The following is a 115,343-nucleotide window of genomic DNA, read 5'->3' on the forward strand; positions in this document are numbered from 1 at the left end:
TTTCCACTCATGGAGTGACCATTTTTTACAAGATTGTCACTTTTGCATGAACGACAGAGATAAACAATTTTTTCTTCAATCATTAAATTTCTTAAAATAATTAATCATTGGTAATTTTACCACTACCTAAAAATCTATTTTGGCTATATGGATGATGACGGAATTTTCAAAAATATGGGGGTTATTTGGGATGGAACTCAATGATTAAACTGTTTGTTGGCCTAGGCAACCCCGGCCCAGAATACGAAGCCACGCGCCACAATGCCGGTTTTTGGTGGATAGATGCCTTAGCGCGCGAACTGAAGGTGTCTTTGCAACCCGAACGCAGCTATTGGGGCTTGGCCGCGCGCGCTAATCTCCACGGCCAGCCGGTCTGGTTGCTAGAGCCGCAAACCTTCATGAACTTGTCGGGTAAATCGGTGGCGGCCTTGGCGCGCTTTTTCAAAATTGCGCCTGAAGAAATTTTGGTGGCCCACGATGAGCTGGATTTTTCCCCCGGCCAAGTCAAACTCAAGCGCGGCGGCAGCCACGGCGGCCACAATGGCCTGCGCGACATCCATGCCCAATTGGGCAGCCCGGATTATTGGCGCTTGCGTATCGGTATCGGGCATCCCGGTGTCAAGGCCGAAGTGGTGCATTGGGTACTGAAAAAACCCGCCCCAGAGCAGCGCAACCTGATAGAGGACAGCATCGCCCATGCGCTCAAAGCCTTGCCTGCGCTGTTGGCAGGCGATATGGACAAGGCCACTTTGTTGATTCATACCACCAAGCCACCCCGGCCCAAAAAATGCGACATAGAATCACCCAATGCTGGATGATCGTGCCAAGTTGTTGCTCAAGGCGCTGGTAGAGCGCTATATCGAAGACGGGCAGCCCATAGGCTCCCGCACTTTGTCGCGTGCCTCGGGGCTGGATTTGTCGCCCGCCACCATTCGCAATGTGATGGCGGATTTAGAAGCGTTGGGCCTGATTGCCAGCCCGCACACCTCGGCCGGGCGCATTCCCACTGCCAAAGGCTACCGGCTGTTTGTCGATACCATGCTCACGGCAGACCGGGGGCAAATTTTGACCCCACAATTGGCCCCAGAGCAGCCACAGCGGGTGATTGCCAATGCCGCGCAACTGTTGTCCAACTTGTCACAGTTTGTGGGCGTGGTGATGGCTCCTCGGCGCACCTCGGTGTTTCGGCATATTGAGTTTCTGCGCCTATCCGAGCGGCGCTTTTTGCTCATCATTGTTTCGCCCGAAGGTGATGTGCAGAACCGGGTAATTTTGTCCGAAACCGATTTCACCCAAAGCCAGTTGGTGGAGGTAGCCAACTTTCTCAACAGCCACTATGCCGGCATGGCGATGGAGCAGGTGCGCGAGCGCCTAGGCCAAGAGGTGGACCAACTGCGCGGCGAGATTGCCACCCTGATGCAGGCGGCAGTGCAAGTCAGTTCCGAAGCCTTTGAGCAGGCACAAGAAGAAGTGGTGATTTCTGGCGAGCGCAATTTGCTGTCCGTGAGTGATTTTTCGCAAAACATGGGCAACCTGCGCCGCGCTTTTGACCTGTTTGAGCAAAAAACACAAATTCTGCGCCTGTTAGATGTATCGCAGCAAGCCGAAGGGGTGCGTATCTACATTGGTGGCGAAAGCCAAGTCGTGCCGTTTGAAGAGCTGTCGGTGGTCAGTGCGCCTTATGAAGTGGATGGGCAGGTGGTGGGCACCTTGGGCGTGATTGGCCCCACCCGAATGCCCTACGAGCGCATGATTCAAATTGTGGATATTACTTCGCGCTTGGTGTCTAACGCCCTGAGCCACCACCACTGAACAGGCTACACCGCTGGCTATGGCCTGCATTAGCGGCCTAACGCGCAAAGGTGGTGTAATTCTGCCCATGAAGTCCCGTTTTGAACATATTGCCTTGGTCGGCAAATACCAAAGCCCCAGCGCTGGCGGCATGGCCGAACATGCGCGCAAAACCTTAGAGGGCATCGCCCTGTTTTTGCGTAGCCAGGGTTGTACCGTATCGTTAGAAGCGCAAACAGCAGCCCACCTAGAGCTGCCCGGCTACGCTGCCTTGGAGGTCGATGACATCGGCAAGCAGTGTGATTTGGGCTTGGTGGTGGGCGGCGATGGCACCATGTTGAGCATTGCGCGCCAAGTGGCCCGTTATGGCACGCCGCTGATTGGCATCAACCAAGGGCGGCTGGGCTTCATCACCGATATTCCGCTGGACAACTACCAGACCACCTTGGCCCCGATGCTGCATGGCCAATTTGAAGAAGACCACCGCCCGCTGATTCATGGCCGGGTGCTGCGCGATGGCGAATGCCTGTTTGACACCTTGGCCATGAACGATGTGGTGGTGAACCGGGCGGCTACTTCAGGCATGGTGGAGTTGCGCGTGGAAGTCGATGGGCATTTTGTGGCCAATCAGCGTGCGGATGGGCTGATTGTGGCCTCGCCCACCGGTTCTACTGCCTATTCTTTGTCGGCGGGTGGCCCGATGTTGCATCCGTCTTTGCCCGGCTGGGTGTTGGTGCCGATTGCACCGCACACGCTATCGAACCGCCCGATTGTGCTGGCCGACATTACCGAGATTGCCATCGAGATTGTCAATGGCCGCGATGCCAGCGCTAATTTTGATATGCAATCGCTGGCTGGTTTGCGCCAAGGCGACCGTATTTTGCTGCGCCGTGCCGAGTATTGCGTGCGCTTTTTGCACCCACGCGGCTGGAGTTACTTTGACACGCTGCGTAAAAAATTGCATTGGAACGAAGGGGGTTCTTAAACATGGCGCTCAGGAGCATCATGCTGCGCGATTTTGTGATTGTGCAGCAGTTGGATCTGGAATTAGCGGCAGGCTTTACCGCCCTGACGGGCGAGACCGGCGCGGGCAAATCTATCCTGATTGATGCCTTGCAACTGGCTTTGGGTGCGCGTGCCGATGTGGGTTTGGTGCGCGAAGGGGCCAGCCGCACCGAAGTCTGCGCCGAGTTTGATACCCCGCCCACTTTACAGGCTTGGCTAGAAGAAAACGGCTTTGCCGTAGAAGCGCAAATTTTGCTGCGCCGCACGCTAGATGTCCAAGGCAAAAGCCGCGCTTGGCTCAATGGCACACCCGCCACAGCGGCCCAGCTGCGCGCGGTGGGCGAGTACCTGTTAGACATTCACGGCCAGCACGCTTGGCAAAGCCTGACCCGCCCCGAGGCGGTGCGCGGCCTGCTCGATGCCTATGCTGGCCTGTCGGGCCAAGCGGTGGCCGAGTGCTGGCAACGCTGGCGCGCAGCGCGCAAAGCCCTAGAGCAAGCCCAAAGCGCGCAAGAACACCTAGAACGCGACCGCGAGCGCCTGCTGTGGCAAATTGCCGAACTCGACAAGCTGGCCCCCGCTGCCGACGAGTGGGAAGAACTCAACGCCCAACATACGCGCCTGAGCCACGCCCAAGCCCTGTTAGATACCGCCCATGCTGCCGCAGAGTGGCTCGATGGCGAAGACCACGGCGCACTATCGGGTTTATCGCGCGCCGGTGAATTGCTGCAAGAGCAGTCGCACCTAGAGCCAGAATTTCGCAATTTGCACGAATTGTTGGCCTCTAGCTTGGCCCAAGCCGAAGAAGCCGCGCGTTCTTTGCAAGCCTACCTGCGCCACGTCGATTTAGACCCCGATGGGCTGGCGGCACTGGATGAGCGCGTGGCGTTGTGGCTGACCTTGGCGCGCCGCTACAAGCGTCCACCAGCGGAGTTGCCCAGTTTGTTGGCGGCTTGGAAGCAAGAGCTGCAACGCTTAGAGGCCTGCGCCGATATTGCTGGATTAGAGGCCGCCGTGGCCCAAACGGCCACCGCCTTTGATACGGCAGCACGCCAATTGTCACGCCAGCGCGCCAAGGCCGCGCCCCAGTTAGCGCAGGCCATTACCCAAGCCATGCAGTTGTTGGGCATGTCGGGCGGTCATTTTGAAGTGGCCCTCAGTCCCAGCGCCCCAGCGGGCGCGCATGGGGTGGATGATGTGGTTTTTTTGCTGGCCGGGCACCCCGGAGCCACGGCCCGGCCTTTGGGCAAAATTGCCTCGGGCGGCGAGTTGTCGCGTATCTCGCTGGCCATTGCCGTTACCACCAGTGCCTTGGGCGAAGCGCCCACCCTCATTTTTGACGAAGTGGATGCGGGTGTCGGTGGCGCAGTGGCCGAAGCCGTGGGGCGGCTGATGCGCCAACTGGGCCAAGACCGGCAGGTGCTGGCCGTGACGCACCTGCCGCAAGTGGCCGCCCAAGCGCACCAGCATTTGCTGGTGGTCAAGCACAGCGATGGCCAAGGCACCAGCAGCAGCGTGCAGCCGGTAGCTGCTACGCAGCGGGTGCGCGAAATTGCCCGCATGTTGGGCGGCCAGCAGCTGTCTAACACCAGTTTGGCGCACGCCCAAGAAATGCTGGATTTAGCCACCACTGCCCCTGCCACCTCTACCCTATTGGAGACCACGCTATGAGCCTAGAAATCGCTCTCATTACGGGGATGTCGGGTTCAGGAAAATCCGTGGCCCTGCGCGCCTTAGAAGATGCTGGCTACTACTGTGTCGATAATTTACCGCCCGAGTTATTGTCGGCCTTTTTAGCGCTAGAACACCAACACCACGGCAACCGGGTTGCTATTGCGATGGATGCGCGCAGTGGTGGCTCTTTGGCCCAAGTGCCGCAAGCATTGCAGCAGCAACGCACGCAGGGCGTGGTGGTGCATTCCATCTTTTTAGATGCCACCACCGATACCCTGGTGCGGCGCTTTTCTGAAACCCGCCGCCGCCACCCCTTATCGCACGACGAAGGGTTAGGGCTGGATGGCCGCCGGGTCCTCACCCAAGCGATTGAGCTAGAGCGCGAATTGCTGGCTGAACTGCGCGAGCATTCGCACGTGATTGATACCAGCGCTATCCGTGCCGCCCAATTGCAGGGCTATATCAAGGGCTTGATGTCGGCCCTGCCCCAGCAACTGACGCTGGTATTCCAATCGTTTGCCTTTAAGCGCGGCATACCGGTCGATGCCGATTTTGTGTTTGATGTGCGTATGCTGCCCAACCCGCACTATGAGCCGGGCCTGAAAGATTTAACCGGACTCGATGCCCCTGTGGCCGAGTATTTGCAGCAACAAGCCCCGGTGGAACAAATGCAAACCCATATCGCCCAGTTTTTAGAGCATTGGCTCAAGCTGCTGGCCAGCAACCACCGCAGCTACGTGACGGTAGCGATTGGCTGCACCGGTGGGCAACATCGCTCGGTGTATTTGGTCGAGCGCTTGGCCGCGCATTTTCAGCCCGATTGGGCCACCCTGCGCCGCCACCGCGAGATGGATGCGCGTGCTTTGCCCTAAGCTGTCCTGTGTTGTTTTGAGTTGTTTTGAGTTTTTGCTTTTTTTCAAGGAAAGATGGCCTTATGTCTACCACTGATTTTTCTCCTGCCCAAGGCTACGCCGGTGATGTAACGCCATCGGTGGCGTGGCAATGGGTGCAACAAGGCCAGGCGGTGCTGGTCGATGTACGCAGCGATGCCGAACGCGCTTGGGTGGGCGAAGTGCCCGGCGCACGCCCTGTGGTGTGGAAGCAATGGCCCGGCATGGCCATGAATGCTGATTTTGATGAGCAACTGCGCGCCGCCGCGCCAGAGGGGCAAAAAGTAGTGCTACTCTGCCGCAGTGGTGTGCGCTCGATGGCTGCCGCGCAGCGCGCTACGGAGCTGGGCCTAGAGGCTTACAACATCCTAGAGGGCTTTGAGGGCGACTTAGACGCGCAAGGCCACCGAGGCCAGCGCGGCGGCTGGCGCGCGCGTGGACTGCCTTGGCGCCAAGGTTAAAACGGCTGGCTTTGCTGGCTTACAGCGGTGGGATACGCAGTTTTTGTCCCGGATAAATTTTGTCCGGGTGGCTGAGCATGGGCTGGTTGGCTTCAAAAATTTTCGGGTACTTGTTGGCATCGCCATAAAACTTTTTGGCAATCGCCGACAGGGTATCGCCGCGCACCACATCGTGGTATTGGGCCTCGGGTTCTGGGGCTGCTACCGTCATTTGGTTGTCCACTGCCTGCACGTTGGCCACATTGCCACAGCACAGCGTCACCTTTTCTTTGGCCGCTTGGCTGGGGGCTTGGCCTTGCACCGTGACCAAGCCTTGCAGACCGTCATAGTCAACCTCTACCGCGCTCAGCCCCAAGTTTTGTGCGCCAATATAGGTGGCAATGGCCTGCGCGGCCTTGGCATTGCGCTCTGCTTGCGTCGGGCCATCGCTGGCCGGGGTGCTTGCCGCTGTGGGAGTCGCTGCAACAGCCTCTTTGCCGCCAAACAGCTTTTCGCCCGCTTCTTTGATAAAACTAAAAACGCCCATCAGTATGCTCCTCTAGTGCTTAAACCTGGAGCTTGCACTGTAGCGCTAAACGGGCACTCTGGGCGCAGTAAAAAAAGTGGGGCCAGAAAACTCGGGATAATGCGCCGCAGGAACACTAAGGTTTCACGCACAACCTGATGAAACCAGCCAAAAAAACCAGCCGCCGCACCAGCCACCCCGACCTGCCACCCTATTGGGCGCAGGCGTGCGCGCAGCTGGGGCAAAAAGACCGCGTCTTGCGCCGCCTGATTCCGCAGTTGGGCGAGCATGTAGTGCGCCCCAGCCGCGATGCCTTCACCACCTTGGCGCGCAGCATCGTCGGGCAGCAAATTACCGTGGCAGCGGCCCAAACCCTGTGGCAGCGCTTGCTGGCGCTGTTGCCGGAGCCGGTAGCTGCTGTGTCGGTGCCAGCAAACACCGTGGCCCAATTGGCCTTGGATTTGGCCGCACCAGCCACCGAAGAGGCTCCACCACGCACCATCTTGCCCGCCGATTTGCTGCAACTGCGCGCAGAAGAGATGCGCGTCGCTGGCTTGTCGCCGCGCAAGGTGGACTACCTGCTGGCCCTAGCGCAACAATTTGCCACCGGCAAACTGCGCCCGCAAAGCTGGGCCGCCCTAGAGGATGAAGCCATCATCCAGCAACTGATGCAATTGCGCGGCGTGGGGCGCTGGACGGCCGAGATGTTTTTGATGTTCCATCTGCTACGTCCCAACGTCTTGCCCTTGGATGATGCCGGGCTTATCAAAGGCATTAGCCACAATTATTTTTCTGGCGACCCGGTCAGCCGCCACGAGGCACGCGAGGTAGCACAAGCCTGGCAACCTTGGTGCAGTGTGGCTACTTGGTATATTTGGCGCTCGCTGCAAACCCAGCCGCTAACGCCCTGAACGCCGTTGCTCGTGCCATACCCGGCACCGAGAACGCACAAGGAGAACCCATTTTGGCCAAAAAAACCTTCCTCGATTTCGAACAACCGATTGCCGAACTCGAAGGCAAAATTGAAGAACTGCGCTACGTGCAAAACGAAAGCGCCGTCGATATTTCCGACGAAATCGACCAACTTAGCAAAAAAAGCCTACAACTTACCAAGGACATTTACAGCGAGTTGTCGCCTTGGCAAGTCACCAAAATTGCCCGCCACCCCGAGCGCCCCTACACGCTAGACTATGTGCGCGATTTGTTCACCGATTTTGTCGAGCTACACGGTGACCGCCATTTTGCCGACGATAAATCCATCGTCGGTGGCTTGGCGCGCTTTAACGGCCACGCCTGCATGGTGCTGGGCCAACAAAAAGGCCGTGACACCAAAGAGCGCGCCTTGCGTAACTTTGGCATGACCCGCCCCGAAGGCTACCGCAAAGCCCTGCGCCTGATGAAAACCGCCGAGCAATTCAAACTGCCGGTGTTCACCTTTGTTGATACGCCCGGTGCTTTTCCGGGCATAGATGCCGAAGAGCGTAGCCAATCCGAAGCTATTGGGCGCAACATCTACGAGATGGCCCAATTGGAAGTGCCCATCATCACCACCATCATTGGCGAAGGTGGTTCCGGCGGGGCGCTGGCCCTGAGCGTGTGCGACCAATTGCTGATGTTGCAGTATTCGATTTACTCGGTTATCAGCCCCGAAGGTTGTGCTTCCATCCTCTGGAAAACATCGGACAAAGCGCAAGATGCCGCCGAAGCGCTGGGCATTACCGCACACCGCCTGAAAGCGCTGGGGCTGGTGGACAAAATCGTCAACGAGCCGGTGGGCGGTGCCCACCGCGATACCAAGCACATGGCCGCCCTGCTCAAGCGGGCGTTGGGGGATGCCTTCCGCCAACTGGCCGATTTGAAGACAGACGAGCTAATCGAGCGCCGCTATGCCCGCTTGCAAAGCTATGGCCGTTTTACCGATACCAAGGCCAATAGCCGCTAACACCCGCGCCCTCGAGCAGCCATGACCCACGCTGTGGAAGCGGCGATGGCAGCCTTTGTGCCAACGCTGCCGCTGGCCATCGCCTTGAGTGGTGGCGCAGATTCCACTGCGCTGCTGCTGGCCTGTGCGCGGCGCTGGCCGGGGCAGGTCTCTGCTATTCATGTTCACCACGGTTTGCAAGCTGCTGCCGATAGTTTCGAGCAGCATTGCATCGCCCTGTGTGGACAGCTGCAAGTGCCCCTGACGGTGCAGCGGGTCGATGCCCGCCATGCCCGTGGCCAAAGCCCCGAAGACGCGGCGCGCACGGCGCGTTACCAAGCCCTGCAAACCGCTGCGGCCGCCCATGCTGTTGTGCCCGCTGCTATCGCGCTGGCACAACACGCCGACGACCAAGCCGAAACCCTGTTGCTGGCGCTGTCACGCGGAGCCGGTGTGGCCGGGCTGGCCGCTATGCCTGCACAGTGGCAACGTGGCGGCTTGATGTGGTACCGGCCTTTGTTGCAAGTGCCCGGTGCCGAGATTCGCCGTTGGCTGCAAGCCCAGCAGCAAACTTGGGTAGAAGACCCGACCAACACCGATGAACGCTACACGCGCAACCGTATTCGCGCCCAACTCCTGCCTGCACTGGAGGCGGTGTTTCCGGCCTTTCGGGCTACCTTTGCGCGCAGCGCATCCCATGCGGCACAAGCCAAAGAATTATTGCTGGAGCTGGCCGTGCAAGACCTGGCCCAAGTCGGCAATCCACCCGAGATTCGCGCGCTACAAACCCTGAGCGTGGCACGCCAAGCCAATGTCTTGCGCCACTGGCTGCTCCTAGCCCACCAAACCACACCCGCCAGCAGCCAACTGGCCCAATTGCAGCAACAAATACAGGCTTGCACGACACGCGGCCACCGTATCCACCTGAAAGTGGGGCGCGGTTTTGTGATTCGTGCTGGAGCGGTGCTGCATTGGTACAATTGACCAGTTTTGGCCCACTTTTGCACGAAACACGGCGGCGTCCCAAAACATTGTTCAACCTGCGCCGCGCCCTCTGGGTTTCGTCACCACACATCTCCAATGGCATTGATCGTTCATAAATATGGCGGCACGTCGATGGGTTCGCCCGAGCGCATCCGCAACGTTGCTAAACGCGTGGCCAAATGGGCGCGCGCAGGCCACCAGATGGTGGTTGTACCCAGCGCCATGAGCGGCGAGACCAATCGCCTGCTCGGTCTGGCGGGCGAATTGGCCCCCACCCCAGCCAGCGCAGCGTACCACCGCGAACTCGACATGCTGGCCGCCACCGGCGAGCAAGCCTCGTCCGCCTTGCTGGCCATTGCCCTGCAAGCCGAGGGCATGGAAGCCATCAGCTACACCGGCTGGCAAGTGCCGGTACGCACCGACAGCAGCTACACCAAAGCCCGCATCGAGTCGATTGACGACCAGCGTGTGCGCGCTGATTTGGATGCTGGCAAAGTGGTGGTCATTACGGGCTTTCAGGGCATCGACGATGCTGGCCACATCACCACTTTAGGCCGTGGTGGTTCGGATACTTCGGCGGTGGCCATTGCCGCCGCCATGAAGGCCAACGAATGCCTGATTTACACCGATGTGGATGGTGTCTATACCACCGATCCGCGCGTGGTACCCGCTGCGCGCCGCCTGCACACCGTCAGCTTTGAAGAAATGCTGGAAATGGCCAGCTTGGGCAGCAAGGTGTTGCAGATTCGCTCGGTCGAGTTTGCTGGCAAGTACAAAGTGCCCATGCGCGTGCTGTCCAGCTTCACGCCTTGGGATATTGACCTGGCCGAAGAAGCCCAATCGGGCACGCTCATCACTTTTGAGGAAGACGAAAAAATGGAAAAAGCCGTTGTGTCCGGCATCGCGTTCAACCGTGGCGAAGCCAAGATCTCGGTGCTGGGTGTGCCCGACACCCCCGGTATTGCCCACCGCATCCTCGGCCCGGTGGCAGATGCCAACATCGAAGTCGATGTCATCATCCAAAACATCAGCAAAGACGGCAAGGCCGACTTCAGCTTTACCGTCAACCAAGGCGACTACCAGCGCGCACTCGATTTGTTGCGTACCAAGGTAGTGCCCGAGCTGGGTGCCCAAGAAGTAGTGGGTGACCCGCACATTTGCAAGGTCAGCATCGTCGGTATCGGTATGCGTAGCCATGTAGGCATCGCCAGCACCATGTTCCGCGTGCTGAGCCAAGAAAACATCAACATCCAGATGATTTCTACTTCCGAAATCAAAACTTCGGTGGTGATTGACGAGAAGTACCTGGAGCTGGCCGTGCGCGCCCTGCACACCGCCTTCGGTCTGGACAAAGCCGCCGAGTAATTCTGGCGCATACCCTGAAAATCAGGGTATAATGAGAGGATTGGAAACGTGACCGAGTGGCCGAAGGTGCTCCCCTGCTAAGGGAGTATGGGGTGTAGAGCCTCATCGAGGGTTCGAATCCCTCCGTTTCCGCCAATTTGCATCAGCCCCTAGCCCATCGCTAGGGGCTTTTTGCTTTGGTGCCCACTTTCCCAGTACGCGAGAAAGCGCCTCCCCCTTGGCCGTGCCTGCGTGCCGCTCCAACACTGCTCCCACAAGGGCTGCTAGTGGGTCAAACCCTGCCAGCTCGGCTATGCGTGCTTGGTCTTCTGGTGGGCATGGCCTGCTGCCGTTTTTCCACATTGATATTGCTGGCTGCGGCACTTCTAGCACCTCTGCTAGCTTCGTGCTGCTTCCTACTTTTTTACATGCTTGATTGATTAACTCGGATATTTGCATGGCTTTTTCCTAACATTATGTTATGTTTCGGCTTCCTAACATTTTGTTATGGAAGTTTGTAACTTCAACTTTACACCTAGGAGCGTCCATGCACCCGAATACCACTACACTCTTTCCTGAGAATTCCCCTGCTGTAACCAGTAGCGCCCTAAGTCTGGACGCTCCGGGCCTACCGGCGCAGGGGGATTTTCTTTTTTCTGACGACCCTATCGTTAACTGGTTCGATAGCCAGACAGAAGACACCTGCCGTTTCTGGATTGACTGCGCTGCTGACTTGTTCGGTCTGCCTGATTCTGACTCTGCTACTCCTCGCCAGTGCTGGCACGCATTTTTGCTTTTTGCTAACACTGGCGTTCTTGCTCCCCCTCCCTTGCCAGTTCTCGTTACCCATTCTGCGGTTGTTCGCAAATATGGCCCCCCTTCTTTCGTTGCCTATCTGCCTTCTGGGATGCTTCATCGTCGTGATGGCGATGGTCTTATGCCTTTCTGGTCACTCAAGGCGTTTCAGGGCTATCTAGCTGTCTTGCGTGCCCACGGCTACCGTGTTGCCTTTGATAGCCCTTCTGTGGCTTTTGTGTTTCGTCCTGTTCGTGGTTTGCATCATGGCTGATGACCTCTCCTTCCCCCTGGACTTCGCTCCCGATGATGCTTGCCTGTGGGAGGCTTGCCCCTATTGCGGCTTGCTCCTCTTGCATCCTGCCGCGCCCTGTGATTCTGCCCCTGCTGACACTTGCCCGACTGCGCTGGAATTTCTGGCGCTTGACCGTTCGGGCCTTCCTCGGGGGGGGTTCTGATGTCTTTGGTTTCGGCAACTTTTCCCCGGCTCCCAGAAAGTGACGTGTATGTAACACGTCACTTTAGTCTCACCGGTGAGACAAATCATCATTTTTTATCGCATTGTGAAAACGATGCGCTATCATTTTTGCAGCAAGAACAGGGCACTTTTTGCGATTGGTTGAGCCTCTACCAACACCACGGCCACGGCCAAGGCCTGCCGCTGGTCAACGATGGCGCTTTTGTTCGCTACGATGCCCACGGCGTGCATGAGTCCACGACCCTGAAAAAGCTTCGTGTGGAGGGTAGCCACGAAACCGCCCTGTTTGTCCGCTGTGATGGTGAAACCGTTTGGTTCGAAGGTAACGTTTCTAAGTTCGGGCGGCCTGATAACGTCTTTGGCTTTACTCTGGCGCAGTGCATAGACCGTATCAACGCCTTTTTGCACACTCTGGGCCTTCCCTCTTTCACCCCCGGCGTGCGCTCCGTTGACCAGCGTGTCGGCGATAGCAAAACTGGGGACTGGCGGCCTACTTGGACGGGTGCCCGCATCACCCGCATAGACATCACCCAGAACTTCGCTGCTGGCTCGCGTGATAACGCTTATGCCTTCATGCGCCACCTTGCCAGCCAGCAGGCATCACGCTTGAAAACGGGCACTCATGGCGAAGGCGAAACCGTGGACTTTGGCCGTGGCTCTCGGCGGGTTTATTCCAAAGCCTATTTAAAAGGCCCTGAACTTTTCAAACATATCGGCAACCCTAATAAATTTAAAAAGCAAACTACCCAGTTTTCTAAACCTCACGACCCCTATATAATCGAATTAGCACAATGGTGTTCGGACATTGGCCTCGTCCGCTTTGAAACCACATATAAATCCACTTATTTAATTGATGCTGGCCTTAACTACCTTGGGGGCTTTAATATGAACGTAATTCACGCCGATTTTCAGAAAAGACAGGAAGTTTTTACCCGTGCCACCTGCGAAGCTGACCAGCTTTCTGAGTTGCCTAAACAGTTTTTAGCCACTTACCGCATGTGGCAAGCCGGGGATGATGTCGCTAAACATCTTTCTCGCCCTACTTTTTACCGCCACCGTGTCGCCTTGCTGCCCTACGGCGTGGACATTGCTATCAAGTCTAACGTTGTCCGGCTCGCTCAACCCACCAAAATTATCACCCTTGGCCCTGTGGCCCCTCCTGATTTTTACCGTATGCCCTCCCCTTCGTTCATTTCTCTTGCTGCTTGAGGTCTTTTATGAAATACGCTATCGGCAATCTTTTGATTCTTACCCCAAAAACATCTACTCGTGATGGAAAATCACAAACTGACCTTTTGGTCGGCATTATGGACACTGACTCTAAGGGTGATGGTGACATTTTGAAGCTGAAGGCGAACATTGCGAATATTGAACATTGGCAAAAATTCAAAGGTCAGGAAATTGTGGTAGAGATTAAACAATGGTTTATGAACGGTAAAGCTGGCCTTTGCCTCGTGGATAAAGATGCCCTCCCCACTCTTAAAACCCCTAGCAAGTCTTTACCTGCTGCATAAACCATGAAAAACCTTACTCTGCTTTTTATTAGCATTTTTGCCGGGTACGGTTTCACCTCTGCGCTTGCGTATCTTGCTGTTTGATTTCAGCCGGTAGCCCTCCAACGTTGCGAAACGCCGAGGGCCTCCGGGTGCAATCCCTGCATCATTTTTCAACCATTTTTAGGATTTCAATCATGACCAACTTTGTGAAAAGCCGTTTTGTTCCTTCTGTCCGCAATGCCGCTGCTGCCACTGGTGCAGGTGCCCTGATGCTGGCTGGCCAAGCCCATGCTGCTTTGCCAGCTGGTGTTACTGATGCTCTCGATTCCGCAAAAGAAGATGCCGTCTCTATGGGCGGTTTGGTGCTGGTGGTGATTATCGCCATTGCCGCCTTCAAGTTCATTCGCCGCGCTATCTAAGGGCCTGCAATGTTCCAAGCCGGTGCCGCTTGCTACAGCTCCCAGGCTGGCGCTCTGTCGGCGCTGGCATCGTCTCAAGTCGGGGCGGTTATCGTCGATGGTGGTACCGCTCGTGTTGTCGGTGTCCAGTCCGTCACGGATACCGCCATCACCTACACGCTGACCCCTCTGGCCGGGGGCGCTCCTCTGGTCTCTACCGTAACCCTCCAGCCTCAACCCTGCGGCCTTTTAACGGCTTCTGATGCCCTTTCCTTGTCTTGGGCCATCGTGTTGGTTTGGCTGGCTGCATGGGGCCTTTCTGTGCTTGCTCGCTCCATCTGGGGCGAATCTGAAACCCGGTCAGACTATGGCAACACCTGAGTTTTATGCGGTCGCTGCCGCTATATTGGGGGCTGCATGGCTCGCCTTTCGCGCATAGTATTCGCGGGCCTGTTGGCCCTTGCTGGGGCTTCTGCCCATGCGGGCTATGCCCAACTGGCCCCTCCTCCGGGCTTTGCGCCTATGCCCACGGCATCCCCTGCGCGTTGGGGTTACGCAAAAGCCGCTAATGAGGCATGGGTTAATCAAACTGTGCGCGTTAATCCTTCGCTTAATGTTGGTGGTCAAACTATTAAAGTTCCGGCTTCAATGAAGCTCGCTGCTAATGCTCCTCGGTTTGCTGCTGCTGCTCTCTTTCTTAATCCTCAACTTCGTTTTGCTCTCGGCGTTGTTTCTTGGCTTTCTGCTGCTAAAGTTATATGGGATGAGGCTTCCCAGCAATGGATGACTAAAGGAGATATTTCTTCCGGTTATAGTCTTTGGTCTGACCCTTGGTCAGGTCAACATATTCATTCTTCTCCCCCTTGCGCTTCTTGGTGGCCCGGTTCTGTATTCGTTCAAACTTCAGAACTTACGGGTCAATGCCGTCTTTCTGCCGGTACGCTAACAACTCTTAACAGAACCAAAAATTCTAACGAAGAACAATCTAGGCCTCTTACAAAAGAAGAATATGAAAGAAAACTCGCTCCTGAAGTTTTCCGACCCGGCACCCCCTCAATAATGCCCGATTCAGTCCCCAATGAATTGCCACCGGGCACACCCCTACCTGTTGAGCAGCCAGTTATTAACCCCAGTCCGGGCACCAATCCCCAGCCACAGCCCTATTTTGTCCCCCAAGGCGACCCGGTACCCAATCCCAACTACGACCCCAACGCGGCCCCTAGTCCGCAAAATCAGCCCTACATCATCCCCGGTGTCCGTATTGTCCCAAGCCCTACCGCTGATGAGCCTTGGCGCGTCGATGTGCAGCCTGTCAATCGCCCCACGCCTACAAAAGACCCTCTCACTCCTGATGAGCTAAACCCCCAGCCTGACCCCAACGCTGACCCCAACAGCCAGCCTGACCCCGGCGCTGGCGATAACCCCAAGCCAGAAGAACAGCAGTCACTTTGTGAAAAGCATCCTGAGATTGTCGCTTGTCAAAAGCTTGGCACTCTTGGCCCTGCTGAACCCCTTAAAAATACCGATAAAAATCTATTGATTAACAAGGATGAGGGCTGGGGGCCGTCTAATGGTTCTTGCCCTGCCCCTCGGACTATTAATATAGCTTCTGCTGGTCGTTCTTATGAACTTTCCTTTCAGCCTTTATGTGATTTTGCTAACGGTGTCAGGCCCATAATAATCGCGCTTGCTTGGCTTTCTGCCACTCTAAGTTTTGTTGGAATTGGGAGGAAAAGTTAATGGATTCAATTGCTGAATGGCTTGCCAAAATTTCTTGGCCGCTTGTATCTCGTTTATTTGCCTCTATTGGCATTGGTACTGTTACTTATGTAGGAGCTGAATCCGCTATTGATGGTGCTTTAAGTTCTTCAAAACTCGCTCTTTCTGGGCTTACTTCTGAAACCCTCCAGCTTCTTGCTATGGCTGGTTTTTTCGATGCTATGTCTATCCTTTCTGGGGGTGTAATATCTGGTTTATCGTGGATTATGATGAAGCGCTTTGCACTTAATACCACTGCTGCATAATGATTACGCTAATCACCGGCGCACCAGGTGCGGGCAAAACTGCCGCGCTGGTGTCGATGCTAGAAGACTTGGGCAAAGACCGGGCTATCTATGCCCACGGCATCCCTGATTTGAAAATCCCCCATATTGTCTTGGATGACCCCTCCAACTGGCCCGACACCGTTCCCGACGGTGCTGTCGTCGTGATTGATGAGGTGCAAACTGTTTGGCGGCCTTCTGGCCCTACGCAGAAAGCCCATGAGAGCATCCAAAAGTTGGAAACTCACCGCCATCGTGGGCTGGATTTCTACATCATCACCCAAGGCCCAAACCTTGTGCATGCCAATGTCCGGGCGCTTGTCGGGCGGCATGTCCATCTCCGTGATATTGGCGTCTTCGGGCGCTGGTGGTATGAGTGGCCGGAAACCGCCGATAACTGTCGCACCGGCTGGAAAACTGCCCCAGTCAAAAAACGCTATCGGCTGCCAAAACACGTTTTCAGCAAATACAAAAGCGCCTCTCTGCACGTCAAGCCTGAACGTTCCCTCCCGCCGGTGCTGTTCGTGTTTCTCGCTGCCCTGCTCGTTCTTGGCTTTCTTGGCTGGCGTGTTTATGGCTCCATACAGGCCAAAATCAATCCATCCTCTACAGCTTCTCTTCCTGTTACTGCTTCTGGCCCTGCTGCGGCCTCCTCTGGCCCTGCAGCTGGTTTTGACCCCTACACGGGCACGCAACCTGCTCCGGCCATGCCTCCGGGCGTGCTCGATGACAGAACGGCCTTTATTCCTCGTGTCCCTGATAAGCCTGAAACCGCTCCCGCATACGACCACCTCCGTCAAGTCGTCAATATGCCCTTGGTCACTGGCGCGGTGTGCTTTAAGGGCCGCTGCAAGTGCGTTACCCAGCAGGGCACTGATGCCGGGCTGAGTTCTGATCAGTGCCGCGCTTGGCTTGATAACCCTCCATTTGACCCCTATACCGTCAAGGTGCAGGCGGCTGCCGCTGCCCCCGGAACACCTTCGGCTGGTACACCGTCCGCACCGGCTCAAACCGCGCCTGCTCCTGTGCAGACCGCAACCGCAACGATGGCCCCCTTGAACGTCGGCGGCTCCATAAACCCCAAAGCCGATGCAGCACCGCCCCCAGTGCTGCCAGCAGGGTCACCAGTCCACCCGACACTGCCCACGGGTAGCGCTGGAACACTGCCACCGCCCAACCTGCTAAACCCCCACCGTCATACATAAAACCCCCTAAAAAAATAATTAAAAAATTTAATAAAAACTATTGACTTTTGAAAAGTCAATCAAAAAGTAAAGATTTTTCAATATATATTTTTGTCAATAGGTACAAACCCTTATTGTTTTTAGTTGTTTTCTGTGGTTGGAAAACCGTTTTTTGCGCTGCGTTGTGCCTCGCGCGCTGCGTGTTGTGCCTGGTCGCGCGCTGCTCGTGTACGCGCTGGGGGGTATCGGGGGCGTAGCCCCTGATGGTTACCTGCGGTCACTTACTAGCTAATGCCTGTTCGCGTGCGCTGCGTGTCGTGTATCGCTGCTGCTCGTCGCGTGCTGCGTTCGCGTATCAATGCAGCTCGTCGCGTGCTGATGCGTTCGCATATCGCTGCCGCTCTTCCGCGCCTGTTTACTGGCTGTCCCTCCCCCTCGTGTAGAGGGGGCCGGGGGGTTAGCTGGGCCTTTGAATCAACTCCCATTTTTACTGGGCGCGTGTCCCCGCGTTAGGGATCGTTAGTGTGAAACATTGAGACTTTTAATTGCTGGTAGATGATTGACACAATGCGCGGACATAGACATTAGCGCCTGAGTGCGCGGACATAGACACTACTGGCCCAATGCGCGGACATAGACATTAGCGGCACTCATCTACCAGCAATTAAAAGGCTCAACCTTTAGGCCAGAGCCCGGTTTTGCGAAGCAAAAAACGCCCAAATCTTACCAACGAAACTGTTGCCCGCCACGGGCGCGGGGCTGGTCCTTTTATCGGGCATGGCTCCTGCTACGGCTTGCCCGCTGCTCTGCTTGAAAGCAGAAAATGACCGTTTACGGCTATGCGCGGGTCTCTACAGCCCACCAAGACACCCATCTCCAAATTGACGCTCTCCAGCGTGCTGGTGCCTCTACCATCGTGCAAGAAAAAACCTCGTCTGTCGGGGCACGGCGCGAACTCAATCGCCTGCTCTCACAGCTCAAGCGCGGTGATTGCGTGTTGGTCTATAAGCTCGACCGCTTCGCTCGTAGCTTGATTGACTTGCTCAAAATCATTGACCGCATCGAATCTGTTGGCGCAAGTTTTCGCAGCATTACTGAATCAATCGACACAGCTACACCTGCGGGCCGCATGATGATGCAGATGCTGGGCGCGTTCGCAGAATTTGAACGGGGCATGATTCGTGAACGGTCTATCGCTGGACAGAATGCAGCTCGTGAGCGTGGCAACTTGCCTGGCCGTCCTCGCGCATTGACGCTTGACCAGGAGCGTGAGCTGGTGGTTCTTTATCAGTCCGGTTTCTACACGCAGAAGGGTTTAGCTACTCGTTACGATGTTTCGGTTTCTGTCGTTAAGCGTGCGCTGTATCGTGTCACCCGGCCTACATCTAGCAGCTTGAAGTAAGCACAGAGTAAGCGTTTTAGCCAGCGCCGGGTAGTTTCCGGCGTTTGGATATAAAAAAACCGGGTTGCCCCGGTAGCTCAAAAACTTCCGTTTCCGCCAAGACCAGCCCCCTGAAGCAATTCAGGGGGCTTTTTTTTTGCCGCAAAAACGAAAAAACCCGGTGTGTATTGCACCGGGTTTGAAGCTAGAGCCGCATTGCAAAACTCAGGGCTTGGTGCCTTCTGGGAAGGGCCAAGCGGCCTTTTCGTTGAGGGTGGTTTTTACCACTGGGGCGGTAGTAGTTTTGCTGGCTTTTTTGGCCGCTGGCGCTTTGGCGGGTGCTGGAGCAGCGACTGGGGCAGGTGCCGGAGCCGTCGTTTTCTTGGCAGCGGGTGCTTTTTTGGCAGCGCTGGCCTTCTTGGCGGGTGCGGGTGCTGGGGCGGCCACTGCTACGGGAGGCTCGGCCACTGCGGCTTTGGGGGCGGCAGCCTTTTTGGCCGCTGCTTTTTTGGCCGGTGGTGCCGGTGCAGGAGCTGGCTCTGTGGCAACTGGAGCTGCTGCGGCGGCTTTGGGGGCGGCAGCCTTTTTGGCCACTGCTTTCTTAGCCGGTGCCGGTGCAGCAGCAAGCTCTGCTACGGCTTCGGCGACAACGGCTTTTTTGGCCGGAGCCGCTTTTTTGGCCGCCGTTTTGCTGGCTGGAGCGGCTTTTTTGACCTCAGTGGGTGCAGGCGCAGGGGCAGCTACCGCAGGGGCGACTGTTTCAGCCGCCACCGTTTTTTTGACAGCTGCTTTTTTGGCCGGGGCCGTTTTTTGCGGGGTTTCGGCCTTGGGGGCCGCAGGTTTCTTGGCAGTTGCCATCATGTTCTCCTTGGTACGGTAAGCAAACGCGCTGCCACCTGCCAACCCTTGGGGGTAGCACAGCAGCAGAACGAGAAAAGGAAAGTCATGGGGGTGCCGTGGTGTGTAGGGGATTCAATCCCAAGACAGGGCACCGCCCGACTGGTATTCAATCACGCGGGTTTCAAAGAAGTTGCGTTCCTTTTTCAGATCGATCATCTCGCTCATCCAAGGGAAGGGGTTTTCTTCGTGCGGAAACAACGCTTCTAGGCCGATTTGGGTGGCGCGACGGTTGGCGATATAGCGCAAATAGCCTTTGAACATGGACGCATTCATGCCCAGCACGCCACGCGGCATGGTGTCTTCGGCATAGGCATATTCCAAATCGACAGCGTGCAAAAACAGTGCTTTGATTTCTTCTTGGAAACTGGCAGTCCAGAGGTGCGGGTTTTCTAGCTTGAGCTGGTTAATCAGGTCAATGCCAAAATTGCAGTGCATCGACTCATCGCGCAAAATGTATTGGTATTGTTCAGCCGCGCCGGTCATTTTATTTTGCCGCCCCAGCGCCAAAATTTGCGTAAAACCGACGTAGAAGAACAGCCCTTCCATCAGGCAGGCAAACACAATCAGGCTCTTGAGCAGCGTTTGGTCGGTCTCGGCAGTGCCGGTTTTGAAGGCCGGGTCCATGATGGCCTCGATGAACGGAATCAGGAACTGGTCTTTGTTGCGGATGGACGGCACTTCGTTGTAGGCGTTGAAGATTTCGCCCTCGTCCAGCCCCAATGATTCGACAATGTATTGGTAGGCGTGGGTGTGGATGGCTTCTTCAAACGCTTGGCGCAGCAAAAACTGGCGGCACTCGGGCGCGGTGATGTGGCGATAGGTGCCCAGCACGATGTTGTTGGCCGCTAGGCTGTCGGCGGTGACAAAAAAGCCCAGATTGCGCTTGACGATGCGGCGCTCATCCTCGGTCAGGCCGTTGGGGCTTTTCCAGAGGGCGATGTCGCGCGTCATGTTGACTTCTTGCGGCATCCAGTGGTTGGCGCAGGTGGCGAGGTACTTTTCCCAAGCCCATTTGTATTTGAACGGCACCAGCTGGTTGACATCGGTTTGGCCGTTGATGATGCGCTTGTCAGCCGCATTCACGCGGCGCTGGCTGCCGGTGTTGGCCAGCACCGGGGCCGCTGGCATGACTGCTGGCGCTGCTGGTGCCGAAGGGGCAGCCACGCGCACGGTGGGCGCGGGCATGGCCTGAAAATTCAGCGGTGAAAACTCTGTGGGCGACAACGCACCCCAGCGGTTTTTAGGCAGACCGTTGTCGTGTGGTTTTTGCAGTGTGGGCGTGACGTCTTCGTCCCAAGTCAACATAGATTTTCCAATGCTCGAATTATGAGAGCAGCGCTTGCAAATGGAAAGCATCCAAGCGCTGTACGGTGGGGGTTTTTACGCTTTTATGACCAAATTTATTGGCAGGCTTCGCAACCGGGGTCGTCAATGGCGCAAAAGCGCACATCGGTAGCGGGTGCTTCTGGTGCTTCTAGCGCAGTAGCTGCCGCTGGGGCCGAGGCCACGGCGTTGAGGTGCTGGCGCTGTACGGTACTCATTTCGGCGTGGGTGGCGCTTTGCGTGCGCAGGTAGTAGGTGGTTTTGAGGCCACGCAGCCAAGCCAGCTTGTAGGTTTCGTCGAGCTTTTTGCCCGAAGCACCCGCCATGTAGATGTTGAGGCTTTGCGCTTGGTCAATCCATTTTTGGCGACGCGAGGCGGCCTCTACCAGCCAAGTGGGGTCAATCTCAAAGGCGGTGGCATACAGGGCTTTGATGTCGGCAGGCACCCGGTCAATCGCGTGCAAGGAGCCTTTGAAATACTTGAGGTCAATCAGCATCGCCTCATCCCACAGCCCTAAGCGTTGCAGGTCACGTACCAAGTAATGGTTGATGATGGTGAATTCGCCCGATAGGTTCGATTTGACGGACAAATTGCCAAACGAGGGTTCAATCGAGGCATCCACACCCACAATGTTGGAGATGGTGGCGGTGGGGGCAATGGCGACGCAGTTGGAGTTACGCATCCCATCGCGGGCAATTTTGGCGCGCAGCGCATCCCAATCTAAAGTTTGCGAGCGCTCTACTTCGACATAAGCACCACGGGCTTGGGCCAGCAAATCAATCGAATCTTTGGGCAAGATGCCCCGGCTCCACAAAGAACCGTCGTAGCTGGAGTAGCGCCCACGCTCGGCGGCCAACTCGGTCGAGGCCCAGTAAGCGTAATAGCAAATGGCTTCCATTGAGCGGTCGGCAAACTCCACCGCTGGCATGGAGGCATAGGGCAGGCGCAAGGCATACAGTGCGTCTTGGAAGCCCATCAGCCCCAAACCCACTGGCCGATGGCGCAAATTGGACTCGCGCGCTTTGGGCACGGCGTAGTAGTTGATGTCAATCACGTTGTCCAGCATTCGCATGGCCGTGCGAATGGTGCGCTGGAGCTTGTCGTGGTCCAGCTCTTTGCCGTGCGGGCCATCTTTCAGATGCTGCGCCAAATTGACCGAACCAAGGTTACAAACGGCGGTTTCGGTGTCGCTGGTGTTCAGGGTCACCTCTGTACAGAGATTAGAGGAGTGGATAACCCCCACATGCTGCTGTGGCGAGCGCACATTGCAGGCATCCTTGAAAGTAATCCACGGGTGGCCGGTCTCGAACAGCATGGTCAGCATCTTGCGCCACAGGTCGGTGGCTGGCAGTACGCGGTGGTGGGGGATTTCGCCCCGGTCGGCTTGGGCTTCGTAAGCCACATAAGCGCGTTCAAACTCAGCGCCAAACAGCTCGTGCAAATCGGGCACATCCGAGGGCGAGAACAGCGTCCAGCGGCCTTTTTCCATGACACGCTTCATGAACAGGTCTGGAATCCAGTTGGCGGTGTTCATGTCGTGCGTGCGGCGGCGGTCATCGCCGGTGTTTTTACGCAGCTCCAAGAACTCTTCGATGTCGAGGTGCCAAGTTTCCAGATAGGTACAGACGGCCCCTTTGCGTTTGCCGCCGTTGTGCGCCAAACCGGCTACGGTTTGGTAAGACGCATCGACATCTACTTTCAAATCCACCACCAGCGGCTTGGGCGTGATGGGACGCACGGCCCGCACGCGCGAGAACAACACGCCATCGCGCACCAGCCAATTGCGTTTGCCCACGGCTTGGCAGCCTACACGTTCTGCCAAGGCTGGGATGGCCGGAATACGTAAATCAATACTGGTGCTGCTACCGTCAAATACGGCTTGCGAACCATCGGAACGCTGGCCGGTATGGTGGTGCTGGCGGGTACGCTTTTGGCCAGACACCGGCACACCCAAGCGCAGCAATTGGTAACGCACCCCGTGGGCCAGCGGCTCGGAAGCCGAGGTGAAAGTCAACTCTTTGCCACGCGCAACACAGCCGTCGGTTTCTAGCAAGCCTTGCAACAGCGCCAGCGTTTGCGTGGTGGGCAAATGGCTTAGGCGGGGGGCAATGCGCTTTTGGTGTTGCGCGTCGTACAAATCATCATGGGTAAAGGGCAAGGTGGGCGCTCCGGCACCCACCATGCGCCCGGTGGTGCCATCGCGCAATGCGCCTTGACCTGCCGCCCAGTGGATTTGGACATAGGTGCTGCCACGGGCTGTTTCCCAGTAATGGAAGCCACGCGCCTCCAGATAATGACGCACAAAGGCCAAATGCGTGTCGCGCTGCGGGTTGCCGGAAACACCCCACTGTTGCCCCTCTTTAGACAGATGCCCATCCCCGAGCAAAATGCCATAGAGCCGGGCATCGTCTTCGTCTAGGCCCTGCACCGGAACGACTTCGGTGGGAATAGCAAAGCCGATGTAATCGCCCGTCTGCAACTGGCCAGAATCGACCCAACGCGCGGTTATTTTGCCCTTGTCCAGCCAAGCCTCGGTGCGTGCATTGGCCTGCCCCAAAGGTACGCCTTGAATCGCCCAGAAGGGATGCGCGTCGGTCACTTCCAGTGGCTCGATAGCGTGTTTGACCTCAATCGCCACCATAGGGTCAGTCTGGTTATAGACCATGCGCTGCGTTACTGCGCGATACTGGCCGCTGTGGCCCAGCACCAAATCACCGGCATGGATGTCGCGCAGTGGGCGCGGCCCGGTGGCCGTATAGACCAAGGTATCGGGGGCAAAGCACTGGTTTACCGCTACGGCGGTATCGTTGACCACCTTCAAAAACGGCACCACGCCTTGCGATTCGCCATTCGTGCCTTGGATATGGCTGCCCAGTGCGCGCACGCGCGTCCAGTCGTTGCCCAAGCCACCGGCAAACTTGCTCAACAGGGCGTTTTCTTTGATGGATTCGTAGATGCCGCCCAAATCGTCGGGCACGGTGGTTAAGTAGCAGCTGGACAACTGCGAGCGCAACGTGCCGCTGTTGAACAGCGTGGGCGTGCTGCTCATAAAGTCAAAGCGCGACAGCACCTCGTAGAACTCAATCGCGCGCGCTTCGCGGTCGCTTTCTTGCAAGGCCAGCCCCATCGCCACGCGCATAAAGAAGGCTTGTGGCAACTCAATGCGTTGCTTGCGTACATGCAAAAAGTAGCGGTCGTACAGGGTTTGCAGGCCCAAGTAATCAAATTGCAAATCGCGCGTTGGTTGCAAGGCTGCCGCCAAACGCGGCAGGTCAAATTGCAACAGCTCGGGGTTAAGCAATTGTTCTGCCACGCCCTTTTGGATAAAACTGGGGAAGTAATCGGCATAGGCGTTGGCCATATCGGCCAAGGCCACCTCGCGGCCCAGCACTTCGCGCGTCATGGTGTGCAGCAACAGCCGGGCGGTGGCATAGGTGTAATCGGGGTGCTGCTCAATCAGGGTGCGGGCGGCCAAAATGGCGGCTTTATAAACTTCCTCTAGCGGCACGCCGTCGTAGAGGTTACGCAAGGTTTCTTGTACGATAGGCTCGGGCTGCACCTCGGGCGGCAGGCCAGTGCAAGCATCGGCCATCAGGCGTTGTAGGCCCTGCATGTCCAAGGCCACCAAGGCACCATCTTGTTGTAGCACCTGTAAGGGGGCCACTGGGGCTTGGGTGTCGGCCTCGGCTTGGGCGGCGGCGCGCTCTTGGGCGCGGCGCTCACGGTACAGCACAAAGGCGCGCGCCACTTCTTGGTGGTCGGAGCGCAACAATTGCAGCTCGACTTGGTCGCGCACATCGTCAATATGGAACGTGCCGCCTTCGGGGCGCGAACGCAGCAGGGCATAAACTACTTTTTCTGTCAGGCTGGCGATTAACTCGCGCAAACTGGCCGAAGCATCTCCTTGGCTGCCCGAGACGGTTAAAAATGCCTTGGTGACGGCAATGGCGATTTTGGCGGGCACAAAAGGCACCACATCGCCGGTGCGCCGCTGAATTTGGTAGCGAGAAAAGTCCACGTCAGCAAAGAAAGTAGCAACAGAAGAAGTCGAGGTAGCGGTGGGCATGGCATCCTTGGCTGGAGCGGTATAAAAGGCATCGGGCGCCGAAAAAATGGGCGCCCGATGCTCAAAACAAGAGAAACAAAAACAGGATGCAATAGCGCTTGACCCACTACCTATAGCGTATGGGCCAATCTTTTTGCACTAGCGGTAGTGTATCCGACCACTGTCGCCCTTGCCGCCAACCGGGCCAGAGGCCACCGGTTTTAGCGGCTTATCTGTGCCGGAAAACAACCTGTATTCCAGCACAATTGCTGCTGCAACTGTACCCAAGCAAAGCCGGGGCCGGGGTCTTGTTTGCGTCCGGGCGCAATATGCTCATGGCCAGCAATGTGGGCAATGGGATAACGCTGTGCCAAGTCTTGGCACAGTTGCACCAAGGTGGCGTATTGTGCCGGGGTAAAGGTATCACCCTCTAAACCCTCTAGTTCGATGCCGATAGAGTCGTCATTGCACTGCGCGCGCCCCCGGTAGCATGATGCCCCCGCGTGCCAAGCGCGTTGCTCTACATCGACAAATTGCCACAGTGTGCCATCACGCTGGATAAAAAAATGCGCCGATACCTGCAAGCCGCGAATACTTTGGTAGTAGGGGTGCGCGTCCCAATCCAAGGTGTTGGTGAACAAGGCGGGCACGCCATCGCCGCCATACTCGCCCGGCGGCAAGCTGATGGAGTGCAGCACGATTAAATCCAACACCGTCCCAGCAGGGCGCGGGCCAAAGTTGGGTGAATCGCGGCGTACCGCAGTGCGATACCAGCCGCCTTGCCATACGGGATGTTCAAGGTTCGGCATGGTCAGCGCAAGACAGCGATTCAGCCGAGTCTGCCTCGTGTGGGGCGGTGATGTTCAGGCGGGCAATGCGGTAGCGAATTTGGCGCAAGCTGATGCCCAGCCGGGCGGCAGCGGCGGTGCGGTTGAAATGGGCCTCGTGCAGGGCGCGCACCAGAATGTCGCGCTCTTGCTGGTCTAACCAGGCTTGCAAATCGTTGGGCAAGTGGCTACCGTCCAAGGGAATGGCGCTGGTGGGCAAGCCTATGGGCGCTTGTGTTGGCGCGCTGCTGGCGCTGGGGGCCATTTCTAGTGCTTCTTCTACTTGCAAGTGTTCGCCATCGCTCAGGGCCACGGCGCGGTGCAGTAGGTTTTCTAGTTCGCGCACATTACCGGTCAGGGGATGGCGTGCCAGCGCGGCCAAGGCTTGCGGGGTTAAGCTGGGCACAGCCGCCCCAGATTCTTGGGCAATGCGGGCTAACAAGGTTTGGCACAGGGCGGGCAGGTCTTGGCGGCGCTCGCGCAGGGGCGGAATGACGATTTCAATCACATTCAGCCGGTAGTACAAATCTTGCCGAAAGCGCCCGGCTTGCACATCGGCGGCCAAATCGCGGTGCGTGGCACTGACGATACGCACGTCCACGGTTTCTTCTTGCGTGCTGCCCAAAGGGCGCACACTGCGTTCTTGGATAGCGCGCAACAGTTTGGACTGCATCGGCAGGGGCAAATCACCAATTTCGTCCAGAAACAAGGTGCCGCCCTGCGCCGCCTGAAAATATCCGGGCCGGTCTTGCATCGCGCCGGTATAAGAGCCTTTGCGTGCGCCAAAAAATTCGGCCTCTAACAGGTTCTCGGGGATGGCACCGCAGTTGACGGCCACCAGCGGCCCGCCAGCGCGCTGGCTGCTGGCGTGCAGGGCTTGGGCCACCAATTCTTTGCCGGTGCCCGATTCGCCGCGCACCAGCACTGGGGCCATACTGCGTGCCACCTTGAGCACGCGCTGTTTGACATTCCACATGGCTTCGGACTCGCCCACCAGCCGCTCTAGGGCGGCGTTGTTGTCTTCGGTGGCGATGGCGGCGGCAGCGAGGTGGTTGGGGTGCGGGCTACTGCGTGGCGGCGGCACCCCGCCCGTGCCCTGCACCGCCGAGGCCACCACCGAGCGAAACTGCTTGAGGTCCACCGGCTTGGTCAGGTAATCAAACGCGCCACAGCGCAGCGCTTCGACGGCATTTTCTGCCGAGCCGTAGGCCGTCATGACCACGCAGCGCTCGCGCCGTTGCTGCTCGCGCAAGTCTTGTAGCAATTCCATGCCAAAGCCGTCGGGCAGGCGCATGTCGGTAATCACCACATCAAAGCGCAGGGCCTGCAATTGCTGGCGGGCTTCTTGGACGCTGGCAGCTGTCTCGACCCGGTAGCCCGCGCGCAGCAAGGTCAACTCGTACAGGGTACGCAAATCGGGTTCATCGTCAACAACCAAAATCGAGGCGGCAGGAGCGTTCATGGTGGCCTATTTATTTACAAGTGTAAGCTGATTTTTACCAATAGGTTTGAACGGTGGCCTATTTGCATCGAACCATTCTAGCCGCTACTCTACAGCTACTTTGGCAAATGCCGCCCGCTGACCAGGCGCTCTGTCCAGTGGCCAAAGTGCCAAAATACCGCTTTGGTGCAAAATGCAGTCACGGCTGCCCAATGGTTATAGCAGGCCAATGCAGTGTCGTCAATGTGATAAGTGTATTATTAAACCCATCAATTTCAAAAAACGATGTCGCTATATTCTCAACTGCAAGCCGCTAAGAGCGAAGAAGACGTTAAAGACGTTTATATTAAAGCCATTGGCCTTAAAGGCTTTACCAAAGGATTGATTGATATTCAAACCAAAGAAATATGGTTTGAGGCCAAAGACACAGGGCGCAATTCTAGCTACGCGATGTTTACGCAACTGCTGCATTATGTGCAAGTGGCATTGAATGCAGGCGACACCGTGCCGCCATTTTTGGCAGTGATTGACACTGAAAAAGCCGCGCTGATGAGAAGCGCCGATGTGTTACCATTTTTGGCGAAGAAAACCGTCAAATGGGGAAAATCTGCCAGCAAATATACCCAAGAAGCCTTGGATGAAATATCGGCGCACATTGGCACGCATTTTGTATCGTTCAAAATAGCGACGCACGAAGAAGAATTTTTAGCCACCGTCAAAACGGCGATTCAATCGGGTGATTTGATTCGCACGCAAATTACGCCAGACAACCTCAAGCAGGTGTTTGATAAATGGGTAGCGATGATTGGGCGCGAAATTGCCGGGGTGAAAGAAGAAGATTATGCCCTGTTGTTTTTTGCCGATATTATGCACGATGGCACTGTGTCCACCCATGCCAATTTACCGGCGGAATTATTGCACAAAAATGGTGCGCCGGTGTTTAGCTTGGCGGGGCGCATGTTGGAATTGGGCAACAAAGAGGGCTATCGGCAATTTTGGGCCATTTATCATAAGCCACCCAAATCAGAATACCGCGATTATCTGCTAGAGCGCCGCGATAGCCTGATTCCGGTGGATGAACGCAGTTTTAAGGGCGCGTATTACACGCCGCTGCATGTGGTGGATAAAGCCTATGATAAGTTGACCGAAACGCTGGGCAAAAATTGGCAGCGTGAATATATTGTCTGGGATATGTGCTGTGGCGTGGGTAATTTAGAGGTCAAGCACAGCAATCCGCGCAACATTTATATGTCCACGCTAGACCAAGCGGATATTGACGTGATGCGCGCCACCAAAACCTGTGTGGGGGCGCAGCGCTTTCAGTACGATTATTTGAACGACGATATTACCGAGGATGGCAAGATTGATTACCGTTTGAGCAATAAAGTACCGCAGGGACTGCGCGATGCGATTGCAGTAGGTAAAAAGATTTTGGTGTTGATTAATCCGCCGTATGGGGAAGCTGCTAATTCGCAGGGCAACGAAGGCAAAAGTGCGATTGCCAAAACCAACATCGGCGCATTGATGAATAATGCCGATTATGGTTACGCCGCACGGGAATTGTTTGTGCAATTTTTGGTACGCATCGCACGCGAAATACCAACCGCCACTTTGGCGATATTCAGTAAGTTGAAGTATGTAAATGCTCCCAACTTCGAAAAATTTCGCCAAGCGTGGCATGCACAGTACCGAGGGGGCTTTGTCGTGCATAGCAAGGCGTTTGATGGTCTCAGTGGCAATTTTCCTATTGGCTTTTTGATTTGGAAAATTGATTCGATTGCAAAAAAAACCACACCGCTCACAGAGATTGCCGTTGAGGTGCTTGATAAAAATGCAAAGGCTATGGGGGAGAAGGTATTTTTTAACGTCCCTAACGCACAGATGCTGAGTGGCTGGATGCAACGCCTGAAGAAAAACCAAACGGACGTTATTCCATTGATTAATGCTATTACGCCGACGAAAAAGACCGAACACATCAGAAATACAACATGGTCAGATGGGGCAATTGGCCATTTTTTCTGCAATGGCAATGATTTTCAGAATGCCGGAACGATGACCGCCATTTTTTCGTCTGTTCACTCTATCGGCCACGCTGGCGGCTATTTCATTACCCCTGAAAACCTTTGGCAATCTGCCATCGTTTTTGCGGTACGCCGCCTCATTAGGCCCACTTGGCTCAATGACCGTGACCAGTTTTTACAACCCACCGAGCCGCTCACCGACGAGTTCAAAACAGATTGCCTGATTTGGATGCTTTTTAATGGCAGCAACCTCACGGCAGGAGCCGACGGCTTGGAATGGAACGGCAAAACTTGGTCATTGGTCAATCACTTTATCCCCTTCACCGAGGCGGAGGTGGATGCCCCAGACCGTTTTGAATCCGATTTTATGGTGCAGTATTTGGCAGACAAAACCCTGTCGGCAGAGGCGCAAGCCGTGTTGGACGCAGGGCGCAGTTTGTGGCGGGCTTATTTTTCTTACACCGATGCACGCACCGTGCGCGATGCCTACAAGCTCCATCGCCCCGATGTCGGCTGGTACCAAATTCGCAATGCGCTCAAGGCACGCAATGCCAGCGGCGACACTGCGCCCGTCAACTTCAGCCCGTTCGAGTTGGCCTACCAAGCCTTGACCGAAAAATTGCAGCCCCAAGTGTTTAGCTTGGGCTTTTTGCGTTGATGTCTCGATGGCCGCTTAGAAAACGGTAGCGGTGCGCTCTTGGCGCGCAGGCTTGCGAAAATGGACGGTAAAGGCATTGCCCTCGGTGGGGCCGCGCTCGGTGGGGCGCTGCAAACGCTGGTAGCTGATAGAAGCACCGTGGCGCTCGCACAGTTCGCGGCAGATATACAAACCCAACCCACTGGAGCGGCTTTCGGAAGAGAAAAAAGGCTCGAACAGGTGGCGCTCTACCGATTGGTCTAGCCGCGCGCCATCGCTCCAGACTTGCACGCTCAGTTGTCCGCCACCGTGGCTGCGCGTGAGCAGTTGCAGCGCATCGGGGGCGGCGCTCATGTAGCGCAAAGCGTTGTCTAACAAATTGACCAGCACGCGGCGCAGGTGTTCGGCATCAAACTCTACCGGTGCATGGTCGGTTTGCAGTGTAACGATGCCCATACGCCGCGCCGGGTCGTGGTTTTGCCAGTCGTGCCAAATTTGCGCCACGGCCTCATCCAACGCCAGCGTGGCCGCTGGGGTATAGCCGATTTGGCTTTGCACGCGCGCGATGTCTAGCACGTCTTCGGCAATACGCACTAGGCGCTCGGCGTTTTGTTGCACCATCTGCGTGAGGCGTTTTTGCAGCGGGTCGTGCAGTTCTTCATCCAGCAAGGCATTGGCTTGCATGATGGCGGCCAGTGGGTTGCGGATTTCGTGCGCCACCGCCGCCGACATGCGCCCCATAGCGGCCAGCTTTTCGGTACGCAAGCGGGCTTCTAGCTCGCGCAAGTCGTGCAAGAACATCACGCACAGGCGTTCTTCATCGCCATCAGCGTTGGCAGCGGGCAGCGGCGTGAGCCAGCAGCGTACATGCAGCCCGACCGGACTTTGACCGGGCCACAGCAGGGTGGCATCGGCGGTTTGGGCCAAACCTTGGTCAAAAGTGTGCTGTGCCAGCTGGCCCAGCGGCTGCCAAGCGGCTTGCTCTAGCAAAGAAAACGGCGGCAACAGCGTTGGCGTATGGCCCAGCAAGCGCAAAGCAGCTGGGTTGGCCATGCGGACGGTATGGGTCTCATCCAGCACCAGCACGCCATCGCTGAGGTTTTCTATCACCAAGGTACTGACTTGGCGCTGCATTTGCGCGGCGCGCCGGTTGTGCTGCGCCACTTGGCTCTCGCGCACCAAGCGGGTAGAGAGCTGATGCACCAAAAATGCCACGATAAAGTAGCCGGTGCCCGTCAATGCTGCTTGCAAATAGCGTGGTGCGGGGTCGCCATTGCCTTCCCCGCCCAGCCACCACGCCCAGCCCAGCAGCAGCAAGGTGGCCGCTGCCGTGGTGCCCCAAGCCAGCATCAAGGTGCCCAGCACTGCCGCCATCAGGATGGGCAGCCCCAACAAGGCGGTAAAGTTCATGCCGCCCGTGTGCAACCATTGCAATAAGCCCACGGCCAGCAAATCTACCCCGATGGAGGGCAACCATTGCGGCCCCGCGTGCGGCGCCGGTGGCGCGTGGCGGCCCCAGACGCGCACCAGCAGCGTCGCTACCAAATACGCCAACGGTACGCCCAGCATCCAAGTATCGGCCTGCTGGCTCAAGACTTGGCCAATCGCTTGCAGCAACAGCAGCGCCAAGGCCACCATCACCCGCCCGGTTAAAAACCCATGCCATAAACGCAAAAAAGGCCGGTCTTCGGCCGCCGGAGAAAACGGTGGGCGGGTCTCGGTGCCCAAACTAGACAGCGGCATTTGGCACTAAGAATGGAAATGGAAATGGAAATGGAAATGAGAATGGAGGTGGGGCATCGCTTCAGGCTACGGGTGCTTTATGTGCCGCGCCCCAGCACCACTTCCAGCACAAAGCGCGAACCCGCGTAGGCCAACAGCAGCAGCAGGGTGCCGACATAAAGCATCCGCACCGCACTGCGGCCACGCCAGCCAAAACGCCAGCGCCCCAGCAACAAAGCCGCCAGCGTCGCCCACGACAACACCGAAAACACCGCCTTGTGGTCCCAGCGCCAAGCACGGCCATAGAGGGCCTCGGTAAACAGCACCCCAGCCAGCAGCGTGGCCGTGAGCAGCACAAACCCCGCCGCCACAAAGCGAAACGTTAGGCGCTCCAAGGTGAGCAGCGGCATACCGCTGTGGGCCTCTAGGCCCCGGCGCATTTGGCGCTCGACGCGCACCATCAACGCCGCATGGATGACTGCTGCCGCCAGTAGGCCATAGCAAGCAATGCCCAACACCAAATGCAGCGGCAACCACGCCGATGCCGTGACGGGCAGCGGCTGACCCGGAAACAGCAGCGCCAGCAAGACCGCCAGCGTCCCGAGTAAGGCCAGCGCCCAACGCGCCTGCAATTGCGGAAACCATTGGCGCTCAATCGCATACACCGTCAGTACCAGCCAGCCGGTGGTGGACAGCGCTGGGCCAAAGCCAAAGCGCGGTACTGCGCCCAGCATGGCCCAAGCCAGCACCGCTGCATGGCTGCACCATGCCAAAGCCAAGGCCGGACGCGCTGCTGGCGCTTGCCAACGCGCGGGCACGGCTGCCGGAACCGCATAGGCGGCAGCAGCCACCAATCCGAGCAGCCACAGGGCCGGGGATGCACTGGGTAAAATCATGATGCTGCACAGTTTACCTTTGCCCGCTGCCCACCGCCTTGGCACCGCCGCTTGCTGCCATCTTGGCGCTAGGCGCTTCTTTCCTCATTCCAGAATACCGCTCTATGGCCTCCGCACTTACCGATAAACTCTCGCGCCTCGTCAAGGAGATGCGTGGCCAGGCCCGCATCACCGAATCCAACGTGCAAGACATGCTGCGCGAAGTACGCATGGCCTTGCTGGAGGCCGACGTGGCCTTGCCCGTGGTGCGTGACTTTATCGCCCGCGTGAAAGAAAAAGCCCTGGGCCAAGAAGTGCTGGGCAGCCTCAAGCCGGGGCAGGCGTTGGTGGGCATCGTCAACCGCGAGTTGGCCGCCACGATGGGCGAGGGCGTCTCTGACATCAACTTGGCCGCACAACCTCCGGCGGTGATTTTGATGGCCGGTTTGCAAGGGGCGGGTAAAACCACTACCACCGCCAAGCTGGCCAAGCACTTGATTGAAAAGCGCAAGAAAAAGGTACTCACCGTTTCGGGCGACGTGTACCGCCCAGCCGCGATTGAGCAGCTCAAAACCGTCACCAAGCAAGCTGGGGCCGAGTGGTTTCCTAGTACGCCGGACCAAAAGCCGCTTGATATTGCCCATGCAGCGCTGGATTACGCCAAAAAGCACTACTTTGACGTGCTGCTGGTAGATACCGCAGGCCGTTTGGCGATTGACGAAGCGCTGATGCTAGAAATCCAGCAACTGCACGCGGCGCTCAATCCGGTCGAAACCCTGTTTGTGGTCGATGCCATGCAGGGCCAAGATGCCATCAACACCGCCAAAGCCTTCAAAGAAGCGCTGCCCCTGACGGGCATTGTGTTGACCAAGTTGGATGGTGATTCGCGCGGCGGTGCAGCGCTGTCGGTACGCCAAATTACCGGCGCACCGATTAAATTTGCCGGGGTCAGTGAAAAAATTGACGGCCTAGAAGTGTTTGATGCCGAACGCCACGCCGGGCGCGTGCTGGGCATGGGCGACATTGTGGCCTTGGTCGAGCAGGTAGCTGCTGGCGTGGATATGGAAGCGGCGCAAAAGCTGGCCGCCAAGGTCAAAAGTGGCGATGGCTTTGACCTGAACGACTTTTTAGGCCAGCTCCAGCAAATGAAGCAAATGGGCGGCCTGTCCAGCCTGATGGACAAGCTCCCGGCGCAACTCACCGCCCAAGCGGGCGCGGTGGACATGGAAAAGGCCGAAAAAGAAATCAAGCGCAAAGAAGGTATCATCCAAAGCATGACGCAGTTAGAGCGGCGCAAGCCCGAACTGATTAAAGCCACACGCAAAAAACGCATCGCCAACGGTGCCGGGGTGCAGGTGCAAGAGGTCAACCGCCTGCTCAAAGAGTTTGAGCAAATGCAAACCATGATGAAAAAAATGAAAGGCGGCGGCCTGATGAAAATGATGAAAAAGCTCGGCGGCATGAAGGGCATGGGTGGCATGGGCGGAATGCCCAAAATGCCGTTCTGAAAATACTTTTTTAACGCACGGAGTCTGCCATCAGCCACGCCGCCGCCCCCCTCCTTCCGCCCGATATAACGGTACTAGAGCGCGGTTGGTTGTCGGCCAATAGCGTGGTTTTTACCGGCGGCCCCGCTGGTGCCGCCGTGGTCGATACCGGCTATGGCAGCCACGCGGCGCAAACACTGGCTTTGCTAACGCAGGCACTCAATGGGCACCAGTTAGAGCGCATTCTCAACACCCACCTGCACAGCGACCACTGCGGCGGCAACGCCACGTTGCAGCAACATTGGCCGCACGTAGAAACCGCCATCCCGCCGGGTTTGGCCGCTGCCGTAGCTGCCTGGGATGCCCACGCCCTGAGCTACACGCCCACCGGCCAAGATTGCCCCCGCTTTACTTACCAAACCCTGCTGCAACCGGGTAGCCAAGTCTGGCTAGGCCAACGGCCTTGGCAAATCCACGCCGCACCCGGCCACGACCACCATGCCATCCTGTTGTTTGAGCCAGCGCAAGGCATTTTGATTTCGGGTGATGCGCTGTGGCAAAACGGCTTGGGCGTGGTGTTTCCAGAGTTGGATGGCGATGCTGCCTTTGCCGAAGTCGCTGCCACTTTAGACCTGATTGCCGCTTTGGCCCCACGCACCGTTATACCGGGGCATGGCCCGGTGTTTCAAGCAGTGCAGCCAGCGCTAGACAACGCCCGTCGCCGCCTAGAGCGTTGGGCGCAAAACCCCACACAACACGCACAGCACGCGGCCAAGGTGCTGCTCAAATACAAATTGCTAGAGTGGCAGCAGATTGCACAGCCCGCGCTGCAACACTGGCTAGAGAGTACCCCTTACTTTAGCCAGCTACACCGTACCTATTTTTCCGAGCAACCGTTACAGTATTGGCACCGCAACTTGGCCGATGAACTGGTGCGTTCTGGAGCGGCCCGTTGGCAGGGCAGCTACCTGCATAATCTTTAATCGGTTCTGTTGTTTAAGCATCCAAGATAGCCCAGCAAAAAAGGATGCGGGAAAGGGTTGTGCCCCGGCACGACGCGCTATCCACCCTTGGCATAGTGTGCCAGGGCCTCCCGCAAGTTACCCGATGCGTACTGTGTTCGATCCGCTGCTTCTGTCTTCGCTGTCCATGGATGTCATGGCCGTCAATCGGGGCACGCCACAAGGCATTGCCCAGCGCCAGCAGGCCCGTTTGGCCCAGTTGCTAGAGTCCACCTTGCGCGGATCGCGTCTGTACCGCTCACTCTGGCCCGCTGGCACCACAGCCCAAACGCCGCTAGAGCAATTGCCCGTGGTCACGCGCAGCCAGCTCATGGCCCATTTTGACGACTGGGTGACCGACCCGCAGATTAAGCTAGACGCTGTGCAGCAATTCACGGCTGACCCAGCCCACATTGCCGAGCCTTGGCTAGGGCGCTATATGGTCTGGGAAAGCTCCGGCACCAGCGGCCAGCCGGGCATTTTTGTGCAAGATGTGGCCACTATGGCCGTCTATGATGCGCTAGAGGCTTTGCGCCGCTGTGCCACCCGCCCCTTAGCGCGCTGGTTAGACCCTTTGGGCCTGACCGAACGCATCGCCTTTGTTGGGGCCACCGGCGGGCACTTTGCCAGTTACGCCTCGGTGCAGCGCCTGCGCGCCATCAACCCGGTGCTGGCCAACACCATGCGGAGCTTTTCTATCCAAGTGCCCACCCCAACGCTGGTGGCGCAGCTGAATGCGTTTTCTCCTACCGTGGTCGTCACCTACCCCACCGTGGCTGCTTTGCTGGCCGACGAGGCCCAAGCGGGCACCTTCCGCGCCCGCCCGCGCGAAATCTGGACGGGTGGCGAATCCCTAGGCCCAGCCGTGCGTACCCACATCCAAAAACGCTTGGGCAGTTTGGTACGCAACAGCTATGGCTCCTCCGAGTTTTTGGCCATAGGCTGGGAATGCGCCCACGGCCAGATGCACGCCAACACCGATTGGGTCATCTTAGAGCCTGTGGATGAGCATTTGCGCCCGGTGCCGCCGGGCCAGCCTTCACACAGCGTCTTGCTCACCAACTTGGCTAACCGGGTGCAACCTCTGGTGCGCTACAACCTCAGCGACCACCTGACCCTGCACCCCGAACGCTGCGCCTGCGGCTCGCCGCTGCCGGTGATTAGCGTACAAGGCCGCCACGACGAGCCTTTGGTGATGGCCGGTGCCAATGGCCAGCTGGTTACGCTGCTGCCGATGGCCTTGTCCACTGTGCTAGAAGATGAAGCCGGGGTGTTTGATTTTTATTTGCACCAATTGGACGATTGCACCTTGGTGCTGCACCTGCCCCTAGAGGGCGACGTAGGCCGCGCTGCCTTGGCCAGAGGCTGTGCCGCTTTGGTGGCCTTTGCCACCGCCCAAGGCGTGGAGGCCATCCAAGTGCAGGCACAATTGGGCCAAGCGGTGCCGCGTGGCCGCAGTGGCAAAGCGTGCCGCATCACCGCCTGCCCACCGGCCTAAAGCCACTGCCACCAAATTTTGCCAGATAGCTGGCCTGCGGCCCAGCCGTAGGCTGCTGTTGTGCGCCTTGGTTTTGTCATAGAAACCGCATTTTTTTGTCACAGATTTGTCGCCAAACGTGGCATACCATGTGCCAAGCATCCAGTACGGGCACCAAGAAACTAATCTTGCTTGCGGGCATCCCAAGAAGCAGAAGGCCTTTCATGGGCTGATTGGTGTGTCAGTCATAAACGGACTTTGGCATACTGCCTTTTTTGTAATGTATTGAGCCTGAAGGTTTTGCAATGGATAAAGCTACTACTGCCTCCTCGGTGCCATTTGAACGTCAGCGTGAAGCCACCAAAGCGCTAGATGAAACGTTTCATGGTTTTTTAACACGCAGCACAATGGGCTTGTCACCGATTGCGCTGGCACTGGCCGCTGCCGATTGGGCGATGCACTTGGCCGCCTCGCCGGGGCGACAAATGGTGCTGGCACAACGCGCCTTGGCCCTGAGCCAGCAGGCCGTGGCCACCGCTGTTTCTCCGCCCGAGAACGAACACGGCCAACCGCTGGTGGACAACGACAACCGCTTTACCGACCCCAGCTGGCACCAATGGCCTTTTAGTATGCTCAAAGAGGGCTACAAGGCCAACAGCACTTGGTGGCGCGAAGCCACGCAGGTCGAGGGCGTGTCGCGCCACCACAACCACATGGTGGAATTTTTTACCCGCCAAATCACCGACACCTTTACCCCCTCCAACTGGCTACTGACCAACCCCGAGGCCCTCAACAAGGCGCAAGAAACCCAAGGCCAAAGCCTGCTGCAAGGTTACGAACATTTTGCCGCAGACCTGCGTAAGGCCGAAATGGCGCGTAGCGAGCCAGAAACCCTAGAGCCGTTGACCTTTGAAGTGGGCAAAGACGTAGCCATCACCCCCGGCAAGGTGGTTTATCGCAACCGCCTGATTGAGCTGATTCAGTACAGCCCGACCACCGACAAAGTTTATCCAGAGCCACTGCTCATCGTGCCTTCGTGCATCATGAAGTATTACATCTTGGATTTGTCGCCGTCCAACTCGATGGTGCGCTATTTGGTGGGCCAAGGCTACACGGTGTTCATCATTTCGTGGCGCAACCCCGATGCCTCCGACCGCGAGTTGGGTATGCAAGATTATTTGCATTTGGGCGTGATGGATGCCTTGGCAGCCGTCAAAGAGCGCACCGGTGCGCCGCGTGTTCATGCCTTGGGTTATTGCTTGGGCGGCACCTTCTTGGCGATTGTGTCTGCCGCAATGGGCCGCCACACCCGCATGGTGAAAAACCAAGGCAATGCCCGCCGCCGTGCCGAAGACAAATCCATGGAGCGCCTGCCCGAGCTGGCCACCGTGACGCTGCTGGCCGCCCAAACCGACTTTACCGAGCCGGGCGAGATGGGGGTCTTCATTGACGATGAACAGCTCAAAACCCTGCGCCATCAAATGGACGAAAAGGGCTACCTGCCCGGTAGCGTGATGGCTGGCTCCTTCCAGTTCTTGAACATGCGCGAGCTGGTGTTTATGCGTAACACCCGGCGCTATTTGCTGGGCCAAGAAGAAGCCGATTTTGACTTGATGAGCTGGAACGCTGACCTGACACGCCTGCCCGCACGGATGCACTCCGAGTACCTGTCTTCGTTGTTCTTGAACAACGCTTTGGCCACTGGCAAGTACCGTGTCGATGGCCAAGGCATTGCGCTGATGGATATTCATGCCCCGATGCTGGTGGTAGGTACCACGCGCGACCACGTCTCGCCTTGGCGCTCGGTCTATAAAATCCATCTGCAAACCGACACCCACGTCACCTTTATTTTGGCCGCTGGTGGCCACAACGCCGGTATTGTGTCCGAGCCTGGCCGTCCACGGCGTAGCTACCAAATCAACAGCATCGAAGACAACCAAGGTTGGGTGGACCCCGATGAATGGTTGGCCAATGCCCCCACACGCCAAGGCTCGTGGTGGGAAGCGATGGATGCTTGGCTGAAAGAGCGTTCGGGCAAACCGGTAGCCCCCCCAGCCATAGACCCTGCCAACGTACTCTGCGATGCCCCCGGCGAGTATGTCATGGTGCGCTATGTCGATTGAGGAGATTGCACCCTCTGACGCGCACCTGACGGGCTATTTGCAACGCATGAGCGATTCGGTCGAGTCTATCAATGCACGCATTGCCCGACTGGCCACCACGCTGGGTATCAATCTGCAAAACGAGAGCGAACTCAACGATGTGCTAACGCAAAACGACGAGCGTCCCGTTTTGGTCGAGCGGCGCAAGCCCGGCGCTGCCCGCCCCGAAATGACCCCCGAGCGGCGCAAATCCCATTTGCGCCAAGAACTGCGTGCCTTGCTGGTACTGCGCTACGGCGTGACCACCCGCTACGTAGAGCAGCTGGGTGCCGATACCACGCGCCATATTTTGGTCAGCGCCCAAGACAAACTCGAACGCGAGGGCTTCAAGCCCGGTGCTGCCGGGGTTGACTTGCGGCGTGTATTTAAGGGGCTTTAGCCCATTTTCTGGCACACCTTGTGCTTTGCCAGCAGACGCAGCGCCGCTGCGCCTGGCTTTTCTTTGGAGTTTTTTGTCCATGACGCTCAACACATCCTCTTTCGGTTTGGCAGGTAAAAAAGGTCTCATCCTCGGCGTGGCCAACAACAGCAGCATCGCCTGGGGCTGCACCCAAGTGATGCACCAACTGGGTGCCGATTTGGTAGTTTCCTGCCTGAACGAAAAGGCGCGCCGCTTTGTCGAACCCCTGACAGAGCCTTTGGGCGTGGAGCTGCTCAACTGCAACGTCGAAGTGCCCGGCGAGTTGGAGGCCACCGTAGAGCGCGCCGTAGAACGCTTGGGCCATCTGGATTTTGTCATCCACTCGATTGCCTGGGCACCGCTGGAAGACCTGCACGGCGACGTGATTGACAGCTCCAGCGAAGGTTTTGCGCGCGCCATGAATGTCTCTTGCCATTCGTTTGCCCGTCTGGCCAAGTTGGCATCACCACACATGCGTAATGGTGGCTCCATGCTCAGCATGACCTACTTGGGCGCCGATGAGGCTGTGCCCCATTACGGCCTGATGGGCCCCGTCAAGGCGGCGCTAGAGTCTTTAACCCGCTACATGGCGATGGAACTCGGCCCGCAAGCGATTCGCGTGCATGCGGTATCGCCCGGCCCCATCCTGACCCGTGCCTCCTCGGGCATTGCCAGCTTTGACGACCTGATGGCCAACGCCGCGCAAAAATCGCCGCTCAAGCGCTTGGTCACCTTGGAAGAAATTGCCAATCTGTGCGCCTTCCTATGCTCCGATGCTGCTTCGGGCATGACGGGCCAAACCATTTATGTCGATGGCGGCTGCCACGCAATGGCCTAAGCCGCGCGCCTTGCCTGCCCATTGACTGTTTTTTAATTTCAAGGATTTTTGTACCATGAACATGCCAACCCCCACCGCTGAATGGATGGAAAACGTCACTTTTGACGAAATGAGCGTGGGTCAAAGCGCCCGCTTGTTGCGTACCGTCACACAGGCCGACATCGAAGCCTTTGCCGCCGTCTCTGGCGACATCAACCCGGCCCACCTGAACCCCGAATACGCCGATGCCACCATGTTCCACGGCGTGATTGCCCACGGCATGTTGGGTGCAGCGCTGATTTCGGCCCTGTTTGGCACCAAGTTCCCCGGCCCCGGCACCATTTACTTGGGTCAAGAACTCAAGTTCACCAAGCCGGTGCGTATTGGTGACACCCTCACCGTCAGCGCTACGGTGTCGGAAAAAGACGAAGAGAAAAAGCGCGTCAAGATGAGCTGCTTGGTCACCAACCAAAAGGGTGAAACCGTGCTCAAGGGCGATGCCAATTTGATGCCCCCCACTACCAAGGTGCGCGTCGAAAAAATCAACGCTCCCCAAATCCAACTGTTTGACCCCGAAGCGCGCTTCAATGACCTGCTGGCGCGCGCCGAGGGCTTGGAGGCCGTGCGCTGCGCCGTGGTGCATCCTTGCGATGAAGGTTCGCTCAGCGGTGCAATGGACGCTGCCCGCCACAAGCTGATTGTGCCGGTGCTGATTGGCCCCGAAGTGCGTATCCGCCAAATCGCTGCCGAGTTTGAGATTGACCTCACGGGGGCAGAAATCATCTCGGTCGAGCATAGCCACGCTGCCGCTGAACTGGCCGCCAGCATGGCCGCCAAGGGCCAAGTCGAAGTGCTGATGAAGGGCAGCTTGCATACCGATGAACTGCTGCACGCCGTGCTGTTGCAACCCAGCTTGCGTACTGGCCGCCGCATGTCGCATGTATTCCGCTTTGACGTGCCGCTGTACCCCAAACCGTTGCTGATTACCGATGCCGCCCTCAACATCCAGCCCACGCTGGCCGAGAAGGTGGACATCATCCAAAACGCCATCAACTTTGCCCATGTGATGGGTGTAGCCAACCCCAAGGTGGCGATTTTGGCCGCCGTGGAAACCGTCAGCCCGAATATGCCCTCCACCTTGGATGCCGCCGCGCTGTGCAAAATGGCCGACCGGGGTCAAATCAAGGGTGGCGTACTCGACGGCCCCTTGGCTTTTGACAACGCCATCTCGCGCCATGCTGCCGACATCAAGCACATCAAGTCCGTAGTAGCTGGCGATGCCGACATTTTGGCGGTGCCCGATTTAGAAAGCGGCAACATGCTGGCCAAGCAGTTGGAATACCTGGCCGGTGCCTCTGGTTCCGGTTTGGTGCTGGGTGCGCGCGTGCCGATTGCCCTGACCAGCCGCGCCGACGGCCCCATGAGCCGCGTGGCTTCGGCCCTGCTGGCGGTGTTGGCGGCCCACGCGGCCCGCGCTGCCAAAGTGGCGGCTTCTACCACTGCGGTCTAAGGGGGCACTATGGCTATTCTTGCTGTCAATGCCGGTTCGTCTTCGCTGAAGTTCTCTCTGCACCCGCTCCAGCATGGCGGCAAGGTGCAGCCTAGTGTACTCAATGGGTGCATCGAGGGCCTAGAACCCGGCGGCACCCCCAGCATGGATTGGAGCTTTGCCGGGCAGCGCCACCAAGAGGTGATTAACACCCCTGCGGGCGAGTCCTCCTTCCAACGCGCGCTGGCCCGCCTGCGTGCTTTGCTGGCCGAGTTAGAAGGTGCGCCCACCATCCATGCGGTGGCGCACCGCGTGGTGCATGGCGGCCAAGCCTTCAAGCACAGCGTCTTGGTAGATGCTACGGTGCTGGCGCAACTGGAAAGCCTCAACTCGATGGCCCCGTTGCACCAGCCGCACAATGTCGCTGGTATTCGCTCGTTTCAGCAGGCTTTTCCCAGTCTGCCGCAAGTGGCCTGCTTTGACACCGCCTTCCACACCAGCCTGCCCGAAGTGGCCAGCGCGTTTGCGCTGCCGCAATCCCTGACCGAGCAAGGCGTGCGCCGCTATGGTTTTCATGGTTTGTCTTACCACTACATCATGGACACCCTGCTGGAGCAATCGCCGCGCGCCAAGGGGCGGGTGCTGATGGCCCACTTGGGCAATGGTGCCAGCTTGTGCGCTGCCGTCAATGGCCGCAGTGCTGCCACCACGATGGGCTTTTCTGCCTTGGATGGCCTGATGATGGGCACGCGCAGCGGCACGATTGATGCCGGTGTGCTGCTGTATCTGATGGAGCAAGGCTGGGACCACGACCGCATCCAAAAACTGCTGTACAAGCAAAGCGGTTTGCTGGGCGTGTCGGGCATCTCGGCCGACATGCGCCGTCTGCGCGCCGATGGCAGCGATGCCGCACAGCGCGCCATTGACCAGTTTACCTACCGCGTCGTGCGCGAAGCGGGTGCCCTGATTGCCAGCATCGGCGGTTTGGACGTGCTGGCCTTTAGCGGTGGCATTGGCGAACACGACACCGTCTTGCGCGCCCAAGTTTGCCAGCGTTTGGGCTGGCTGGGCGTGCAAATTGACGAAAGCCGCAACGCCCAAGCCACGCGCGATGCTATCTGCGCTATCCATGCGCCGGGCAGCAGCATCGAGGTCTGGGTGATTCCAACCGACGAAGGGCGCGTTGCCGCACGCGAAGCCGCTGGCCTGTTGGGCCAAAGCGATGATGAGCTGGAAGACGCAGCCGCGCTAGAAGCTGTCGCATAAGCGCGCCAGTTTGCCAAACATCGGGGCCGAGTGCCCCGATTTTTTTGGGCGTTAGGCGCTATGCCAGAAAATACGCCCATGCCCCATCCTCTTGACCTGATTGTGGCCTACGCCGCCACGCCAGACCCGGCCTGCCAAGCCAGCCTGCAAGGCTTGCGCCTGCCCCATTTGCAGCGCCTGTTGGCCCGTTTGTCCCCCGCAGCGCAAGCACTGGCCGAGCCAGACCCGGCCCAGATTCCACTCTCTTTACCGCATGAACGCGCTTGGGCGCAGGCATGGGGCCTGCCCGATTGCAACGGCCATATCCCTTGGGGCGCTTGGCACGCGCAACAGCAGGGGCTGCTCAATACTCCCAACAGCGGCAGCGGCAGCGCTTGGGCTTTGCTGGTGCCCTGCTATTGGCAAGTAGGCACCGACCACATTACCGTGCATGACCCAGCGCAACTGCAACTGACGCAGCAAGATGCCCAAACGCTGCTAGAAATTGTCGGACCTTGGTTGGCCGAAGAGGGCTTGCAGGTGCAAGCCGACACCCCCACGCGCTGGCTGATGCAGGGGCCACTGCTGGCCGATTTGCCCATGCCCTCGTTAGAGCGCGTACAAGGCCAAGACGTGCGCCAGTGGATGCAGCACCAAGCACAAAATCCACACATCAGCGCCAGCCAGCGCCGCGCAATGCAAGTTTGGCAGCGCCTGCACAGCGAGCTGCAAATGCTGCTCTACACCCACCCCTTTAACGATGCCCGCCAAGCCCAAGGCTTAGCCCCCGTGAATGCCTTTTGGCTGCATGGCGCGGGCTGCTTGCCCCAAGCCGCGCCGGTGGATGCGGCCTCAGTGCAGTGCATTCAGACCCTGCAAACACCGGCCCAAAACGGCGACTGGCAAACGTGGGCCAAGGCATGGCAAGCACTGGATGCCGGGCCGCTGGCACAATGGCTAGACCATATCCAAACCGGTGGTGCAGCACGGCTAACGCTGTGCGGGCCACACACGGCCCTGACTTGGCACACGGCAGCGCCGCGCAGCCTAAGCCAGCGCTTGTCTCGGCTGTTGAGGCCGGTGTCTTTCCTTGAGGTGGCCAAAAAATTATGAACTCCAATGAAACCCTGCAACGCTTGTCTTGGACGGCCTCGTGCCCACTGTGCGGCCAGCCCAACCAATGTGCTATCGCTTTAGGTAAATCCGCCGAGAGCTGTTGGTGTATGACCACCCCCATGAGCCTGCTGGCCTTGGCCCTGATGCCCGAGCAAGAACGCGGCCAACGCTGTATCTGTCCGGCTTGCGCCCAAGGGATTAATCCAGCTTCGCACCCATGAGCCAAGCCCAATCGGTGGCGGCCCTCGAAGCCCGCTATGGCGAACGTTACCGCTGGCTGCTGCTGTTATCGGTGATGGTGGGCACGATGGCCTCCATCATGTCCTCCACCGTGGTGAATGTGGCCGTGCCCGGCATGAGCCAACACTTTTCCTTAGGGCAAGAGCGGGCGCAGTGGGTATCTTCGGGCTTCATGATGGCGACTGCTGTTGCCATGCTGACCACGCCGTGGTTGCTCAATCGCTATGGCTACCGGCGCACCTATGTTGGCGCAGTGTTGCTGCTGTTGCTGGGGGGCGTGGTGGGGGGCAGCACCAACCAGTTTGACGTGGTCTTGCTGGCGCGCGTGGCCGAAGGGCTGGCAGCGGGCGTGGTGCAACCGATTCCAGCTGTCATCATTTTGCACGCCTTTTTGCCGCACGAGCAAGGGCGCGCCAGTGGCATTTTTGGCATGGGTGTGGTGCTGGCCCCAGCACTGGGGCCGAGTGTGGGCGGCTTGCTGGTGGACTGGTGGGGCTGGCGCTCCATCTTTTTCATGGTGGTGCCCTTGTGCTTGGCCTCGTTGTGGCTGGCGTACCGCTTTGTGCCCGTCACGGCACCCGGTGGCGTCACGGCGGGCCGCCATGCGGCAGCCTTAGATTGGCGCGGCCTGCTGCTGGGGGCGGTGGGTACGCTGTGCCTGCTCAATGGGCTGGTGATGTTGCACAGTGGGCCGGGGCTGCAAGCGGCGGCCCTGTTGGGGGCCGCCTTGCTGGCGCTGCTGGTGTTTGTCTGGTGGCAACTGCGGCAAACCACCCAAGGGCGCAAGCCGTTGATGGATTTACGCATCTTTGCCTATCGTCCGTTTGCAATGGGCAGCGTGGTGGCCTTTATTTACGGTACCGCCTTGTTTGGCTCGACCTATTTGCTGCCGGTGTTTATGCAGGTGGGGCTGGATTTATCCGCCTCCCATGTGGGCACCATCATGCTACCAGCTGGGGTGGTGTTGGCCACTACCATTCCCCTGGTGGGGCGCATGGCCGACCGCCAACCCACGCACCGCTTGGTGATGATTGGGCTGGCACTGATGGCGCTGTCGTTTATCTTGATGGTCTGGGTGCGCCAAGAAATGTCTTTGTGGGTGTTGGTGGTGTTTACCGTGATTGGACGTATCGGGCTGGGCTTTGTGTTGCCCTCGCTCAATTTGGGGGCCATGCGCCCACTAGAAAAAAGTTTAATTTCGCAAGGCTCTAGCGCCATCAGCTTTTTGCGTACCTTGGGGGGTGCAGCGGGGGTGGGCTTGTGTGGCATGGTGCTGGAATGGCGCTTGGCCGCGCACGGTGCCTCGCTGCACGCTGCTGGCCCCAATGCCGAACGTCTGGCCGCCTTTGGCGAAGCCTTTTTGCTGCTGGGGGCCTTGTGTCTGCTGGCTTTGGTGGCCGCTTGGCAGTTGGGCCTGCCACCCGCTACGCCAGCGGTGCCGGTGGCCCCGCCAGCTCCCTGATATTTTTTACCCGATTCGCGAAAGCCCTGCCATGTGCCAATTGCTTGGAATGAACAGCAACACCCCCACCGATATCACCTTCAGCTTTAGCGGCTTTGCCCAACGCGCCGGGCGCACCGGCGACCACTGCGACGGTTGGGGCATTGCCTTTTTTGAAGACAAAGGCGTGCGCCATTTTGTCGATCACCAGCGGGCGGTAGATTCACCCATTGCCGATTTGATTCGGCGCTACCCCATCCACAGCCGCAACGTAATTGCCCATATCCGCAAAGCCACCCAAGGCGTGGTCAGCCTAGAAAACTGCCATCCGTTTGTACGCCAACTCTGGGGGCGCTATTGGGTATTTGCCCACAATGGTGATTTGAAAGACTTTCGTCCGCGCCTGCACAGCCATTTTCAGCCCGTGGGGGCCACCGACAGCGAACATGCCTTTTGCTGGATCATGCAAGAGTTGGCCAAATCCCATGCCGATGTGCCCAGCGTGCCCGAACTGACCCTCACCCTGCGCGAGTTGGCTGCCCGCATCGCACCGCATGGCACCTTCAACTTTTTGCTCTCTAACGGCCAAGCGCTGTGGGCACACGCCTCGACCAATCTCTACTACATCGAGCGCCAACACCCGTTTGCCGAAGCCCAATTGGCCGACGAGGACATGCGCGTTGATTTTTCTACCCAAACCGCCCCCACCGACCGCGTGGCGGTCATCGTCACCGCCCCCCTGACCAGCAACGAAAATTGGCAGGCTTTTGCCCCCGGCCAGCTTAAGGTGTTTGTGCAAGGTCAAGCTTGCGGCTAAAACTTGCCAATGGCCCGATGTTGCATTGCAGCGTGCAATTTTCTTGTCAGGCGGGTAGAGTAAGCCTCTTCTATCTGCTATTGCAGCCTTTGTGACCGCTCGTACCCCTGTCCATACCCCCATTACCGTGCCCACCGGCACAGGAGAACTGTCTATGGCGAGATGGATTCTCTTTCCCTATCCGCAGCGCTACCAATACGAGCCAGACAGCTTGGCCGTACAGTGGCCGCTGCTGCACCAAGGCGATACGGAGCCTGTGCCCCATGATGGGCAGCTGCTGGCTGCTTGGGCGGCGTTTCACAACGGACAGTTTCAGCAAGCCCGCGAGCTTGGTTTGGCCGCTGGCCCTGCCGGTTTTACGGTGGCCAATTTGGCCACGGTGGTCTATGCCCGTTACCTAGAAAAACGCGAACGCACCCGGCAAGAATTGTTTTTAGAGGCAGCCGAACGTGCCCAAGACCAATTGCAGGCCGAAGTCCACAACCCCAATGCTTGGTATTGCCACGGCTTGGCGTTGCAGCATTACAGCCAAGGCATTAGCGTGGCCAAAGCCTTGGCCCAAGGCATAGGCAACAAGGTCAAACACTCCTTAGAGCGGGCAATTGCTTTGGCCCCCGGCCATGCCGATGCACGTATTGCCTTGGGGGCCTTCCATGCCGAAGTGATTGACAAAGTAGGCCCCTTGATTGGTGGCATGACCTATGGGGCCAAAAAAGACGTGGCTTTGCGTCTGTTCCAAGAGGCATTGCAACTGCATCCAGAATCGCCCTTGGCACGCACCGAATATGCCAATGCCTTGCTGATGCTAGAGGGGGATAGCCGCATGGCCGATGCCACCGCCCTGTATGAGCAAGCCGCCAGCAGCAACCCACTGGATGCAGCGCAATACTTGGCCGCCGAAATGGCCCAAACCGAATTGGCCACCGATGATTGCGACGATTGGCAGGCCACAATCCCGCGTTAAACCGCGTTAAACCGCGTTAAGCACCAAAGCGGCGCGCGGCAATTTCTAGCAAGCCATCAAAAATCAGGTTATCTACCAGCTCGAAGCTGCGCCCCATGCTGGGGGCCATCTTCCAGCCTGCGCCACCGGTCATCATGCAGGCGGGTTCGGCACCGCAATGTTGAATGACATGCTGCACCATGCGCTCTACCGCCCCGGCAATGGCAAAGGTACCGCCGCTGGTTAAAGCATCGCTGGTGTTGGTTGGGAACATGCAGACTTCGCCCGTGGGTACATGCAGCCCAGCCGTGCCCGACTCTAAGGCGCGCAACATGATGCCGTGGCCGGGCAAGATAAAACCGCCCAAAAAATGGCCCTCCGCATCAATTGCCTCTACCGTGACGGCGGTGCCCACCATCACCACCACCAGCGGGCGGGCGGGGCCGTGGGCCAGCAAACGTTGGCGCGCGCCAATCATGGCAATCCAGCGGTCACAGCCTAGGCGTGCTGGGTGGTCGTAGCCATTGACAAGGCCCGCCTCTTGGGCCGAGGCCACCACCCATTGGGCCGATACATCCCACAGCTCCATCTGCTCTTCTACCCGGCGTTTGATGGCATCGCCCGCCACCACGCAGCCCAGCATGTGCGTAGGAAGGGGCAACTGCGCCCAAGCGCCTTCGGCCAGCCGGTCCACATGGTCTAAAAATTCGGCCCCTTGCGCCAGCAGTGCCGCTCCGGGGCTAGGGGTTTCGTACAGCGCCCATTTGAGGCGGGTATTGCCGATGTCGATGGCCAAAAAAGTCATGACACCGCTTCCCAAGTGGTACCGTTGGGGCTGTCTTTCAGCACAATGCCTTGTTCTAGTAGTTGTTTGCGGATACGGTCGGCCTCGGCCCAGTTTTTGGCGGCTTTGGCGGCGGCACGGGCGGCAATTTGGGCTTCGATGGCGCTGGCAGCCAAAGTGCTACCAGCTTGCAAGAAGTCTTGTGCTGGCGTTTGCAACAGGCCCAAAATGCCCCCCAGCGCTTTGAGCAGCCCGGCCACTTGGGGCGATTTGCTGCGGTGGGCCTCGCTGGCCAAATCAAATAGCACCGCTACGGCTTCGGGGGTGCCAAAATCCTCATTCATTGCGGCTTGGAAGCGGGCTGCATACGGGTCAGTCCAGTCGATGCTGACTTGGGCGGGCGCTACTTCGTGCAAGGCGGTATAGAGGCGCTTGAGCGCGGCGCGCGCATCGTTCAGATGCACATCGCTGTAATTGAGTGGGCTGCGGTAGTGGCTACGCACGACAAAGAAGCGCACCGTCTCGGCATCAAACTTTTGTAGCACATCGCGGATGGTGAAAAAATTGCCCAGACTCTTGGACATTTTCTCGTTGTCGATGTTGATAAAGCCGTTGTGCATCCAAAACTGCGCCAGCGGCTGACCGTGTGCGCCTTCGCTTTGGGCGATTTCGTTCTCGTGGTGCGGAAACTGCAAATCAGCGCCGCCACCGTGGATGTCAAAAGTAGGGCCTAGCAGCGCGCAACCCATCGCCGAGCATTCAATATGCCAGCCGGGGCGGCCTGTGCCGAAAGGGCTGTCCCATTGCACGTCTGCTGGCTCGGTCGGCTTGGCGGATTTCCAGAGGACAAAATCCAGCGGGTCGTGTTTGCCGTCTTGCACCGCCACGCGCTCACCCGCATTCAACTCGTCCAAAGATTTGCCCGACAGCTTGCCATAGCCCACAAACTTGCGTACTGCATAGTTCATATCGCCATTGCCAGCTTGGTAGGCCAAGCCCTTGTCTTGCAGTTGGCCAATCAAGGACAGCATCTGCGGCACGTAGTCGGTGGCGCGTGGCTCGTGGCTCGGGCGCTCGATGCCCAAAGCATCGGCATCTTGGTGCAGCGCGGCAATCATGCGGTCGGTCAGGCTGCGGATGGATTCGCCATTTTGTACCGCGCGCTGGATGATTTTGTCGTCAATATCGGTAATGTTGCGTACATAACTGACGCGGTAGCCACTGGCTTTGAGCCAGCGTTGCACCACGTCAAACGCCACCATAGAGCGCGCATGGCCCAGGTGGCACAGGTCATACACCGTCATGCCGCAGACGTACATGCGTACATGGCCCGGCTCCAGCGGCGAAAATGCTTCCAAGGCACGCGATAGCGTGTTGTAGATACGCAGACTCATGGGGTAGTGGGGGAGATATAGGAAAAGAAGAGGCCGACGGCCGACCGGCAAGCAATAGCCGCACGCACAGAGGGAATAGACAGCAGCGCAATACCCCCTCCGCTACAATCCGCGCCAGTATAAGCGCCAGCGGGTCTGTTTCGGCCCTTCCATTTTTCCCTCTTCATGATGCACGTTCGCCGCACCTTCTCCCATGCTCTGCGCCTGTTAACTTTAACTGCACTGCTGGGTGCCAGCGTGGCCTATGCCAATGAATATGCCAATATCCAGAAGCTATTGAGCGTCGGCAAATCCGCAGAAGCATTGGCCCAAACCGACCAACTATTGCGTGCCAAGCCGCGCGACCCCCAATTGCGCTTTCTGCGTGGCATCGCCTTAACGCAAGAAGGCAAGCGCGAGCAAGCGATTGCCGTTTTTACCAAACTGACCCAAGATTACCCCGAACTGCCCGAGCCTTACAACAATTTGGCGGTGTTGTATGCCGGGCAAAACCAGTTTGACAAAGCACGCGCAGCGCTAGAAATGGCCATTCGCACCAACCCCAGCTACGCCACTGCCCACGAAAATTTGGGCGATGTCTATGCCCGCTTGGCCAGCAGCGCCTACAACAAAGCCCTGCAAATGGATGCCACCCAAACCGCCAGTGTGCAGCCTAAGCTAGAACTCATCCAAGGGCTGCCCCAGCTGGGGGCGGTGCCTGCCCCCATCGTAGTGGCAGCGGCCCCAGCCATTGCGGCCAAGCCTGCGCCTGCGCCTGCCCCTAGCCCGGCTTCTGCACCACCGCCACCGCCGCCTGTGGCCAGCCCAGTGGCTGCACCTGCCGTTGCTGCTGCTCCGGTGCCTGCTCCTGCACCTGCTCCAACAGCCGCGCCTGTGGATGCCGCTGCCGTAGCCGCCGTGACCACTGCCGTACAAACATGGGCCAGCGCTTGGGGCAATAAAGACCTGAATACTTACTTTGCCGCCTATGCCAAAGATGCCGTTCCCTCGGGCAAACAAAGCCGTAAACAGTGGGAGGCTGACCGGCGCGCACGCATCACGGGCAAGACCAGCATCAGCGTGAAGGTGCAAGACCTCAAAGTAAGCCCGCAAGGCGATAGCGCTACGGCGCGTTTTCGCCAAGATTACAGCGCTGGTGCGCTACAAACCAGCAGCCGCAAAACACTAGAACTGCGTAAAGTGCAAGGACGCTGGGTCATTGTGCGCGAAACGGTGGGCCAATGAGCCTTGCGCCGCATCCTGTCGGCAGCCCAGGGCAGCGCTACCCAGTGTTTTAAGGATATGCAAGTAATACCATCAATGCACATGGATTTAAATTCTCGGCATGTAGCCCGTGCCCCCCTGCTGGCGCTGGTTTTAGGCGCTTTATTGGCAGTGCAGGCTCCCCTTGTCGGCGCGCAAACGGGCAAAAACAGCCCAACCGCCAAAACCAACCGCAAGACCGAGCGCGCCCCGCTGGTCGATGGTCAAGCCGAAACCCGCTTGTTAGCGGTGTACCAAACCATTGGCCAAGGCCAGCACCGCCAAGCCTTGGCCGATGCCGAAGCGCTGGTGCGCGATTACCCCAACTTCCAGTTAGCCCAATTGGTGTTGGGCGATTTGCTGGCTGCCCGCGCCCGCCCCATGCAGCCCACGGGGGCCGTGCCCGGTGCCCACCTGCCCGACAACTTGACCAGCGTCAGCGACAACACCAATCTCCATGTATTGCGCGAAGAATCTCGCCGCCGTTTGCAAGCCTTGCACGCTCGGCCACCAGCCAACACCATCCCAGCGCAATTTTTAACCTTGGCACCGCGCCAGCGCCATGCGGTGGCCATCGATGCCTCGCGTTCGCGCCTGTACCTGTTTGAGAACACCCGCGATGGCCTGCGCTTGGTGGCCGACTATTACGCCTCGGTGGGCAAGTTGGGTATTGATAAATACGTCGAGGGCGACCAGCGCACCCCGATTGGCGTTTACTTCATCACCAGCCGCCTAGACCCGCGCAACCTGCCCGAGTTTTACGGTGCTGGCGCTTTGCCAATCAACTACCCCAATCCGCTCGACCAAAGCCGGGGTAAAACCGGCAGTGGCATTTGGCTGCATGGCACACCGCCCGATCAATTTGCGCGCGCCCCCCAAGCCTCAGACGGTTGCGTGGTGCTGTCTAACCCCGATTTAGAACGCCTGTTACGCAATGTAGAGCGCGCCACGCCCGTGATTATTGCCCCAGAACTGCAATGGGTGGCCCCCGACAGCGTGGCCACGGCCCGTCAACAGTTTGACACCATCTTGCAAGCCTGGAGCGACGCTAAACTGCAAGGCAATGTCGATGGCTTGCAGCGTTTTTATGCCCCAGAATTTAAAAACGCCGCGCAGCAACCGCGCCAGCAATGGCTCAGTAAACTGGCTATCAGCACCGACGCGCAGCGCAGCAAAGGCATAGAGCTGAAAGATAAATCGTATCTGCACTGGCGCGATAGCAACGAAACGATGGTCGTCACCTTTGGCGAAGTCACCAAGGGCGAGCGCAGCGGCACCACGCGGCGCCAATACTGGAAGCGCCAAGGCGAACAGTGGCAAATATTCTATGAAGGAGTGATTGGTTGATGCTGTCCAAAAGAAAATCCCTGCTGGCGCTGGCCAGCACCAGCTTGGCCCTGTGCTTGGCCAGCTTGCAACCCGTAGCCGCCCAAGAGGCAGCGCCCAAAGTCAAGCTCAGTACCTCGATGGGCGACATCGTGGTGCAGCTAGACCCGGCCAAAGCGCCCAAATCGGTAGAAAATTTCCTCAGCTACGTTAAAGATAAGCACTACGATGGCACCATCTTTCATCGGGTGATAGATGGTTTCATGATTCAAGGGGGTGGCTTTACTGCCGACATGCAGCAAAAACCCACCAAGGCCCCCATTTCATTGGAATCGGGCAACGGCCTGAAAAACCAAACCTACACCATCGCAATGGCGCGCACCGGCAACCCGCACTCGGCCACGGCGCAGTTTTTTATCAACGTCAAAGACAACGACATGCTCAACGCGCGCCAGCCCGGCCACGATGGCTACGCCGTGTTTGGCAAGGTGATTGACGGCACCGCTGTGGTGGACAAAATCAAAGCCGTGCCCACTGGCAACAAGGGCTTTCACCAAAACGTGCCCAGCACCCCCGTCACCATTACTTCAGCTACGCTGTTACCTTAATTTTCTTCACCAAGGTTTTTTGTTATGAGCAACCCTCAAGTCGAACTGCACATTGCCAACTACGGCGTTATCACCCTGGAGCTGGATGCCGAGAAGGCCCCCAAATCCACAGCCAACTTTTTGGCCTATGTCAACAAGGGCCACTACGACAACACCATTTTCCATCGCGTGATTCCGGGCTTCATGATTCAAGGCGGCGGCTTTGAGCCGGGCATGAAACAAAAAGAGTGCGATGCCCCGATTGAGAACGAAGCCAACAACGGCCTGAAAAACGCCACCTACACCGTCGCAATGGCGCGCACCAATGACCCCCATTCGGCCACTGCCCAGTTCTTTATCAACGTGGCCAACAACGGCTTCTTAAACCACACGGCCCCCAGCGCCCAAGGTTGGGGCTATGCGGTGTTTGGTGAGGTGGTCTCGGGCACTGAAGTGGTAGACAAAATCAAGGCGGTCAAAACCGGCAACAGCGGCTTCCATGCCGATGTGCCCAAAGAAGACGTCGTGATTGAAAAGGCTGTCGCCCTGTAAGCCTACCGCCCTGTATCGCCGTGCTTGCCACCGTGCCCCGGTTCGAGGAGTTTGCTGCTCCATCGCACTGGCGCACGGTGGATTTCATTTCAGACTTGCACCTGCATCTGGGCGATGCAGCCACCGTAGCCACATGGCAGCGCTATTTGCACAGCACCCCTGCCGATGCGGTGTTTATGTTGGGTGATTTATTTGAGGTCTGGGTGGGCGACGATGCCTTGGCCGAGGTCGGTAGTTTCGAGGCCGAATGCGCCAGCGTATTGCACGCCGTGGCCCAGCAGCGTGCGCTTTTCTTTCTGCCCGGTAACCGCGACTTTTTGTTCGGCCAGCGTGCCGCCCAGCATTGTGGTCTGCATCTGTTGTCCGACCCCTGCGTGCTGCAATGGCGGCAGCAGCGTTACCTGCTCAGCCACGGCGATGCCCTGTGTGTGGACGATGTGGATTACCAGCGTTTTCGGCTGGTAGCGCGCAGTGCGGCATGGCGAGACGCTTTTTTAGCCCAGCCTTTAGCCCAGCGCCGCACGCACGCACGCCAAATGCGCCAAGCCAGCGAAGCGCGCAAACAACCGGCCACCTTCTATCCCGATGTGGATGCGCCTAGCGCCATTGCTTGGCTACAAGCCGCAGGGGCCAGCAGCCTCATTCACGGCCACACCCACCGCCCGGCAGAACATACTTTGGCCCCGCATTTATCGCGCACCGTCTTGAGCGATTGGGACCTGCTGGCCCAGCCACCGCGCGCCGAGGTACTGCGTTTGGATGGCCACGGTTTGCAGCGCATCGCGCTGGCCTAATGCGCTATGGGTAGGCCATTTTGGCAACGCGGTTGGCAGCGTTTGCGCGGCCTTATCGCCCCACTGCCCACCATCACCGATGCCCTGTGGCTGCCTACCCTGCACCGCTACCCTTTTTTGGCCCACTTGGACTTGGCCGAACAGGCCAAACTGCGCGTGCTGGCCGCACTGTTTTTGCGCGACAAAGAATTCCAAGGCGTGCATGGCTTAGCAGTGACTGACCAGATGGCGGTAGAAATTGCCGCCCAAGCCTGCCTGCCGTTGCTGCATTGGGGCCAGCCCGAAGATGCGCTAGGCTGGTACGACGATTTTGTCGGTATCGTGCTGCATCCAGCGCCTGCGCGCGCACGCCGTCAGGCGGTGGATGCAGCAGGTGTGGTACACCACTACCGCCAAGTGCTGGCGGGCGAGGCCATGTCCGGCGGCCCCATCATGCTCAGTTGGCCCGATGTGCGCCACAGCCGCGCCGGTAGCAATGTGGTTATCCACGAGTTTGTGCATAAACTCGATATGCGTAACGGCCCCGTCGATGGTTGCCCACCCTTGCCTGCTGGCTTCATGGGCACACACAGCGCCCGTGCGGCCCATGAATGCTGGTGGGCCGCTTGGGAGCCAGCCTATGCCCATTTTCAGGAACAGGTCAGTCTGGCTGAGCGTTTTGGCCACCACTGGCCGTGGTTAGATGCTTATGGAGCCACCGACCCGGCAGAATTTTTTGCCGTGGTATGTGAAGCCTATTTTGTGCAGCGCCAGCGTTGCGGGGCAGAGTTTCCGACGCTGCTGCCCTTGCTCGATGCGTTTTTTGGCCCAGCAGCGGGCGCGCAGCCTTAAAAAGAAGGCTGCCGCGTGGCCAGTGCTTCTGCCCATGCTACCGTGGCTGCTACCTCGCCCACGCGCAATTCGTGGCCCACGGGAAACTCCCGAAAGGTGGTATGGATGGGCGTGTGTTCTAACTGGCGACGAATGGATTGGGCATGTACTGCGGGCACCATCGCATCGTGTGTGCCGTGGCTGACCCACAACTGGCGACCTTGAAAGGCCGTGCGCTCGGCCTGAAAATCTAGCATTTTGGGCAATATTTCGGGCAACAAGCGCCCATGCCAAACCACCGCAGCGCGCATCAGCTCTGGACGCATCAACAACAGCGAGAGCGCCATGATGCCCCCTTGGCCAAAACCGGCCAGCACCACATGCTCGGGGGCAATGCCCAAAGACAGCGCTGCGGCCACAATGCTTTGCACAATCAAGGCGCTGCTTTGCGCTTCTTGTTCCAAATTAATCACTGGGCTGCCGCCGGGCGGAATGGCAAAATCAAACCAAGCATGTGACCCTGGCCCCATGCGGTGTGGTGCGCGCAGACTTAGCACATAAAAACGCTCAGGAAACGCTGTGACCTGTTTGAGAAAATCGTGTTCGTTGCTGGCCACATCGTGCAGCAGCACCAGCAACCAAGGCCGTGGCGTGCCCGGTGCAGCAGCGCGTTGTGCAAAAGTGAGTGGCAAATTCAGCATGTTTTAGTTCCCGGCTTGCAGGGCCAGCGCGTCAATGGCTAAACCGTAACCTTGCACGCCAAAACCGCACATCACCGCTTTGGCCACGGCGGACAGGTAAGAATGGTGGCGAAAGCTCTCACGCGCATGGACGTTGCTGATGTGCAGCTCAATCAGCGTCACGCCCGTGCCCTTGATAGCATCGGGCAGGGCAATGCTGGTGTGGGTATAGGCCCCGGCATTCAGCACCACACCGGCCAGCTTTCCGCCAGCGTGCAGACGGCCCGCCTCGTGAATCCAATCGAGCAGCGCGCCTTCGTGGTTGCTTTGGTGAAAACGCAGGGCAAAGCCGTGGCGGGCGCAGGCAGCGGCACAAAGTTGCTCTACATCGGCCAGCGTTTGGGCACCATACACGCTAGGCTCGCGCGTGCCCAGCAGGTTGAGATTGGGGCCATTAAGGACAAAAACGGTTTTCATGGCGCGATTATCCGCGCCAGCAGGCCAGTTTTAGCGACGCTCTGGATGCCGATGGTGGTGGTGGCCTCGGTCATGGCGGTCATAGCGGTCATAGCGGTCATAGCCGTGGTCTCGTCGGTTATCGCGGTCACGCACCATATAGGCTGGTGGTGGGCTGACATACACCGGCGCTGGCGCATAGTACACCGGACGCGGCGGCGCGTAATACACTGGCTGCGGTGGTGCCGGGTAATACACCGGACGCGGTGGCGGCGGTGGTGGGGCCAAATAAACCGGTGGCGGCATCACGCGCACCCCACGGCTATTGTCCATGCCCACGACCACGCCCGGCGAACTGATGCCGACGGACCAGTTCACATCACGGGCTTGGGCCACGCCTGCCCCCAGTAATGCCACCAGTGCCAGACCCGCACTTGCCAGCATAGAACGCACCGAACGTTGATTTTTTGCCATACCAAAAACTCCTAAAAAGCACACGACACACCCGCAGCGCGGATGGCCTCATGAGGCTATAACGCTTCAGCCCAGCCATAGGATGGCACATTCAGGTAAAGAATGCGGTTTAACTTGTTTCTGGACGTATATGGAGCCTGAGAAACCTAGACGCGCAGCGCCCATCCTCCGGCCTAAAATGCCCGTTATGAGTATCCCCACACCTGCCCCTGCCGCCACTGCGGCCCCCGAAAGCCAAAAGCCGAGCAACTTTTTGCGCCAAATCATCGAGAGCGATTTGGCCAATGGCACCTACGCCAGCCGCCGTTGGGCTGGCAGCCCCGGCGATGCCGCACACCACGCCGCTGGCGCACCAGACCCGGCCAAAATCCGCACGCGCTTTCCGCCCGAACCCAATGGCTACCTGCATGTAGGCCATGCCAAGTCGATTTGCCTCAATTTTGGCCTGGCGCGTGATTACGGTGGTGTCTGCCATTTGCGCTTTGACGATACCAACCCAGAAAAAGAAGACCAAGAATACGTCAACAGCATCATGGACACGGTGCGTTGGCTAGGCTTTGACTGGAGCCAGCCCGGCAACGACCAGCCCTACCAAGCCAGTGATTATTTTGGTTTCATGTACCGTGCCGCTGAAGCCCTGATTGAAGCTGGCCATGCCTATGTGGATGAACAAAGCGCCGAAGAAATGCGCGCCAACCGGGGTGATTTTGGCAAGCCCGGCATGGATAGCCCATTCCGCAACCGCACCCCAGCAGAAAATTTGGCCCGCTTTCGCCAAATGCGCGATGGAGTCTTGCCCGATGGTGCTGCCGTGTTGCGCGCCAAAATCGACATGGCCAGCCCCAACATCAACCTGCGTGACCCGGCCATCTACCGTATCAAGCACGCTACCCACCACCATACCGGCGACCAATGGTGCATCTACCCGATGTACACCTTTGCCCACCCGATTGAAGATGCGCTGGAGCAAATCACCCACAGCATCTGCACGCTGGAGTTTGAAGACCAACGCCCGTTTTACGACTGGCTGTTGCAGCGCCTGATAGAAGGCGGTCTGTTGGCCAGCCCACCACCGCACCAATACGAATTTGCCCGCCTGAACCTGACCTACGTCGTGACCAGCAAACGCAAACTGGCCCAATTGGTGAATGAGGGCAAAGTGAACGGTTGGGACGACCCGCGTATGCCCACCATCGTCGGCCTGCGTCGCCGGGGTTACACCCCCGAAAGCCTGCAACTGTTTGCCGAGCGCATTGGTGTCACCAAGAGCGATAGCTGGATTGATTACAGCACGCTAGAAGGCTGCCTGCGTGAAACCCTAGAAGCCACAGCCCACCGGGGTATGGTGGTGCTAGACCCGGTCAAGCTGGTGTTGAGCAACTGGGACGAGGTGATGGGCGCAGGCCACCTAGAGCCTTGCACCCTGCCCGCATTGCCCCATCCACCCGAGGGCACCGCGTCCCCCACGCGCCACTTCAGCATCGGCAAAGAAGTTTGGATTGAGCGCGAAGACTTTGCCGAAGTGCCGCCCAAGGGTTACAAGCGCCTGTTCCCCGGCAACAAGGTACGCCTCAAGGGCGGCTATGTGATTGAATGCACCGGCTGCACCAAGGATGAAAACGGCCACATTACCGAGGTACTGGCCACCGTAGTGCCCGACACCAAGAGCGGCACCCCCGGTGCCGACAGCGTTAAAGTGAAAGCGGCGATTACCTGGGTGGGCGTGAGCGATGGCGTACAGGCCGAAGTACGCATGTACGACCGCCTGTTTGTCGATGCCCAACCCGATGCCGGTGGCAAGGACTTTTTGCAAGCCCTCAACCCCAACAGCCTGAAGGTGGTCACGGCCATCATTGAGCCATCACTGGCCCATGCCCAGCCCGATGCCAAGTTCCAGTTTGAACGCCACGGTTATTTTGTCGCTGACCGACTTGACCACGCGCCCGGCAAGCCGGTGTTCAACCGCGCCGTCGGCCTGAAAGACAGCTGGGGCACCTAAAAAAACAACGCCGCCAAGCCCTAGCGGCTGGCGGCGTGTGTGTGCGGTGGCGCGCGGCGGATGGCAGGCGTTTAAGTCGCCTGCTCGACCGCCTCGGCCTGCGCGGCGGCCAATTGGGCGTAGTGCTTGACCAAGCTCATCAGCTCTTCGTCCGAATAGGGCTTGCCCAGATAGTGGTTCACGCCCAACTCCATCGCGTGTTCTTGGTGCTTTTGCGCGATACGCGAGGTAATCATGATGATAGGCAGACCTTGCAGCTTTTCATCCATGCGGATATTGCGCGCCAAATCGAAGCCATCCATGCGCGGCATTTCGATGTCGGACAGCACCACGGTGGGGCGTTCTTCCTGCAAACGCTCCAGCGCTTGTAAGCCATCGGCGGCCAGCGAGACGCGGTAACCTTCGCGCTGCAACAGGCGCTGCGTCACGCGGCGCACGGTGATGGAGTCGTCCACCACCAACACCAAGGGCACTTGGGGCGCAGCAGTCATGGCGGCGGGCTTGGCGCTGGCGGTAGCCGTAGCCACCCCCGCCTGCACGGCTGGCGATACGGCCTGCAAGGCAGCGCGCACCCGCTCGCCATACACCGTGACCAAGGCCACTGGGTTGTAAATCAGTACCACCGCCCCCGAGGCCAGCACCGACATGCCGGCCAACCCTGGCAAACGTGCCAACTGTGGCCCGAGGTTCTTCACCACCACTTCTTGGTTGCCCAGCACTTCATCGACGTGCAAGGCGACCCGTTGTGAGGCACTGCGGAACACCACCACTGGACGGTTTTTGCCTTGGTGTTCTTCGCTGTGCAAGGTGGCTTGCAACAAGCCACCGGCCCAGAAGAAGGGCACCTTCTCGCCTGCTACGTCAAATTGGCCGCTTTGGTAGGCTTGTTCTAAATCGGCAATCGGTGTGCGGCGCACCACTTCGACCAAGTTGGCCGGTACACCAAACGACAGGTTGCCAGCGCGCAGCATCACCACCTGCGTCACGGCCGTGGTCAGGGGCAGCACCATGCGGAAAGAGGTACCCTTGCCCGCTTCGGTACTGGTTTCAATCCGGCCACCCAGCGCTTTGATTTCGGAGCGCACCACGTCCATGCCGATGCCACGTCCGGCAATGCCAGACAGGCTGGCCGCTGTGGTAAAGCCGGGCATAAAGATGAGGTTAGCGGCTTCGGCATCGGTGATTTGGGCACCGGGAGCCACCAAGCCTTGCTCTTGCGCTTTGGCCAAAATACGTGGCAAATTCAAACCCGCACCATCATCGCGGAACTCTACCGACACGTCGTTGCCTTCGTGGCGCAGATGCACGGCAATGGTACCGATGGTTGGTTTACCGGCGGCTTGGCGTTGCTCGGGCGACTCAATGCCGTGGGCGACACAGTTACGCAGCAAGTGCTCAAAGGCCGGGGTCATGCGGTCGAGTACGCCACGGTCCATTTCAATCGAGCCGCCGGTGATGTCGAGCTTGATTTGTTTGCCCATCTCTTTGGAGGCCAAGCGCACCACGGCATACAGGCGCTCCGAGATGCCTTCAAACTCCAACATGCGGGTACGCAATAAATCGCGCTGCAACTCGCGTGCTTGGCGGCCTTGGGCAATCAGCTCGTCTTCGGCACCGACCATCGAGCGTTGCAGGTTGCGCTGCACCGTGGCCACGTCGTTGACGGATTCGGCCATCATGCGCGTGAGTTCTTGCACGCGGGTAAAGCGGTCAAACTCTAACGGGTCAAAGCCAGCGGCCATTTCCTTGGTTTGTGCCAAGCGCGATTGCATTTGCGACTCAGATTGCAACTCAATGTCACGCAGTTGCTGGCGCAGCTTGTCCAAGTTGACCGACAAATCGGCCAAGGAGGTTTTGATTTGGCCCACATGCGACTCTAGCCGTGAGCGGCTAATCATCACCTCACCGGCTTGGTTGACCAAGCGGTCCAGCAACTGCGCGCGCACGCGCACCGATTGTTGCGATGCCGCGCGCGATGGTGCCGCTGCTTTAATCGTCTGCAAGCGTGCTGGGATGGCCGCCAGTAGCGGATGCTGGGCCGAAGACGACGAAGCGCCGTCTGCACTGGTGGACGGACTGCCATCGGTGGCACCGACCGGTGCCGAGGCCGTGGCGTTGCTGGACTTGGGTGCTTCCACCACCACCGGCTCGGCCGGGCCTTGGGCGCTGATGACGCGCAGCACATCAAAATTGGCCTGCAAGCTGTCAAGCCGGGCCAGCATCGGGTCTATTTGCTCGCTGGTGACGGTATCGACATCCAGCTCTTCAATCGCTGATTCGAGGCGGTGTGCCATCTCGCCCAAGCGCATGGCACCAGCCAAGCGCGCGCTGCCCTTGAGGGTGTGCAAAGCGCGCAGCAGTTCACTGCGGGCGGCCAAGTTGGCCGGACGCGCCGACCACTGGCGCAAGGAGGCTCCCAAACGTGGCAACAGTTCCTGTGCTTCTTCCTCAAAGATGGGGAACAGGTCGGGGTCAATCATGTCCAGCACGTCGATATCGTCGTCGTGTTCGGTGTCCAAAGCCATCGCATTGGCAATGGCGGCATCGACTTGCTGGTCGTTGTCGGGTGCTGCTTGGGCGGCGGGCGGCGACGCTGGCGGTGCTTGTGTTACCGGCGCTGGTGCTGGTGCTGGTGGTTCGATAGCCTCTGGCGCTGACCAGGTCGGCTCTGCCATCGGGGTGATGGCTGCCGTGCTGGCGGCTACGGCTTCGGCTTCCATTGCCGCCAGTTCTTCTTCCAGTGACAGCTCGAAGCTGCCTTCCTCGTCAGAGGCGGGTGCAGGTGCAGGCGTAGCAAAAGGTGCTGGCGCGGCTGGAGCCAAGCTGTGGGCATGGTGTTGCGCTGCTTCGGCTGCTGCTTGGGCTTGGGCCTGGGCGGCGCGGGCTTCTTCTTGTTCTTCTAGTTCGGCCAAGGCGGCCAGCGTGTCCTCTAGCGGTGGTGACAGGGTGGTGATGACCTCAGTTTGCAGGATGTGGCGCAGGTCTTCTTGTACCTGCACGTTGGCTGTGACCAATACGCCTTCGGCAAACTGCTGCAACAAATAGTCAATATCTTGGGCAGCGGCCAAGAACACTTGGGCCTGTTCAGGCTCGCCGTGGTGTTGCGGTTGCACATGCAGCAGCGTGTGTTCTAGCAGGCGTGCTGTTTCGGACAAGGCCATGAAGCCCACCGTGGCCGAGCTGCCCGCCAAGGAGTGGGCCAACGCTACGGCGGTGTCCGAGACGGGTTCTTGCAGCGCCTGCGCCCAGTCTTGTAGGCTGCGGTTGAGGCGGCGCACCCATTCTTGGGCTTCACTGACATAGACGTTGTACAAGGCGGTGCCAATACGCAAACTGCCAATGCGTTGGACCTGCTCTTCTTCTTCAATGCGGGCTTGTTCTTCGGCTTCTGCTTTGGCGATGGCTTCGGCTTCAGCGCGGGCTTGCGCTTCAGCTTCTGCTTTGGCGATGGCCTCGGCTTCGGCGCGTGCTTGTTCTTCGGCTGCTGCTTGGGCGAGGGCCTCGGCTTCAGCGCGGGCTTGCGCTTCTGCTTCTGCTTTGGCGATGGCTTCGGCTTCAGCGCGGGCTTGCGCTTCAGCTTCAGCTTCTGCTTTGGCGATGGCCTCGGCTTCGGCACGGGCTTGTGCTTCGGCTTCTGCCTTGGCGAGGGCCTCGGCTTCGGCGCGTGCTTGTGCTTCGGCTTCTGCCTTGGCGAGGGCTTCGGCTTCGGCACGTGCTTGTTCTTCAGCTGCTGCTTTGGCGAGGGCCTCGGCTTCAGCGCGGGCTTGCGCTTCGGCTTCTTCCTTGGCGCGTGCCTCGGCTTCGGCACGTGCTTGCGCTTCGGCTTCTTCCTTGGCACGTGCCTCGGCTTCAGCGCGTGCTTGCGCTTCGGCTTCTTCCTTGGCACGTGCCTCGGCTTCAGCGCGGGCTTGCGCTTCAGCTTCTTCCTTGGCGCGTGCCTCGGCTTCGGCACGTGCTTGCGCTTCGGCTTCTTCCTTGGCACGTGCCTCGGCTTCGGCGCGGGCTTGCGCTTCAGCTTCTGCCTTGGCGCGTGCCTCGGCTTCGGCACGGGCCTGTGCTTCGGCTTCTGCCTTAGCGAGGGCTTCGGCTTCAGCGCGGGCTTGCGCTTCAGCTTCTGCCTTGGCGCGTGCCTCGGCTTCGGCACGGGCCTGTGCTTCGGCTTCTGCCTTAGCGAGGGCCTCGGCTTCAGCGCGGGCTTGCGCTTCGGCTGCTGCTTTGGCGCGTGCTTCGGCTTCGGCACGGGCTTGCGCTTCAGCTTCTGCCTTAGCGAGGGCCTCGGCTTCAGCGCGGGCTTGTGCTTCGGCTTCTGCCTTGGCACGTGCCTCGGCTTCGGCGCGGGCTTGCGCTTCAGCTTCTGCCTTGGCTTGTGCCTCGGCTTCGGCACGGGCTTGTGCTTCGGCTTCTGCCTTAGCGAGGGCCTCGGCTTCGGCGCGTGCTTGCGCTTCGGCTTCTTCCTTGGCACGTGCCTCGGCTTCAGCGCGTGCTTGTGCTTCAGCTTCTGCCTTGGCGCGAGCTTCAGCCTCGGCGGCAGCTTTGGCTTGCGCTTCAGCTTCTATTTGGGCGGCTGTCGGTGTGGCACTGTCGAGAGTGACGCTAAATTGCGAGAAGTCGATTTCTTCTGCCACCATTTCGGGCAAGCTGGGCGCTGGAGCGGGGGCAAGCGATAAACCTGCTGGCTCGGTATTGGCCCATTCCAAAGGTGCGGCACCAGCACCAGCCGCAGCTTGGGGCATGGTGAGGGACAAATCGGGCCATGCTGGCGCTTGCAGGGTAGGCTCCACAGCGGGGGGTGGCACCGCCACAGCCGGTGTCGGTGCAGCCGCTGCGGGTATAGCGCTGGCAGTGGCCGCAGCAGACAAATTGAGCGGCACTACTTTATGCTCTAAGCGCAGGGCATCGGCAGATACTTGAAATGGCGCTACTTGCCAGCCGTCAAACTGGCCTTTAGCGATGTCATCGGCCCAACGGTCAAAGGCGCGCAAGGCATCACCAGACAATTGCAACAGTGGTGGCTGTGCAGGTTTTTGCTCGGCCAGCCACGCATTGAGCAGCTGCTCCATCGACCAGGCAGCTTCGCCAAAATCGTTCAGCCCCACCATGCGTGAGCTGCCCTTGAGCGTATGAAATGCCCGGCGCAGGGTGGTTTGTTCGCTCAAATCCCCCGGATTTTCTTCCAAGGTGGCCACAGCGGCCAAGCCATTGCCGACCACTTCTTTGGCTTCTTCCAAGAAAATGTCCAGCAGTTCGTCGTCCAAATCCAGTGTCGGGCGTACCACCGTGGTGGGCAGCGCTGGAGCTGGGGCCGCTGGCGTGGCTGGCGTAGCGACTGCCGGTGTTGGTGCTGCTGCTGGCGCTGGGCTGGGGGCGGGTGTGGCCACTGGCGACGGCGGCGCAGCAGCAACCACAGGTGCAGCACTGGGGGCAGAAGGCGGTGGCACCACTGCCGCCGGAGGGGCAGCAGCGGCCACTGGGGCTTTGGGGGCCACCTCGGGCAAGGCTTGGGCGGCGCGCGCTTCGATTTTTTCTGTGGCTTCTTCTTCCTCGTCGTCGGCACGGGTGCGGGCGCGGCCCATGAGCGAGCGCAACTCGCCCAGCGCTTCGTCATAGACAAACAGCTTGCGCGCCAAAGTGCGCTGGTAGCTGAGCATGTCAATCAAGAAGCCCAAGGCCCCCAAACTGTTACCCAGTTTTTCAAAACTTTGGCTGCGCTCTTGCGGCGTTTGCACCTCTTTGAGCAGCAAGCGTTCGATGGTGTCGCGCATCCGCACTACGGCCAGCGAAGCTTGGTCTAATCCCAAGACCGACAACACGCCGCGCATTTGCGCCAATTGGTTGGGCACGCCTTTCAAGGGGCTGGTGTCGTCGGGCTTGCGGAAGAACTGGTCCATCGCCCGCTCAGCTTCGCCCAAGGCAATACGCAGCTCATCGACGACGCTGCCCATCGTTTGGTGGTCACTGACGCGCCGGTACAGGTCTTCCATCCAATGTTCTAGTGGGTCGGGTTCAGCGCCCATGCGTACTTGGTCTAGCCGCTCGGCCAAACGTTTGGCGCGCTGCGACATGTGTTCTTCGGCGCTGTCTAGCTCTTCAAAGGCCGCTTGCAGGTACAGCACCGAGGTTGCTACCTCCATTGCCAGTGCAGGCGGTGGCGGCTCGCCCGAGCGCAAAGTGCCTTCTACCACCTTGCTCAGGGCTTGGGCCAGAGCCTCGCTGCTGGGATGGAGCTTGCGTAGCGAGTCACAGACCAAGCTGAATTGGTCGGCCGCTGGTTTGAGCTTGTTGCGATCACCGCCCGCCAAAGAAGACCAGGTTTCGGTGGCGGTGGCAATACGCTTGCGCGCTTGGGCCAGGACGGCGGGGTCAAAGCGACCAAAGCGCCGGGTTTCGTAATCTACCGGCGTAAAGCGTTGCAAGGCAAAAGTTTGACGCACCGCCTCTAGGGCCGGGGTTTGGCTGGCTGGTGATGGCTTGGCTTGCGCGCAGAAAAACAACAGGTCTTGCACCAGCCGGTCGGTCAGGGTGGTATCGCCCTTGGCCAAGGTGGCGTATTGCATTAGCACGCGCGAGGCGGCGCGCTTGGCATACACATCGGGGGCAAACAGGCTGTGGGCGAAGGCTTCAAAAAAGGCCGCGCCGATTTTCCAGAAGGTGCGTACCGGTTTGTCGGTGACTCCAGCGGCCAACTCCAAGCACAGCTTGCCCAAATCGCGTGCCGCCTCGGGGCTGCCGGTTTTAACGATTTTGAGTACCGCTTGGTCTAGGCGCGCCCGTGCTTCGGGGCCGTAGGTGATGGGTGCTACTTCGACCGCAGTGGCTGGTTCACGCAGGCGCCGCTCTACCGGCCACAGGTCTGCGGGGTGGGAGCGCTCGGCACCGGCCAGGGTTTGCACATCGCGGTATTGCGGAAACAAAGCCACTGCCGAGACATTTTTACCGGCCAATATCGTGTCGAGGTATTCGCTCAGGGCAAAGCTGGCACGCTCTAGGCTGGCGGCAGCTTCTTCGGTGCATAACTCGGGGCGTTGCACGTAGCGCAGGACAGCCGCTTCCATCGCACGCAGCAGCAGTGCGGGCGGCTCCATGCCAATCATTTCGAGGGCACCGCTGGCTTGGTGCAGTTGCTGGCGCGCCATGCGTAACGAGCTGGCATCCAAAGCGGCCAAATCCGAGGTTTGCGCGGTTTGGGCATCGTGGACAAAACGGCGCAAGGACTTGACAGCCCCATCGAGCGATTTACGTAATTCTTCTAACACCCAGGCCAAAGGCCCCAGGTCTTGTTCGCCCTGGCTGACCTCGGTAGCCGGTGCTTGGTTCGCCTCAATCGACATGCATTTATTCCCGGCTACACAGAGCCCTAGGGTTATTCAGGAGGTTCAATGGCTGGCTTGGTAGCACAGTTGCTTAGGCAATCTTGAACCGAGCGACCGACTGACGCAATTCTTCGGCCATGTGCGACAACTCGCGCACCTGCTGGGCTGTGGTGCGGGTGCCTTCACCGGTTTGCTCGGTCACAGCAAAAATATGCTGGATGTTTTCGGCCACATCGTTGGCCAGTGTGGCTTCGCTGGAGGTGGCAGAAGAAATTTGCTCAATCAAATCGGCCAAGCGGCGCGAAACGTGGTCAATTTCGGACAGGGCCGTACCAGCGCTATCGGACAAGCGCGCCCCTTCGACCACACCCTGGGTGGAGCGCTCCATAGCGGCCACCGCGTCTTGGGTATCGGTCTGAATGGCTTTCACCAGTGCCGAAATTTGGCGCGTCGCATCGGCGGAGCGTTCAGCCAGACGCTGCACTTCTTCCGCCACCACCGAGAAGCCGCGTCCGGCTTCACCCGCAGACGCTGCCTGAATCGCGGCGTTCAAAGCCAGCACGTTGGTTTGTTCGGTAATGTCAGAAATCAGCTCGGTGATTTCACCAATCTCTTGTGACGATTCACCCAGCCGCTTAATCCGCTTGGAGGTTTCTTGAATTTGGTCTCGGATGGCATTCATACCACCGATGGCGTTTTGTACCGCTTGCAGACCAGAATCTGCGGCTTGCAGCGATTGGCGCGCCACCGTGGCGGATTCTTGCGCTTGGCCCGACACTTCGTTAATGCGCGAGGCCATCTCCAGTACCGAGCGGCCGGTTTCGCGAATTTCGCGTAGCTGTTCGGTCGAGGCCGCCAACAGTTCGGTCGACGTGCTGTCCACTTGGGCGGTGGTTTGGGCCACGCGGGTGGCGGTGTTTTGTACGCTGCCTACCAGTACGCGCAGCTCTTCGACCGTGTAGTTCACCGAGTCGGCAATCGCGCCGGTAATGTCTTCGGTCACGGTGGCTTCTTGGGTCAAATCGCCCTCGGCCACCGATTGCAGTTCGTTCATTAGGCGCAAAATAGCTGCTTGGTTGGCATCGTTGATGCGTTTGGCTTCTTGCTCTTGGCGCTGTGCGTTTTTGTTTTGCAATTCAGCTGCCAATTGGCGGTTGCGGCTGTCGAGTAGCTGCACACGCGAAATACCGATACCGCACAGCAGCACGAACGAGGCTGCCAGCAACAGGGCGGCAAACTGGCCCACGCCCATGCCGGTTTGCGCCGACAACTTGCTTTGCAAGGCTTCTAATTGGCGACGCAGCGGTTCGCTATCGCCCACAATCGCGGTTTGCGCTTCGCGCGCCGAGACCAAGCCTTGCAAGTTGCCCAAAATGGCGCTGGCTTGCACGCGGGTTTGCTCGTACAAGTTAATCAGCGATTGCAGATGTTCGCGTGTTTGTGCATCGCGTGTGGGTGGCAGGCGCAACTCGTTGCTGCCATCGAGCAATCCCTGTGAAATTTCTTTGAACGAGTTCAAGTCTTTGCCCAGCAAAAACACCGCCTCGGGGCTAACCCCCTCGGTGGTTTGGAACTCGTTGGCCGATTTACCAATCCGCTGGGTCAACATCACCAGTTGTCCGGCGTTGAAAATTTCGGTGGCCGAAGAGTTTTGCTGAATTTTCAGCGACACAATGGTTTCGGCAATTTCCAGCAAGTCGGACGATTGGCGGTTGACGGTACGCAACGCATCGCCCACTTGGGTCAGAATTTTTTGCTGGCCCATCACGGTGGTGGCATTGTGGTCAGCGCGCTCCATCAGCGGTGCAATGGCTTGCAATTCGGGCTTGAAAGGCTCGCCCAAAGCATATACCCCCAACTCACCATCGCCATCATTGAGCGCGCGCACGTTGCGTGCCAGTACGCCAGCGCTTTCTTGCACATCGGGAAAGGCTTGGGCACTGCCCACTAGGGCCTGTGATACCGATTTGGCCAGCCGTTGCGACTGCATCAGCGCTTGCCCGGTGGCCGCCAATTGCTGGGCCGCGCGGTCGGCTTGGCGCAACACCCAACCGGCAATCAAAGCTACCACCACCACACCAATTGCCAGCAAAATCAGCAAACGGCGCTGGTGGCTGGCCGCTACGGCCTTGCCCAACAGCGGTAGCTCAATCAAATCGCCACTTTGGGCCGCATTGGCTGCATCGGTGCCAAAGGCACCATCCTGATCGACTTGAACACTGTTGAGGGCTTCGCCGGGAAAGACTTCGCGCAGATTGCTATCGAGCGAAGCACCGGCCAGCGAATCTTGCTCCAGGGCCGCATCAGATTTTGCAGGCTGGCGACTGAACATGCTGCCAAGTTTGGAGACAACTGACATGGGGGCAAACCTTCAAAGAGAGAGACTCAAGCGCTGATGCTCAAAAATCCGGGGTATTGTGATAATTGTTGCAGGTTCAACTCTTGCCAGCGCGTGCCTTGGGCATCGAGGTAGGTGCTACCCAGAAAGGGGGCAGCATCGTCTGCGGGTGCCTCGGCACTGACAAACGCATCCAGCCCGCGCAAGCCCAGCAAACGGTCCACCAGCAAGGCCGCATTCACCTCTAGGGCGGCATTGAACACCAAGAGGCTGGAGGCGGCCAAGGCTTGCTCGCTGCGTAGCGGCTGGCCGCCTAAAAAGGAGGCCAAATCCACCATGCTAAACAAGTTGCCGCGCAAATTGGCCACGCCTAAAAACCAAGGGCGGGTGTAGGGTACGGGCTGGGGCACCGTCCAGTGAAAAATTTCACCAGCTTGGCCCAAAGGCAGCAAATAAAACTGACCACCAGACTCTACTGCCAGCCAGGAAGAAACCGAGATTTCTTCGTTTTTGGCGGCCTGTAAGCGGTTGGCAAGTCGGGTTTGAAGAGCGCGCAGGGCTTCTCTGTTGGCCATAAGCGACGCCTGTGTGTCAGTTCAGGGCGTCAATTTTGGCTTGCAGCTCGGCAGCATCGACCGGCTTGGTGATGTAACCACGCGCACCTTGGCGCATTCCCCAAACCCGGTCGGTTTCTTGGTTTTTGCTGGTACACATGATGATGGGGATGTCGGAGTATTGCGGATCGCGCGAGATGGCACGGGTGAGCTGAAAGCCGTTTTGGCCGGGCATGACCACATCCATCAAAATCAGGTCGGGCTTGTCTTCGGCCAAGCGGCGAAAGGCTTCTTCGGCGTTTTCTGCTGTACGCACTTGCAAGCCCTTTTTGTGCAGCAAATCAGACAAAAACATCAGTTCGGTCTTGGAATCATCGACAACCAGCACTTTTTGGATGGGCATTAGTTCGCTCCTTGATGAGAATGACCGAACTGCTGCACCGCTTGCAACAGCTGGTCTTTGGTGAAAGGTTTGGTAAGGTACTCTTGGCAGCCCACCATGCGGCCACGCGCCTTGTCAAACACGCCATCTTTGGATGACAGCATGACCACCGGCGTATTGGCAAAGCGGGCATTGCGTTTGATGATGGCCACGGTCTGGTAGCCATCGAGCTTGGGCATCAGGATGTCGCAGAAAATCAGCTGGGGCTGGTAGTCGTTGACCTTGGCCAAAGCATCAAAGCCATCATCGGCCAATAAGACCTCGTGGCCCCCTTGTTTGAGAAAAATCTCTGCACTGCGCCGAATGGTATTGCTGTCATCCACCACGAGCACCTTGAAAGTTGTACCAGTTGTAGTCAATTGTCACCGCTCCCGACGGAAAAAATAAGCCAAGTTGCAACACCGTGGCAATAGGGCCATACCGCAATGCCAGTCTTGGGGGCGGGCACAGCTTAAAGGGCCTTCACGTAGAATGCAATCATTGTAGCTAGTCCAATCCCTTCGGATTGCAGTTTCCGTGCCATCGTTTGTCACCCTTTGTGAGTTGGGTTCATGACAGCCTCTACTCCCCCCGCCAGCGATTCCTCTACCTTGGCACAAGTGCCCGTCTGCGTGATGGTGTTCAACGCCAACGACCCCAGCGGTGCGGGCGGCTTAACGGCGGACATCAGTACCCTCACGGCTGTGGGCTGCCATCCTTGCGCCGTGCTTACCGGGGCTTATGCCCGCGATACGCGCACCATTTTTGACCATTTCAGCTTAGACGATGAGGCGGTGCTAGAACAAGCGCGCGCGGTGCTAGAAGATGTGCCGGTTCGGCTGATTAAAGTAGGCTTTGTCGGCAGCCCCGAGAATATCGGCACCATCGCTGCCTTGGCCGCTGACTATGCCGAGCTGCCTTTGGTGTGTTACCTGCCCGACTTGTCTTGGTGGCAAGAAAGCTACACCGATAGCTATTTGGATGCCCTGCGCGAGTTGTTGTTGCCGCAAACTTCGGTGTTGGTGGGCCACCACAATACGCTGTGGCGTTGGTTGCTGCCCGATTGGGAGGGCGAACACAGCCCCAGCGCGCGCGATATTGCCGCTGCTGCGGCCCGCATGGGTACGCCCTTTACGCTGGTCACGGGCATAGCCCAGCCGAATCAAATGCTAGAAAACGTGCTGGCCTCGCCCGATGCGGTGCTGGGCCGGGGTGCGTTTGAGCTGTTCGACGGCACTTTTATCGGTGCGGGCGATACCCTCTCGGCGGCGCTGGCCGGTTTGCTGGCCACGGGCAGCGATTTAGGCCAAGCCTGTGGCGAAGCCCTGGGTTTTTTAGACCAATGCCTAGAAAACGGCTTTTGCCCCGGTATGGGCCATGTAGTGCCCGACCGGCTGTTTTGGGTGGTCACAGACGAGGCCGCAACGCCCCCCGATGCCGAGAGCGACGACGGCACCGATTCCCACTCTGTCGCTGGTTTTGTTTTTCCCTCCCATGACACACAACACTGACCGCAACCTGCCCCTGTTTGAACGTGCCAAGGCCGTGATTCCGGGGGGTGTGAACTCGCCCGTGCGCGCCTTTAAGGCGGTGGGCGGTACGCCCCGTTTCATCGAACGCGCCCAAGGCGCTTATATGTGGGATGCCAACGGCCAACGCTTTATCGATTACATCGGTTCTTGGGGGCCGATGATTTTGGGCCACGGCCACCCGGCGGTGCTAGAGGCGGTGCAAAAAGCAGCGCTGGAGGGTTTCTCTTTTGGCGCGCCCACCGAGCGCGAAATTGAACTGGCCGAGGCCATTATTGCGCTGATGCCATCGCTAGAAATGGTGCGCTTGGTAAGTTCCGGCACTGAGGCGGGTATGAGCGCTATCCGCTTAGCGCGTGGGGCCACTGGGCGCAGCAAAATCATCAAATTTGAAGGCTGCTACCACGGCCACGCGGATGCCTTGCTGGTCAAAGCGGGTTCAGGGCTGGCTACTTTTGGCAGTGCCACCAGTGCTGGGGTGCCGCCCGAAGTGGTGCAGCACACGGTGGTGTTGGAATACAACAACATCACCCAGTTGGAAGAAGCCTTTGCTTTGCACGGTGCTGATTTGGCCTGCGTGATGATAGAACCGATTGCGGGCAACATGAACTTTGTCCGTGCCAGTGTGCCATTTATGCGCCGTTGCCGCGAGTTGTGTACGCAATATGGGGCGCTGCTGGTGTTTGACGAGGTGATGAACGGCTTTCGGGTGGCACTGGGCGGCGCGCAAAGCGTGTATGCGCGTGATATTCCCGGTTTTGAGCCTGACATTACCGTCATGGGCAAGGTGATTGGTGGCGGTATGCCGCTGGCCGCCTTTGGTGGCAAACGCGTGGTGATGGAGCAAATGGCCCCCTTGGGCGCGGTGTACCAAGCGGGCACGCTGTCGGGCAACCCGGTGGCTACCGCTTGCGGGTTGGCCACCTTGCGCCAAATTAGTGTGCCGGGCTTTTTTGAAGCACTCTCAGCACGCACGCGCACGCTGGTGGACGGATTGAACGCTGCTGCTGCCGCCGAAGGCGTGCCCTTTAGCGCCGACTGCGAAGGCGGGATGTTTGGTTTCTTCTTGCTGCCCGAGTTGCCCAGCAACTACGGCCAAGTGATGCGTAGCGATGGCGCACGTTTTAACCAGCTGTTCCACGGCTTGCTAGAGCGTGGCGTGTACATCGCCCCAGCGCTGTACGAGGCCGGTTTTGTCAGTGCCGCCCATACGGCGCAAGACATTGAGGAAACCATCGCTGCCGCGCGTGAGGCGTTCAAGCGCCTGTAAGGCGGCTCGGCTTGCTGCACTTATGTTTGCTGCCCTGAAGTTTTGTTTTTCAGCCTTGATTTTGCTGTGCAACAGCGTGCTTTTTTGCACTTTGATGCTACCGCTGGCGCTGCTCAAACTGCTGCTGCCATTGGCCCCGGTGCGCCGCTGGACAGACCGTATCCTCAACCGCATTCCATCGCTTTGGATTGACTTGAACCAAGTCTGGTTGGGCAGCGTCAACCGCAGCCGCTGGCAGGTGGAGTTGGCACCCGGTTTGCGCCCAGAGGGTTGGTATCTGTTGGTGTGCAACCACCAAAGTTGGATGGATATTTTGGTGTTGCAACGGGTACTGAACCGGCGCGTGCCGATGCTCAAGTTTTTCTTGAAGCGTGAGCTGCTGTATGTGCCGATTTTGAATTTGGCTTGGTGGGCCTTGGATTTCCCATTTATGCGCCGGGGCAGTGGCGGCGGCACAGCACGCAAAGACCTGCGTGATGCCAAAGCAGCCTGCGAAAAATTTCGGCAGGTGCCCACCACGGTCACCAGTTTTGCCGAAGGTACCCGTTTAACACCTGCCAAACAGGCGGAGCAGGCATCGCCTTACCAGCATTTGTTGGCCCCCAAAGCCGGTGCAGTGACGATGGCTTTGGGTACGCTGGGTGATTTGCTCGATGGTCTGATAGACGTGACGATTGTCTATCCCGACAAAGTGCCCAGCTTTGTCGATGCCATGTGTGGCCGCTTGGGCGATGTGGTGGTGCAGGTGCAATTGCGCCCCATTCCACCCGAGTTGCTCAAAGGCGGTGGCAAGCAGCGCGGCCAGTTGCAAACTTGGCTGGATGGCGTTTGGCAAGAAAAAGACCAAGCTATCAGCCAAGTATTGTTGCAGCGGCAACGCTAAGGCGATGGATAGGGCGAGGGTTTCAGGTTGCCAACTGCGCCTGCAAACTCACATAGTCGGTTTTGCCCGAGCCTAACACCGGAATCCGCTCTACCACGCGGATGTTGCGTGCCACGGCCAACTCGGGCGCACCCAAGGCTTGGGCGGCGGCTACCAGTTGCGTCCGGTTCAAGGTGCCATCGGTGGTGAGCAGCAGCAGGTTTTCTCCTTTGGCTGGGTCGGCTTGCGCCAACACCGCATGTTGGTGCAGTGGCGAGGCTTTCACCGCCACCTGCTCGGCCACATCCAAAGACACCATTTCGCCCGCTACCTTGGCAAAGCGTTTGATACGGCCTTCGATGCGGACAAAGCCATCGTTGTCTATCGAGACAATATCGCCGGTCTCGTACCAACCAGGGCGGCCTAAGGCTTGCGGCACTTCGAGCAGGCCGGGGTTCTCGTAGCGCAGATAGCCTTTCATCACGTTCGGGCCTTGCACATACAGTGCGCCGCCTTGGGCAATGCCGGGCACAGGTTCTAAATGGTATTGGATGCCCGGCAGCAACTTGCCTACCGTGCCACTACGCGCAGCCATCGGGGTATTAACGGCCAGCACCGGCGCACATTCGGTGGTGCCATAGCCGACCAAAATGCGTACGCCAAATTTATCAAACCATAAATCGCGCACGGCATCCGAGAGCTTTTCTGCGCCAGCCACCACATAGCGCAGCCGGGCAAAGTCAAAGGGGTGCGCCAGCTTGCCATAAGCCCCTAAGAAGGTGCTGGTGCCAAACAGCACCGTGGCATCGCGGTCATACACCAACTCGGGGATGATGCGGTAATGCAGCGGACTGGGGTAGAGAAACAGTTTGCAGCCTGCCAACACCGGCAGCAAAGCGCCACAGGTCAGGCCAAACGAGTGAAACAGCGGTAGCGCCAAAAAGAACTTGTCGCTGGGTTTGAAGTCGGCACTGGCCCGCACTTGGGCGATATTCGCCAAGAGCGAGTTGTGGCTATGCACCACGCCCTTGGGTTTGCCCTCAGAGCCTGAGGTAAACAAAATCACCGCCGCCGCATCGGGGTTGCCGGGGGCAATCAAGCGCTGTGGGGCCACCATGCGGGCGGCAATCCACAGTTTGTCCGACAGGCCCATGCGTTGCTTCAGGTCTTCCACGTACAAAATTTGGTAATGTGGCTCTAGTCCGGCGATCAATTTTTCTAGCCCACCCTTGGCAATAAACAGGCGACTACTGACGATGGTTTTGACCTGCGCGGCATGGCAAGCGGCTTGCACCCCGCCCACCCCGGCGCTGTAATTGAGCAGCGCGGGCACACGGTCAAAGGCAGTCAGGCCCAAAATAGCCGCCAGCGTGCCGGTGCTGTTGGGCAGCAACACGCCCACGGCCTCGCCGGGGTGGGTGTGCGGCAGCAGCAGACGCGCTGCACCCAAGGCCATTTTGAGCAAGGTGTTGTAAGACTCCTCTTGCAGGCGCACATCTTCCACCAGCATATAAGCGCCACCAAAACGCGCACGGGCCTGCAACAGGGCAGAAAACAGCGTGGTGCGTTCGCGCGACTCTAGCGTCATGTGCTGCATCACGCGGTGCAGGTCTTCACCGGCTTTGCGCCGCGCTTCGCGCGCTGGGCCTTCGGCGCGGGCAATGGTATGCGGTGGGTGAATAGTGAGGGTAATTTTGGGAAACCAACGGGTTGGAAACAGCCCTTTCACATAGCTGAAAGGGGTATGCAACGCCCCTTCAATGCTGACCGGCACCACGCTGGCTTGGCTGCGTGCCGCCACAAAGCCGGTGCCGGGGTAGGTTTTCATCAACGAACCGGTGACTGAGATGCGTCCCTCGGGAAAAATCACCACCGGCTCGCCTTCATTCACCCGTGCCACCACGGTTTTCATGGCCAGCGGGTTGGTCGGGTCTACCGTTAGATGGCGTGCCAAACGCAATACGGAACGGAAGAACGGTTTGTTGGCAATGCCTGTATTCACCACAAAGGTGGCCTCTACTGGCAAGAACAGTGCCAGCAGCACCCCGTCCAACAGCGACTGGTGGTTCGCCACAATCAGGGTTTTTTCTTGGTGCAAATGGCCTAAATCGCCTTTGACCTGTACCCGGTACAGCAGTCGAAAAACACCTCGTAAGGTAGCGCGTAGCAGTGGTTTGAGCATGTGGCAAGAACTCCGTTGTCGGGTGGTAGATGGTAGTGCCACTGGCCTACAGCCTGCGACAATGGCGAGCATGAATCCATCTGCCTTCGCCCCCCTCATCAACGACACCTTTTTGCGTGCTTGCCGCCGTCAGGCGACCGATTACACCCCACTGTGGCTGATGCGCCAAGCCGGACGCTACCTGCCCGAGTACAAAGCCACCCGCGCCAAAGCGGGCAGTTTTATGGGATTGGCCATGAATGTGGATTACGCCACCGAAGTGACCTTGCAGCCGTTGGAGCGGTTTCCGTTGGATGCGGCCATCTTGTTCTCTGACATCCTCACCGTGCCCGATGCGATGGGCTTGGGCCTGAGCTTTGCCGAGGGCGAAGGCCCACGCTTTGCCAAAACGGTACGCACCGAGGCCGATGTGGCCCAACTGGCCGTGCCGGACATGGACAAACTGCGCTATGTGTTCGATGCCGTTACCAGCATCCGCAAAGCCTTGCAAGGCCGGGTGCCGCTGATTGGTTTTTCGGGCAGCCCGTGGACGCTGGCTTGCTACATGGTCGAGGGCAAAGGCTCGGACGACTACCGGCTGGTCAAAACCCTGATGTACTCGCGCCCGGACTTGATGCACCGCATTTTGGCTATCAATGCCGACGCTGTGGCCCAGTACCTGAACGCGCAAATCGATGCCGGAGCGCAAGCCGTGATGGTGTTTGACAGCTGGGGCGGTGTGCTGGCCGATGGTGCTTTCCAAGAATTTAGTTTGGCCTACACCGCGCGCGTGCTGGCGCAGCTCAAACGCACTGGCGTTGATGGCACTGATGTGCCACGCATTGTTTTTACCAAAGGCGGCGGTATTTGGTTGCCCGAGATGAAGCCGCTGGATTGCGAAGTGTTGGGCTTAGACTGGACAGCCAACCTCGGCCAAGCGCGCGCCATCGTCGGCGGTGATGTCGGTGGCCCCGGCAAAGCCTTGCAAGGAAATATCGACCCGAATGTGCTGTTTGCTCCACCCGCGCAAATTGAGGCCCAAGTCGCCAAAGTATTGGCCAGCTTTGGTACCCCCCACACCGACCGCAACACCAGCGGCCCGACGCATATTTTTAACTTGGGCCACGGCATCAGCCAGTTCACCCCACCCGAGCATGTAGCGGCGCTGGTGGAAGCGGTGCATCGCCAATCTCGCGCCATGCGCCAAAGCTGATTTTTCCTCCATCATGAGCAGCAGCGCCGATGCACCGAATCACGCTATCGCTGTGGCGGTGCAAACGCCCGCCCACAGCGGGATGGGCGACCTGCTCACCTACCGCAACGCGCAGCCGCTGGCAGCGGGAACGCTGGTGCGCGTGCCCTTGGGGCGGCGTGAGGTGCTGGGCGTGGTTTGGGAAGCACTGGCGGCCCCGCCTGAGGGCATAGAACTGCGCCCCATTAGCGCCGCGCTCAACGGGATTGCGCCGCTGGATGCGCACTGGCGGCGCTTGGTAGGCTTTGCGGCGCGTTACTACCAGCGCACGCTGGGTGAAATCGCCCTGATGGCCCTGCCACCGCAGTTGCGCGATTTACAACCCGAACAACTGGCACGGCGTTTGCGCCGCCCAAACGCCGCCAGCCCGAAAAACGCAAACCCCGTGCCGCTAGTGGATTTGAGCGCCGAGCAAGAAAGCGCCCGAGCGCAAATTGCCAGCCAGCCGGGGCCATTTTTGCTGTTTGGTAGCACCGGCAGCGGCAAAACCGAGGTCTATTTGCGCTGCGTGCAAGCCATGCTGGCCGCCGATGCCACGGCCCAAGCCTTGGTGATGGTGCCCGAAATCAACCTGACCCCACAATTGCAAGCACGCTTTGTGCAACGCTTTGGCGTGGAAAATGTGGTCTCGCTGCACAGCGGCATGAGCAACCCACAACGCCTGAAAAGCTGGTTGGCCGCGCACAGCGGCAGCGCGCGCATTGTCTTGGGCACACGCATGGCGGTGTTTGCCTCCATGCCGCAATTGTGCCTCATCGTCGTTGATGAAGAACACGACCCCAGTTACAAGCAACAAGAGGGAGCGCGTTACTCGGCGCGCGATTTGGCTATTTGGCGTGGGCGTGAACAAAATGCCAAAGTCATTTTGGGCAGTGCTACACCCTCGTTAGAGAGCTGGTACGCCAGCCGTCCGCCCAGCGCCGACGACCCCGGCGGGCGCTACCTGCGCCTGCACATGCCCGGCCGCATCGGCGCGGGGGCTTTGCCCAAGCTGCGCGTGGTGAATATGCAGCAGCAGCCCAAACGCACGGTTTTTTCTGCACCCTTGCTGGCCGCGCTGCAAGAACGCTTAGAACGCGGCGAGCAGTGCCTGATTTTGCTCAACCGGCGCGGCTATGCCCCGGTGCTGCATTGCGCCGATTGCACTTGGAAAAGCGACTGCCCGCATTGCAGCGCGCACCAAGTTTTTCACAAAACCGACCGCAGCTTGCGCTGCCACCATTGCGGCTTTAGCGTGCGCGTGCCGCGCGCTTGCCCCAGCTGTGGCAGCCCCGACATCACCCCCATAGGCAAAGGCACCGAACAGCTAGAGGAGCAACTGACCACCTTGCTGGCGGATGTACGCCGCCCCGATGGTGGCCCGGTGCGCGTGGCGCGCATCGATGCCGACAGCACGCGCGCCCAAGGGGCCTTAGAAGCGCAACTGGCACAGGTGCATGCTGGTGAGGTGGACGTGCTGGTGGGCACGCAAATGATTGCCAAAGGCCATGACTTCAGGCGCATTACTTTGGTGGCGGCAGTGCAACCCGATGGAGCGTTGTTTTCGAGTGATTTTCGGGCACCTGAGCGCTTGTTTTCGCTGTTGATGCAAGCCGGTGGCCGCGCTGGGCGCGATGCCCAATACCTTGAGCGCCAAGGCAGCCGCAGTGAACTGTGGTTGCAAACCTTCTACCCCGAACACGCCGTCGTGGCTGCTTTGCGCCAGCACGATTACGTTGCCTTTGCCGAGCAGCAATTGCAAGAGCGCCGCGATGCCGCCATGCCCCCATTTGCCTTTCAGGCGCTCATACGGGCCGATGCGCGCACGCAAGAGGTCGCCCAAGGCTTTTTGACCGCCGCCAGCGCGGCAGCCCATGCCCAAGGCTTGCCCGGTTTGGGTCAGCATGTGACACTCTACCCAGCGGTACCTTTGGCCATTCAGCGCGTGGCCAATGTAGAGCGCGCCCAAATGCTGTTAGAAAGCGATAACCGCCCAGCATTGCAGCATTTTTTGGCTGCTTGGCAAGCATTACTGCACGCTCTACGCCGCCAACCCGAACACAAAGGACTGGTGCGCTGGCTGGTGGATGTGGATCCGCTGGCGATTTGAACACGCACTCAGAGATACTATGACATTTTCTGCCACCCACACAGCGCCTAGTTATAAAGAACGCTTTTTAGCCTTCTTTCCTGCCCACTTTAATTCTTCAGCAGGCAGTGTGGCATTTTTTTTGCTGCTGGTGTCTGGCGTTTATTTGACCAGTTATTATAGCTATTTACTTTTTCATAGCGTCGCAGAATTTTTTAGTATCTTTATTGCAGTAACCCTGTTTATTATTGCAATCAATTGCGCTGCTTCGATTCGCAACCAATATATTTTATTTATTGGCTTGGCTTATTTGTTTGTTGGGGTGATGGATTTTTTTCATACCTTGGCTTACAAAGGTATGCCAATTTTTACCGATTACGACTATTACGCGCCACAGTTATGGATTGCTGCCCGCTACATGGAAGCTATCAGCATGTTGGTGGGGTTTAGTTTTTTGGGTACACGCAGACAGGTTCATATTCCACTGACGCTGGGTATTTTTGGCATCGTCACCACCGGGCTGGTGGCTTCCATTTTGTATTGGAAAATTTTTCCGGTGTGTTTTGAGCCTGGCAAGGGTTTGACACCGTTTAAGGTCGTCAGTGAATATATTATCTGCGCCCTGTTGTTAGGTAGTGTATATTTATTGCACCAGCGTCGCTATCTGTTTGAAAGCCAAGTCTATCATTGTCTGCAATGGTCACTTGCGCTGATGATTGCCACCGAGCTGTGTTTTACGCTCTATGTGGCGGACAGCATGAGCGATACCTTTAACCAGCTGGGCCATATTTGCAAAATTGCGGCTTTTGCGCTGATTTACCGTGCGGTGGTGGTTACTGGTTTGCGTGACCCCGTCAATTTATTATTTCGCGAAATTAAACAACGTGAAGCCAACTTGCAAGAGGCGCAAACCATTGCCAATTTAGGGCGCTGGTGTTGGAGAATGGACGATGGCCGCTGGGATTGGAGTGGGATAGTATTTCGCAGTTTTGGTATTGCCGAATCAGGCCAGCAAACTTTGGGGCAAGTATTAGAAACTGTGCATTCACAAGACCGTGCTATTTTCTTAGAAGCCTTAGAAAATTGCCGCCAGCACGGTGTTCCATTTATTATAAAATTGCGAATCATCAATGAAGAGCGTACCATTTTTATCCAAGTGCGTGGCGAGTCTATTCAAGACGACAATGGACAGGTAGAGCGCATTGCTGGCACGGTACAAGATATTACCGCCCAAGAGCGCATGATGGAAGAGCTGCAACAGGCCAAAATTGAAGCCGACCAAGCCAATGCAGCCAAAAGCGCATTTTTGGCCAATATGAGCCACGAGATTCGCACCCCGATGAATGCTATTTTGGGTTTGACGCACTTAATGCGCCGTGATGCCGTACTACCGCAGCAATTTGAGCGCTTAGATAAAGTGACCGATGCCGCCCAGCACCTGTTGAGTATTATCAACGATATTTTAGATTTTTCTAAAATAGAAGCAGGCAAACTTACGTTAGAAGTGGCTGATTTTCCGTTAGAAGGGGTGTTTCATAGCCTGCATGGTTTAATTTGCGACAAAGCCGAGGCCAAAGGCATTGAGGTGATTAGCCGCATTGACCCGGCTTTGCCCAAGGTATTGCGTGGCGACCGGATGCGTTTGTCGCAAGTGCTGCTCAATTTTGCCACCAATGCGGTCAAATTTACCGAATCTGGGGCGATTGCCCTGCGCGCGCGCTTGGTGCAGCAGCAAGCCGATGCCGTGGTGGTGCGCTTTGAAATCAGCGACACCGGCATTGGCCTTAGCCCGGAGCAGCAAGGGCGTTTGTTTCAACCCTTCGAGCAGGCCGACCCTTCCATCACGCGCAAGTTTGGCGGCACTGGCTTGGGCTTGGCCATCAGCCACCGGCTGGCGCTGTTGATGGGGGGCAAGGTGGGTTTAGAAAGCAGCTTGGGCATGGGCAGCACGTTTTGGCTAGAGCTGTCCTTGCAATTGGGCGATGCCAGCGCCATGAGCAGCCAAGCGCCGCGCACCCTAGAGCGCGAGTTAGAAGTGCTGGTGGTGGACGATTTAGAAGAAGCCCGCGAAACCCTGGCCGATATGCTGCACAGCTTGCACTGCCGCACCACCTTGGCTTCATCGGGCGAGCAAGCCCTCGAAATCATGGCGCAGGCAGCGCACAATGGCCGACCGTTTGATTTGGTGCTACTCGATTGGAAAATGCCCGGTATGGATGGCATTGCTTTGGCCAAAGAGATTCAGGCGCGTTACATCCAGCCGCGTCCGGGCGTTATCTTGGTGACCGCCTATGGGCGCGAATGCCCAATTACCGTGTTCAAAGAGGCGGGCATTGCAGCAGCGCTACCCAAGCCCGTCACATCGTCTAGCCTGCTCGATACCATCGTTGGCTTGGTCACCGGCGAGGATACGCTACAAAAAGCCAGCGTTGCCAGCACCAGCCCCAGTTTGCACCAGCCCAATTTGCAAGGCTACTACGTGCTATTGGCGGAAGATAACCTCGTCAACCAAGAAGTGGCATTGGAGCTGCTACGCAGTGTTGGGCTGCGTGTGGATGTGGCCGACGATGGGCGCATGGCGGTGGAATTGGCGCGCACCCATGCCTACGACTTGATTTTGATGGATGTGCAAATGCCGCACATGGACGGGCTGGCCGCCACGGCGGCCATTCGCCAACTGCCCGACCGGGCCAAGGTACCCATTTTGGCCATGACAGCCAACGCCTTTGCCGAAGACCGCGAAGCCTGCGTGGCCGCTGGCATGGACGACCACCTCAGCAAACCCGTGGACCCCGACAAGCTGTTTGCCACTTTGCAACACTGGCTATCGCGCACTGCTGGCAGTAACGCTGGCCGTGGTGCTGCTGCCAGCGCGTCGGTGGCTGCGCCAAGTGCCGATACCGGACTGCACGCGCGCCTCAGTGCGATTACCCAGCTTGATATGGCGGCGGGCCTCAAAATCGTCTGTGGCAAATTGCCCACCTACCGGCGCATTTTGGCGTTGTTTGCCGACGGCCATGCCAACGATGCCCAGCGCTTGCAAGCTTTGTTAGCGCTGGGCGATTTTGCCCAGCTGCGCCAGCTGGCCCATGCCCTGAAAGGAGCAGCAGGCAATATTGGTGCCCAAGGGGTGCGCGCGCAGGCGCTGGCGCTAGAGATGGCCGCCGAGCGCGGCGATGCCGCCCAAGCCCAAGTGGCCGTGCAAGCACTGGCGACAGAGCTGGTGGCACTGGTGGCGGCTTTGCGGACAGCACTACTCGTTGCAGTGCCAAGCACCGCGATGGCACCAAGCGTACCAAATGCTGCGCCCAGCGCGACGACAGCCACAGCCGGTGGGCTGACTACGCTACCTGTCCCATCGGCACAGCTGGCATCCGAGTTGCAATCACTGCACAATCTACTGAGTAATGATGATTTGGAGGCGCGCCGCCTGTTTCGGCACTTACAGCCCATACTACTGGAAAACCAGTGGCCAGCTACCGTGTTAGAACCCTTGGCCGCTGCCATCGAACGCTTTGACTACGCCCAAGCCATCCATCTGCTACGCCAACACCATGCACCAAGCCCATGAGACCGTCCTGCTGGTTGATGACCAGCCCGAAAACCTGAGCATTCTGGCTGATTTGCTAGAACCCCATTACCGGGTCAAGGTGGCCGATTGTGGCGAGCGGGCCTTGCGTGCCGCAGCCTCTGAGCCGCGCCCCGACCTGATTTTGTTGGACGTGATGATGCCCGACTTGGATGGGTATGGGGTGTTGTCGCGTCTCCATGCCAATGCCAGCACCAAAAACATCCCCGTGATTTTTGTGACGGCGCGCGATAGCGCCGAAGACGAAGAGCGTGGCCTGGAGCTGGGGGCGGTGGATTACATCGTCAAACCGATACGCCCGCTGGTGGTGTTGGCACGGGTACGCACCCACCTCGAAAACCGCCGCGCCCAGCACCTGCTGGCGGACCAAAACAAGTTTTTAGAAGCCGAAATTGCCCGGCGTATGCACGACAACGAAATCGTGCAAAACGCCAGCCTCTCGGCCTTGGCCATGCTGGCCGAAATGCGCGACACCGACACCGGCAACCACATTTACCGCACCCAAGGCTATGTCGAAGTGTTGGCGCGCGCCCTGAGCCAGCGTCCGGGCTATGCCGAACAATTATCGCCAGGGCAACAAGTTCGCATCGCCAAAGCGGCCCCCTTGCACGATATTGGCAAGGTGGGAATTCCAGACCGCATTTTGCTCAAGCCCGGTAGCCTGACCGAAGAAGAATTTGCCATCATGCGTACCCACTCGCGCTTGGGCAGCGAAGCGATTGAACAGGCCATGCAAAAAGTGCAAGCCGCAGACCAGTCTAGCTACCGCAATGATTCGCAACCCTTGGCCTTCTTGGATGTGGCACGGCAAATTGCCCAATCGCACCATGAGCGCTGGGATGGCAAAGGCTACCCCGATGGCAAGCAGGGGGCGGATATTCCCTTGCCCGCACGCATCATGGCGCTGGCCGATGTCTTTGATGCCCTGACCACGCGCCGGGTGTATAAGCCCGCCATGACGATTGAGCAGGCCACTGACATCATTTGCAAAGGCCGAGGCCAGCATTTTGACCCGACCATCGTGGATGTGTTTTTGCAAGAACACGCACAATTTATCCGTATCGCGCACCACTACGCCGAAGCCTAAAGCCAGCGTTTTTTATGCTTCTTTTTTCCCCCTGATGGCCACCCATTATGTCCGAATCTGTCCCTAGCAATCCTGTCTCGGCCATCTACCATGCGGATGCCTTGCTTCCGGGGACACGCTTGGGCGAATTTGAAATTGTGGCCTTGCTGGGGGTGGGTGGCTTTGGTATGGTCTATCAAGCCTTTGACCATTCGCTGCACCGCACCGTGGCCATCAAAGAATATATGCCTGCCGCCTTGGCCGGGCGCGCCCCCGAGTTATCGGTGGCTGTGCGCGCCCTCAATGATGTGTCGGCCTTTGAAGCGGGGTTGCGCTCTTTTGTGGGCGAAGCGCGCATGTTGGCGCAGTTTGACCACCCCTCCTTGGTCAAGGTGTTTCGCTTCTGGGAGGCCAACCACACCGCTTACATGGTGATGCCGCTCTACAAGGGCATGACGTTTAAGCAAGCGCGGTTGCAAATGCGTACCCCACCGCCTGAAGCGTGGCTGCGCCAAGTGCTGTGGGCGGTGTTGGGGGCTTTGCGTACCTTGCACGATGGCTGCACTTTGCACCGCGACATCTCACCCGACAACATTTTTCTGCAAGATGCTGGCCCACCGGTGCTGCTGGATTTGGGCGCAGCCCGCCATGCCATTAACGACCGCGAACGCAAACACACTGCCGTACTCAAAGTTAATTACGCCCCGATTGAGCAATACGCCAGCGGTGACCCCGACTTGCCCCAAGGCCCCTGGAGCGATTTGTACTCGCTGGCGGCGGTGGTTTATGGTTGTTTGTGCAACGATATGCCCGAGCCTTCTACCCTGCGTGCCATCCGCGACCGCATGGTGCCTTTTGCCCGTGTGGCGCGCACGGTGGGGCAACAATTTGGCCAAGATTATTCGCCCGCTTTTGTCCATGCCATCAGCCAAGCGCTGGCCCTGCGGCCACAAGAGAGGCCGCAAAACATTGATGCCTTTTTGCAGCTGCTGGACATGGGCAGCGCCCCAAGCGGTGTCGATAACTTTGATTTTCGGGCTGCACTGGGGGCGATTTGGGTAGAACCCACCGACCAGCCCAGCCCCAGCATGACGCACACGGTAGATTTGTCTGCCGCCAAAACCGTCACGGCGGGGCCAGTGGCTGCCCCAGCGCCCAGTGTTAGCTCCTCTAGCCAGCGCATGGCTGATGCGGGCGATACCATCCTGATGGACGATGCACCAGATACCCTGCTGCTGCAACATGGGTCAGAAACCCAAATTGCCAATGATTCGCCCGAATCCATAGGGTTGGAATCGAGTTGGCCAGAACGTCCCTCGCGGCATCCAGGAGGGCATCCAACAGCAACGCCCAGCACTGCGTCCGCAGCGCCCCAGCAGCCTTGGCTGCTTTGGGCGGGTGTTGCGGCGGCGTTGGCCGTTGGTGCCGCCAGCGCCATGTTCTACCTAGGGCGTAGCCCAGCTAAGGCCGTGGTCCCGGTGGAAGAAATCATCATGACCGAAAAAGCGCCTTTAGCGCTTGTAGCGCCTCCCCCCACCGCCAGTGTGGCAGCACCGGTGCAAGAGGCGGTAGCCCCCCCACCCGAACCTCAACCCGAACCAGCACCTCCCCCCCCGGAACCCACCGGGCCTACCCCGGCCTTTGTCCAAAAAACCGACCCGCGCGCGCTGTCACAAACCGCACCGCCCAAACCAGCACCCAGCCGCAAACCCAGCCCCACAGAGACAGCCGCCCCAGCCCCTGCGCCGGTAGTGCCAGCGCCACCCGCGCCCGCAGTGGCCGTGCGCCCCCCCAGTCCGGCCAAACCAGCCCCCAGCGTCTGTGCCGACAGCAGCGCGCTGACGCGCAGCATGTGCTTACGCAGTGAATGCCGCCAGCCTGCTTTGGCTAACTTGCCGGTGTGTGTTGAGTTTCGCAGGCAGATGGAGCCACTAGAAGTGCGCTCGTCCAGCAACTAAAAAATGCACCCACCAAAATGGGTAGGCGTTATATAATCGCGGGCTTCGCAGCGCTTGCGCGACTCCGCGACGAAAAGCAGTTCACTGCTCACCCTACCTAAGAGGTTTCCTTCAGAGAAACACCGACCGTAGAAAAGAGTCCCCAGGACACCAGCCCCTGTTCAGGCTGGTCAAACCCTCGAAAGAATTACAGCATGAAAACTTTCAGCGCCAAGCCCGCTGACGTGCAGCACGAGTGGTTTGTGATTGACGCCACCGATAAGGTGCTCGGACGTGTCGCCAGCGAAGTGGCACTCCGTCTGCGCGGCAAACACAAAGCCATTTACACCCCGCACATTGATACCGGCGATTTCATCGTCATCATCAACGCTGCCAAGCTCAAGGTCACTGGTACCAAGAGCCTGGACAAGGTCTATTACCGCCACTCCGGTTATCCCGGCGGCATCACAGCCACCAACTTCCGTGACCTGCAAGCCAAGTTCCCTGGCCGCGCACTGGAAAAGGCTGTCAAGGGTATGTTGCCCAAAGGCCCACTGGGCTACGCCATGATTAAAAAGCTGAAGGTGTATGGCGGTGCCGAGCATCCGCACAGCGCCCAACAGCCCAAAGTGCTGGAAATCTAAGGAGCCGAGATGATTGGTGAATGGAACAACGGCACTGGCCGTCGCAAATCCAGCGTGGCCCGTGTCTTCCTGAAAAAAGGCACTGGCAAAATCACGATCAACGGCAAGGATATCCAGTCCTACTTTGGTCGCGAAACCTCCATCATGATTGCCAAGCAACCGCTGGCACTGACCAACCATGTCGAAACCTTCGACGTGATGATTAACGTGCATGGTGGTGGTGAATCCGGCCAAGCCGGTGCTGCCCGCCACGGCATCACCCGCGCCCTGATTGACTACGATGCCACCCTCAAGCCGGTACTGAGCCAAGCTGGCTTCGTCACCCGCGATGCGCGTGAAGTCGAACGTAAAAAGGTCGGTCTGCGTTCTGCACGCCGCGCCAAGCAGTTCTCCAAGCGTTAATCCGCTTTTTTGCCTGCTATCCAAGCCGCCCAGGGTTCGCCTAGGGCGGCTTTGTTGTTTGCTGGCCAGGCAAGCAATGCCCCTACCCCCACCAACGACAAGTGCTGACCGCCTGAATGACCGACTGTTTTTGAGTAGTATTCGGGCAAGTTCCCAAAATTTCGGAGATTTTTCCCATGACTGCTGTTGCCCAAGCCCCCCAAACCGAAGAGATGCCCGCGCCCATCCTGTTTACCGACAGCGCTGCTGCCAAGGTGGCCGATTTAATCGCCGAAGAGGGCAACCCTGATTTGAAATTGCGCGTGTTTGTGCAGGGTGGTGGCTGCTCGGGGTTTCAGTATGGCTTTACCTTCGACGAAATCACCAACGAAGACGATACCACCATGACCAAAAATGGCGTGTCGCTGCTGATTGATGCCATGAGCTACCAGTATTTGGTCGGTGCCGAGATTGACTACAAAGAAGATTTGCAAGGCGCGCAGTTTGTGATTAAGAACCCCAACGCCACCACCACCTGTGGCTGCGGCTCCAGTTTTTCTTAAAATTGGCAAAAAACACTTCACTTTTGCACTGATTTGCCGTAATAAAGGGGCGAGACGGTAGCAAAGTCTGCTTGAGAAGCGTGGCTGCTGGCCGTCGCTTGTTCATGACTACAATTGCGGGGCATCCTTATGCAAATCCCTCCCGTTGACCGCTCTCCTTCGTGGCGCACGCTCAGTGCAGATTTATCGACCACCGGTGCCTCTGGGCCGGTGCCAGTGCGTCCTATCAATGCAGCCAATCCAGTCGAGTCTATGGACCGTTTGGGCGAAGGGGCGATTGTCAAAACGCCAGAAAAGCCCTCGGATATGGACGGCCCCAACCGCGACTGGACGACCCCCGAAGAAAAAAAGCTGGTAGAAGAGCTACCCCCAGACCCCCGACCCGAGCCAGTCTATAAGCAATTGCTGGACTTTATCCAGTCGATGTGGCGTGCCAGTGGCACCGCCATTGAGTTGGCGCAAGAAGTCAACAAAATGACGCTGCAAGAGCGCATGGCCTTGCAAGCCAAAAACGATGCTGATTTGACCTACTCTGACCCCAAAGTAAAACGCACCGGCGGTTTGTAGCGCTTGGTTTTTGGGCTTTTAGCTTTTTTAGCCATTGGCAATGCCGCTACTGACATGGCCTGCGGGTACATGGCGCGCCGCCGAAGCCACATGGCCGGTTTGGTCGTCAAAGAAAAAATCGGGTTCAAACTCACGCAAGAATTCGCCCTTGGGCAGGCCGCCCAAGAACATGGCCTCGTCCACGGCAATGTTCCAATCCATCAGGGTACGGATGGCGCGCTCATGCGCTGGAGCGCTGCGTGCCGTCACCAGGGCGGTGCGGATACGCATCCCGCTGCTGCCGCTGGCCTGTTGCAGCCGGTGCAAAGCAGCCAACAGGGGCTTGAATGGGCCTTCGGGCAGGGGTTGGGCGGCTTTATCGCTTTCGTGGCGCTGAAAGGCATCTAAGCCCTGCGCTTGGAATACCCGTTCGGCTTCATCCGAGAACAAGACGGCATCACCATCAAAGGCAATTCGTACTTCTTGCGGATGGGCGTTGCCCGCTTGGGCTGATTCGGTCAAGACGCGGGCGGCGGGGTAGCCCAAATGCAGCGCTTGGCGTACATCGGCCTCGTTGGCCGATAAGAATAAATGCGCGCCCAAAGGGCGCAAATAGCCAAATGGCTCGCGCCCTTGGGTAAAAACACCCCGTTGGATGCTGGGCAAGCCGTGCGCTTGGCAAGAGCGGAACACGCGCAGGCCACTGACTGGGTCATTGCGCGACAGCAATACCACCTCGACCCGTGCCTGCTCGGGCGTATTAAAGGCCAACAATTTACGCACCAAAGAAAAGGCGACACCGGGAGAGGCAGGTACCTCTAAACGCTGGTGTTGCAAGGCGCGGTAGGCGGCATCGTTGTCGCGGTCGAAAACGGTGTTTTCTTCCTCAAAATCGAACAGGGCGCGTGAGGAAATGGCCACCACCAACTTATTTTGTAAGGATGCGCTCATTGGAATTTAGGCAAGGCGGCTGCAACGTCACGGAACGAGGCCAAAGCGGCTTCAAGATGGTCAATGATTTCTTGTTGCAGCACATCGGGCGGAGGCAAATCGTCCAAGTTATCGAGGCTATCGTCTTTGAGCCAGAAAATATCCAAACTGGCCTTGTCACGGGCAATCAGGTCTTCGTAACGGTAGTATTTGAAGCGTTCGGTTTCTTGGCGCTGGTGGCGGTTTTCTGGGTGGTAACAGGTAATGAAGTCTTGTAGGTCTTCTGGCTTGAGGGGGCGCGTTTTGAGCGTAAAGTGCTTATTGGTACGCAAATCGTAAAACCAGACCCCTTGGGTATGTATCCGTCCGTCTTTGGGCGCGTTGTCAAAAAACACCACGTTGGCTTTGACGCCTTGGGCATAAAAGATGCCTGTGGGCAAGCGCAAGATGGTGTGAACGTCGCAGTTCTCTAGCAGCTTGTGCCGAATCTTTTCCCCGGCACCGCCTTCAAACAGCACGTTATCTGGCAACACCACGGCTGCTTTACCGTCTACCTTGAGCAGACTGACGATATGCTGTAAAAAATTGAGCTGCTTGTTCGAGGTGGTTTCCCAAAAATCTTGGCGCTCATAGGTCAGTGCGTCGCGGTCTTCTTCCCCTTCTTCGTTGGTGATGGTCATGCTGCTCTTTTTGCCAAACGGTGGGTTGGCCAGCACATAGTCCACTTGGATTTTTGGTTCCGAAATCAGCGCGTCGGCACGCTCGACAGAAGGCTCACCGTCTAACTCGCCAATGTTGTGCAAAAACAGATTCATCAGGCACAGACGGCGCGTATTGGCCACAATTTCATTGCCATAAAAAGTCCGGTCACGCAAAAATGCTTTTTGGCGCTTGTCCAGCTTGCTGCCGGAATGGTTCAACCAATGGTAGGCCCCTAAAAAGAAGCCCCCGGTACCGCAGGCCGGGTCGGCAATGGTTTTCATGGGTTCGGGCCGCACACAGGCCACGATGGCCTCAATCAGTGCGCGTGGGGTGAAGTATTGGCCTGCGCCGCTCTTGGTGTCTTCGGCGTTCTTTTGTAGCAGCCCTTCGTACAAATCGCCTTTGGTGTCTGCCCCCAAACTGATCCAGTTTTGTTCGTCAATGAGCTGTACCAGCCGCGCCAACTTGGCCGGGTCTTGGATTTTGTTCTGGGCTTTGAAAAAGATAGCCCCCAACATACCCTGTTCTTGCCCTAGTCGGTGCAAGGTGGCCAAGTATTGCGCCTCTAGTGGTTCGCCCGTTTTGCTGCGTAGATGGGGCCAATCGTAGCTAGGGGGGATGCGGGTGTCGCGCTTGTAAGGCTCTTGGGCGTATTCGTGCGCCAGCTTGAGAAACAGCAGGTAGGTGAGCTGCTCTAAATAGTCGCCGTACCCGACGCCATCATCGCGCAGGGTGTGGCAAAAGTTCCAGACTTTCTGGACGAGGGAGGAGGTGTTCATGCTTCATCCTTAATGAGTTCGATTTCTAAACGGCGGATGGCAGCCACCAAATTGTGAAAACTAGGGGAGCGCTCATTGTCCAAATCCAAATGCTGACCGATGGCCCGCGATCCGGCAACTTTTTCGTACCGGCCTCGGGTCAAGGCTCTCAATTCATGGCTTGGATTGCCCAAATCATCTGGTTTGCGAAATTTTTTAGACTGCTGCTGGCGTGCCAGTCCGGTGACGGAGAGGGCTGTTTCCACCGCTTGTAAGTCGGCCAAGTAAAAAGTTTCTAACTCGGTACAGGCTAAACGTACCAAGCAGCGTTCGGCTTTGGTAGTCTGGGCACATAAATCCAGCAAACGACGTTTGAGTTGGATGCAGTCGGGGTGGCTGTCTTGGTCGCGCAACACAATAAACCGGGCCTGCTGGTTCTGGTAAGCCCTGATTTTGGTCACTAGCTGCTTTTCAAGGTCTTGCTTGCCTTCAAAATGAACCAAGCGGTAGCCTGTGCCTGATTGCAGCAGCCGGGGCAACAAAGACTCCAGCATGGCCTTGGCGGAGCGTTCCTCCAGCAGAAAAACCAGCTCTCGCATTACGGATTCACTCCATCAAAGAAACCTTGCTTCCACAGGTAGCCCAATTGGTCGCCCTCGGCCATATAGGCCGCAATTTGTCGGTCGTCTTTGGCCCGTTGAATGCGTGTGTAACCCTGCTGCTTCACTAGCCAACACACTTCATCTAACTCCAACGCATTCAAAAAATCCGGCGAGTGGGTAGAAACAAACACCTGCCCACCACGGCGGGCATAGCTACGAAACTCCTCGGCCAGTTCGGCCATCAAATGCGGATACAACTGGTTTTCTGGCTCTTCTACGCACAACAGTGGGTGTGGCTTGGGGTCGTGTAATAACACCAAATAGGCAAACATTTTGATGGTGCCATCCGACACGTAGCGATCTAAAAATGGGGTTTTGAACGAGCCGTCTTGAAACTTTAGCGTCAGGTAGCCATCGTCCATCAGCTTGGGTTCTACGGCACTGATACCCGGCACGCGCCGTGCCATGCTGGCGAGGATGTTGGCGAATAGTGCCGGGTGTTGTTCATGCAGGTAGCGGGCTACCAGCGGGAGGTTTTCGCCGGTTTGAGAGAGATGCTCAGTTTCACCCGAGGCATCTTTACGCCCGCGTGCGGCGCTGATATGAAAGTCGGACACATGCCAATTTTCAATCAGGCTGCGGAAGGCGTTGGCAGCTTTGAAGCGCTCAAACTGCCCCAGCCCTTTGATAGCCAAGGTGTCAGGAGAGACTTTTTGCGTCTCACGGTCTAGCTCTTCGTCCGGTTTTTTGAAGTCTTCCTCGTTGGTGATGGCATAGCCCTCACCATTGGCAAAGCTCAGAAAATGGTACGGGCTACCGTGGCGGCCACGTTTGTAGCGCAGCAATTCTTTCAGCACCACGGGCTGGCCTTGGCGCTCGCCAATCTCCAGCGAGTAGGTGACTAAGCGCTTTGCCCCAGCAATTTCCATGCGGTATTGCAGCTCGATCAAGATGGAGTCTTTTTGCGGATCACAGCCCCGGCTGAGTACCTCGGCAAAACGGCCCCGCTTGTCCAAGGCTTGGCGCACATTGCCGCGCAGGCAGTCGTGCAAAAAACCAAACACATCGAACAGTGTGGACTTGCCCGAGCCATTGGCCCCCACCACCACCAAAAAAGGCGGAATGTCTTTCAAATGGACATTGCGGAAAGCCTTGAAGTTTTGCAGGCGGATAGATTCAATTTTCATCGCAAGCCTCTTTGGCAGTTTGGGCTTTGCGGCCACGCGGTTTTTTGACGGCAGTTTGCGCGGCCCGTTCGGCGCGGATGCGTTCTAGCAGCACGCTGGCTGGTTCATCGTTGGGGTCTTGGGGCACTAACTGGCCGGAAAAGGCGGCGCGTAGGATATTTTGGCGTTGGGCGGTGGATTGTTGGAGGGCGAGTGCAATCGATTTCTGCTGATTTACTATTGAACTCAGTGCCATATCAATATGAAGCAGTAACGCTTCCTGCTCATTTTGAGGGGGCAACGGAAACGGCAAACTGCGACAAACTTCTAACGTCAAATTGGTCTGCCCCGCTGTTGTTTTGGATCGAGCCTTCAGCCATTGTTGTGCCAGAGGCGATAGTAAATAATGGCAGATAAACCAAGGAAATACCCCATCAACTGCACGAAATATGGCAATAGCCTGATTGATATTCCATTCAGAAAATTTTGATGGCACGACAGCGACCTGCCCAAGTGGGGGGCCAACGATATTCATCAGCACATCATTTGGATAGACAACTGAGCGAGCCAAGAAACCCCGATGTATCTCCGCAGATATAAATACTTTATCTGCTAAATCAAGTTCACCACGGTCTGTTAGATTGGTCACACGCAGAAATGGAATTGTCTTCTGCACACTAGAAGCCGATTCTTTTGGTGGAGTCGTTCCTTTAGTGATGAACTCGCATAGCTGTTCACCACTCGCCCACACCCACCCCGGCGGCAATGCTGGTAAACCAGCGGTATCGGGTTGCACTGGCTCGGGGTATTTTTTTTCCCAGTCTTTGGGTGGGGTTTTGCCTTGTTCTTGGAATTTGGCCAGTTGCTTGGCTTCCCAGCGGGCGCGGCGTTGTTGCAAGATGCGTTCTAGCAGTTGTGCGCCAGTTTCGGTGGCGGGATGCTGGGAGCGCCAATCGGCGGTGAGTGTGCCGGATACAGCAGCTTTGAGCAGGGATTGGCGGTATTGGGCCAGCTTTTTTTGTGCGGCTTTGAGTTCTGCCACCCCAGCATCTAAATCGGAGAGCAGTTCTTCCAGTTTGGCGACAATGCGGGTTTGTTCATAAAAAGGAGGCAGTGGAAATGGCGCTGTTTCAAATTTACTTTTATTAATGATGGCTACAGTTGTAGCTGATGAATTAGCTTTAAGCCAAGATCCAAGCGTTTGTAGAAAATAGAATCCATACTCTGGGTTGATAAACTTATCAAAAACAACAGCATTAATCTGCTGATTTGTAGCACTTAAATTGGTTGTGATTGCAGTCTTTCCTAGTATGCCAATGCAAGAAACAAGCACTGATTTTGGGGGAAGAATCCTTGCTTTTTTTATACCATATTCTGATAAAGTTTCAGGGGCATGGCTAACTGGTGTATCATTTAATTGCGGTGGTTTAAAAAATGGGATTCCCCCTCCATAATTTTTAACATCTGATGTTGGCGGAGTGTTGCCAGTAATGACTTCTGAAATGTTTCCAAGGTTGACCCAATTCCAAGAATTCGGGATTAAATGAAATTTACTCATGCCACCAACTCCCAATTCATTTCATCCATTAATCCATCCAATTCTTTGCCAAACAATTGCCACACTTTTTGCAGTCCGCCTTGGTCGGCCAATTCTGCATAATCAAAATCATCGCGCTGGATGCTGCAACTGCTGGCAATGTGGTCTTTCATCAGGCGCAGCCATGCGGTTTGTTCTGGTGTAAAGGCGGTGCTGCGCTGGGCGTTGTGCCGAAAAATCCAAGCCTGAAAGCGCTTGTCCACTTCGTCGGCAAAGGGTTTTAGCTCTGCATCTAAGCCCAAAGCAAAGCGCACCAAGCTGACCACATCGGTCAACTGGCGTTTGCGGTCTGCGCCTTTTACTTGGCTGGTTTGCACACGGGCATAGGCGCTCCACAGCCTTTCTGTGGTCAACATCAGCGGCGGTTGGCTCAGGTGTTCGTGCAGTGCCTCAATCATGTCGAAGGTCAGCGCCCGGCGCTGGTAGGGCTGCTGGTAAAAAAATTGCAGTGCCGCTATCTCATCCTTGTGCTGCGCTAGGTAGTCGGCAAAGGTTTGCACCACTGCCTTGGCCTGCGTTTCGGCTTGTTGCGAAAAGCCAGCAAAGGTGACTTGGTCTAAATTGATATGGTCGATGATTTGCTCGTGTTCACGCCGGGCATTTTCTAAGGCTTCGCGCAGTGCGGGGTTGTCAAACGGGGCGCAGGCAGCGGCTACGCGCTGGGCGCGGGCGGCCTCCAGCTCGGCGGGCAACAAAGTGTCTTCGGTGCGTGTGATGCCTTGTGCTTGGGCCAATTGGAGCGCGGTTTGCACCACGGCATCAGGGTCTAAGGCTTCTATCAGGGCTTTGCCCAAAGCAGCCACTGCCATGCCGCCCGATGCCTGCTCAATGCGGGTTTGGGCTTTGTCGTCCAATTGTTTGGCCAAACGCACCAGCCGATTGGCCAAGCTCAGTAGGGTGTCATCGTCACGGCTACCAATGGCGATGCCTTGCAACAAGTCTTTGAGCGAGGTGCTGGGCTTTTTTTCTAGTGGGCGGCTTTCGGTTTTGAGCGATTTTTCTACCCCTACGGCATCTATCAACACAAAGCGGGTTTTGGCACTATCGGCGCTATTGCTCACCCGTTGCAGGCCCGCTGCGTTCAAACTGCGTACACCCCGACCTTTCATTTGCTCGTAGTAGCCCTTGCTGCGTACATCGCGCATAAACAGCAATACTTCTAGTGGTTTTACATCCGTGCCGGTGGCAATCATGTCCACGGTGACGGCAATACGCGGGTGGTAATCGTTGCGGAAGCTGGCTAACACGCCTTCGGCATCTTTTTCGTTATAGGTTACTTTGCGGCAGAAGGCGTTGCCTTGGCCATAGACTTCGCGCACGGTTTGGATGATGTCGTCGGCGTGGCTGTCGGTTTTGGCAAAAATTAGCGTTTTGGGGGTTTCTTTGCGCTGCGGAAAAATCACCTCTTCTACCGCTGTCTTCATGGCTTGGATGACGTTACGGATTTGGCTGGGGTTGACCACGGAACGGTCTAGGTCTTTGCCGGTGTATGCGGTGCTTTCTTCGGCCTCGGCCCAGCGTTTTTTGCGCGTGGCGCGGTCGCGGTGGTCTATCCACCAACCTTGCCGCACCACACTGCCTTTTTGGCTGAGTTCGGTTTCAATTTCATAAACGTCGTAACCCACATTGACACCATCGGCCACCGATTGTTGGTAGGTGTATTCGGCCACAATGTTTTCATTGAAAAAGCCATAGGTGCGTTTGTCGGGCGTGGCGGTCAGGCCAATCAGAAAGGCATCAAAATAATCCAGCACCTGTTTCCACAGGTTGTAGATGCTGCGGTGGCACTCGTCAATGATGATGAAATCGAAGGTTTCTACCGGGGTGCTGGGGTTGTAACTGACTTGCTTGGTTTGTTTAGGCGTTTGCTGCACTTCGTTGAGTGAGATGTCTTCGGCTGATTCATCGATGGGTTCGCCCGACAAAATGGAATACATGCGCTGGATGGTGCTGATGCACACCTGTGCATGGGGGTCGATGTGGCTAGAGGCCAGTCGCTGCACGTTGTACAGCTCGGTAAATTTGCGTGCATCGTCTGGTGGCGTGTAAGCCATAAATTCTTGGTGCGCTTGCTTGCCAAGGTTGCGCGTATCCACCAAAAACAAAATGCGTTTGGCTCCACCAAATTTGAGCAAGCGATAGACCGCTGTGATGGCGGTAAAGGTCTTACCGGCTCCGGTGGCCATATGCACCAAAGCACGGGGCCGGTTGCAAGCCAGAGATTTTTCTAACCCCGTGATGGCACTGACTTGGCAATCGCGTAAATTTTGTGTGGGCAGTGGTGGCATCGCTGCGCCCAAGCTGCGGCGTAGTGTGTCGGGCTGCTGTTGCCATTGGGCCAAGGTTTCTGGCTTGAAGAAATGGAAAATCTCGCGCGAGCGCGGGGCTGGGTCGGCGTTGTCGGTAAAGCGAATGATTTGGCCGGTGGCCTCGAATAAAAAGCGCAGGGGCGTGCTGTCTTTGCGCCATTTCAAATTGGCGGCGGCATAGCGTTGGGTTTGGCCCTCTGTGACCGTGAGATGCACGCCTGCCTCGTCTTTTTTGGCTTCAATCACACCCACGGCTTGGCGCTGGACAAACAGCACATAGTCTGCTGGGCCGGTATCGGTGGGGAACTCGCGCACCGCCACACCATGCGCTGCGGATAGGTTGAGCTGGCGCATGTCTTGCAGCGTCCAACCAGCTTGTTCGAGCTTTTGGTCAATGTACTGACGGGCTTTGGCTTCTGGGGTCATTTAATAAACTGATTCATTTGAATGATAGGCAATAACACCGCCAACACAATCAGCATCACCACCAGCCCCATTGTCACAATCAGCAAAGGCTCCAAAATGGTGGCCAGCTGCATGGAGCGCCGTTGCACCTCGGCAGACAGTTGCTGTGCGGCACGTTGCAGCATCAGCGGCAATTGGCCGGTTTGTTCGCCCAGCCGGGCAAACATGGCCAGCAAGCCCGGAAAACGCTTTTTCTGTGCCAAGGCCGAGGCCAGCGGTGCGCCCTCGCGCACTTGCACCAAAGCCTCTAGGGCATCGGCGCGCATGGCCCGGTTGTGCAGGGTTTCGGCAGCGGCTTGCAAGGCTTTCAGGATAGGTACACCCGCCCCGGCCAGCATGGCCAAGGTGCTGGCAAAGCGGGCGGCGTTGTAGCTGCGTGCCAAGCGCCCGAGCAAAGGCAATTGCAGCCAAGCGGCATCTACTTTTTGCCGAAAAGCCTCGCCCTTGAGCAACCAGCGCCAGCCTATGCCCCCGCACAACAGCAGCAGCAGGGCCACCCAGCCGTATTGGCGCACGGCGCTGCTCAGGGCCAACATCGCCACCGTCAGGAAGGGCAAGGCCCGTTTGCTGCCGGTAAACACGCTGGCCACTTGTGGCACCACATAGGTGACCAAAAACAGCACAATCACCAGCGCCAGTAAACTGACTATCGCTGGATAGAGTGCCGCCCCCATCAGTTTGGCGCGCAGGGCTTGGCGCTCTTCCAAATCATCGGCCAAGCGCTCTAACACCAGCCCTAAACTGCCGCTGGCCTCACCCGCACCAATCACGGCGCAATAGATGTCAGAAAACTCGCGCGGGTGTTGTTGCAGGGCGCGGGCAAAGCCAGAACCAGCATTGACTTCGGCGCGTAAATTGGCCAGCAGATGGTGTAAGCGCTCGTCTTCGGCCTCATCGGCCAAGGCGGTCAGGGCGCGCTCTAGGGGCAAGCCCGAGACCACCAAACCGGCCAATTGGCGCGTCCAGACGGCCAAACCCGTGGCATCGAACACCGGCCGGGTGAGCAAGCGTTGGCTCCACGACAGTGTGCCCCCACTGCCGCTGCCCACCTCCACCGGCGCCACCCGCAAGGGCACCAAGGCTTGGGCGCGCAACTGGCTGCGCGCCGCTTTGGCGGTATCGGCCTCTAGGACACCGTTGCGGGTTTGGCCCTGGGCATCGAGGGCTTCAAAGGAAAAAGCGGGCATAGGCAGCAGAGGTTCAAAGCACAGCGTGAAGCCGTGCATGGTAGCCGCTGCCATACCCCAACCGGCCTAAGGTTCAGGCTGGGCGGCCATAGGTGGCGGTAAAGCTGGCTTTTTCTAAGGTGTGGGCGTTTATCATGAAGCCCGCCAAGGCGGCAGAGGCATCATCGGGAATCTCCAAACGCGGCACGTTCAGGGCATGGAGGCTGAAGATATAGCGGTGCGGCTTATCGCCCGCTGGTGGGCACACGCCACCCCAAGCGTAAGCGCCGTAATCGTTGCGAATCTGCCGCGCTGGCGCGGGCAAGTGGGCACCGCCTTGGGCACCGGCATGGGCGGCCAGCGTGGTGGTGCCAGCAGGCAAATCCACCACCAACCAATGCCACCAGCCCGAGCCTGTCGGGGCATCGGGGTCATACACCGTCAGGGCAAAACTTTGCGCGCCCACCGGAGCGCCGCTCCATTGCAACACGGGCGATTGGTTTTGGCCGGAGCAGCCAAAGCCGTCAAACTCAAACTCGGGGGGTACGCTGCCGCCGCTGGGGATGTCGGGGCTGCTGAGGGTGAAGGCACTCATCGGTTACTCTCCTGATAAAGGTCTGGAAACCTTGCAATTTAACGCACAATCGAAGCACCTTTTTAGCGGAATTTTTCTTATGTGTGGCATTGTTGGTGCAGTTTCCTCGCGCAATATCGTTCCTGTATTGGTGCAGGGTTTGCAACGGCTGGAATACCGGGGTTACGATTCTTGTGGTGTCGCGGTACATGCAAGCAGTGGTTTGCAGCGTGCGCGTAGCACGGCACGGGTGGCCGAATTGTTAGAACAAGTGCAACAGGTGCCGGTGCAAGGCAGTACCGGCATTGCCCACACCCGTTGGGCCACGCATGGCGCGCCAGTGCAAAGCAATGCCCACCCGCATTTCAGTTATGGCCCAGGGGTGGATGCCAGCGGCCAGCCCGATGCCGTGGGCCGGGTGGCCTTGGTACACAACGGCATCATCGAAAACCACGAGGCCCTGCGCGCTGCCTTGCAGGCGCAAGGCTATGTTTTTGCCAGCCAAACCGATACCGAAGTCATCGCTCACCTGATTGACAGCCTGTATGCCGGTGATTTGTTGGCCGCCGTGCAAGCGGCTGTGGTGCAATTGCAAGGCGCTTTTGCCATTGCCGTGCTGCACCAACAGGAGCCACAGCGCATGGTGGCCGCGCGCGCGGGTTCGCCCTTGGTGCTGGGTGTGGGGCAAGACGGGCAAGAGCATTTTGTCGCCAGCGATGCGATGGCTTTGGCGGGCGTGACCGACCAAATTGTTTATTTGCAAGAGGGCGATGTGGTCGATGTGCAGTTGGGCGCTTACCGCATCAGCAGCGGCGCGGGCCAGCCACTCACGCCAGCGCAGCGTCCGGTGCGTACCGTCCACGCCCACAGCGGTGCCGCTGAGTTGGGGCCGTATCGCCACTACATGCAAAAAGAAATTTTTGAGCAACCCCGTGCCATTGCTGACACGCTGGACGGTATCAATGCCATCGTGCCAGAATTGTTTGGTACGGATGCGGCGCAGGTGTTCAGTCAGATTGATTCGGTGCTGATTTTGGCCTGTGGCACCAGCTATTACAGCGGCTGCACGGCCAAATACTGGCTCGAATCCATCGCCCGCATCCCCACCCAAGTAGAAGTGGCCAGCGAATACCGCTACCGCGACTCGGTGCCCAATCCGCGCCAACTGGTCGTCACTATCAGCCAGTCTGGCGAAACCGCCGACACCTTGGCCGCACTGCGCCATGCCCAAAGCCTGGGTCACGCGCACACTTTAACCATCTGCAATGTGGCCACCAGCGCGATGGTGCGCGAGTGCGCTTTGGCCTACATCACCCGCGCCGGGGTAGAAATTGGTGTCGCCAGCACCAAAGCCTTTACTACGCAACTGGCCGGGCTGTTTTTGCTTACTTTGGTGTTGGCCCAAACCCAAGGCCGTTTGGGTGCCGCGCAAGAGGCCGCACATTTGCAAGCCATGCGCCATCTGCCCGTGGCCTTGCAGGCCGTGCTGGCTTTGGAGCCACAAATTATCGGTTGGGCCGAAGATTTTGCCCGCATGGAAAACGCCTTGTTCTTAGGCCGAGGCTTGCACTACCCGATTGCACTGGAGGGCGCGCTCAAGCTGAAAGAAATCAGCTACATCCACGCCGAAGCTTACCCAGCCGGAGAGCTAAAACACGGCCCGCTGGCGCTGGTGACCAGTGCCATGCCGGTGGTTACAGTAGCACCTAACGATACGCTGCTAGAAAAGCTCAAAAGCAATATGCAGGAAGTGCGCGCACGCGGCGGGGTACTCTATGTGCTGGCCGATGCCGACACCCAGATTGACAGCAGCGAAGGCCTGCACGTTATTCGGATGCCGGAGCATTACGGTGCTTTGTCGCCGATTTTGCACGTGGTGGCGCTGCAACTGCTGGCCTACCACACCGCCTGTGCGCGCGGCACCGATGTGGACAAGCCGCGCAATTTGGCCAAAAGTGTAACGGTCGAGTAAGCAAATCTCTGTTACCTTTGTTTGGCCATTGCAGCGTACTATGTTCGTTTTTTCCTTCATCACAGCGCCGCCGTGAATTTTTTGAACGCCAGAGCCGTATTTTCTGCCCCCCCTGAAGGTGACGCGCCAGCCCTGCCGGCCTGGCCACTGGCCGCGCCTCTACCCGACAGCGTTGCCGAGGTGGCCGCCTTGCGTGCCACGCTGGAGCAAACCCGCCAAGAGCTAGAGCGCGCCCAGCGCCAACTGCGCGAGCAAGCGCAAGTTTTTCAAGCGATGGAAGATTTGGCCCGTGCTGGTTATTGGTGGCGTATGCGCGGCGATAACCGGGGCGGTGCTTATTGGTCACCCGGCCTGTGCCATTTGGCCGGCTTTGCCGAGCAAGACTGGGTCAGTTGCGCGCAGGGGCGCAGCGGCATTTTGGCCGATGATGAGGTCGCCTTTGAAAAAGCCCTGCGGCGCATGGATGGCCAAGATTTGGAATACCGCTGGCAGCGCCCGGATGGCCAAGTACGCCGCTTGCGTATCCGCATGTGCTTGCACCACAGCCCCGATGGCAGCGTGATGGAGTTGGGCGTGGTGCTGGATGTGACCGACAGCCACCAAGTAGCGGCCCAACTGCGCGAGCAATTGGACTTTATCCAGCGCATTGCCAGCCGAATTCCCGGCTTTATCTACCAGTACCGTATTCGCCCGGATGGCACGGCCTGCGTGCCCTACATCAGCGATGCGGTGCAAGACCTGTTGGGGGTCTCGCCCCAAGCGGCCATGCAAGACTTGGCCCACCTAGAATCCAAAGTGGATGCCAGCGATTTGCAAAGAATGCGCCTGATGATGGCCCGCGCAGTGCATGATTTGCAGCCTTGGCAGTGCGAGTACCGCGTCCATGCCGCAGATGGCAGCGTGCGCTGGCACATGAGCAATGCCGTGCTGCAAAAAGAACCCGATGGCAGCGTGCTGCTACACGGCTACACCCTCGACCTGACCGAGCGCAAACAGGCCGAAGAAGAAATCGAGCGCCTGGCCTTTTACGATGCTCTGACCGGTTTGCCCAATCGGCGTTTGTTGCTCAACCGCTTAGAACACAGCATCGCGGTGTGCCTACGCAAACAGCAACGCGGTGCTTTATTGTTCATTGATTTAGACAACTTCAAAGACCTCAACGACACCCAAGGCCATGATGTAGGCGATTTGCTCCTCACGCAAGTGGCACAGCGCTTGGTGGCCGTGGTGCGCGATGCCGACACCGTGGCCCGCTTTGGTGGTGATGAGTTTGTCATCATGCTCGATGGCTTGTCGGCAGATTTGACCATTGCCAACGCGCAAGCCGAAACCGTGGCCGAAAAACTGCTACGCGCCCTCAATACCCCCTACACCTTGGCAGGTGCGCTGCATTACAGTACCCCCAGCATTGGCGTGACGCTGTTTGGCGATGAGCGCCACAGCGTCGATGAGCTGCTCAAACGCGCTGATTTGGCCATGTACCAAGCCAAAGCCGCTGGGCGCAACACCCAGCGCTTTTTTGACCCAGCGATGCAGGCAGCGCTACTGGAGCGCTCTAGCCTAGAGGCTGATTTGCGCTTGGGGCTAGAGCGCGGCGAATTGTTCGCCCTGTACCAACCCGTGGTCAACCACCGGGGGCAAGTTTTGGGGGCCGAAGCGCTGGCGCGCTGGAAGCATCCCGAGCGCGGCATGATTAGCCCGGCCGACTTTATCCCGCTGGCCGAGCAAACCGGCCTGATTTTGCCCTTGGGGCGGCACATTTTGCAGCTGGCCTGTACCCAATTGGTAGCGTGGGCCGCAGACCGACAAACCGCCCACCTGAGCGTAGCCGTCAACGTCAGTGCGCGCCAGTTTCGCCAGCCCAGTTTTGTCTCTGAGGTGCTAGAGACACTGAAGCAAACCGGTGCCAATCCGCAGCGCCTCAAAATTGAACTGACCGAAAGTATGCTGTTGGGCGATTTAGATGCCACCATCGCGCGCATGGAGCAGCTCAAGCGCCAAGGCGTGGGCTTTGCTTTAGATGATTTTGGCACGGGCTACTCTAGCCTGAGCTACCTCAAGCGCCTGCCGCTAGACCAAGTCAAAATTGACCAAAGCTTTGTGCGTGATGTTCTGACCGACCCCAACGATGCCGCCATCGTGCGTACCATCTTGGCTTTGGCGCAAAGCCTCGATTTGGTGGCCGTGGCCGAGGGGGTAGAAACCACCGGACAAATGGGATTTTTGCGCCTGCACGGCTGCGAGCAATTCCAAGGCTATTTGTTTGGTCGTCCGGGTTCGGCGCAGGCTTTGCAATCCTTGATGCACGCCCAGCCCTGATTTTTAGCGACTGGCCAGCGCCCTATGCTCCAGCATCCGATGCCACAACATGCTTTACATGGCTGGCGTGGTGCCGTGGTGGTGCTGTTGCTGGCCGTGTTAGGGGCGGTGTTGGCGGTGTATGGCTTGCGTGGCCAGCGCCTGCACGAGCGCCAAGCCACCCAAGCACAGGTGCTGGCCCTGATGGCTCAAGCCCTGGACGGGCAGGCCGCGCAACAGTTGTTGCGCCAGCAGCTTAAATCCTTGCAAGAACACTGCACCCAAAAGCCAGCCACGGCCAGCACCCCTGCCCAGACTACCCTGCTGCCTTGGCTGGGCAAACTACGCCGGGCCTTGTCCGCCGAGGCTGTCTATTTGCTCGATGCCCAAGGCCAAGTCCAAGCCCAACAGGGGGCCGGCAGCGATGGCCTGTCCGGCAGCGCCTATGCGCGTTTGCGCCAGCAGCTGCTGGTGGCCGCTGGGGCCGACCTCCCAGTGCAAGTGCGCGCTATCGTCCATGCCAGCAGCCACGAACGCCAACTCTATCTGTTGGCCGCTTGGCCTGCTGGCTGCCTTGGTGCGGCATCGGCAGGCAAGGCAGCTACCTTGGTGGTGCAGTTGCCTTTTGCCCCTTTAGATGCCTTGCTGGCCCGTGCCGCCACGCCCATGCTGTTGCTCACGCCCCAAGGAGTGGCCTTTGCCGCGACGCGGCCCGAGTGGGTGTATGCCGTGGCACCCCCACTGACACAGCAGCGCATTGATGAGCTGGCCGCCTTGGGCCAGTTTGGCCCGTATTTTGACAATGGCGTAGCCTCGGCCTTGCCGTTTTCGCCCAGTGCCACCGAGGTGGTGCTGGACGGCCAACCCTATGCGGTGCAACAGCATCCCTTGGATTGGGGCGACCCGCAAGGCCGCTGGCAGTTGGTGATGCTGGACGACATCAGTGCCTTGATGTCACCCACCGACAGCCTGCACTATGGCTTGCTGATAGCGTTGTTGCTCATTTTGCCCGGTCTGCTGGCGCTGGCCTTGCTACGCAGCCGCGCCCAGATGGCCGCTACCTTAGAACGGGTACGGGTGTTGAGTACCGCCCTCGAACACAACCCGCTGGCCGTGGTGGTGACCGATGCCAGCGGCATCATCGAGTGGGTCAACCCGCAGTTTGAGCGCAACACCGGCTACTGCTTGGCCGAGGTACGCGGGCGCAAGCCCACCATGTTGGCCAGTGGCCGCACGCCGGCACAAACCTACCACGACATGTGGAACACCGTGATGGCGGGCCACATCTGGCAGGGGCAATTTATCAACTGCCGCCGCGATGGCAGCCCCTACTATGACGATGTCACCATTTCGCCGGTGTTGAATGCCCAAGGCCAATGTATCGCCCTGATTGGTTTGCAACAAGATGTAACTTATCGACTAGACGAGCAGCAAGCCAAACGCCAGCAAGAGGCGCGCCTGCGCGAGTTGCTGCAAGAGCAAACCGCCATTTTTGACCACGCACCGCCCGTGCTGTTGGTGGGGCATGGTGTGGTGCGTAAATTTAACCCGGCATTGCAAGCCTTACTCGGGCCGGTGCAGGTGGGCCAGCGTGCCGAGGTGTTTTTTGGTAGCTTAGAGCAGCAAGCAGCATTTTCGGCCCGCGTAGGGGCGACGCTGCTCAGTGGGCAGCCAGTGCAAATAGATTGGCGACTGTACCGCCACGATGGCAGCCATTTTGAAGCCCGCTTATCAGGCCGTCGGGTAGAACTAGAAGACTGCCCGGATGCCTCGCTGTGGATACTAGAAGACGTGAGCGAACGCCAACGCGCCGCGCAAGCCTTGCAGCAAGCCAAAGAGCGCGCCGAGCAATCGGCGGCGCAAAAGGCCCATTTTTTGGCCAACATGAGCCACGAAATTCGCACCCCCATGAACGCCATCATTGGCATGGCCCATTTGGCGCTGCAAACCGGCCTTAACCAGCGCCAGCACGATTACATCAGCAAAATAGAGCAAGCCAGCCGCCACCTGATGGGCATCCTGAACGATATTTTGGATTTTTCGCGCATCGAGGCAGGCAAACTACGCATTGACCCGCGCCCCTTTGTGCTGGACCAAGTGTTAGCTGGAGTGGTGGATGTCATCGGCGAAAAAGCAGCCGCCCAAGGCTTAGAGCTGATTTACGATGTGGCCCCCAACGTGCCCACCCATTTGGTGGGTGATGCCTTGCGTATCGGCCAAATCCTCATCAACTATGCCAACAATGCCGTTAAATTTACCGAGCAGGGCGAGATTGGCATTGCCGTGCGCGTGCAGCAAGAAAACGCATCCGGCCTGTTGTTGCGCTTTGAGGTGCGCGACACCGGCATTGGGCTAGAGGCCGAACAATTGCCCCAGCTATTCCAAAGTTTTCAGCAGGCCGATAGCTCCACCACGCGCAAGTATGGGGGCACCGGCTTGGGGCTGGCCATCTGCAAAAGTTTGGCCGAACTGATGGGCGGCGAGGTGGGCGTGCAAAGCCAGCGTGGTGTGGGTTCTAGCTTTTGGTTTACCGTGCCGGTGCAGCGCAGTGGCCCAGAAAAAGTGTTGCAACCCCCATCCAAGTTGCGCGGTAGCCGGGTCTTGGTGGTCGATGACAACCCCTCCGCTGCGGCGGTGCTGGCCGAAATGTTGCAATCGATGGGATTTGTGGTGCAGCAAACCCATTCTGGCCCCGAAGCGCTGGCCGCGCTGTGGCAAGCCAGCACGCAAGCGCAAGCCTTTGCGCTGGTGTTGTTAGATTGGCAAATGCCCGGCATGGATGGTCTAGAGCTGGCCCGGCGCATGGGCGAGCTGGACTTGGCCCAGCCGCCGCGCATCGCGATGGTCACGGCCTTTGGCCGGGAAGACGTGTTGCGCTCGGCCAGCAGCTGCGGCATTGTCCAAGTGCTGCTCAAGCCGGTCAATGCCTCCATGCTGCTCGACACCATTGTCGAGGTGCTGGCCTGCACCCAGGGCCAAACGCTCCCCGCCCAGCCAGCGCCCGACACCACCCTGACACCGCCCGCCTTGCATGGTGCCCGTGTGCTGCTGGTAGAAGACAACCTGCTCAACCAAGAAGTAGCGCGCGCCTTGCTAGAAGAAACCGGCATACAAGTGGATGTCGCTGCTGATGGCCAAATTGCCGTCAACCTGCTACAAAGCCAACACCCGTATTACGATTTGGTGCTGATGGACATGCAAATGCCCGTCATGGACGGCTTGCACGCCACGCGCTGCCTGCGCGCAGACCCACGCTTTGCCACCCTGCCCATCATCGCCATGACGGCCAATGCCCTAGAGGCCGACCGCCAGCGCTGTCTGCAAGCGGGCATGAACGAACATCTGGCCAAGCCGATGGAGCCAGAACGCCTGTGGCAGGTCTTGCAGCACTGGATTGCCCCACGCCACTGCCCGCCCAGCGGCACAGCCCTGGCAGCAGCACTGCGCGCCCCTGCACCACCATCGCCCAGTGCCTTGCCGCCAGCCATCGCCGGGCTGGATATGGCTTTGGGTTTGCACCATGCCTCGGGCAAGCAGGCTTTGTACGTCGATTTGTTGCAACGCTTTGCCAGCCACCATGCCGATAGCGCCAGCACTCTGCGCGCCAGCTTGGCCCAAAATGACTACCACAGCGCCCGACATCTGGCCCATAGCTTACGCGGCTTGGCCGCCACCTTGGGGGCCAGCGCCCTGAGTGCCAGTGCCGCTGCCCTAGAGCAAGCCTTGGACAACGCCTTGGATAATGCCTTAGAGCCACAACCCGACAAACTGAGCCAGCACGCCACCAGCAACGCCACCCGCAGCACCGGTGCCAGCGCGCTATCGGGCTTACTCGATACGCTGTGCCAGCAACTGCAAGCGCTGCTAGAGCCGCTACAACGTTGGCAGTCACAATCTGTAGCCCCTACGCCGCCGCACATGCCAGACAATGCCTGTTCCGCCGATGGCATTGCCACGGCTTGGCAACAGCTTTACACCCTGCTGAATCAAGATGACCCTGCCGCCATAGCCTGCCTAGAACACCATGCCCAAGCTTTAGCCGCTGGCTTGGGCAAGGCTTGGCCCGCTTTGCAAAGCGCGGTGCGCCAATTCGATTTTGCCAAGGCGCAAACCCTGCTGGAGCAACACCCCCCGCCAGTGCAAAGCCCCGAACAAGCAGCGCAAGCCCCTGTTACACCGGGCATTGCCCAGCCACCATCAATGCCACCATTGTGACCACACCCGCCGCCCACCCCCCAGGAGAAAGCATGGACGCAGCCTCTGCCACCCCCCCTTTGCCGCCGCCGCAATGGTCCGAGCGGCCCCTGCCCGTGGTGCTGGTGGTGGACGACACGCCCGACAATCTGGCCCTGATGGCCGAATTGCTCAAAGAGCGTTACAGCGTTAAAGTGGCAGCCAATGGCGAGCGCGCCCTCAAAATCGCCCAAACTCAACCCCAGCCCGATTTGGTGTTGCTCGACATCATGATGCCCGACATGGACGGCTACGAAGTTTGCCGCCAGCTCAAAGCGCAAGACAGCACCAAAGATATACCGGTCATTTTTTTAACCGCACGCACCGACACCGAAGACGAGCGCCAAGGCTTGGCCTTGGGCGCGGTGGACTACATTACCAAGCCCGTCAGTCCGCCCATTTTGCTGGCACGGGTGCAAACCCATTTGGCACTGAAAGCCACGGCAGACTTTTTGCGCGACAAAAGCGCCTACCTAGAGCGCGAAGTGGCACTGCGTACCCTAGAGGTGCAGGCGATTCAAGATGTCACCATCATGGCCATGACCTCTTTGGCCGAAACGCGCGACGACGAAACCGGCAACCACATCCGGCGCACCCAGTTGTATGTCAAAGCCTTGGCCGAGCGCCTGCGCTTGCAGCCACGGTTTGAAGCCCAGCTCAACGAGCGCATGATTGAGCTGATTTACAAATCGGCACCGCTGCACGATATTGGCAAAATTGGTATCTCGGATGCTATCTTGCTCAAGCCGGGCAAACTCACGCCCGAAGAGTACGCCACCATGCAGCGCCATCCTATTTTGGGGCGCAAAGCCATCGAGGGGGCCGAGCGCCGCCTCGGAATGCGCGTGCCCTTTTTGCGGATTGCCAAAGACATGGCTTATAGCCACCACGAGCATTGGGATGGCAGCGGCTACCCCGAGGGTTTGGTGGGCGAAGAAATTCCGCTGCCGGGCCGCCTGATGGCGCTGGCCGATGTCTATGATGCCTTAGTGCATCCACGCATTTACCGCCCCCAGCCCTTTACCCACGAGCAAGCCTGCACCATGCTACTACGCGGCCGGGGCACCCAGTTTGACCCGAAGGTGATAGATGCGTTCATCGACATCGCCGATGATTTTCGGCGCATCGCGCGCAATTACCCCGATGGCGACCGCAGACCAGTCGCCCAAATTGGGCAGCCCAAACCGGTAGCGCAAAGTCCCAAAGCGCGCTGCTGGCTGGCCGATGCCGACGAAGACGGGCGCGCCTAATCCCAACGACACCAGCGCTTAAAACGGTGCGTCGGGGCTGTCGCTGGCGGGCGCTGGCGTGTCTGCACTGTCGGCAGCATCGGCTTGGCGCAGGCCGGCCTTTTCGCCAGCGCTGGCAAATTGGCTGTATTTGCCCAAAATACTGACCAACTGGCCATAAATGCGTGGGTTGCCCGCCAAGCATTCGCCTTGCTCTAAAAAGTCGGCCTCGCCCGTAAAGTTGCCCACCAAGCCACCGGCCTCAGTCACCAGCAAAGAGCCTGCGGCAATGTCCCAAATGCTCAGGCCGGTTTCAAAAAAGCCATCGCAATAACCAGCGGCGATATAGGCCAAATCCAAGGCGGCGGCACCGGGGCGGCGCAGGCCAGCGGTGCGCGGCATCACGTCGGCCATCATGCGTAGGTAGTTTTGGAAATTGTCACCGGGGCGGAACGGGAAGCCGGTAGAAATCAGGCTGTCTTTGAGCTGGGTGCGCTTGCTCACGCGGATGCGCCGGTCGTTGATGTAAGCACCCCGGCCCTTGGTGGCCGTGAATAAATCGTTGCGCGAGGGGTCATAGACCACTGCCTGCTCAATTTTGCCGCGCACTGAGAGTGCAATGCTCACGGCATAGACCGGGAAGCCGTGGATAAAGTTGGTGGTGCCGTCCAGTGGGTCAATAATCCAGACAAATTCCGAATCTTTGGCCCCGTATTCGCTGCCCGATTCTTCGGCCAGAATGCCGTGGCCGGGGTAGGCGGTGAGCAGGGTTTCAATGATCGCTTGCTCGCTGGCGTGGTCCACTTCGGTCACGAAGTCGTTAATCTGCTTTTGCGAAATACGCACCGCCTCCACGTCTAGGGCCGCGCGGTTGATGAGAGCGCCGGCGGCGCGGGCAGCCTTGATGGCCACGTTGAGCATGGGGTGCAGATTGGACGACATAAATTGTAGGAGTGGGTGCGCTGGGTTAAAAACGGCAACGCACAGGCCAAGAACAAGAAGAACACAGCCCGGCGATGCGCGCTGCGACAATAAGACCCCCGATTTTAGCCCTGCTGCCTGCATTCTGTGCATCTCCACCCACGTCAATCCATGAAAACCCGATTCATCCTGATTCAAACCAGCCACGCTGGCAATGTCGGTGCCGCTGCCCGCGCCCTGAAAACGATGGGCTTTGATGACTTGGTGCTGGTGGCCCCGCGTTGGCCCAATGTATTGCGCCGCGAAGAAACCATCCAGCGTGCCAGCGGCGCTTTGGATGTGCTGAAAAACGCCCGCATCGTCGAGACGCTGGATGAAGCCCTGGACGGCCTCAGCCACCTGTGCGCCACCGCCATGACCCCGCGTGATTTTGGCCCGCCCAGCCGCTTTCCACGCCAGCATTTTGAGCAGCTGCTGCAACCCCAGTTGCCGCCCTTGGCCAGCCGCGAAACCGGCATCGGTTTTTTGTTTGGCTGCGAGCGCTTTGGCATGGCCAATGAAGACGTCTATCGCTGTGACGTGGCTTTGCAGATTCCGACCAACCCGCAGTTTGGCTCACTTAATCTGGCTTCGGCCATCCAAGTGATTGCCTACGAGTGGCGCCAAGCCTTGGGTGGTTTTACAACCGCTGATGCCACGCCAGCCCCTAGCGCTGCCGTACCGCCGCGTGCCGATGCCGCGCAGGTGGCCGGCATGTTGGCCCACTGGGAGCAAGCGCTGGTGGCCGTTGGCTTTTTAGATCCGGCCTCGCCGAAAAAGCTGATGCCGCGCCTGAACCAATTGTTCAACCGGGTGCAATTGCAAACCGAAGAAATCCACATCCTGCGTGGTGTTGCCAAAGCCATGCTCGAAGCAGCACGGGCAAAAGACTAAACTTGCTTGCTGTTTTTAGCTCCTCTATCTGCACTGTTGCCCTGATTTGCCCATGTTTACCCGCCTGCGCTCCGACATCCAGTGCATCCTAGAGCGCGACCCCGCTGCGCGTAGCCGCTGGGAGGTGCTTACCTGCTACCCCGGCCTGCACGCGCTGGTGCTGCACCGACGCGCGCACTGGTGCTGGACGCACGGCCTGAAGTGGTTGGGGCGTTTTATTTCGCACACCGCGCGCTGGCTCACTGGCATTGAAATCCACCCCGGCGCACAAATTGCCCCCTGCGTCTTTATTGACCACGGCATGGGCGTGGTGATTGGCGAAACCGCCGAAATCGGTCCCGGTTGCACCATTTACCACGGGGTTACGCTGGGTGGTACGTCTTTGTACAAAGGGGCTAAGCGCCACCCGACCTTGGGGGCGAATGTGGTGGTAGGTGCTGGGGCCAAAGTATTGGGCGGCTTTACTGTGGGCGATGGGGCCAAAATTGGCAGCAATGCCGTCGTCACCAAACCGGTGCCCGCTGGGGCCACCGCCGTGGGCAACCCGGCGCGCATTATTGAGGCCCAAGCCGACGTGCGGCGCGAAGAAGCAGCCTCCAAAATGGGTTTTTCGGCCTATGGTGTCACGCAAAGCGATGACCCACTCGCGCAAGCCCTGCGCGGCCTGATAGACAGCGCCAGCACACAAGAACACCAAATTGCTCTGCTCTGGCAAGCGATAGAAAAATTAGCCGCCACCCCAGCCAGCAGCCAAAGCCCCGATTGCGTGCCCGTCGATGCGGCACGCCAAGAACATTTTGAGGCCGACAAGCTCAATGCCTTGGTGGGCAAATAAGCCTACGACACTGTTTTTTATTTGAGGAGAGCAAACCGATGGACGTATTCCAAGCCTTGCAACAGCGCCGCTCAGTGCGTGCCTTTTTGCCCCAAGCCCCCAGCAGCACCGTGGTGCGTGAGATAGTAGAGCGCGCCGCCTGTGCCGCATCGGGGGGTAACCTACAACCTTGGCGCGTGGTAGCCCTGACCGGCGAACCCCTGGCCCAAGTGCTGCAAGCCGCCAATGAATCGAACCCGGAAGAGTACGCCAACAGCATGGCCTACCCGCCCAATTTGTGGGAGCCTTACCGCAGCCGCCGTTTTGCCAATGGCGAAGCCTTGTACCGCACCCTGAACATCCCACGCGAAGACAAAGCCGGACGCTTGCAGCAATTGGCCAAAAATGCCCAATTTTTTGGTGCGCCGGTGGGTATTTTTATTTGCATTGACGAGCGCATGGGCGAGCCGCAATGGATGGACGTGGGCATCTACATGCAATCGTTGATGCTGCAAGCCACCGAGCAAGGCTTGGCCACCTGCGCCCAAGGTTTTTGGCGCAAATACACCGAGGTACTGCGCCAACCCTTGGGCCTGCCCCAGCCCTACACCATCGCTTGCGGCATCGCTTTGGGCTATGCAGACCCCGACGCGCCCATTAACACCTTGGTAGCAGGCCGCGCACCGTTTGACGAGTGGGCCACGATGCGCGGTTTTTAAGCCGCGCACCTGCTGGCTACTGGCCCTGGGGCTTTCGCCTAGGGGTCAGCTTAGGGCTTGATGGCAATTTTTAGCACGCCATCGCGCTGGTGGGCGAACAAGTCGTAAGCCTCGACAATGTCATCGAGTTTGCGCTGGTGTGTGACCAGCACGCCCAAATCCAAACGGTTGGAGGCAATCACGTTCATCAGGCGGCGCATACGCTCTTTACCGCCGGGACACAAGGCGGTGCGGATGGTGTGGTCGCCCAAGCCTGCGGCAAACTGTGCCAGCGGAATCGTCAAGTCTTCGGAATAAACCCCCAAGCTCGACAAAGTGCCACCGGGGCGCAGTACCTTCATTGCTTGGCCAAAGGTGGCTTGCGTGCCCAGTGCCTCAATGGAGCTATCGGCCCCCTTGCCGCCGGTCAGTCGCATCACCTCGCTGACCACATCCACATTGCGGAAATTGAGCGTAATGTCGGCACCCATTTTTTGCGCGATGCTCAAACGGTGGTCGTTGCCATCGACGGCAATGATGGTGGTGGCCCCCAGCAGGCGCGCACCAGCGGTAGCGCACAAACCAATGGGACCTTGGGCAAATACCACGACCGTATCGCCAATTTTGATGTTGGCGTTTTCTGCGCCCTTAAAGCCAGTGGACATGATGTCGGGGCACATCAGCACCTGCTCATCGGTCAGGCCATCGGGAATCGGGGCCAAGTTGGCTTGGGCATCGGGCACCAGCACATACTCGGCTTGGGTGCCGTCAATCAGGTTGCCAAAACGCCAACCCGCCGTGGCTTTGTAGCCGTGGCAGCCGCACAGGCCGCCGGGAATCAGGTAGCTGCCATCTTGCGATGCGGCGCCATCTTGCGCTGCATACGAGTTGAAATTGGGGCAGATAGCCCCGGCAATCACGCGCTGGCCTTCGGTGTAGCCAGTGACGGCACTACCGAGTTTTTCAATCACGCCCACCGGCTCATGGCCCACCGTCAGGCCCTTGGCTACTGGGTATTCGCCTTTGAGGATGTGGACATCGGTGCCGCAGATGGTGGTGGTGGTGATGCGGATTAAGGCATCGTTGGGGCCAACATCGGGGATGGGTTTGTCGGCCAACTCGATACGACCAGGGGCCACAAAAACGGCAGCTTTCATCATGCTCATCGGAAACTCCTATGCAGTGAAAAAACATGGCGCACGCACAGCACGCCACGTCCTAGGGTGTAACCGAAAAACCGCCGCTTGTCATTGGGGTAATAACCCAAACGGGTTCTTCTCTACAATCTGGCATCTGGGCAGCGGGTGCAAGCACGCAGCCAGTTTGCTGATTTATAAGGAATTTTCATGAGCCTCAAATGTGGCATCGTTGGCCTGCCTAACGTGGGCAAGTCCACCCTGTTTAACGCCCTGACCAAAGCGGGCATTGCTGCCGAAAACTACCCCTTCTGCACCATCGAGCCTAATACCGGCGTGGTTGAAGTGCCCGACCCACGTTTGCAAGACTTGGCCAAAATTATCAATCCGGAGCGCATCGTGCCCGCGATTGTGGAGTTTGTCGATATTGCAGGCTTGGTGGCCGGGGCCTCTAAGGGCGAAGGCTTGGGCAACCAATTTTTGGCCCATATCCGCGAGACCGATGCCATCGTCAATGTGGTGCGCTGCTTTGACGACGACAACGTGATTCACGTCGCCAACCGGGTGGACCCGATCGCCGACATTGAAGTCATCCAAACCGAGTTGTGTTTGGCCGACCTGAGTACGGTAGAAAAAGCCCTCAACCGTTACAGCAAGGCGGCCAAATCGGGCAACGACAAAGAAGCCGCCAAACTGGTGGCCCTGCTCACGCGCATTCAGGCCGCGCTAGACCAAGGCCAGCCCGCACGCACAGTCGAAGTGAGCAAAGAAGACCAGCCCCTGCTCAAATCCTTTTGCCTGATTACCGCCAAGCCCGCCATGTTTGTGGGCAACGTGGCTGAAGATGGTTTTGAGAACAATCCCTACCTAGAGCGTCTGCAAGCGTATGCCGCCAGCCAAAATGCGCCGGTAGTGGCTATTTGCGCCAAAATGGAAGCCGAAATGGCCGAAATGAGCGACGAAGACCGCGATATGTTCTTGGCCGAAATGGGCCAGACCGAACCCGGCCTCAATCGCTTGATTCGTGCTGGCTTTAAGCTGCTGGGTCTGCAAACTTACTTTACCGCTGGCGTGAAAGAAGTGCGCGCTTGGACGATTCGCATTGGCGACACTGCCCCGCAAGCCGCTGGCGTGATTCACGGTGATTTTGAGCGTGGCTTTATCCGCGCCCAAACCATCGCTTTTGACGACTTTATCCAGTACAAAGGCGAGCAAGGTGCCAAAGACGCGGGCAAGATGCGCGCCGAAGGCAAAGAGTACGTGGTCAAAGATGGCGACGTGCTGAACTTCTTGTTCAACGTTTAAGCCGATTGCTGGCGTTTTGGGGCTATCCAAGACAAAACGCCAGCACCCGATGGGCTGCGCGTCGCCCATCTACAAATGCTACAAGTGAAAATCGCCTGCCGCCTCGGGTTGGTAAAGCACTTTTTCAATGCGGACATGGCGGGTGCGGTTGGCCATGCGCCAGTCGAAGGCATCGCCCTCTTTGTAGCCCAGAATGGCCGTACCAATGCCTGAGTAAACTGACAGCTTACCCGCCGTATCGTCGGCATCTTCTGGGTACACCAGCGCCACTTCTACGGCTTCGTCGTCTAGCTGTACCAAAGCCCGCGAGTTCATTGTTACGACATCTTCGGCCACTTGGCGTGGATGCACCACGATGGCGCGCTCAATCTCATGCTCCAACTCAAACACCTCCGAGGCATCTTCGAAGGCGAGCAAATTTCTGAGCCGCGCTTTGTCAATTTCGGTGATGTGGATGTGGGTCACATGGTCCGCAGGGTTGTCGCGCAGCAGCTGGAGGTAGCGCTGCGCGCTCATGCTGAAGGATTTGAGGCCAGGCGTTTCGCGTTCTAACAAGAAACCGCAATGCTCGAAGGCTTTTAAGGAGCGGGCGTTCTCGGTGTGAATTTTGGCGATGAGCTTGTCGGAGCGCATTTCAAAAAATGCGTGCTTCATACCGGCACGGATGGTATTGGCCCCCAGCTTGCGGCCCCAGTTGTCGCGGTTGCCAATCACCAGCACCATTTCGCAGTCGCTGCCGTTTTTGACCAAACGCACAAACCCCACCGGGATGTCCTCGCGGTCGTAGGCCATGAAGAAGCGGCCACTTTGGTTGAACAGATGGGTCAGGGTGGGCAATTGCACCCGTCCAACCACTTGTTCAATAAAGCGCGAGACATGGCGCGAATCGCTCAGGTAGCGGGTCACGGACTCGTCTTCCAACCAGTCCATGAGATGGAACGCATCGGCCCGAGTGATTTCGGGACACAAAGAAATAAAAGGCTTAGTCATCTTCACCACATTTGGCTGCAAGAATGAAAGCCTTTCATAGCTGTGGCTACGACGGTTCTTTCGCTGAATGGTTGATTTTAGCAAATACCTTGCTTTTTAGTAACTGCGCCCGGCCTTAAACAGCGCATGTTGCCGCCGTTGCAAGGGGCTGGCGGCTTCTAATTTGGCCATCGCGCCACCGGCGTGGGCGTGGGTGATGGCAATGCCCAGCGCATCGGCGGCATCGGGGCCGGGCAGGCCGGGCAATTGCAACAGGCGTTGCACCATTGCTTGCACTTGCGATTTGGCGGCGCGGCCATGCCCGACGATGGCTTTTTTCATTTGCAAGGCGGTGTATTCGGCCACGGGTAAATCGCGCGCCACCAAGGCGGTGAGGCAAGCTCCACGCGCTTGGCCTAGCAGCAGTGTGGATTGTGGGTTGACATTCACAAACACAATTTCTACGGCGGCAGCATCGGGTTGGTAGCGCGCTATCACTTCGCCAATGCCATCGAACAGCACTTTGAGCCGCCCCGGTAAATCGCCCAAGGCCAGGCCCGTGGTGCGGATGGTGCCGCTGGCGACATAGCTCGATTGTTGGCCTTGCACATCAATTAAGCCAAAGCCGGTGGTTTGCAAGCCGGGGTCTATGCCCAAAATACGCATCGGTGCCGTGGTGGGTTTAGGCCGGTGCTGCCAGTAGGGCGCGCAACTCGGCCAGCACGGGGGCGCTGGGTGGGCGCACACCGCGCCAAATGGCAAAAGCTTCGGCGGCTTGCTCGACCAACATGCCCAAGCCATCGCGGCCTTGGGCACCGTGGGCGCTGGCCCAGTCTAAAAAGCCTTGCGCGGCGGCACCATACATCATGTCGTAGGCCAAAGCACCGGGGCGCAACACGCTGGCGGCTACGGGCACGGCGGCACCGGCCAAGCTGCTGGTGCTGGCGTTAATCAGCAAATCAAAATCGCTGTGAATCGCCTCTGGCGTAGTGGCCAGCAGTTGGCAACCGTGTTGCGCGGCCAGTGGTGCATGGGTAGCGACCAAAGCTTGGGCTTTGGCCAAGGTGCGATTGGCCACCACCACCTGCCGTGGACGGCAGGCCAGCAAAGGCCCGAGTGCGCCCGCGCCAGCACCGCCAGCACCCAGCAACAAAATATCGCGTCCAGCTAACTCAAAACCAGCGTTGCGCGTGATGTCAGCCACCAAGCCCAAGCCGTCGGTGTTGTCGGCCACAATGGCCCCAGCGTTAAAACTGAGGGTATTGGCGGCACCAGCTAACAAGACACGCTCGCTGCGGTGGCTGGCCAAGGCGGCGGCTTCTAGTTTGAACGGCACGGTCACATTGCAGCCGCGTCCACCGGTAGCGGCAAAATCATGCACGGCTTGGGCAAAACCATCGAGGGCCACCCAGTGGCGTTCGTAGCGTAGCTTCTCGCCGGTGAGTTGGGCAAAACGGGCATGTATCCACGGTGAGCGGCTGTGCGCTACCGGGTTGCCCATGACACCATAAAAATCAGTGCTATCGCTCATTGCACGGCGGTCTCTAAAGTTTGGTCGCGGGTAAATTTGAAACGCGATACCACGGCGATTTGGTCGGCTTGGCGGCGCATGGCCGCGTTAAATGCCTCAAATGGCCCGGCAGCGCGGGCAATGGCTTCGGCGCGGCGGTCTAGCAAGCGGTTGCCGGAGCTTTGCACCACTTCGGTTTCTAGCACTTGGCCATCGTGGTTGACGGTGACAATCATGGTCAACTCGCCGTAGATTTTGTGGCCGTTTTGTTCAGGAAAATTGGTGGTGCCTTTGTCTTCGACCTTGCGGCGCATGGTGTCGTAGTAAATCGCATAGACCTCATCGCGCGTGGCCGGGCTGATGTAGCGCTTTTTGGGCCGGGCGTTTTCGTCGTTGATGCGTTTTTCAATTTCGGCCAGCAAGCGCAGCAATTGGCGGCGCTTTTCTTCTTGCTCTTGGATGGCTTTGTTGGCGGTTTGAACGTTGGGATTGGCAGGCGGCAAACTGGCCAATTGTTGGCGCAAATGTGCCAGCAAGCGCATTTGCTGCATTTGCAGGGCATCCAGTTGGCGTTGCGATTCTTCGTAATCGTCGCCCACTTTGGTTAAGGCCGAATAGGGCAGCGGGCTGGTGGCGCGGCCTTGGGCGGCTTCGCCACCACCAGCGAGTGCATGTTGGGCGATGGCTTGGG

General features: G+C 58.2%; 94 protein-coding genes and 1 tRNA gene (1 of these 95 running past the window's edge). 61 read left to right on the forward strand and 34 right to left on the reverse strand.

Annotated elements, in window-relative coordinates; genetic code table 11:
- The first annotated feature begins 200 nt into the window (after positions 1–200).
- The 6 genes from pth to PHX60_RS08045 all read left to right on the forward strand — a co-directional run bounded on the left by pth (position 201) and on the right by PHX60_RS08045 (position 5,821).
- Complete coding sequence (pth, locus tag PHX60_RS08020) at positions 201–818, forward strand: aminoacyl-tRNA hydrolase (protein WP_300076542.1); 618 nt, start codon at positions 201–203, stop codon at positions 816–818.
- The gene (gene hrcA / locus PHX60_RS08025) at positions 808–1,812 is read left to right on the forward strand and encodes a heat-inducible transcriptional repressor HrcA (RefSeq protein WP_300076544.1); all 1,005 of its coding nucleotides are present in this window, start codon (positions 808–810) and stop codon (positions 1,810–1,812) included. Before pth ends, hrcA begins: the two co-directional genes overlap by 11 nt.
- A 67-nt stretch (positions 1,813–1,879) precedes the next feature.
- Complete coding sequence (locus tag PHX60_RS08030; protein WP_300076546.1) at positions 1,880–2,776, forward strand: NAD kinase; 897 nt, start codon at positions 1,880–1,882, stop codon at positions 2,774–2,776.
- Between the two features lie 2 nt (positions 2,777–2,778).
- Positions 2,779–4,467, forward strand: coding sequence for a DNA repair protein RecN (gene recN, locus PHX60_RS08035; RefSeq protein WP_300076548.1), 1,689 nt, complete (start codon positions 2,779–2,781; stop codon positions 4,465–4,467).
- On the forward strand, positions 4,464–5,342 hold the full coding sequence (rapZ, locus tag PHX60_RS08040; protein ID WP_300076550.1) for an RNase adapter RapZ: 879 nt from the start codon (positions 4,464–4,466) through the stop codon (positions 5,340–5,342). Before recN ends, rapZ begins: the two co-directional genes overlap by 4 nt.
- A gap of 62 nt (positions 5,343–5,404) precedes the next feature.
- Positions 5,405–5,821: a rhodanese-like domain-containing protein gene (locus PHX60_RS08045; protein ID WP_300076552.1), complete on the forward strand. Its 417-nt coding sequence runs from the start codon at positions 5,405–5,407 to the stop codon at positions 5,819–5,821.
- A gap of 19 nt (positions 5,822–5,840) precedes the next feature.
- Here PHX60_RS08045 and lysM read toward each other — a convergent pair whose 3' ends face one another.
- Entirely contained in the window at positions 5,841–6,347 is a 507-nt protein-coding gene (gene lysM / locus PHX60_RS08050; RefSeq protein ID WP_300076554.1) for a peptidoglycan-binding protein LysM, read from the reverse strand.
- A 137-nt stretch (positions 6,348–6,484) separates the two neighbouring features.
- Here lysM and PHX60_RS08055 point away from each other — a divergent pair, with 137 nt between their 5' ends.
- The 5 genes from PHX60_RS08055 to PHX60_RS08075 all read left to right on the forward strand — a co-directional run bounded on the left by PHX60_RS08055 (position 6,485) and on the right by PHX60_RS08075 (position 10,731).
- On the forward strand, positions 6,485–7,237 hold the full coding sequence (locus PHX60_RS08055) for a DNA-3-methyladenine glycosylase 2 family protein (protein ID WP_300076556.1): 753 nt from the start codon (positions 6,485–6,487) through the stop codon (positions 7,235–7,237).
- A gap of 53 nt (positions 7,238–7,290) precedes the next feature.
- The gene (locus tag PHX60_RS08060; protein ID WP_300076558.1) at positions 7,291–8,268 is read left to right on the forward strand and encodes an acetyl-CoA carboxylase carboxyltransferase subunit alpha; all 978 of its coding nucleotides are present in this window, start codon (positions 7,291–7,293) and stop codon (positions 8,266–8,268) included.
- Positions 8,269–8,289: 21 nt separating this feature from the next.
- On the forward strand, positions 8,290–9,231 hold the full coding sequence (gene tilS / locus PHX60_RS08065) for a tRNA lysidine(34) synthetase TilS (protein WP_300076560.1): 942 nt from the start codon (positions 8,290–8,292) through the stop codon (positions 9,229–9,231).
- Positions 9,232–9,327: 96 nt separating this feature from the next.
- Positions 9,328–10,596, forward strand: a complete 1,269-nt coding sequence (locus tag PHX60_RS08070) for an aspartate kinase (RefSeq protein WP_300076562.1) — start codon at positions 9,328–9,330, stop codon at positions 10,594–10,596.
- A 42-nt stretch (positions 10,597–10,638) separates the two neighbouring features.
- Positions 10,639–10,731: transfer RNA gene (locus PHX60_RS08075), tRNA-Ser, on the forward strand.
- Here the strand turns inward: PHX60_RS08075 and PHX60_RS16005 are convergent.
- The gene (locus tag PHX60_RS16005; protein ID WP_366144372.1) at positions 10,699–11,034 is read right to left on the reverse strand and encodes a YdaS family helix-turn-helix protein; all 336 of its coding nucleotides are present in this window, start codon (positions 11,032–11,034) and stop codon (positions 10,699–10,701) included. The two genes, PHX60_RS08075 and PHX60_RS16005, sit on opposite strands and share 33 nt — an antisense overlap.
- Before the next feature lie 88 nt (positions 11,035–11,122).
- On the opposite strand from PHX60_RS16005, the gene PHX60_RS08080 reads away from it, so the two are divergent.
- The 9 genes from PHX60_RS08080 to PHX60_RS08120 all read left to right on the forward strand — a co-directional run bounded on the left by PHX60_RS08080 (position 11,123) and on the right by PHX60_RS08120 (position 18,370).
- Positions 11,123–11,644 (forward strand): hypothetical protein, encoded by a 522-nt coding sequence (locus tag PHX60_RS08080; RefSeq protein WP_300076564.1) that lies wholly within the window; start codon positions 11,123–11,125, stop codon positions 11,642–11,644.
- A gap of 183 nt (positions 11,645–11,827) precedes the next feature.
- Positions 11,828–13,057 carry a phage/plasmid replication protein, II/X family gene (locus PHX60_RS08085; protein ID WP_300076566.1) on the forward strand — a complete coding sequence of 410 codons (1,230 nt, stop codon included), beginning with the start codon at positions 11,828–11,830 and terminating at the stop codon, positions 13,055–13,057.
- Positions 13,058–13,065: 8 nt separating this feature from the next.
- A complete protein-coding gene (locus PHX60_RS08090) occupies positions 13,066–13,362 on the forward strand; it encodes a hypothetical protein (protein WP_300076568.1) in 297 nt (98 codons plus the stop codon).
- A gap of 176 nt (positions 13,363–13,538) precedes the next feature.
- The gene (locus PHX60_RS08095) at positions 13,539–13,763 is read left to right on the forward strand and encodes a major capsid protein (RefSeq protein WP_300076570.1); all 225 of its coding nucleotides are present in this window, start codon (positions 13,539–13,541) and stop codon (positions 13,761–13,763) included.
- A gap of 9 nt (positions 13,764–13,772) precedes the next feature.
- Positions 13,773–14,123, forward strand: coding sequence for a hypothetical protein (locus tag PHX60_RS08100; protein WP_300076572.1), 351 nt, complete (start codon positions 13,773–13,775; stop codon positions 14,121–14,123).
- Positions 14,124–14,264: 141 nt separating this feature from the next.
- Positions 14,265–15,482: a virulence factor TspB C-terminal domain-related protein gene (locus PHX60_RS08105; protein ID WP_300076574.1), complete on the forward strand. Its 1,218-nt coding sequence runs from the start codon at positions 14,265–14,267 to the stop codon at positions 15,480–15,482.
- Positions 15,482–15,766 carry a DUF2523 domain-containing protein gene (locus tag PHX60_RS08110; RefSeq protein WP_300076576.1) on the forward strand — a complete coding sequence of 95 codons (285 nt, stop codon included), beginning with the start codon at positions 15,482–15,484 and terminating at the stop codon, positions 15,764–15,766. The genes PHX60_RS08105 and PHX60_RS08110 overlap by 1 nt, the downstream gene beginning before the upstream one ends.
- Positions 15,766–16,989 (forward strand): zonular occludens toxin domain-containing protein, encoded by a 1,224-nt coding sequence (locus PHX60_RS08115; protein ID WP_300076578.1) that lies wholly within the window; start codon positions 15,766–15,768, stop codon positions 16,987–16,989. Before PHX60_RS08110 ends, PHX60_RS08115 begins: the two co-directional genes overlap by 1 nt.
- An 802-nt stretch (positions 16,990–17,791) precedes the next feature.
- A complete protein-coding gene (locus PHX60_RS08120; RefSeq protein ID WP_300076580.1) occupies positions 17,792–18,370 on the forward strand; it encodes a recombinase family protein in 579 nt (192 codons plus the stop codon).
- Between the two features lie 204 nt (positions 18,371–18,574).
- On the opposite strand, the gene PHX60_RS08125 is transcribed toward PHX60_RS08120, so the two are convergent.
- The 5 genes from PHX60_RS08125 to PHX60_RS08145 form a co-directional block, all read right to left on the reverse strand.
- Positions 18,575–19,207 carry a histone gene (locus PHX60_RS08125; protein WP_300076582.1) on the reverse strand — a complete coding sequence of 211 codons (633 nt, stop codon included), beginning with the start codon at positions 19,205–19,207 and terminating at the stop codon, positions 18,575–18,577.
- Between the two features lie 114 nt (positions 19,208–19,321).
- Positions 19,322–20,554 (reverse strand): ribonucleotide-diphosphate reductase subunit beta, encoded by a 1,233-nt coding sequence (locus tag PHX60_RS08130; protein ID WP_300076584.1) that lies wholly within the window; start codon positions 20,552–20,554, stop codon positions 19,322–19,324.
- 95 nt (positions 20,555–20,649) lie between these two features.
- Positions 20,650–24,639: a ribonucleoside-diphosphate reductase subunit alpha gene (locus tag PHX60_RS08135; protein WP_300076586.1), complete on the reverse strand. Its 3,990-nt coding sequence runs from the start codon at positions 24,637–24,639 to the stop codon at positions 20,650–20,652.
- A 200-nt stretch (positions 24,640–24,839) separates the two neighbouring features.
- On the reverse strand, positions 24,840–25,427 hold the full coding sequence (gene ampD, locus PHX60_RS08140) for a 1,6-anhydro-N-acetylmuramyl-L-alanine amidase AmpD (RefSeq protein WP_300076588.1): 588 nt from the start codon (positions 25,425–25,427) through the stop codon (positions 24,840–24,842).
- The gene (locus tag PHX60_RS08145; RefSeq protein ID WP_300076590.1) at positions 25,414–26,907 is read right to left on the reverse strand and encodes a sigma-54 dependent transcriptional regulator; all 1,494 of its coding nucleotides are present in this window, start codon (positions 26,905–26,907) and stop codon (positions 25,414–25,416) included. The genes ampD and PHX60_RS08145 overlap by 14 nt, the downstream gene beginning before the upstream one ends.
- 264 nt (positions 26,908–27,171) lie before the next feature.
- Between PHX60_RS08145 and PHX60_RS08150 the strand changes: the two genes are divergently transcribed.
- Positions 27,172–29,565, forward strand: a complete 2,394-nt coding sequence (locus PHX60_RS08150) for a hypothetical protein (protein WP_300076592.1) — start codon at positions 27,172–27,174, stop codon at positions 29,563–29,565.
- 15 nt (positions 29,566–29,580) lie between these two features.
- Here PHX60_RS08150 and PHX60_RS08155 read toward each other — a convergent pair whose 3' ends face one another.
- Both PHX60_RS08155 and ccsA read right to left on the reverse strand, forming a co-directional pair.
- Positions 29,581–31,287 (reverse strand): ATP-binding protein, encoded by a 1,707-nt coding sequence (locus PHX60_RS08155; protein WP_300076594.1) that lies wholly within the window; start codon positions 31,285–31,287, stop codon positions 29,581–29,583.
- A 77-nt stretch (positions 31,288–31,364) separates the two neighbouring features.
- On the reverse strand, positions 31,365–32,162 hold the full coding sequence (gene ccsA / locus PHX60_RS08160; RefSeq protein WP_300076596.1) for a cytochrome c biogenesis protein CcsA: 798 nt from the start codon (positions 32,160–32,162) through the stop codon (positions 31,365–31,367).
- 104 nt (positions 32,163–32,266) lie between these two features.
- On the opposite strand from ccsA, the gene ffh reads away from it, so the two are divergent.
- The 13 genes from ffh (at position 32,267) to PHX60_RS08225 (ending at position 46,797) form a co-directional block, all read left to right on the forward strand.
- Positions 32,267–33,649 (forward strand): signal recognition particle protein, encoded by a 1,383-nt coding sequence (gene ffh, locus PHX60_RS08165; RefSeq protein ID WP_300076598.1) that lies wholly within the window; start codon positions 32,267–32,269, stop codon positions 33,647–33,649.
- A gap of 89 nt (positions 33,650–33,738) precedes the next feature.
- A complete protein-coding gene (locus PHX60_RS08170) occupies positions 33,739–34,611 on the forward strand; it encodes an MBL fold metallo-hydrolase (protein ID WP_300076600.1) in 873 nt (290 codons plus the stop codon).
- A 124-nt stretch (positions 34,612–34,735) separates the two neighbouring features.
- Entirely contained in the window at positions 34,736–36,127 is a 1,392-nt protein-coding gene (locus tag PHX60_RS08175) for a phenylacetate--CoA ligase family protein (RefSeq protein ID WP_300076602.1), read from the forward strand.
- A gap of 284 nt (positions 36,128–36,411) precedes the next feature.
- Entirely contained in the window at positions 36,412–38,229 is a 1,818-nt protein-coding gene (locus PHX60_RS08180; RefSeq protein WP_300076604.1) for an alpha/beta fold hydrolase, read from the forward strand.
- Positions 38,219–38,647 carry a hypothetical protein gene (locus PHX60_RS08185; protein ID WP_300076606.1) on the forward strand — a complete coding sequence of 143 codons (429 nt, stop codon included), beginning with the start codon at positions 38,219–38,221 and terminating at the stop codon, positions 38,645–38,647. Before PHX60_RS08180 ends, PHX60_RS08185 begins: the two co-directional genes overlap by 11 nt.
- Positions 38,648–38,726: 79 nt before the next feature.
- On the forward strand, positions 38,727–39,506 hold the full coding sequence (gene fabI, locus PHX60_RS08190) for an enoyl-ACP reductase FabI (protein WP_300076608.1): 780 nt from the start codon (positions 38,727–38,729) through the stop codon (positions 39,504–39,506).
- A 55-nt stretch (positions 39,507–39,561) separates the two neighbouring features.
- Positions 39,562–40,995, forward strand: coding sequence for a bifunctional enoyl-CoA hydratase/phosphate acetyltransferase (locus tag PHX60_RS08195; RefSeq protein WP_300076610.1), 1,434 nt, complete (start codon positions 39,562–39,564; stop codon positions 40,993–40,995).
- 9 nt (positions 40,996–41,004) lie between these two features.
- A complete protein-coding gene (locus tag PHX60_RS08200; protein ID WP_300076612.1) occupies positions 41,005–42,240 on the forward strand; it encodes an acetate/propionate family kinase in 1,236 nt (411 codons plus the stop codon).
- A gap of 78 nt (positions 42,241–42,318) precedes the next feature.
- Positions 42,319–43,332 (forward strand): phosphoglycerate mutase, encoded by a 1,014-nt coding sequence (locus PHX60_RS08205; protein WP_300076614.1) that lies wholly within the window; start codon positions 42,319–42,321, stop codon positions 43,330–43,332.
- The gene (locus tag PHX60_RS08210; protein ID WP_300076616.1) at positions 43,329–43,556 is read left to right on the forward strand and encodes a cysteine-rich CWC family protein; all 228 of its coding nucleotides are present in this window, start codon (positions 43,329–43,331) and stop codon (positions 43,554–43,556) included. The genes PHX60_RS08205 and PHX60_RS08210 overlap by 4 nt, the downstream gene beginning before the upstream one ends.
- The gene (locus tag PHX60_RS08215) at positions 43,553–45,037 is read left to right on the forward strand and encodes a DHA2 family efflux MFS transporter permease subunit (protein ID WP_300076618.1); all 1,485 of its coding nucleotides are present in this window, start codon (positions 43,553–43,555) and stop codon (positions 45,035–45,037) included. Before PHX60_RS08210 ends, PHX60_RS08215 begins: the two co-directional genes overlap by 4 nt.
- A gap of 31 nt (positions 45,038–45,068) precedes the next feature.
- Positions 45,069–45,833, forward strand: coding sequence for a class II glutamine amidotransferase (locus PHX60_RS08220; RefSeq protein ID WP_300076620.1), 765 nt, complete (start codon positions 45,069–45,071; stop codon positions 45,831–45,833).
- 154 nt (positions 45,834–45,987) lie between these two features.
- The gene (locus PHX60_RS08225; protein WP_300076757.1) at positions 45,988–46,797 is read left to right on the forward strand and encodes a hypothetical protein; all 810 of its coding nucleotides are present in this window, start codon (positions 45,988–45,990) and stop codon (positions 46,795–46,797) included.
- A 16-nt stretch (positions 46,798–46,813) separates the two neighbouring features.
- On the opposite strand, the gene PHX60_RS08230 is transcribed toward PHX60_RS08225, so the two are convergent.
- Together PHX60_RS08230 and cysS are read right to left on the reverse strand one after the other, a co-directional pair.
- Positions 46,814–47,581 (reverse strand): type III pantothenate kinase, encoded by a 768-nt coding sequence (locus PHX60_RS08230; protein WP_300076622.1) that lies wholly within the window; start codon positions 47,579–47,581, stop codon positions 46,814–46,816.
- Positions 47,578–48,954 (reverse strand): cysteine--tRNA ligase, encoded by a 1,377-nt coding sequence (gene cysS, locus PHX60_RS08235; RefSeq protein WP_300076624.1) that lies wholly within the window; start codon positions 48,952–48,954, stop codon positions 47,578–47,580. The genes PHX60_RS08230 and cysS overlap by 4 nt, the downstream gene beginning before the upstream one ends.
- Positions 48,955–49,119: 165 nt before the next feature.
- Between cysS and PHX60_RS08240 the strand changes: the two genes are divergently transcribed.
- The 6 genes from PHX60_RS08240 (at position 49,120) to PHX60_RS08265 (ending at position 54,286) form a co-directional block, all read left to right on the forward strand.
- Positions 49,120–50,178 carry a tetratricopeptide repeat protein gene (locus PHX60_RS08240; RefSeq protein ID WP_300076626.1) on the forward strand — a complete coding sequence of 353 codons (1,059 nt, stop codon included), beginning with the start codon at positions 49,120–49,122 and terminating at the stop codon, positions 50,176–50,178.
- A gap of 81 nt (positions 50,179–50,259) precedes the next feature.
- A complete protein-coding gene (locus PHX60_RS08245) occupies positions 50,260–51,543 on the forward strand; it encodes a L,D-transpeptidase (protein ID WP_300076628.1) in 1,284 nt (427 codons plus the stop codon).
- A complete protein-coding gene (locus PHX60_RS08250) occupies positions 51,543–52,130 on the forward strand; it encodes a peptidylprolyl isomerase (RefSeq protein WP_300076759.1) in 588 nt (195 codons plus the stop codon). The genes PHX60_RS08245 and PHX60_RS08250 overlap by 1 nt, the downstream gene beginning before the upstream one ends.
- A 24-nt stretch (positions 52,131–52,154) precedes the next feature.
- Positions 52,155–52,661 carry a peptidylprolyl isomerase gene (locus PHX60_RS08255; protein ID WP_300076630.1) on the forward strand — a complete coding sequence of 169 codons (507 nt, stop codon included), beginning with the start codon at positions 52,155–52,157 and terminating at the stop codon, positions 52,659–52,661.
- A 20-nt stretch (positions 52,662–52,681) separates the two neighbouring features.
- Positions 52,682–53,455 (forward strand): UDP-2,3-diacylglucosamine diphosphatase, encoded by a 774-nt coding sequence (locus tag PHX60_RS08260; protein ID WP_300076632.1) that lies wholly within the window; start codon positions 52,682–52,684, stop codon positions 53,453–53,455.
- 6 nt (positions 53,456–53,461) lie between these two features.
- On the forward strand, positions 53,462–54,286 hold the full coding sequence (locus PHX60_RS08265; protein WP_300076634.1) for a M90 family metallopeptidase: 825 nt from the start codon (positions 53,462–53,464) through the stop codon (positions 54,284–54,286).
- Here the strand turns inward: PHX60_RS08265 and PHX60_RS08270 are convergent.
- From PHX60_RS08270 to PHX60_RS08280, 3 genes are read right to left on the reverse strand one after another with little or no spacing between them, the layout of a single operon-like run.
- Positions 54,283–54,966, reverse strand: coding sequence for a dienelactone hydrolase family protein (locus PHX60_RS08270; RefSeq protein WP_300076636.1), 684 nt, complete (start codon positions 54,964–54,966; stop codon positions 54,283–54,285). The two genes, PHX60_RS08265 and PHX60_RS08270, sit on opposite strands and share 4 nt — an antisense overlap.
- 3 nt (positions 54,967–54,969) lie before the next feature.
- Positions 54,970–55,422 (reverse strand): type II 3-dehydroquinate dehydratase, encoded by a 453-nt coding sequence (gene aroQ / locus PHX60_RS08275; protein WP_300076638.1) that lies wholly within the window; start codon positions 55,420–55,422, stop codon positions 54,970–54,972.
- Between the two features lie 30 nt (positions 55,423–55,452).
- Positions 55,453–55,875, reverse strand: coding sequence for a hypothetical protein (locus tag PHX60_RS08280; RefSeq protein WP_300076639.1), 423 nt, complete (start codon positions 55,873–55,875; stop codon positions 55,453–55,455).
- 187 nt (positions 55,876–56,062) lie between these two features.
- On the opposite strand from PHX60_RS08280, the gene PHX60_RS08285 reads away from it, so the two are divergent.
- Positions 56,063–57,874, forward strand: a complete 1,812-nt coding sequence (locus PHX60_RS08285; RefSeq protein ID WP_300076641.1) for a glutamine--tRNA ligase/YqeY domain fusion protein — start codon at positions 56,063–56,065, stop codon at positions 57,872–57,874.
- Positions 57,875–57,945: 71 nt separating this feature from the next.
- Here PHX60_RS08285 and PHX60_RS08290 read toward each other — a convergent pair whose 3' ends face one another.
- From PHX60_RS08290 to PHX60_RS08310, 5 genes are all read right to left on the reverse strand, one after another.
- Positions 57,946–65,202, reverse strand: coding sequence for an Hpt domain-containing protein (locus tag PHX60_RS08290; RefSeq protein WP_300076643.1), 7,257 nt, complete (start codon positions 65,200–65,202; stop codon positions 57,946–57,948).
- Between the two features lie 73 nt (positions 65,203–65,275).
- Positions 65,276–67,543, reverse strand: coding sequence for a methyl-accepting chemotaxis protein (locus tag PHX60_RS08295; RefSeq protein WP_300076645.1), 2,268 nt, complete (start codon positions 67,541–67,543; stop codon positions 65,276–65,278).
- 26 nt (positions 67,544–67,569) lie between these two features.
- Positions 67,570–68,097, reverse strand: a complete 528-nt coding sequence (locus tag PHX60_RS08300) for a chemotaxis protein CheW (protein WP_300076647.1) — start codon at positions 68,095–68,097, stop codon at positions 67,570–67,572.
- 16 nt (positions 68,098–68,113) lie between these two features.
- Positions 68,114–68,479 carry a response regulator gene (locus tag PHX60_RS08305; RefSeq protein ID WP_300076649.1) on the reverse strand — a complete coding sequence of 122 codons (366 nt, stop codon included), beginning with the start codon at positions 68,477–68,479 and terminating at the stop codon, positions 68,114–68,116.
- Positions 68,479–68,877, reverse strand: a complete 399-nt coding sequence (locus tag PHX60_RS08310; protein WP_300076651.1) for a response regulator — start codon at positions 68,875–68,877, stop codon at positions 68,479–68,481. Before PHX60_RS08310 ends, PHX60_RS08305 begins: the two co-directional genes overlap by 1 nt.
- A 192-nt stretch (positions 68,878–69,069) precedes the next feature.
- On the opposite strand from PHX60_RS08310, the gene PHX60_RS08315 reads away from it, so the two are divergent.
- Genes PHX60_RS08315 through PHX60_RS08325 form a run of 3 tightly spaced genes read left to right on the forward strand, consistent with a single transcriptional unit; the run spans position 69,070 to position 72,179 of the window.
- On the forward strand, positions 69,070–70,008 hold the full coding sequence (locus PHX60_RS08315) for a bifunctional hydroxymethylpyrimidine kinase/phosphomethylpyrimidine kinase (RefSeq protein ID WP_300076652.1): 939 nt from the start codon (positions 69,070–69,072) through the stop codon (positions 70,006–70,008).
- A complete protein-coding gene (hemL, locus tag PHX60_RS08320; RefSeq protein ID WP_300076653.1) occupies positions 69,992–71,296 on the forward strand; it encodes a glutamate-1-semialdehyde 2,1-aminomutase in 1,305 nt (434 codons plus the stop codon). Before PHX60_RS08315 ends, hemL begins: the two co-directional genes overlap by 17 nt.
- 22 nt (positions 71,297–71,318) lie before the next feature.
- A complete protein-coding gene (locus PHX60_RS08325) occupies positions 71,319–72,179 on the forward strand; it encodes an acetyltransferase (RefSeq protein WP_300076655.1) in 861 nt (286 codons plus the stop codon).
- Between the two features lie 22 nt (positions 72,180–72,201).
- Here PHX60_RS08325 and aas read toward each other — a convergent pair whose 3' ends face one another.
- Positions 72,202–74,340, reverse strand: a complete 2,139-nt coding sequence (gene aas / locus PHX60_RS08330; protein ID WP_300076657.1) for a bifunctional acyl-ACP--phospholipid O-acyltransferase/long-chain-fatty-acid--ACP ligase — start codon at positions 74,338–74,340, stop codon at positions 72,202–72,204.
- A gap of 70 nt (positions 74,341–74,410) precedes the next feature.
- Between aas and hemE the strand changes: the two genes are divergently transcribed.
- The 9 genes from hemE (at position 74,411) to PHX60_RS08375 (ending at position 86,386) form a co-directional block, all read left to right on the forward strand.
- On the forward strand, positions 74,411–75,532 hold the full coding sequence (gene hemE, locus PHX60_RS08335; protein WP_300076659.1) for a uroporphyrinogen decarboxylase: 1,122 nt from the start codon (positions 74,411–74,413) through the stop codon (positions 75,530–75,532).
- A gap of 13 nt (positions 75,533–75,545) precedes the next feature.
- The gene (priA, locus tag PHX60_RS08340) at positions 75,546–77,660 is read left to right on the forward strand and encodes a primosomal protein N' (RefSeq protein WP_300076661.1); all 2,115 of its coding nucleotides are present in this window, start codon (positions 75,546–75,548) and stop codon (positions 77,658–77,660) included.
- Positions 77,661–77,679: 19 nt separating this feature from the next.
- Positions 77,680–81,210 (forward strand): MASE3 domain-containing protein, encoded by a 3,531-nt coding sequence (locus PHX60_RS08345; protein WP_300076663.1) that lies wholly within the window; start codon positions 77,680–77,682, stop codon positions 81,208–81,210.
- Positions 81,194–82,315 (forward strand): HD domain-containing phosphohydrolase, encoded by a 1,122-nt coding sequence (locus PHX60_RS08350; RefSeq protein WP_300076665.1) that lies wholly within the window; start codon positions 81,194–81,196, stop codon positions 82,313–82,315. Before PHX60_RS08345 ends, PHX60_RS08350 begins: the two co-directional genes overlap by 17 nt.
- Positions 82,316–82,362: 47 nt before the next feature.
- On the forward strand, positions 82,363–84,252 hold the full coding sequence (locus PHX60_RS08355) for a serine/threonine-protein kinase (protein WP_300076667.1): 1,890 nt from the start codon (positions 82,363–82,365) through the stop codon (positions 84,250–84,252).
- Between the two features lie 194 nt (positions 84,253–84,446).
- Entirely contained in the window at positions 84,447–84,875 is a 429-nt protein-coding gene (gene rplM / locus PHX60_RS08360) for a 50S ribosomal protein L13 (RefSeq protein ID WP_300076669.1), read from the forward strand.
- A 9-nt stretch (positions 84,876–84,884) separates the two neighbouring features.
- Complete coding sequence (rpsI, locus tag PHX60_RS08365; protein WP_091458539.1) at positions 84,885–85,277, forward strand: 30S ribosomal protein S9; 393 nt, start codon at positions 84,885–84,887, stop codon at positions 85,275–85,277.
- Positions 85,278–85,453: 176 nt separating this feature from the next.
- Positions 85,454–85,819, forward strand: a complete 366-nt coding sequence (erpA, locus tag PHX60_RS08370) for an iron-sulfur cluster insertion protein ErpA (protein WP_300076673.1) — start codon at positions 85,454–85,456, stop codon at positions 85,817–85,819.
- Between the two features lie 129 nt (positions 85,820–85,948).
- A complete protein-coding gene (locus PHX60_RS08375; RefSeq protein ID WP_300076675.1) occupies positions 85,949–86,386 on the forward strand; it encodes a hypothetical protein in 438 nt (145 codons plus the stop codon).
- A 27-nt stretch (positions 86,387–86,413) separates the two neighbouring features.
- On the opposite strand, the gene PHX60_RS08380 is transcribed toward PHX60_RS08375, so the two are convergent.
- The 8 genes from PHX60_RS08380 to PHX60_RS08415 all read right to left on the reverse strand — a co-directional run bounded on the left by PHX60_RS08380 (position 86,414) and on the right by PHX60_RS08415 (position 96,655).
- The gene (locus PHX60_RS08380) at positions 86,414–87,316 is read right to left on the reverse strand and encodes a 5'-nucleotidase (RefSeq protein WP_300076677.1); all 903 of its coding nucleotides are present in this window, start codon (positions 87,314–87,316) and stop codon (positions 86,414–86,416) included.
- Entirely contained in the window at positions 87,313–88,776 is a 1,464-nt protein-coding gene (locus PHX60_RS08385; RefSeq protein WP_300076678.1) for a class I SAM-dependent DNA methyltransferase, read from the reverse strand. Before PHX60_RS08385 ends, PHX60_RS08380 begins: the two co-directional genes overlap by 4 nt.
- Positions 88,773–89,354 carry a DUF4276 family protein gene (locus PHX60_RS08390; RefSeq protein ID WP_300076680.1) on the reverse strand — a complete coding sequence of 194 codons (582 nt, stop codon included), beginning with the start codon at positions 89,352–89,354 and terminating at the stop codon, positions 88,773–88,775. The genes PHX60_RS08385 and PHX60_RS08390 overlap by 4 nt, the downstream gene beginning before the upstream one ends.
- Positions 89,354–90,544, reverse strand: coding sequence for an AAA family ATPase (locus PHX60_RS08395; RefSeq protein WP_300076682.1), 1,191 nt, complete (start codon positions 90,542–90,544; stop codon positions 89,354–89,356). Before PHX60_RS08395 ends, PHX60_RS08390 begins: the two co-directional genes overlap by 1 nt.
- The gene (locus PHX60_RS08400; protein WP_300076684.1) at positions 90,534–92,081 is read right to left on the reverse strand and encodes a restriction endonuclease subunit S; all 1,548 of its coding nucleotides are present in this window, start codon (positions 92,079–92,081) and stop codon (positions 90,534–90,536) included. Before PHX60_RS08400 ends, PHX60_RS08395 begins: the two co-directional genes overlap by 11 nt.
- Complete coding sequence (locus PHX60_RS08405; protein WP_300076686.1) at positions 92,078–94,855, reverse strand: type I restriction-modification enzyme R subunit C-terminal domain-containing protein; 2,778 nt, start codon at positions 94,853–94,855, stop codon at positions 92,078–92,080. The genes PHX60_RS08400 and PHX60_RS08405 overlap by 4 nt, the downstream gene beginning before the upstream one ends.
- Positions 94,852–96,081 (reverse strand): type II secretion system inner membrane protein GspF, encoded by a 1,230-nt coding sequence (gene gspF, locus PHX60_RS08410; protein WP_300076688.1) that lies wholly within the window; start codon positions 96,079–96,081, stop codon positions 94,852–94,854. Before gspF ends, PHX60_RS08405 begins: the two co-directional genes overlap by 4 nt.
- Before the next feature lie 73 nt (positions 96,082–96,154).
- Complete coding sequence (locus PHX60_RS08415) at positions 96,155–96,655, reverse strand: YbhB/YbcL family Raf kinase inhibitor-like protein (RefSeq protein ID WP_300076690.1); 501 nt, start codon at positions 96,653–96,655, stop codon at positions 96,155–96,157.
- Positions 96,656–96,734: 79 nt separating this feature from the next.
- Between PHX60_RS08415 and glmS the strand changes: the two genes are divergently transcribed.
- The 4 genes from glmS to PHX60_RS08435 all read left to right on the forward strand — a co-directional run bounded on the left by glmS (position 96,735) and on the right by PHX60_RS08435 (position 106,387).
- Positions 96,735–98,606, forward strand: coding sequence for a glutamine--fructose-6-phosphate transaminase (isomerizing) (gene glmS / locus PHX60_RS08420; RefSeq protein ID WP_300076692.1), 1,872 nt, complete (start codon positions 96,735–96,737; stop codon positions 98,604–98,606).
- Between the two features lie 72 nt (positions 98,607–98,678).
- Positions 98,679–100,925, forward strand: a complete 2,247-nt coding sequence (locus tag PHX60_RS08425; RefSeq protein ID WP_300076694.1) for an EAL domain-containing protein — start codon at positions 98,679–98,681, stop codon at positions 100,923–100,925.
- A 24-nt stretch (positions 100,926–100,949) separates the two neighbouring features.
- Positions 100,950–105,119, forward strand: a complete 4,170-nt coding sequence (locus PHX60_RS08430) for a response regulator (protein WP_300076696.1) — start codon at positions 100,950–100,952, stop codon at positions 105,117–105,119.
- Between the two features lie 32 nt (positions 105,120–105,151).
- The gene (locus tag PHX60_RS08435; protein WP_300076698.1) at positions 105,152–106,387 is read left to right on the forward strand and encodes a two-component system response regulator; all 1,236 of its coding nucleotides are present in this window, start codon (positions 105,152–105,154) and stop codon (positions 106,385–106,387) included.
- A gap of 18 nt (positions 106,388–106,405) precedes the next feature.
- On the opposite strand, the gene PHX60_RS08440 is transcribed toward PHX60_RS08435, so the two are convergent.
- Positions 106,406–107,308: an inositol monophosphatase family protein gene (locus tag PHX60_RS08440; RefSeq protein WP_300076700.1), complete on the reverse strand. Its 903-nt coding sequence runs from the start codon at positions 107,306–107,308 to the stop codon at positions 106,406–106,408.
- A 150-nt stretch (positions 107,309–107,458) separates the two neighbouring features.
- Between PHX60_RS08440 and PHX60_RS08445 the strand changes: the two genes are divergently transcribed.
- Genes PHX60_RS08445 through PHX60_RS08455 form a run of 3 tightly spaced genes read left to right on the forward strand, consistent with a single transcriptional unit; the run spans position 107,459 to position 109,753 of the window.
- Positions 107,459–108,220: an RNA methyltransferase gene (locus tag PHX60_RS08445; RefSeq protein WP_300076702.1), complete on the forward strand. Its 762-nt coding sequence runs from the start codon at positions 107,459–107,461 to the stop codon at positions 108,218–108,220.
- Positions 108,221–108,272: 52 nt separating this feature from the next.
- A complete protein-coding gene (cysE, locus tag PHX60_RS08450) occupies positions 108,273–109,055 on the forward strand; it encodes a serine O-acetyltransferase (RefSeq protein ID WP_300076704.1) in 783 nt (260 codons plus the stop codon).
- A gap of 38 nt (positions 109,056–109,093) precedes the next feature.
- Positions 109,094–109,753, forward strand: a complete 660-nt coding sequence (locus tag PHX60_RS08455) for a nitroreductase (protein WP_300076706.1) — start codon at positions 109,094–109,096, stop codon at positions 109,751–109,753.
- A gap of 50 nt (positions 109,754–109,803) precedes the next feature.
- Here the strand turns inward: PHX60_RS08455 and PHX60_RS08460 are convergent, their stop codons facing one another.
- Positions 109,804–110,898, reverse strand: coding sequence for an NAD(P)-dependent alcohol dehydrogenase (locus PHX60_RS08460; RefSeq protein ID WP_300076708.1), 1,095 nt, complete (start codon positions 110,896–110,898; stop codon positions 109,804–109,806).
- Positions 110,899–111,078: 180 nt separating this feature from the next.
- On the opposite strand from PHX60_RS08460, the gene ychF reads away from it, so the two are divergent.
- Positions 111,079–112,173 carry a redox-regulated ATPase YchF gene (gene ychF, locus PHX60_RS08465; RefSeq protein WP_300076710.1) on the forward strand — a complete coding sequence of 365 codons (1,095 nt, stop codon included), beginning with the start codon at positions 111,079–111,081 and terminating at the stop codon, positions 112,171–112,173.
- Between the two features lie 78 nt (positions 112,174–112,251).
- On the opposite strand, the gene PHX60_RS08470 is transcribed toward ychF, so the two are convergent.
- The 4 genes from PHX60_RS08470 to PHX60_RS08485 form a co-directional block, all read right to left on the reverse strand.
- A complete protein-coding gene (locus tag PHX60_RS08470; protein WP_300076712.1) occupies positions 112,252–113,163 on the reverse strand; it encodes a bifunctional GNAT family N-acetyltransferase/nucleoside diphosphate kinase regulator in 912 nt (303 codons plus the stop codon).
- Between the two features lie 96 nt (positions 113,164–113,259).
- Entirely contained in the window at positions 113,260–113,808 is a 549-nt protein-coding gene (ruvC, locus tag PHX60_RS08475) for a crossover junction endodeoxyribonuclease RuvC (protein WP_300076714.1), read from the reverse strand.
- 16 nt (positions 113,809–113,824) lie between these two features.
- Positions 113,825–114,673 carry a shikimate dehydrogenase gene (gene aroE / locus PHX60_RS08480; RefSeq protein WP_300076716.1) on the reverse strand — a complete coding sequence of 283 codons (849 nt, stop codon included), beginning with the start codon at positions 114,671–114,673 and terminating at the stop codon, positions 113,825–113,827.
- Positions 114,670–115,343: the 3' portion of a TonB family protein gene (locus PHX60_RS08485; RefSeq protein WP_300076761.1), read on the reverse strand. 151 nt of this gene lie beyond the right edge of the window; 674 of the gene's 825 nt are visible here — the last part of the coding sequence; the start codon falls outside the window, past its right edge — the gene reads right to left on this strand; the stop codon is at positions 114,670–114,672. Before PHX60_RS08485 ends, aroE begins: the two co-directional genes overlap by 4 nt.

The sequence above is a fragment of the Giesbergeria sp. genome (assembly GCF_028686475.1).
Classification (GTDB): Bacteria; Pseudomonadota; Gammaproteobacteria; order Burkholderiales; family Burkholderiaceae_C; genus Simplicispira.

Coding starts and splice junctions, on each gene's coding strand:
- PHX60_RS08390 (WP_300076680.1), bottom strand. CDS start 89,354: ATGCGAGAGCTGGTTTTTCTGCTGGAGGAACGCTCCGCCAAGGCCATG.
- PHX60_RS08405 (WP_300076686.1), bottom strand. CDS start 94,855: ATGACCCCAGAAGCCAAAGCCCGTCAGTACATTGACCAAAAGCTCGAA.
- PHX60_RS08345 (WP_300076663.1), top strand. CDS start 77,680: ATGACATTTTCTGCCACCCACACAGCGCCTAGTTATAAAGAACGCTTT.
- PHX60_RS08225 (WP_300076757.1), top strand. CDS start 45,988: ATGGCGAGATGGATTCTCTTTCCCTATCCGCAGCGCTACCAATACGAG.
- aas (WP_300076657.1), bottom strand. CDS start 74,340: ATGCTCAAACCACTGCTACGCGCTACCTTACGAGGTGTTTTTCGACTG.
- PHX60_RS08435 (WP_300076698.1), top strand. CDS start 105,152: ATGGACGCAGCCTCTGCCACCCCCCCTTTGCCGCCGCCGCAATGGTCC.
- PHX60_RS08285 (WP_300076641.1), top strand. CDS start 56,063: ATGAGTATCCCCACACCTGCCCCTGCCGCCACTGCGGCCCCCGAAAGC.
- PHX60_RS08055 (WP_300076556.1), top strand. CDS start 6,485: ATGAAACCAGCCAAAAAAACCAGCCGCCGCACCAGCCACCCCGACCTG.
- PHX60_RS08375 (WP_300076675.1), top strand. CDS start 85,949: ATGCAAATCCCTCCCGTTGACCGCTCTCCTTCGTGGCGCACGCTCAGT.
- PHX60_RS08095 (WP_300076570.1), top strand. CDS start 13,539: ATGACCAACTTTGTGAAAAGCCGTTTTGTTCCTTCTGTCCGCAATGCC.
- PHX60_RS08415 (WP_300076690.1), bottom strand. CDS start 96,655: ATGAGTGCCTTCACCCTCAGCAGCCCCGACATCCCCAGCGGCGGCAGC.
- PHX60_RS08100 (WP_300076572.1), top strand. CDS start 13,773: ATGTTCCAAGCCGGTGCCGCTTGCTACAGCTCCCAGGCTGGCGCTCTG.
- ffh (WP_300076598.1), top strand. CDS start 32,267: ATGGCCTCCGCACTTACCGATAAACTCTCGCGCCTCGTCAAGGAGATG.
- PHX60_RS16005 (WP_366144372.1), bottom strand. CDS start 11,034: ATGCAAATATCCGAGTTAATCAATCAAGCATGTAAAAAAGTAGGAAGC.
- PHX60_RS08135 (WP_300076586.1), bottom strand. CDS start 24,639: ATGCCCACCGCTACCTCGACTTCTTCTGTTGCTACTTTCTTTGCTGAC.
- PHX60_RS08270 (WP_300076636.1), bottom strand. CDS start 54,966: ATGCTGAATTTGCCACTCACTTTTGCACAACGCGCTGCTGCACCGGGC.
- ampD (WP_300076588.1), bottom strand. CDS start 25,427: ATGCCGAACCTTGAACATCCCGTATGGCAAGGCGGCTGGTATCGCACT.
- PHX60_RS08245 (WP_300076628.1), top strand. CDS start 50,260: ATGGATTTAAATTCTCGGCATGTAGCCCGTGCCCCCCTGCTGGCGCTG.
- PHX60_RS08220 (WP_300076620.1), top strand. CDS start 45,069: ATGTGCCAATTGCTTGGAATGAACAGCAACACCCCCACCGATATCACC.
- gspF (WP_300076688.1), bottom strand. CDS start 96,081: ATGCCCGCTTTTTCCTTTGAAGCCCTCGATGCCCAGGGCCAAACCCGC.
- PHX60_RS08355 (WP_300076667.1), top strand. CDS start 82,363: ATGTCCGAATCTGTCCCTAGCAATCCTGTCTCGGCCATCTACCATGCG.
- PHX60_RS08250 (WP_300076759.1), top strand. CDS start 51,543: ATGCTGTCCAAAAGAAAATCCCTGCTGGCGCTGGCCAGCACCAGCTTG.
- PHX60_RS08290 (WP_300076643.1), bottom strand. CDS start 65,202: ATGTCGATTGAGGCGAACCAAGCACCGGCTACCGAGGTCAGCCAGGGC.
- recN (WP_300076548.1), top strand. CDS start 2,779: ATGGCGCTCAGGAGCATCATGCTGCGCGATTTTGTGATTGTGCAGCAG.
- cysS (WP_300076624.1), bottom strand. CDS start 48,954: ATGAGTCTGCGTATCTACAACACGCTATCGCGTGCCTTGGAAGCATTT.
- PHX60_RS08470 (WP_300076712.1), bottom strand. CDS start 113,163: ATGACTAAGCCTTTTATTTCTTTGTGTCCCGAAATCACTCGGGCCGAT.
- PHX60_RS08395 (WP_300076682.1), bottom strand. CDS start 90,544: ATGAAAATTGAATCTATCCGCCTGCAAAACTTCAAGGCTTTCCGCAAT.
- PHX60_RS08380 (WP_300076677.1), bottom strand. CDS start 87,316: ATGAGCGCATCCTTACAAAATAAGTTGGTGGTGGCCATTTCCTCACGC.
- erpA (WP_300076673.1), top strand. CDS start 85,454: ATGACTGCTGTTGCCCAAGCCCCCCAAACCGAAGAGATGCCCGCGCCC.
- PHX60_RS08150 (WP_300076592.1), top strand. CDS start 27,172: ATGTCGCTATATTCTCAACTGCAAGCCGCTAAGAGCGAAGAAGACGTT.
- PHX60_RS08385 (WP_300076678.1), bottom strand. CDS start 88,776: ATGAACACCTCCTCCCTCGTCCAGAAAGTCTGGAACTTTTGCCACACC.
- PHX60_RS08215 (WP_300076618.1), top strand. CDS start 43,553: ATGAGCCAAGCCCAATCGGTGGCGGCCCTCGAAGCCCGCTATGGCGAA.
- fabI (WP_300076608.1), top strand. CDS start 38,727: ATGACGCTCAACACATCCTCTTTCGGTTTGGCAGGTAAAAAAGGTCTC.
- PHX60_RS08085 (WP_300076566.1), top strand. CDS start 11,828: ATGTCTTTGGTTTCGGCAACTTTTCCCCGGCTCCCAGAAAGTGACGTG.
- PHX60_RS08070 (WP_300076562.1), top strand. CDS start 9,328: ATGGCATTGATCGTTCATAAATATGGCGGCACGTCGATGGGTTCGCCC.
- PHX60_RS08200 (WP_300076612.1), top strand. CDS start 41,005: ATGGCTATTCTTGCTGTCAATGCCGGTTCGTCTTCGCTGAAGTTCTCT.
- PHX60_RS08120 (WP_300076580.1), top strand. CDS start 17,792: ATGACCGTTTACGGCTATGCGCGGGTCTCTACAGCCCACCAAGACACC.
- PHX60_RS08105 (WP_300076574.1), top strand. CDS start 14,265: ATGCCCACGGCATCCCCTGCGCGTTGGGGTTACGCAAAAGCCGCTAAT.
- PHX60_RS08295 (WP_300076645.1), bottom strand. CDS start 67,543: ATGTCAGTTGTCTCCAAACTTGGCAGCATGTTCAGTCGCCAGCCTGCA.
- ccsA (WP_300076596.1), bottom strand. CDS start 32,162: ATGATTTTACCCAGTGCATCCCCGGCCCTGTGGCTGCTCGGATTGGTG.
- tilS (WP_300076560.1), top strand. CDS start 8,290: ATGACCCACGCTGTGGAAGCGGCGATGGCAGCCTTTGTGCCAACGCTG.
- PHX60_RS08440 (WP_300076700.1), bottom strand. CDS start 107,308: ATGTCGTCCAATCTGCACCCCATGCTCAACGTGGCCATCAAGGCTGCC.
- PHX60_RS08145 (WP_300076590.1), bottom strand. CDS start 26,907: ATGAACGCTCCTGCCGCCTCGATTTTGGTTGTTGACGATGAACCCGAT.
- PHX60_RS08315 (WP_300076652.1), top strand. CDS start 69,070: ATGACAGCCTCTACTCCCCCCGCCAGCGATTCCTCTACCTTGGCACAA.
- PHX60_RS08325 (WP_300076655.1), top strand. CDS start 71,319: ATGTTTGCTGCCCTGAAGTTTTGTTTTTCAGCCTTGATTTTGCTGTGC.
- PHX60_RS08280 (WP_300076639.1), bottom strand. CDS start 55,875: ATGGCAAAAAATCAACGTTCGGTGCGTTCTATGCTGGCAAGTGCGGGT.
- PHX60_RS08305 (WP_300076649.1), bottom strand. CDS start 68,479: ATGCCCATCCAAAAAGTGCTGGTTGTCGATGATTCCAAGACCGAACTG.
- ychF (WP_300076710.1), top strand. CDS start 111,079: ATGAGCCTCAAATGTGGCATCGTTGGCCTGCCTAACGTGGGCAAGTCC.
- PHX60_RS08080 (WP_300076564.1), top strand. CDS start 11,123: ATGCACCCGAATACCACTACACTCTTTCCTGAGAATTCCCCTGCTGTA.
- hrcA (WP_300076544.1), top strand. CDS start 808: ATGCTGGATGATCGTGCCAAGTTGTTGCTCAAGGCGCTGGTAGAGCGC.
- PHX60_RS08455 (WP_300076706.1), top strand. CDS start 109,094: ATGGACGTATTCCAAGCCTTGCAACAGCGCCGCTCAGTGCGTGCCTTT.
- PHX60_RS08110 (WP_300076576.1), top strand. CDS start 15,482: ATGGATTCAATTGCTGAATGGCTTGCCAAAATTTCTTGGCCGCTTGTA.
- lysM (WP_300076554.1), bottom strand. CDS start 6,347: ATGGGCGTTTTTAGTTTTATCAAAGAAGCGGGCGAAAAGCTGTTTGGC.
- hemE (WP_300076659.1), top strand. CDS start 74,411: ATGAATCCATCTGCCTTCGCCCCCCTCATCAACGACACCTTTTTGCGT.
- ruvC (WP_300076714.1), bottom strand. CDS start 113,808: ATGCGTATTTTGGGCATAGACCCCGGCTTGCAAACCACCGGCTTTGGC.
- PHX60_RS08445 (WP_300076702.1), top strand. CDS start 107,459: ATGAAAACCCGATTCATCCTGATTCAAACCAGCCACGCTGGCAATGTC.
- pth (WP_300076542.1), top strand. CDS start 201: ATGATTAAACTGTTTGTTGGCCTAGGCAACCCCGGCCCAGAATACGAA.
- aroE (WP_300076716.1), bottom strand. CDS start 114,673: ATGAGCGATAGCACTGATTTTTATGGTGTCATGGGCAACCCGGTAGCG.
- PHX60_RS08175 (WP_300076602.1), top strand. CDS start 34,736: ATGCGTACTGTGTTCGATCCGCTGCTTCTGTCTTCGCTGTCCATGGAT.
- PHX60_RS08460 (WP_300076708.1), bottom strand. CDS start 110,898: ATGAGCATGATGAAAGCTGCCGTTTTTGTGGCCCCTGGTCGTATCGAG.
- PHX60_RS08255 (WP_300076630.1), top strand. CDS start 52,155: ATGAGCAACCCTCAAGTCGAACTGCACATTGCCAACTACGGCGTTATC.
- PHX60_RS08045 (WP_300076552.1), top strand. CDS start 5,405: ATGTCTACCACTGATTTTTCTCCTGCCCAAGGCTACGCCGGTGATGTA.
- PHX60_RS08090 (WP_300076568.1), top strand. CDS start 13,066: ATGAAATACGCTATCGGCAATCTTTTGATTCTTACCCCAAAAACATCT.
- PHX60_RS08195 (WP_300076610.1), top strand. CDS start 39,562: ATGAACATGCCAACCCCCACCGCTGAATGGATGGAAAACGTCACTTTT.
- priA (WP_300076661.1), top strand. CDS start 75,546: ATGAGCAGCAGCGCCGATGCACCGAATCACGCTATCGCTGTGGCGGTG.
- PHX60_RS08180 (WP_300076604.1), top strand. CDS start 36,412: ATGGATAAAGCTACTACTGCCTCCTCGGTGCCATTTGAACGTCAGCGT.
- PHX60_RS08030 (WP_300076546.1), top strand. CDS start 1,880: ATGAAGTCCCGTTTTGAACATATTGCCTTGGTCGGCAAATACCAAAGC.
- aroQ (WP_300076638.1), bottom strand. CDS start 55,422: ATGAAAACCGTTTTTGTCCTTAATGGCCCCAATCTCAACCTGCTGGGC.
- PHX60_RS08350 (WP_300076665.1), top strand. CDS start 81,194: ATGCACCAAGCCCATGAGACCGTCCTGCTGGTTGATGACCAGCCCGAA.
- rplM (WP_300076669.1), top strand. CDS start 84,447: ATGAAAACTTTCAGCGCCAAGCCCGCTGACGTGCAGCACGAGTGGTTT.
- PHX60_RS08130 (WP_300076584.1), bottom strand. CDS start 20,554: ATGTTGACTTGGGACGAAGACGTCACGCCCACACTGCAAAAACCACAC.
- PHX60_RS08210 (WP_300076616.1), top strand. CDS start 43,329: ATGAACTCCAATGAAACCCTGCAACGCTTGTCTTGGACGGCCTCGTGC.
- PHX60_RS08205 (WP_300076614.1), top strand. CDS start 42,319: ATGCCCCATCCTCTTGACCTGATTGTGGCCTACGCCGCCACGCCAGAC.
- glmS (WP_300076692.1), top strand. CDS start 96,735: ATGTGTGGCATTGTTGGTGCAGTTTCCTCGCGCAATATCGTTCCTGTA.
- PHX60_RS08265 (WP_300076634.1), top strand. CDS start 53,462: ATGGGTAGGCCATTTTGGCAACGCGGTTGGCAGCGTTTGCGCGGCCTT.
- cysE (WP_300076704.1), top strand. CDS start 108,273: ATGTTTACCCGCCTGCGCTCCGACATCCAGTGCATCCTAGAGCGCGAC.
- rapZ (WP_300076550.1), top strand. CDS start 4,464: ATGAGCCTAGAAATCGCTCTCATTACGGGGATGTCGGGTTCAGGAAAA.
- PHX60_RS08430 (WP_300076696.1), top strand. CDS start 100,950: ATGCTCCAGCATCCGATGCCACAACATGCTTTACATGGCTGGCGTGGT.
- PHX60_RS08115 (WP_300076578.1), top strand. CDS start 15,766: ATGATTACGCTAATCACCGGCGCACCAGGTGCGGGCAAAACTGCCGCG.
- PHX60_RS08230 (WP_300076622.1), bottom strand. CDS start 47,581: ATGACTTTTTTGGCCATCGACATCGGCAATACCCGCCTCAAATGGGCG.
- rpsI (WP_091458539.1), top strand. CDS start 84,885: ATGATTGGTGAATGGAACAACGGCACTGGCCGTCGCAAATCCAGCGTG.
- hemL (WP_300076653.1), top strand. CDS start 69,992: ATGACACACAACACTGACCGCAACCTGCCCCTGTTTGAACGTGCCAAG.
- PHX60_RS08240 (WP_300076626.1), top strand. CDS start 49,120: ATGATGCACGTTCGCCGCACCTTCTCCCATGCTCTGCGCCTGTTAACT.
- PHX60_RS08155 (WP_300076594.1), bottom strand. CDS start 31,287: ATGCCGCTGTCTAGTTTGGGCACCGAGACCCGCCCACCGTTTTCTCCG.
- PHX60_RS08125 (WP_300076582.1), bottom strand. CDS start 19,207: ATGGCAACTGCCAAGAAACCTGCGGCCCCCAAGGCCGAAACCCCGCAA.
- PHX60_RS08185 (WP_300076606.1), top strand. CDS start 38,219: ATGTCGATTGAGGAGATTGCACCCTCTGACGCGCACCTGACGGGCTAT.
- PHX60_RS08300 (WP_300076647.1), bottom strand. CDS start 68,097: ATGGCCAACAGAGAAGCCCTGCGCGCTCTTCAAACCCGACTTGCCAAC.
- PHX60_RS08400 (WP_300076684.1), bottom strand. CDS start 92,081: ATGAGTAAATTTCATTTAATCCCGAATTCTTGGAATTGGGTCAACCTT.